At 59.0% G+C, this 84,668-nt stretch carries 69 protein-coding genes and 1 pseudogene (1 of these 70 only partly in view); 40 read left to right on the top strand and 30 right to left on the bottom strand.

The genetic code is table 11. From position 1 onward, the window contains the following. The 3 genes from ABI171_RS19110 to ABI171_RS19120 form a co-directional block, all read right to left on the bottom strand. On the bottom strand, positions 1–200 hold the 5' end (the start) of the coding sequence (locus ABI171_RS19110; protein ID WP_348094122.1) for an NADP-dependent oxidoreductase. The gene continues 835 nt to the left of window position 1, outside the view; the window shows 200 of its 1,035 coding nt (coding positions 1–200); it begins with the start codon at positions 198–200; the stop codon falls past the left edge of the window. A gap of 118 nt (positions 201–318) precedes the next feature. Then, the gene (locus ABI171_RS19115) at positions 319–1,476 is read right to left on the bottom strand and encodes an iron-containing alcohol dehydrogenase (RefSeq protein WP_348094123.1); all 1,158 of its coding nucleotides are present in this window, start codon (positions 1,474–1,476) and stop codon (positions 319–321) included. A gap of 99 nt (positions 1,477–1,575) precedes the next feature. Next, positions 1,576–2,190, bottom strand: coding sequence for a TetR/AcrR family transcriptional regulator (locus tag ABI171_RS19120; RefSeq protein WP_348094124.1), 615 nt, complete (start codon positions 2,188–2,190; stop codon positions 1,576–1,578). A 230-nt stretch (positions 2,191–2,420) separates the two neighbouring features. Between ABI171_RS19120 and ABI171_RS19125 the strand changes: the two genes are divergently transcribed. After that, positions 2,421–3,380 carry a LysR family transcriptional regulator gene (locus ABI171_RS19125; protein ID WP_348094125.1) on the top strand — a complete coding sequence of 320 codons (960 nt, stop codon included), beginning with the start codon at positions 2,421–2,423 and terminating at the stop codon, positions 3,378–3,380. A gap of 53 nt (positions 3,381–3,433) precedes the next feature. On the opposite strand, the gene ABI171_RS19130 is transcribed toward ABI171_RS19125, so the two are convergent. Together ABI171_RS19130 and ABI171_RS19135 are read right to left on the bottom strand one after the other, a co-directional pair. Continuing rightward, the gene (locus tag ABI171_RS19130; RefSeq protein WP_348094126.1) at positions 3,434–4,543 is read right to left on the bottom strand and encodes an NADH:flavin oxidoreductase/NADH oxidase; all 1,110 of its coding nucleotides are present in this window, start codon (positions 4,541–4,543) and stop codon (positions 3,434–3,436) included. A gap of 35 nt (positions 4,544–4,578) precedes the next feature. Then, positions 4,579–6,375, bottom strand: a complete 1,797-nt coding sequence (locus ABI171_RS19135) for an ABC transporter transmembrane domain-containing protein (protein WP_348094127.1) — start codon at positions 6,373–6,375, stop codon at positions 4,579–4,581. A gap of 394 nt (positions 6,376–6,769) precedes the next feature. Between ABI171_RS19135 and egtD the strand changes: the two genes are divergently transcribed. Beyond that, a complete protein-coding gene (gene egtD / locus ABI171_RS19140) occupies positions 6,770–7,738 on the top strand; it encodes an L-histidine N(alpha)-methyltransferase (protein ID WP_348094128.1) in 969 nt (322 codons plus the stop codon). Between the two features lie 87 nt (positions 7,739–7,825). After that, positions 7,826–9,037, top strand: a complete 1,212-nt coding sequence (egtB, locus tag ABI171_RS19145) for an ergothioneine biosynthesis protein EgtB (RefSeq protein ID WP_348094189.1) — start codon at positions 7,826–7,828, stop codon at positions 9,035–9,037. Positions 9,038–9,047: 10 nt separating this feature from the next. Here egtB and ABI171_RS19150 read toward each other — a convergent pair whose 3' ends face one another. Next, positions 9,048–9,977 (bottom strand): LysR family transcriptional regulator, encoded by a 930-nt coding sequence (locus tag ABI171_RS19150; RefSeq protein WP_348099340.1) that lies wholly within the window; start codon positions 9,975–9,977, stop codon positions 9,048–9,050. 190 nt (positions 9,978–10,167) lie between these two features. On the opposite strand from ABI171_RS19150, the gene ABI171_RS19155 reads away from it, so the two are divergent. Beyond that, entirely contained in the window at positions 10,168–10,785 is a 618-nt protein-coding gene (locus ABI171_RS19155; protein ID WP_348094130.1) for an FMN-dependent NADH-azoreductase, read from the top strand. Positions 10,786–11,013: 228 nt separating this feature from the next. Here ABI171_RS19155 and leuA read toward each other — a convergent pair whose 3' ends face one another. The 4 genes from leuA to ABI171_RS19175 all read right to left on the bottom strand — a co-directional run bounded on the left by leuA (position 11,014) and on the right by ABI171_RS19175 (position 16,056). Then, positions 11,014–12,720: a 2-isopropylmalate synthase gene (leuA, locus tag ABI171_RS19160; protein ID WP_348094131.1), complete on the bottom strand. Its 1,707-nt coding sequence runs from the start codon at positions 12,718–12,720 to the stop codon at positions 11,014–11,016. Between the two features lie 576 nt (positions 12,721–13,296). After that, positions 13,297–13,437 carry a DUF3096 domain-containing protein gene (locus tag ABI171_RS19165; protein ID WP_082792731.1) on the bottom strand — a complete coding sequence of 47 codons (141 nt, stop codon included), beginning with the start codon at positions 13,435–13,437 and terminating at the stop codon, positions 13,297–13,299. Positions 13,438–13,789: 352 nt separating this feature from the next. Next, the gene (locus ABI171_RS19170; RefSeq protein ID WP_348094132.1) at positions 13,790–14,122 is read right to left on the bottom strand and encodes a hypothetical protein; all 333 of its coding nucleotides are present in this window, start codon (positions 14,120–14,122) and stop codon (positions 13,790–13,792) included. A gap of 626 nt (positions 14,123–14,748) precedes the next feature. Then, the gene (locus tag ABI171_RS19175; RefSeq protein WP_348094133.1) at positions 14,749–16,056 is read right to left on the bottom strand and encodes an MFS transporter; all 1,308 of its coding nucleotides are present in this window, start codon (positions 16,054–16,056) and stop codon (positions 14,749–14,751) included. A 214-nt stretch (positions 16,057–16,270) separates the two neighbouring features. Here ABI171_RS19175 and ABI171_RS19180 point away from each other — a divergent pair, with 214 nt between their 5' ends. Then, positions 16,271–17,227, top strand: a complete 957-nt coding sequence (locus ABI171_RS19180; RefSeq protein WP_348094134.1) for a LysR substrate-binding domain-containing protein — start codon at positions 16,271–16,273, stop codon at positions 17,225–17,227. A gap of 349 nt (positions 17,228–17,576) precedes the next feature. Here ABI171_RS19180 and ABI171_RS19185 read toward each other — a convergent pair whose 3' ends face one another. After that, on the bottom strand, positions 17,577–17,990 hold the full coding sequence (locus tag ABI171_RS19185) for a carboxymuconolactone decarboxylase family protein (protein WP_348094135.1): 414 nt from the start codon (positions 17,988–17,990) through the stop codon (positions 17,577–17,579). A 17-nt stretch (positions 17,991–18,007) separates the two neighbouring features. Then, on the bottom strand, positions 18,008–18,403 hold the full coding sequence (locus ABI171_RS19190; RefSeq protein ID WP_348094136.1) for a MerR family transcriptional regulator: 396 nt from the start codon (positions 18,401–18,403) through the stop codon (positions 18,008–18,010). 202 nt (positions 18,404–18,605) lie between these two features. Between ABI171_RS19190 and ABI171_RS19195 the strand changes: the two genes are divergently transcribed. The 6 genes from ABI171_RS19195 to ABI171_RS19220 all read left to right on the top strand — a co-directional run bounded on the left by ABI171_RS19195 (position 18,606) and on the right by ABI171_RS19220 (position 27,410). After that, positions 18,606–19,274 (top strand): response regulator transcription factor, encoded by a 669-nt coding sequence (locus tag ABI171_RS19195; protein WP_348094137.1) that lies wholly within the window; start codon positions 18,606–18,608, stop codon positions 19,272–19,274. Continuing rightward, positions 19,271–20,668 carry a sensor histidine kinase gene (locus ABI171_RS19200; protein ID WP_348094138.1) on the top strand — a complete coding sequence of 466 codons (1,398 nt, stop codon included), beginning with the start codon at positions 19,271–19,273 and terminating at the stop codon, positions 20,666–20,668. Before ABI171_RS19195 ends, ABI171_RS19200 begins: the two co-directional genes overlap by 4 nt. 565 nt (positions 20,669–21,233) lie before the next feature. After that, positions 21,234–24,095, top strand: a complete 2,862-nt coding sequence (locus tag ABI171_RS19205; RefSeq protein ID WP_348094139.1) for a TonB-dependent receptor — start codon at positions 21,234–21,236, stop codon at positions 24,093–24,095. A gap of 209 nt (positions 24,096–24,304) precedes the next feature. After that, positions 24,305–25,687 carry a cystathionine beta-synthase gene (locus ABI171_RS19210; protein WP_348094140.1) on the top strand — a complete coding sequence of 461 codons (1,383 nt, stop codon included), beginning with the start codon at positions 24,305–24,307 and terminating at the stop codon, positions 25,685–25,687. Further along, positions 25,684–26,883: a PLP-dependent aspartate aminotransferase family protein gene (locus tag ABI171_RS19215; protein WP_348094141.1), complete on the top strand. Its 1,200-nt coding sequence runs from the start codon at positions 25,684–25,686 to the stop codon at positions 26,881–26,883. Before ABI171_RS19210 ends, ABI171_RS19215 begins: the two co-directional genes overlap by 4 nt. Continuing rightward, positions 26,880–27,410 (top strand): tetratricopeptide repeat protein, encoded by a 531-nt coding sequence (locus ABI171_RS19220; RefSeq protein WP_348094142.1) that lies wholly within the window; start codon positions 26,880–26,882, stop codon positions 27,408–27,410. Before ABI171_RS19215 ends, ABI171_RS19220 begins: the two co-directional genes overlap by 4 nt. A gap of 80 nt (positions 27,411–27,490) precedes the next feature. Here ABI171_RS19220 and ABI171_RS19225 read toward each other — a convergent pair whose 3' ends face one another. Next, positions 27,491–29,299 carry a M4 family metallopeptidase gene (locus ABI171_RS19225; RefSeq protein WP_348094143.1) on the bottom strand — a complete coding sequence of 603 codons (1,809 nt, stop codon included), beginning with the start codon at positions 29,297–29,299 and terminating at the stop codon, positions 27,491–27,493. A gap of 495 nt (positions 29,300–29,794) precedes the next feature. Here ABI171_RS19225 and ABI171_RS19230 point away from each other — a divergent pair, with 495 nt between their 5' ends. Continuing rightward, positions 29,795–30,544 carry a CVNH domain-containing protein gene (locus ABI171_RS19230; protein WP_348094144.1) on the top strand — a complete coding sequence of 250 codons (750 nt, stop codon included), beginning with the start codon at positions 29,795–29,797 and terminating at the stop codon, positions 30,542–30,544. A gap of 4 nt (positions 30,545–30,548) precedes the next feature. Here ABI171_RS19230 and ABI171_RS19235 read toward each other — a convergent pair whose 3' ends face one another. Continuing rightward, a complete protein-coding gene (locus ABI171_RS19235) occupies positions 30,549–31,469 on the bottom strand; it encodes a LysR family transcriptional regulator (RefSeq protein WP_348094145.1) in 921 nt (306 codons plus the stop codon). A 135-nt stretch (positions 31,470–31,604) separates the two neighbouring features. Here ABI171_RS19235 and metE point away from each other — a divergent pair, with 135 nt between their 5' ends. Continuing rightward, positions 31,605–33,893: a 5-methyltetrahydropteroyltriglutamate--homocysteine S-methyltransferase gene (metE, locus tag ABI171_RS19240; protein WP_348094146.1), complete on the top strand. Its 2,289-nt coding sequence runs from the start codon at positions 31,605–31,607 to the stop codon at positions 33,891–33,893. Between the two features lie 90 nt (positions 33,894–33,983). Here metE and ABI171_RS19245 read toward each other — a convergent pair. From ABI171_RS19245 to ABI171_RS19260, 4 genes and pseudogenes are all read right to left on the bottom strand, one after another. Then, positions 33,984–34,571 (bottom strand): annotated as a pseudogene (locus tag ABI171_RS19245) (ATP-dependent Clp protease proteolytic subunit); the annotation flags it as partial. Positions 34,572–34,691: 120 nt separating this feature from the next. After that, on the bottom strand, positions 34,692–35,510 hold the full coding sequence (locus tag ABI171_RS19250) for a MetQ/NlpA family ABC transporter substrate-binding protein (protein ID WP_348094147.1): 819 nt from the start codon (positions 35,508–35,510) through the stop codon (positions 34,692–34,694). 41 nt (positions 35,511–35,551) lie between these two features. Further along, a complete protein-coding gene (locus ABI171_RS19255) occupies positions 35,552–36,211 on the bottom strand; it encodes a methionine ABC transporter permease (RefSeq protein ID WP_348094148.1) in 660 nt (219 codons plus the stop codon). Further along, positions 36,211–37,257 (bottom strand): methionine ABC transporter ATP-binding protein, encoded by a 1,047-nt coding sequence (locus ABI171_RS19260; protein ID WP_348094149.1) that lies wholly within the window; start codon positions 37,255–37,257, stop codon positions 36,211–36,213. Before ABI171_RS19260 ends, ABI171_RS19255 begins: the two co-directional genes overlap by 1 nt. A gap of 178 nt (positions 37,258–37,435) precedes the next feature. On the opposite strand from ABI171_RS19260, the gene ABI171_RS19265 reads away from it, so the two are divergent. Both ABI171_RS19265 and ABI171_RS19270 read left to right on the top strand, forming a co-directional pair. Next, positions 37,436–37,636, top strand: coding sequence for a hypothetical protein (locus tag ABI171_RS19265; protein ID WP_348094150.1), 201 nt, complete (start codon positions 37,436–37,438; stop codon positions 37,634–37,636). A gap of 21 nt (positions 37,637–37,657) precedes the next feature. After that, positions 37,658–38,473, top strand: coding sequence for a hypothetical protein (locus ABI171_RS19270; RefSeq protein WP_348094151.1), 816 nt, complete (start codon positions 37,658–37,660; stop codon positions 38,471–38,473). 10 nt (positions 38,474–38,483) lie between these two features. Here ABI171_RS19270 and ABI171_RS19275 read toward each other — a convergent pair whose 3' ends face one another. Genes ABI171_RS19275 through ABI171_RS19285 form a run of 3 tightly spaced genes read right to left on the bottom strand, consistent with a single transcriptional unit; the run spans position 38,484 to position 47,620 of the window. Beyond that, positions 38,484–38,687: an MbtH family protein gene (locus ABI171_RS19275; protein ID WP_348094152.1), complete on the bottom strand. Its 204-nt coding sequence runs from the start codon at positions 38,685–38,687 to the stop codon at positions 38,484–38,486. A 49-nt stretch (positions 38,688–38,736) separates the two neighbouring features. Further along, on the bottom strand, positions 38,737–40,071 hold the full coding sequence (locus tag ABI171_RS19280) for a nucleotide disphospho-sugar-binding domain-containing protein (RefSeq protein WP_348094153.1): 1,335 nt from the start codon (positions 40,069–40,071) through the stop codon (positions 38,737–38,739). Between the two features lie 28 nt (positions 40,072–40,099). After that, positions 40,100–47,620: an amino acid adenylation domain-containing protein gene (locus ABI171_RS19285; RefSeq protein WP_348094154.1), complete on the bottom strand. Its 7,521-nt coding sequence runs from the start codon at positions 47,618–47,620 to the stop codon at positions 40,100–40,102. Positions 47,621–47,675: 55 nt separating this feature from the next. Between ABI171_RS19285 and ABI171_RS19290 the strand changes: the two genes are divergently transcribed. After that, positions 47,676–47,939: a hypothetical protein gene (locus ABI171_RS19290; RefSeq protein ID WP_348094155.1), complete on the top strand. Its 264-nt coding sequence runs from the start codon at positions 47,676–47,678 to the stop codon at positions 47,937–47,939. A 70-nt stretch (positions 47,940–48,009) separates the two neighbouring features. Here ABI171_RS19290 and ABI171_RS19295 read toward each other — a convergent pair whose 3' ends face one another. Then, a complete protein-coding gene (locus ABI171_RS19295) occupies positions 48,010–48,540 on the bottom strand; it encodes a PaaI family thioesterase (protein WP_348094156.1) in 531 nt (176 codons plus the stop codon). Positions 48,541–48,758: 218 nt separating this feature from the next. Between ABI171_RS19295 and ABI171_RS19300 the strand changes: the two genes are divergently transcribed. Then, positions 48,759–49,733, top strand: coding sequence for a triacylglycerol lipase (locus ABI171_RS19300; protein ID WP_348094157.1), 975 nt, complete (start codon positions 48,759–48,761; stop codon positions 49,731–49,733). Positions 49,734–49,744: 11 nt separating this feature from the next. Further along, positions 49,745–50,704, top strand: a complete 960-nt coding sequence (locus tag ABI171_RS19305) for a lipase secretion chaperone (RefSeq protein WP_348094158.1) — start codon at positions 49,745–49,747, stop codon at positions 50,702–50,704. A gap of 72 nt (positions 50,705–50,776) precedes the next feature. Here the strand turns inward: ABI171_RS19305 and ABI171_RS19310 are convergent, their stop codons facing one another. Together ABI171_RS19310 and ABI171_RS19315 are read right to left on the bottom strand one after the other, a co-directional pair. Beyond that, positions 50,777–53,893: an efflux RND transporter permease subunit gene (locus tag ABI171_RS19310; RefSeq protein WP_348094159.1), complete on the bottom strand. Its 3,117-nt coding sequence runs from the start codon at positions 53,891–53,893 to the stop codon at positions 50,777–50,779. Between the two features lie 15 nt (positions 53,894–53,908). Beyond that, a complete protein-coding gene (locus ABI171_RS19315) occupies positions 53,909–55,099 on the bottom strand; it encodes an efflux RND transporter periplasmic adaptor subunit (RefSeq protein WP_348094160.1) in 1,191 nt (396 codons plus the stop codon). A gap of 410 nt (positions 55,100–55,509) precedes the next feature. Here ABI171_RS19315 and ABI171_RS19320 point away from each other — a divergent pair, with 410 nt between their 5' ends. The 3 genes from ABI171_RS19320 (at position 55,510) to aceA (ending at position 59,962) form a co-directional block, all read left to right on the top strand. Then, on the top strand, positions 55,510–55,845 hold the full coding sequence (locus ABI171_RS19320) for a hypothetical protein (protein ID WP_348094161.1): 336 nt from the start codon (positions 55,510–55,512) through the stop codon (positions 55,843–55,845). Between the two features lie 128 nt (positions 55,846–55,973). Beyond that, entirely contained in the window at positions 55,974–58,352 is a 2,379-nt protein-coding gene (locus ABI171_RS19325; protein WP_348094162.1) for a TonB-dependent receptor, read from the top strand. Between the two features lie 314 nt (positions 58,353–58,666). After that, positions 58,667–59,962: an isocitrate lyase gene (gene aceA, locus ABI171_RS19330; protein ID WP_348094163.1), complete on the top strand. Its 1,296-nt coding sequence runs from the start codon at positions 58,667–58,669 to the stop codon at positions 59,960–59,962. A 134-nt stretch (positions 59,963–60,096) separates the two neighbouring features. Here aceA and ABI171_RS19335 read toward each other — a convergent pair whose 3' ends face one another. Next, a complete protein-coding gene (locus ABI171_RS19335) occupies positions 60,097–60,573 on the bottom strand; it encodes an Lrp/AsnC family transcriptional regulator (RefSeq protein WP_348094164.1) in 477 nt (158 codons plus the stop codon). Positions 60,574–60,786: 213 nt separating this feature from the next. Between ABI171_RS19335 and ABI171_RS19340 the strand changes: the two genes are divergently transcribed. The 6 genes from ABI171_RS19340 (at position 60,787) to ABI171_RS19365 (ending at position 67,435) form a co-directional block, all read left to right on the top strand. Further along, complete coding sequence (locus tag ABI171_RS19340) at positions 60,787–61,761, top strand: ABC transporter substrate-binding protein (RefSeq protein ID WP_348094165.1); 975 nt, start codon at positions 60,787–60,789, stop codon at positions 61,759–61,761. A gap of 162 nt (positions 61,762–61,923) precedes the next feature. Then, the gene (locus ABI171_RS19345) at positions 61,924–62,877 is read left to right on the top strand and encodes an ABC transporter permease (RefSeq protein WP_348094166.1); all 954 of its coding nucleotides are present in this window, start codon (positions 61,924–61,926) and stop codon (positions 62,875–62,877) included. After that, on the top strand, positions 62,877–63,671 hold the full coding sequence (locus tag ABI171_RS19350; RefSeq protein ID WP_348094167.1) for an ABC transporter ATP-binding protein: 795 nt from the start codon (positions 62,877–62,879) through the stop codon (positions 63,669–63,671). Before ABI171_RS19345 ends, ABI171_RS19350 begins: the two co-directional genes overlap by 1 nt. A 42-nt stretch (positions 63,672–63,713) precedes the next feature. Continuing rightward, the gene (locus ABI171_RS19355) at positions 63,714–64,976 is read left to right on the top strand and encodes a Glu/Leu/Phe/Val dehydrogenase dimerization domain-containing protein (RefSeq protein ID WP_348094168.1); all 1,263 of its coding nucleotides are present in this window, start codon (positions 63,714–63,716) and stop codon (positions 64,974–64,976) included. Between the two features lie 59 nt (positions 64,977–65,035). After that, positions 65,036–66,112 carry a 4-hydroxyphenylpyruvate dioxygenase gene (gene hppD / locus ABI171_RS19360; RefSeq protein WP_348094169.1) on the top strand — a complete coding sequence of 359 codons (1,077 nt, stop codon included), beginning with the start codon at positions 65,036–65,038 and terminating at the stop codon, positions 66,110–66,112. Positions 66,113–66,346: 234 nt separating this feature from the next. Then, a complete protein-coding gene (locus tag ABI171_RS19365) occupies positions 66,347–67,435 on the top strand; it encodes a porin (RefSeq protein WP_348094170.1) in 1,089 nt (362 codons plus the stop codon). Positions 67,436–67,526: 91 nt separating this feature from the next. Here ABI171_RS19365 and ABI171_RS19370 read toward each other — a convergent pair whose 3' ends face one another. The 3 genes from ABI171_RS19370 to modA all read right to left on the bottom strand — a co-directional run bounded on the left by ABI171_RS19370 (position 67,527) and on the right by modA (position 69,725). Beyond that, positions 67,527–68,201: an ATP-binding cassette domain-containing protein gene (locus ABI171_RS19370; protein WP_348094171.1), complete on the bottom strand. Its 675-nt coding sequence runs from the start codon at positions 68,199–68,201 to the stop codon at positions 67,527–67,529. Between the two features lie 10 nt (positions 68,202–68,211). Beyond that, positions 68,212–68,889 carry a molybdate ABC transporter permease subunit gene (gene modB, locus ABI171_RS19375; RefSeq protein WP_348094172.1) on the bottom strand — a complete coding sequence of 226 codons (678 nt, stop codon included), beginning with the start codon at positions 68,887–68,889 and terminating at the stop codon, positions 68,212–68,214. Between the two features lie 74 nt (positions 68,890–68,963). Beyond that, positions 68,964–69,725, bottom strand: a complete 762-nt coding sequence (gene modA / locus ABI171_RS19380; protein ID WP_348094173.1) for a molybdate ABC transporter substrate-binding protein — start codon at positions 69,723–69,725, stop codon at positions 68,964–68,966. Between the two features lie 157 nt (positions 69,726–69,882). Between modA and ABI171_RS19385 the strand changes: the two genes are divergently transcribed. From ABI171_RS19385 to rlmJ, 5 genes are all read left to right on the top strand, one after another. After that, positions 69,883–70,260 (top strand): LysR family transcriptional regulator, encoded by a 378-nt coding sequence (locus ABI171_RS19385; protein ID WP_348094174.1) that lies wholly within the window; start codon positions 69,883–69,885, stop codon positions 70,258–70,260. 52 nt (positions 70,261–70,312) lie between these two features. Then, on the top strand, positions 70,313–72,076 hold the full coding sequence (locus ABI171_RS19390; protein ID WP_348094175.1) for a ClcB-like voltage-gated chloride channel protein: 1,764 nt from the start codon (positions 70,313–70,315) through the stop codon (positions 72,074–72,076). Between the two features lie 172 nt (positions 72,077–72,248). After that, positions 72,249–72,503, top strand: a complete 255-nt coding sequence (locus tag ABI171_RS19395) for a GlsB/YeaQ/YmgE family stress response membrane protein (RefSeq protein WP_348094176.1) — start codon at positions 72,249–72,251, stop codon at positions 72,501–72,503. Next, complete coding sequence (locus ABI171_RS19400; RefSeq protein WP_348094177.1) at positions 72,503–73,033, top strand: hypothetical protein; 531 nt, start codon at positions 72,503–72,505, stop codon at positions 73,031–73,033. The genes ABI171_RS19395 and ABI171_RS19400 overlap by 1 nt, the downstream gene beginning before the upstream one ends. Positions 73,034–73,234: 201 nt before the next feature. Next, the gene (gene rlmJ, locus ABI171_RS19405; protein ID WP_348094178.1) at positions 73,235–74,143 is read left to right on the top strand and encodes a 23S rRNA (adenine(2030)-N(6))-methyltransferase RlmJ; all 909 of its coding nucleotides are present in this window, start codon (positions 73,235–73,237) and stop codon (positions 74,141–74,143) included. Between the two features lie 34 nt (positions 74,144–74,177). On the opposite strand, the gene msrB is transcribed toward rlmJ, so the two are convergent. Together msrB and ABI171_RS19415 are read right to left on the bottom strand one after the other, a co-directional pair. After that, the gene (gene msrB / locus ABI171_RS19410) at positions 74,178–74,663 is read right to left on the bottom strand and encodes a peptide-methionine (R)-S-oxide reductase MsrB (RefSeq protein ID WP_348094179.1); all 486 of its coding nucleotides are present in this window, start codon (positions 74,661–74,663) and stop codon (positions 74,178–74,180) included. Between the two features lie 69 nt (positions 74,664–74,732). Next, the gene (locus tag ABI171_RS19415; RefSeq protein WP_348094180.1) at positions 74,733–75,752 is read right to left on the bottom strand and encodes a GlxA family transcriptional regulator; all 1,020 of its coding nucleotides are present in this window, start codon (positions 75,750–75,752) and stop codon (positions 74,733–74,735) included. A gap of 188 nt (positions 75,753–75,940) precedes the next feature. Here ABI171_RS19415 and choX point away from each other — a divergent pair, with 188 nt between their 5' ends. The 8 genes from choX to pnuC all read left to right on the top strand — a co-directional run. Beyond that, on the top strand, positions 75,941–76,894 hold the full coding sequence (gene choX / locus ABI171_RS19420) for a choline ABC transporter substrate-binding protein (RefSeq protein ID WP_348094181.1): 954 nt from the start codon (positions 75,941–75,943) through the stop codon (positions 76,892–76,894). A gap of 37 nt (positions 76,895–76,931) precedes the next feature. Then, complete coding sequence (locus ABI171_RS19425; protein WP_348094182.1) at positions 76,932–77,822, top strand: 3-keto-5-aminohexanoate cleavage protein; 891 nt, start codon at positions 76,932–76,934, stop codon at positions 77,820–77,822. Between the two features lie 39 nt (positions 77,823–77,861). After that, positions 77,862–78,821, top strand: a complete 960-nt coding sequence (locus ABI171_RS19430) for an L-carnitine dehydrogenase (RefSeq protein ID WP_348094183.1) — start codon at positions 77,862–77,864, stop codon at positions 78,819–78,821. A gap of 1 nt (position 78,822) precedes the next feature. Beyond that, on the top strand, positions 78,823–79,314 hold the full coding sequence (locus ABI171_RS19435) for a thioesterase family protein (RefSeq protein WP_348094184.1): 492 nt from the start codon (positions 78,823–78,825) through the stop codon (positions 79,312–79,314). Positions 79,315–79,411: 97 nt separating this feature from the next. Beyond that, positions 79,412–80,395, top strand: coding sequence for a formylglycine-generating enzyme family protein (locus ABI171_RS19440; protein ID WP_348094190.1), 984 nt, complete (start codon positions 79,412–79,414; stop codon positions 80,393–80,395). A gap of 283 nt (positions 80,396–80,678) precedes the next feature. After that, positions 80,679–82,961 (top strand): TonB-dependent siderophore receptor, encoded by a 2,283-nt coding sequence (locus tag ABI171_RS19445; RefSeq protein ID WP_348094185.1) that lies wholly within the window; start codon positions 80,679–80,681, stop codon positions 82,959–82,961. A gap of 17 nt (positions 82,962–82,978) precedes the next feature. Further along, complete coding sequence (locus ABI171_RS19450; protein ID WP_348094186.1) at positions 82,979–84,190, top strand: phosphotransferase; 1,212 nt, start codon at positions 82,979–82,981, stop codon at positions 84,188–84,190. After that, on the top strand, positions 84,190–84,668 hold a 479-nt coding region (gene pnuC / locus ABI171_RS19455; protein WP_348094187.1), incomplete at its 3' end, for a nicotinamide riboside transporter PnuC. The genes ABI171_RS19450 and pnuC, both read left to right, overlap by 1 nt.

Consider the following 84,668-nt stretch of genomic DNA (forward strand, 5'->3'; position numbering starts at 1 on the left):
GGCGCGGCATAGGACGGGGCGTCGCTCATGCGTCCGCGCATGTACGGATCAAGCGATAGATAGACGGTGCGCAGCAGCACTTGACCGCTGGCCGGCGTCGGCACAGGACTTTGATCCAGTTTGAAATTCTCGGCAGTCGGGGCGCCATGCGGGCGCGAGGCGAGCAAGATACGGCGATTGATTGTTTTACTTTGTGACATGTTCGCTACTCCTTCAGTGGGATGAGCGCCGGCGGTGTCTTGCCGGCGCGGGCGGAATCAGTAAAGCGTAGTCAAGAAAAATTGAAGCGCAGATTGAAACTTGAATTGAAGCCTAGTCTTACAGCGCTGCTTCGAGGATCTTGCGGCTGACGTCCAGCGTATGGTCCTGGTGCTCGCCGAGCCGGGTCATGCCGTGCTGCTTGAGTTGTTCCAGCACGGTTTCGACGGCTGGCTGGCTCAGTTCATAGTCCGACAGGCGGGTCTTGATGCCCATGCTTTCAAAGAATGCGCGGGTGCGTTCGATGGCGAGGTCGATACGCGCATCTTCGCTGCCTTCGGTAATCTGCCAGACGCGCTCGGCGTATTGCAGCAGTTTGGCACGTTTGCTGTCACGGCGTACCGCCAGCAATGACGGCAGCACGATGGCCAGGGTGCGCGCATGGTCGATATCGTATTGTGCGGTCAGCTCATGGCCGATCATGTGCGTAGCCCAGTCTTGCGGCACACCGGCGCCGATCAAGCCGTTGAGCGCCAGCGTCGCCACCCACATCAGGTTGGCGCGGGCGTCGTAGTCGTTGGGTTCGGCCAGTACCTTCGGTCCGGTTTCGATCAGGCTCAGCAGCAAGCCTTCGGCGAAACGGTCTTGCACTTGGCCTTGCACCGGGTAGGTCAGGTACTGCTCGATGGTGTGGACGAAAGCATCGACCACGCCATTGGCGATCTGCCGCGGCGGCAGGGTGAAGGTCTTGGTCGGATCGAGAATCGAAAATTGCGGAAATACCAGCGGGCTATGGAAGGCCAGCTTGGCTTGTATCGATTTGCGGGTAACAACGCCGCCGTTATTCATTTCCGAACCGGTTGCAGGCAAGGTCAGCACACTGCCGAAGGGCAGGGCGCTAGTGATGTTGGTGCCGCGTTTGACTGCGATATCCCAGGCTTCGCCTTCAAAATTCGCCGCTGCAGCGACAAACTTGGTGCCGTCGATGACAGAGCCGCCGCCAACCGCCAGCAGGAAGTCGATCTTCTTGGCGCGTACCTGTTCCACGGCCCGCATCAGGGTTTCGTAGCTTGGATTCGGCTCGATGCCGGCGAATTCGTGGACTTCGCGATTGCCGAGCGCAGCCTTGACTTCCGCCAGGGTGCCGGTTTTCTGGGCGCTGGCGCCGCCGAACAAGATCAGGACACGGGCGTCTTGTGGCACCAGCGTTGACAGTTTGGCGATGGTGTCGCGGCCAAAGACGATTTTGGTGGGATTATAGAATTCAAAATTCAGCATGTGGTTTCCTTTGGGAAGTAAGCAGCTCTTATAGTTGAGCGATAAAAACGGCTACGCTTGCTAGTACACAAGCGTGTGTGGTTGCGGTATGAGGACGGATCAGGGCGAGGCCAGGGTGTTGATGGTAATCTCCATGGCAGTTTCGAGCGGACTGCGGTCACGCTGGAGTTTGGCCAGGAGACTTGCACCCAGCCATAACTGGTACAGCATTTGCGCTGTTTTCTGCGGCTCCAGTTCGACCCGCAGGGAGCCGTCAGCAATCCCTTCGGCGATACAGTCGGCGAGGCGCACCATGACTTGCCGCGTGCCGTCGCACAAGACCAGGCGCATGTCTTCCGAGAGGTCGGCGACTTCGGCGCTGAGCTTCACCACCAGGCATTTGTGCATGGCTTCAGCGCCGGATTGGGTTTCCAGCCAGTGACTCCAGTAACGCAACAGGCGCTCCCGGGCCGGTTCCCGGCGTGCTGCGGATGTGGGTTGCACCGCAATTTGCAGGACCTGGTCCAGCGCCTGCAGGTAATCTTCGACATACTGCTCCATCAACTCGCGGCCGTATTGCTCTTTCGAGCCGAAGTAGTGATAGAACGATCCTTTGGGAATCGCTGCCGCGCTCAGGATCTCGCTTAATCCGACCCCTGAGAAGCCTTTGACGGCAATGATTTTTTGTCCTGCGTCGAGGATGTGGCGCTTGGTGGTGTCGTAATTTGTTCGCATGATGCATGCATTATAGATCAAAATTAGACCGGTCGTCTAATTCGGTATAAATCGACTATTTTTCATGAATATCATCAAAAATCGAGTGGATTCGATACTTGGGAGTTATCCAGTCGTGCTTTATCGATGTCTATTCAGGTATACATATATCCGTTATGCTGAAGGGGTTTACTGTGCAACTTTCACATTCGTTTGAAAGTTGACATTTCCTACCCTTTTTAGCGCCGCCCATGACATCCCGCACCAACCACCATCTTGATACCTACCTGCTGCGTGTGCTGCACACTTTGCTGGTGGAGAAGAGTGTCTCGCGCACTGCCATCAAGCTGGGCCAGTCGCAGCCGACCATCAGCAATACGCTCAAGCGTTTGCGTGAACTGACCGGCGACGCCATCCTGGTGCGCGGCAAGACCGGCATGGTGCCGACCGAACGCGGACAAGAGTTGCTGGCGCTGGCGAAACAAGGTCTGGAAGTCATTGAAAAAATCGCGGCGCCGGTGGCCGCGTTCGAGGCCGACAGCACCGCGCGCGTATTCCACATCGGCACGCCGGACTATCTGAACATGCTGCTGATCCCGTCGATCATCGAGCAGTTGCGCAAACGCGCTCCGGGCGCCAGCCTGATGGTGCATGCGCTGGACGCCAACCTGGACTACGCCAGCGCGCTGGAAACCGGACGTTTCGACATGGTGATCGGCAACTGGCCGGATCCGCCCGAGCACCTGCATCTGGCGCAATTGTTTGATGACGACGTAGTGTGCATGATGCACCGCGATCATCCGGTGGCCAAGAAGGGCCTGACCCTGAAATACTATCTGGAAATGCCGCACCTGGCGCCTACGCCATACATAGAAGGGCACCGCAGCGGCATTGATGCTGCGCTGGCCGAGCAGGGCTTGAAGCGTAACGTGCAGGTGACCATTCCGTATTTCGCACTGGTGCCGCACGTGTTGTCGAAATCCGATCTGATCTTTACCACCGGCCGCCAGTTTGCCGAACACATCATCGAAGACTGGCCGATCGGCATGTTTACGCTGCCGTTTGATATGCCGAAGATGCGTTTCTACATGCTGTGGCATGCGCGTTCGCACGTAGCGCCGGATGTGGTGTGGCTGCGGCGCCTGATTGCCGAAGTGGCGGCAGGCCTGGGAAAAACCTCGGCAAAACAGCCGGTGCCGCATAGTCTCTAAACGTTTGCAGCACCGGTCCCGATATCGGTCCCGGTCTCGATTCACACTTCAGTTTATTTTTCGCTGTAATCCACATTCGGCCGTTGCGGCGATTTGCGTGAAGTCGCACGCATGTATTGTGGTGCCCACGATGTGACGTCATGCAGCGCGTCGGCCGCATGCAAGGGCCAGTACGGATCGCGCAGCAGTTCACGCGCCATCAGCACCAGGTCGGCTTGCTCGGTGCGCAGAATGTGCTCGGCTTGGCCCGGATCGGTAATCATGCCGACCGTGCCGCTGGCGATACCGGCTTCGTGCTTGACCCTTGCCGCAAACTTGGTCTGGTAACCGGGGCCGACCGGAATGCTGGCGCTGGCGATATTGCCGCCGCTGGAGACGTCGATCAGATCGACTCCAGCCTCGCGCAACAAGCGGCTCAATGCGACCGTTTCGTCGTCGTTCCAGCCGCCTTCGATCCAGTCGGTGGCTGACAGACGCACCAGCAATGGCAGTTCCTGCGGCCAGACCTTGCGTACCGCCGCCACCACTTCCAGCACCAGCCGCGCGCGATTTTCAAACGAGCCGCCATATTCGTCGCTGCGCTGGTTGCTGACCGGCGACAGGAACTGATGCAGCAGGTAGCCGTGCGCAGCGTGGATCTCAACTACCTTGAAGCCAGCCTTGTGCGCGCGTACCGCGGCGTCGGCGAAGGCCTGGACCACGCCCTTGATGCCGTCGATGGTCAGCGCGGTCGGCGTGGTATAGCTGACGTCAAAAGGAATCGCCGATGGCCCCTCCGTGTGCCAGCCGCCTTGTTCCGGCTCGACCCGGCCTTGCTGTTCTTCCCATGGACGCCAGACGCTGGCTTTGCGGCCTGCATGCGCCAGCTGGATGCCGGCGACTACCCCTTGCTGTTCGATAAAGCGGGTGATGCGGCTCAGCGGCGCGATATGCTCGTCTTTCCAGATGCCCAGGTCCTGTGGCGAGATACGGCCCTGCGGCACTACCGCGCTGGCTTCAAAGATGATCAGGCCGGCGCCGCCGACAGCGCGGCTGCCCAGGTGCACCAGGTGCCAGTCATTGGCAAAGCCGCCTTCCGCCGAGTACTGGCACATGGGCGCAACGGCAATCCGGTTGGCTAGCGTCACGCTGCGTAATGTCAAGGGAGAAAATAAGATGCTCATGGTCTTTTCCTGTTATCTGGAGATGGCCGCTTCGTTTACGAGTCGGTGTGAATATTGAACTGCAGCGCCGCCAGGCTGGCGTACAAACCGTTTTGCGCGACCAGTTCGGCATGGTTGCCGGTTTCGACCACATGACCGTGCTCCAGCACGATGATGCGGTCGGCGCGTTGCACGGTCGCCAAGCGATGCGCGATGACCAGCGTGGTGCGGCCGACCATTGCTGCTTCCAGCGCACCTTGCACCGCGCGTTCCGATTCGGCATCGAGCGCGCTGGTGGCTTCGTCCAACAGCAGCAAGGGCGGATTTTTCAGCAAGGCGCGCGCAATCGCGATGCGCTGGCGCTGGCCGCCTGACAAACGCACGCCGCGTTCGCCGAGGAAAGCCTGGTAACCCTCCGGCAAGCGTTCGATGAATTCGTGCGCCGCCGCCATTTTTGCCGCAGCGATCACTTCGGCGTCCGTAGCGCCGACCCGGCCATAGCGGATGTTTTCCATCGCGTTGGCGGAAAAAATGATGGTGTCTTGCGGCACTATGCCGATCGCTTCGCGCAAGGTATGCAGGTCGAGATACTTTATGTCGACCCCATCGAGCTTGATGCTGCCTTCTTGCGGATCATAGAAACGTAGCAGCAGTTGGAACAGGGTGGTCTTGCCGGCCCCCGAAGGACCGACCACGGCCACTGTTTCACCTGGCCGGATATCCAGTGACAAGCCGTGCAGCGCCGCGCTCTCCGGCCGTGACGGATAACGGAAGCCGATGTTTTCAAGCATCAGCGCCGCGCCCTGTTCAGTGCGTGGCGGCAGCGAGTCCGGCAGCAGCACCGATTGCACCGGCGATTGCGCCGCCAATAATTCCAGCAAACGCTCGGTAGCGCCGGCGGCGCGCTGGGCGTCGCCCATGACTTCGGCCAGAGCGCCGATAGAACCGGCCAGCAGGGCGGCGTACAGGATGAACTGGCCCAGTTCGCCGCCGCTCATGCGGCCCTGGACCACGGCATGTGCGCCCAGCCACAGCACGAAGACAATCGCGCCGAACACCAGCAGGATCGCCATCATGGTCAGCAGCGAACGGGCGCGTATGCGTTCCATCGCAGTGCTGAAGGCGTTTTCGATCGAGATATCGAAGCGTTGCGCCTCGATGTTTTCATGGGTGAAGGCTTGCACGGTCGGCATGGCGTTGAGGATTTCTCCCGCCATCGCCGACGCGTCGGCGACCCGGTCTTGCGAATCGCGCGACAGCTTGCGCACGCGCCGGCCGTACCAGACGATCGGCAGCACCACCAAGGCCAGCATCACCAGGATGATCGCGCTCAGCTTGACGCTGGTAATGAACAGCATGACCATGCCGCCGATGAACAGCAAGGCATTCCGCAGCGCCATCGAGATGCTGGTGCCGACCAGCGCCTGGATCAGCGTGGTGTCGGTGGTGATGCGCGACAGCACTTCGCCGGTCTTGGTGGTCTCAAAGAATTGCGGGCTCTGCGTCACCACATGCGAATACACCGCGCTGCGCAGGTCGGCGGTGACTCTTTCGCCGAGCCAGGACACCATGTAAAAGCGCGCGGCAGTGGCCACGCCCAAGACACAGGCGACGCCGAACAGCGCCAGGAAATACATGTCGATATGGCTGGCGCCCTGGATCCCGCCGGTGCTGAATCCGAGATCGATCATTTGCCGGAATGCATACGGAATCGCCAGGGTGGCGCCGGCCGCCACCAGCAGCGCAATGCTGGCCATCGCAAACTGTCGTTTGTAGGGAGCCAGGAAAGGAACCAAGCCGATGAGTGTGCCCAGACTGCGTTTTTGAGGTTCTTTGGAAGTTATGGTTGTCATGTTGGATTCTGTGTGGGCGGCCGCTGAGCCCTAAGTCCGGTCTTGCGGCTTATTGTGATTTATTACGGTTCATTGCGGTTTATCTGGTATCTGCGTCAAGCTGCGATCCTACAGCACGCCAGCGGATTGCGGAAAATGTCTGTAGCGGTATACCACGTATTCATGTTGCAGCCGGTTAAGAGATCGAGCGCACTTTGCCGCGTATTCAAAGGGAACTTCAACGCTTTATCGAATATCGATATACTTGTTCAATGCCTAGCGTATGACCAGCAGTTTGCTAGTGTAGTGGATGTTGCGCGTGGACGCAGGATCACGCTACGGAGAGCCTGAATTTTTGTGGCTGAACAAGCAACTAAATATGTCGTTCCCATGATTGCCATCTCAGGAGAATCCCTTGGCCCAACTGCGACAATCAGCGCCCCCGGAAAACTGCGTGGCGCAAGACGAGGTTGAACAGCAGCTGGTCGCCGGTTTGCTGGCGCCGCATGCGCATGTCTCGCCGAAATACCTTTACGACGTTCTCGGCTCGCGCTTGTTTGCGGCAATTTGCGAATTGCCCGAGTATTATCCGACGCGCACAGAAGCGGCGATCTTCGAGCACCATGCCAGCCAGATTGCGGTTGCGGTCGGTGCCGATGCAACCCTGATCGACCTCGGGGCGGGAAATTGCAGCAAGGCGGCGCGCCTGTTTCCCAGCCTGCGGCCGAAGCAGTATGTTGCGGTCGATATCTCCGAGAAATTCTTGCAGGAGGCCGTCAGTGCGCTGCGCCAGCAATTCCCGCAGATAAAGATGACTTGCCTCGGCATGGATTTCTCTTCCGAACTGGAATTGCCGCCGGCAATAGGATTACGTCGACGGCAGTTTTTTTACCCAGGTTCATCGATCGGCAATTTCGCGCCTTTGGAGTCTTTGAAATTCTTGCACCAGATCCGCAAAGCCATCGCCGGCAGCGATGGTGGCCTGCTGATCGGGGTCGACCTGGTCAAGGACAAGCCTATTCTGGATGCCGCCTATGACGATGCGCTGGGGGTTACCGCGGCCTTCAACCTGAATCTGCTGAATCATCTGAATCGTTTGCTGGACGCCGATTTCCGACCGCAAGACTGGCGTCACCGGGCTTTCTATAATGAGGAACAGCATCGGATTGAAATGCACCTGGAGGCGCGCGAGGACCTCATCGTCCATTGGCGGCAAGGCGGCATCCGGCGCTTTGCGCAAGGTGAACGCATCCACACTGAGAGCAGTTATAAATACTCACGGCAAGGCTTTATCGACATGCTGCAGCAAGCCGGGTTTGGCAAGGTGCAGACCTGGAGCGACGAGCGCAACTGGTTCATGGTGTGCCATGCACAGGTTACTTGAGCGAGTAGTTTGAACGAGTCATACGGAAACGGAATTGCAATGGATATGGCGACACAAGTCGTGACAGCTGAAACCGGCCACCGGGCGATGACTGATTTAGCGCAGGCATTTTCCAGCGTGCGCGCGCAGTCTTGCCGGTTGGTGCAGCCCTTGTCGACAGAGGATTGCTGCGTGCAATCGATGCCCGACGCCAGTCCTGCCAAATGGCATCTGGCGCATACCACCTGGTTTTTCGAGACATTTATCCTGGAACGTTTCGAGGCTGGTTTCCGGCCGTTTCATCCGGCCTTCCGGGTCCTGTTCAATTCCTATTACGAAGGAGTCGGAGACAAGCACCCGCGGGCCCAGCGCGGCTTGATCACGCGGCCCGCGCTGGACGAGGTGCTGGCTTATCGCCAAAACGTCGATCAGCGCCTGCTGGCCTTGCTGGCGCAAACTCTGGCGCCGGAGGCGGCATGCGAGCTGGCGATGCTGGTCGAACTGGGTTTGCAGCACGAGCAGCAGCATCAGGAATTACTGGTGACCGATATCAAGCATCTGCTGGCAATGAATCCCTTGCTGCCGCCTTATCTTCCCTCCAGCGCGATGGCCGAAGTAGCAGCGGAGCGGACTGTCGGCGCCCTGCAATGGCAATCGTTCAAATCGGGGATTGTTGAAGTCGGACACAACGGGCAGGGCTTCTTTTTCGACAATGAAACGCCACGTCACCGGCAGTTTGTCGAACCGTTTTCGATGGCGTCGCGGCTGGTCAGCAATGGCGAATATCTGGCGTTCGTCGAAGATGGTGGCTATAGAAATCCCTTGTTATGGCTATCTGCCGGCTGGGACTGGGTGATGCACGAGAAAATCACGCGGCCGCTGTACTGGCAGAATGCCCACGCACAATTTGATTCCGCCTGGCGTGAATTTACCTTGCATGGCTTGCAGCCGCTGGCCGCGCATGAGGCGGTCGCGCATCTCTCTTTCTACGAAGCTGAGGCTTATGCGCGCTGGGCCGGCGCCCGTTTGCCGACCGAGGCCGAATGGGAATGCGCCGCAGCATGTTCAAGCACCGCGCCGCAAGCCGATTATTTCGGCGTCGCCTGGCAATGGACCACCAGCAGTTATGCGCCATATCCCGGCTACGTCGCGTTGCCAGGTGCGGTGGGCGAATACAACGGCAAGTTCATGGTCAACCAGTATGTGTTGCGTGGCTCCTCGGCAGCGACGCCGGCCGGCCATGCACGCCTGAGTTACCGTAATTTTTTCCCGGCGACTGCGCGCTGGCAGTTTAGCGGGATTCGCCTGGCGCGTTCTTGAATCCGGGTTTTTAATTCTTGCAGTTGGGGAAAATCTGTTCCTTGCTTAATTGCTCGATCAGGAAATCAACGAACACCCGCACCGCCGGCAGCAAACCGCGTTGGGTCGGATAGACGATCTGCAGATGGCCGGACGGCATGGTCCAGCCTGGCAGCACGTGCACCAATTGGCCACTTTCTACTTCCTCGCTGCAATAGTCGGTGGGCAGCATGGTCAGGCCCAGGCTGCTTAGCGCCGCCCGTTTGCGCAGCGCAAAATCCTCAACCGCCAGTCTTGGTTCAGCCACCAGCTCGTAACGCTCCTTATCCGGCCCGTCCAGGATAAGGTGGATGCGACGGTCATGTTCGGTGGCGCCGAGAAAGGGCAGCTTTGCCAGGTCGCGCGGATGTTTCGGTGCGGGATATCTGGCCATCAGTTCCGGCGCCGCTACCAAGACTGCCGAGGCTGCCCGCAAGCGCCGGGTGGCAAGATTCGGGTCCTCGTCATCGGTCGTTCTTACGCGCACCGCGACGTCGACTCCTTCTTCCAGCAGGTTGATGCGGCGGTTGGTAAACAGCAAATCGATATTCACTTTGGGATACCGCAGCAGGAACGACGGCAGTGCGAAGGCCATCTCAGACTGCGCAATCGCCACCGCACAGCTTACCCGCACGGTACCGCTGGGCTCGGCAAGCGAGCTGGTAACGGCCAGCTCGGCTGCCTCGGCAGCGGCAATGACTTCCTGGCAATGCAGGTAGTAGCGGCTGCCGAGATCGGTGAGCGAGATGCCGCGCGTGTTGCGCTGTAGCAAGCGTGCGCCCAGCCGGATTTCCAGCTCTGAAATACGGCGCGACAAGCGCGATTTCGGAATGCCCAGGCTGCGTCCGGCAGCAGTAAAGCCACCTTGCTGGACCACGTTGGCGAAAAAATAGAGGTCGTTCAAATCTTGCATGGTCGTCATCCATTGTTCTGTATGTAGAACAATATATCTTATTTTTAATGACTAGTTCTATTTTTGATGCGGAGTTACGATGTGCTCAATGATTCAAGATGTAGCGAATCACAGGTTTTTATCAAACTCTCTGGCATCGAAATATTACGGATCGCTATAGATTTTGACCCACTCTTAATTTTATCGAACGGCGTATATCATGAAACTCTTACATATCGACTCCAGCATTCTCGGCGACGCTTCAGCTTCACGCCAACTGACCCGCGAAGTAGTGGCGACCCTGCAAGCCGCGGATGCAGACCTTGACCTGACCTATCGCGATCTGGGTAAAGACGTTACCGTCCATCTGTCCGGCGCGACGTTTGCCGCCAAAGGCACGCCTGCAGAAAAGCGCAACCTGGCGCAAAAGCTGGAAGTGGAACTGAACGAAGCAATTCTCAATGAATTCCTGGCGGCGGACGTGATTGTGATCGGCGCGCCGATGTACAACTTTACGATCCCGACCCAGCTCAAGGCATGGATCGACCAGATCTGCGTGGCCGGCGTGACTTTCCGCTACTCGGAAACAGGCCCTGAAGGCCTGGCCAAGGGCAAGCGCGTCATCATCGTCTCGACTTCTGGCGGCAAGCATGCCGGCACGCCGACTGGCATCGCCCACGAAGAGTATCTGAAAGTGGTGTTCGGTTTCCTCGGCATCACCGACATCAACGTGGTGCGTGCGGATGGCCTGAACTATGGCCCTGAAGCCAAAGAAGCCGGTTTTGTCGCAGCACGCTCGCGCATCGGCGCCCTGACCAGCGCAGCAGCTTACGCTTGATTAAGTAACCCGTACCGGCTCGCATAAAAAAACCGCTGCCTGATATCAGGTAGCGGTTTTTTTCGTCCGCTGCTCATGACAGCGTTTGATTAGTTGTAGCGTGACGGGCAATCAGTGATAACTGATGCCCGGCTACGCTGGCGAAAGCCAAAAATACGGTAATACCCGGCTTGCACGATGCCCGGCTGCCGTGTGATCGCCACCGCAACCGAAAGGAAAAAACGCTCCTTATGCCGCTGCAGCGCTGCTGCCGATTTCCTGGTTGGCGGCGTGGCCGGCAATTTCAATCTGACGGTTGACTGCGCTCAGGATCGCTTTGAACGATGCGGTCAAGGTATTGGCGTCGATGCCGACCCCGAAACCGGTAGGCGCGTCGTTCAGGCGCAGCTCAATATAGCTGGCGGCTTGTGCATCGGCGCCGGCGCTGATGGCGTGCTCATGGAAATCCATCAACTTGATATCCAGGCCCAGCGCATTGACAAAAGCATCGATCGGACCGTTGCCGTGGCCGCTGCTGGTATGCGCCTGGCCGTCGCGCACGATGTCGATTTCGATCTTGACGGGCTGCGCCTGGCTTGAGTCTTCGCTCATGCGGTGACCGCGATAGACGTAGGGCGTTTGCTTGTCCAGGTATTCCTGCTTGAAGATATTGTAGATATCGCTGGCGGCGATTTCCTTGCCGGTCGCGTCGGCGGCTTTCTGGATCGCGCGGCTGAATTCGATTTGCAGCCGGCGCGGTATCGCCAGGCCGTATTCCTGTTCCAGCAGGTAAGCCATGCCGCCCTTGCCGGACTGGCTGTTGACGCGGATCACGGCGTCGTAGCTGCGGCCGAGATCGGCAGGGTCGATCGGCAAATAAGGGATTTCCCAGATAGCGTCGGCCTTTTGCGCGGCGAAGCCTTTTTTGATTGCGTCCTGGTGGGAACCGGAGAAGGCCGTAAACACCAGATCGCCGACGTATGGATGACGTGGATGAACCGGAATCTGGTTGCAGTCTTCAACGCATTGGCGGACTTCGTCGATGTCGGAAAAATCGAGGCCGGGATTGACCCCCTGGGTGTACAGGTTCAAGGCCAACGTCACCAGGTCGACATTGCCGGTGCGCTCGCCATTACCGAACAGGCAGCCTTCAACCCGGTCGGCGCCAGCCATGACGGCCAATTCAGCGGCGGCGACGCCGGTGCCGCGGTCATTATGCGGATGGACGCTGATAATGGTGGCGTCGCGCCGGGCCAGGTTGCGATGCATCCATTCGATCTGGTCGGCAAACACATTCGGTGTGCTGCACTCGACGGTGGTCGGCAAATTGAGGATCACTTTGCGGGCCGGCGTGGCTTGCCAGGCTTCCACCACCGCATCGCAGACTTCCTTGGAAAAATCCAGTTCAGCCATGCTGAAGGTTTCCGGCGAATATTCATAACGCCATTGGGTTTCCGGACGGGCGTCGGTCAATTCCTTGATCAGGCGGGTGCCGGAGACAGCGATTTCCTTGACTTCATCGCGGCTTTTGTCAAACACGATGCGGCGCCAGGCCGGCGCGATCGGATTGTACAGGTGGACGATGGCTTGCTTGGCGTTCTTGAGCGAATCGACGGTGCGGCGGATCAGGTCTTCTCGCGACTGGGTCAGGACGATGATGGTGACGTCGTCGGGGATATGGTTTTCTTCGATCAGCTTGCGCACAAAGTCGAAGTCGGTTTGCGATCCGGAAGGAAAGCCGACTTCGATTTCCTTGAGGCCGATCTTGACCAGTAATTTGAAGAAACGCAGTTTGCGCTCGGCGTCCATCGGTTCGATCAAGGCCTGGTTGCCATCGCGCAGATCGGTACTCATCCAGATTGGCGGCGTGCTGATGACTTGGTTGGGCCAGGTGCGATCGCTCAAGGGGATCGGCGGAAAAGGGCGATATTTGACAGCAGGGTTATGCAACATCATGGTAAGCCTCTCTGGGAGCGGGTTAAGTGTGTGCTGATGAAAACTGAATGGAAAACGAAACCGGATATGTCGGTGGCAGAAGGGTTGCCTGACTGCCACTCGAAAAATTAACGCGAGGCCAGGCAACCGATCGGTAGCTTTAGCAGGGATAGGGATAGCGAGCAAATGCGTGCGGTGGTAATCGCGGCAAGCGTGCTGGTGGTGCGGGTAAGCGTGGAGTAGTGCAGCGTGCAGTACATGGAATCGGGCTCTTTAACATCGAAATCCCTGTTTGGAATTTCAGTTTTACTACTGTGATTTCTTGGTTTGGCGGTATTGCTGCCAGTGTGTCCCCGTCAGAACGGGGGCGAGATCATAGTGCGCGTAGTAGCGATAGCGCTAGTAGCGGCACTAGCAGCATAGCTGGCAGCAGGCCAGGAATCTGCAGTAGGGAGCGGGATTGGATGCGTGGGGAAGACATGCACTTAATGTATGAGATAAGGCGGAGGCTTGTCAAGCATGAGTTGGCGTCAGGCTGAAAATAGTGGGGAATGCGCGAAGATGTTGCGTTTCGGCAGCAAATCCCCTTGGCCGCATTTAGCGCGTGCCAAACAAGCCGATCAGGCCGATGACGATCAGATACAGCGCGATGATGTAGTTCAGCAATCTTGGAATCGCCAGGATCAGGACGCCGGCGATCAGCGAAACGATAGGGGTAAGATGCAGGGTGGTAAACATATGCGTTCCTTTTTTCGAGTGGCGAATGGCGTTGCATTCAACCCGATGATACGTTGCAAGCGGTTTTTCCAATGTAGGACAACGCCGCTGGGAAACGTAGGAATGCACTGAATCTGGTTAAAAAAAAACGGCTTGGCTAGCCACTGTTTCAGGAGGAGAAACCGTCACAGTGTTGGCTAATGCCGATAAGGACACACACTCCGTCAGGTACGCGATGTGAAACTTGGCTGTTAGCGTCAGCAACGGGCAGGTCGTCGGCGCTAGTCGTCTCAGATCGGGTAAAAGACGGATTTACTCCCTTCCCGGGGAATTCATTGGCACGTTTCGGGATGTTGTCGAAACACGTGGATATCTACAGCGCTCGGGTGCCTGAAATCAGGCGCGTAATAAATGCCGAACGCTCGTTTTTTTGTTTGGGCAGCGCCCGCTCAATCATCGAAGTCCATTGCTCGGACAACTGCTGGCAAGTGGCGCGCAGCACCGGCGCCAGTTCCGGCCAATCGGACAGCGTGCGCAGATGCCGTTCAATGGTGCGGGCCGATTGCACGCAGGCGCCGGTCGCCAGGTTATGCATGTTGTATTGCGATATAAGATGCAGCACCGCCGATATCAGGAGCTCGGGCGGAGTGCGGTAGTTCTCTGCCGTGACTGAAGTGCCATCTGTTGCTTCGCGCGGACTAATCATCAAATGCTCCTTGATCGAATTGACTTAAATAGTAATGATTCTCATTTAAATTATTATCCAAGACGAGTTCGAATGCAAGCACTTTGTTTTTTTAGCGAAAGCACGGATTCGGTACAGCGAAGGAGGGGAAATGCAGGATGCTGAGTGTGCCCCGAGCGATGATTATGCGGCGCTAGAAGCAGGAGCGGACGCTGGCGGACAGGACGTCACACATTCAACGCCTTCCTGGCCGGTTTGCCTGAAACCCGCTGCTTCATACAGTTTTTTGGCGGGATTGCCTTCCAATACTTTTAGCACCGTCGGCAATTTGTCGCGGCCAGCCTGGGCCAGTATTTTTTCCAGGATCAGCCGGCCCAGCCCTTGCCCCTGGAATTCCGGGGCGATCTGGATTTGTGCGATATACCATTGGCCGGGGTCGCGATAGGCTTTCAGCAGCCCGACGTCCTTGCTTTTGATCGTAACGATTTGCGCGTGTTCAAACTGGAACAGAATGCTCGTCCATGGTGACGTGGCGCAGCGCGATCAGGAATGGCATGTCGGCGCTGGTCGTTGGTCTGTATTCCAGTAGTGTTTCTGTCGCCATGCTCTTCCTTTTCAAGCGCTGGTTGATGCGATCGTCAACCGGCTTATTTGTTCACCAGGTGTTTCGGCACCGAGAGCGTCAGCGCGGCTCCCAGCAACAGTGACACCGCCAGCACGTACATGCCGCTGTTGGTGCTATGGGTCTGGTCTTTCAGCCAGCCGACCAGATAAGGGCTGACGAAACCGGCCAGGTTGCCCAGCGAATTGATCAATGCAATCCCGGCCGCGGCCGCCGCGCCGCCGAGAAAAGCCGTCGGCAGACTCCAGAACAGCGGCAGCACGGTGATGATGCCGACGGTCGCGAGCGTCAGTGCAGACATTGCCAGCAAGGTGTTGTGATCGTACACGGTGCTCAGGATCAGGCCGATGCTGCCCAGCAGCGCCGGGATCGCCACATGCCAGCGCCGCTCGCGGCGGGCATCGGCGCTCTGACCGATCAGGATCATCGCTACCGCCGCCGTCGCATAGGGGATGGCGGTCAGCAAGCCGATGTTGAAAGTGTCGGTAACGCCGGTGGTCTTGATGATCGTCGGCAGCCAGAAGCTGACGCCGTACAGGCCCATGACGAAACTGAAATAGATCAGCGCCATCAGCCAGACGCGCGGATTGCTGAACATCTGGCCCAGCGTCGCCTCTTGCTTCTGGCTGGCTTCAGCCTGTACCTGCGATTCCAGTAACTGCTTTTCTTCTTCGCTCAGCCAGCTGGCGCCGCGGATCCGGTCTTGCAAGTAAAAAATAACGACGCCGCCAAGTATCAGCGATGGAATCGCTTCCAGGATGAACATCCATTGCCAGCCTGCGAGCCCATGTACGCCCGGCATCGCCTTCATGATCCAGCCCGACAGCGGTCCGCCGATGACGCCCGAGATCGGCACCCCGGTCATGAACAACGCCGTCATTTTGCCGCGCCGGTTGGCTGGGTACCAGTAGGTCAGGTACAAAATCACGCCGGGGAAGAAGCCGGCCTCGGCGACGCCGAGCAGGAAGCGCATTACATAGAATGTGGTCGGACTGTCGACGAACACCATGGCGCCGGAAACCAGGCCCCAGGTGATCATGATGCGGGCGATCCACAGCCGGGCGCCGACCCGGTGCAAGATCATGTTGCTGGGGATTTCAAAGATGAAGTAGCCGATGAAGAAAATCCCGGCGCCGAGACCGTAGACGGTTTCACTGAACTTCAGGTCGTTCAGCATTTGCAGCTTGGCAAAGCCGACATTGACCCGGTCCAGGTAGGAGGCGACGTAACAAAGGAATAGCATTGGCAGCAAACGCCAGGTGACCTTGGCGTAGGTGGCGGTTTCGAAGGCGCTGCCGGCTGTAATGCTTGCTGGGCTTGAATTATCTGACATGTCTCTTTGCCTATTGATGTAGTTATTGATTTGATTCTAAGGCGCGACGGTGAACTTTCAGCTTGGCGACGGTTTTGTCTGAGTTGCATTGTAGCCGGACCCTTTGGGAAAGGCTATGCGGTGATTCCAGCGTGTTCTGCAAGAAGTCGTTTACACTAGCTTCGGGCTATCCAGGCCTCTACATCTACACATTCATCACTGAGGTCCGCGCTTTATGGAGTTGCGTCAGTTACGCTATTTTGTCGCCATCGTCGATCATGGATCGCTGTCGCGTGCCGCCCGGGTTTTGCACATCGCCCAGCCGGCGCTGACCCAGCAGATCAAACAGCTCGAAGACGAGCTGGCCGCGCAGCTGCTGCATCGTTCCGCGCAAGGCGTGATCGCCACCGACGCTGGCAAGATTTTCTACGAACATGCGCAGGCGATCCTGAAGCAGGTGGTCGATGCCAGGTCCGCCGTCGCCCAGTCCACCGACAGGCCGGCCGGCACTGTCGCCCTCGGTATCCCGCAAAGCGTTTCGGGTATTCTGGCGTTGCCTTTGCTGACTGCGATGCGCGCCAGGTATCCGGACATTTCTCTGCAACTGACGGAAGAGCTCACCGGGAACCTGATCGAGCAATTGAAGACCGGCCGCATCAACCTGGCGGTGCTGTTTGACGACGGCCAGCTGACCTCGTTTGCGACCACGCCGCTGGCGGAAGAGGAAATGATGTTCATCACCCGCACCGGCTCGCAATATGCAACAACCAAGCGCTCGGTGACGTTGGCCCGCGCCGTCAAGGCGAAGCTGATCTTGCCCGGCATGCAGCATGGCGTCCGTCCACGCATTGAAAGCGTCGCCAGGGCCGCCGGGCTGGTGCTGGAAAACGTGATCGAAATCAGTTCGGTGACCATCATGAAATCAGCCATCCTGGCCGACATAGGCGCCACCATCTTGCCGGTGGCGCCCTTGCTGCCGGAGATACGACGCGGCGAAATGACCGCTTATTCGATCAGCGCGATCAGCGCGATCAGCGGCGAGAAAATGTCGCGCACATTGGCGCTATGTGCCTCAAAGAATATTCCGCTCACCACTGCGGCGGCGGCGGTGGAACGGCTGGTGCTGGAGGTGACCGACGAATTGTGCCGCAGCGGCGAATGGCTGCACGCCAGGATCCTGGCGCGGCCATAAATCAAAATCGAGCCATCGTTTTTCCTTATGGCCCTATCCAGAATCGGTATTTCCTGTTGCCGCCGATGCTCCCTTAGACTTCAGTCACAGCAGTTGAACACGTGCCGCGAGGGCCGCCACCATGGTCGTAGCGTTTGCCAGCCGGGTATTTTATCGAGTGTCCGCATGGCAGATTTTTCCGGATTATCCATCTGGGGAGTGAGTTGAAAATCGCGTACGTCACGTCGCCTGCCGGCATCCCGGGAATCTGTGCTGCGGCTCCGCCTTGATCGAGCGGAGTGAGCCGGAATCGCCCTATGCGGACTGTCCGGCTGCTTGCTTGGTGCTGGTTTGCCTGTTGTTTTGCCTGTTAGGCAGCCAGCCGGTCATGTTCGGCAAAGACTTCCTTGGCCGCAAACATCCCGTTCAGCGCCGCCGGAAAACCCGCATACAGCGCCATCTGCATGATCGTTTCGGTAATTTCCAAGCGCGACAGGCCGACATTCAAGGCTGCGGCCAAATGCACTTTCAATTGCGGCTGGGCGGTACCCAGCGCTGTCAGCGCCGCTACCGTCGCCAGTTCGCGCTGTTGCAAATTCAGCCCCGGCCGTGAGTAGATTTCACCGAAACCGAATTCAATCACGTAGCGGCCCAGATCTGGTGAAATGTCAGCCAGGCTGTCGATCACCTTTTCACCGGCGATATCGTCCACCTCTTTTAACCGTTGCAAACCGCGCTCGTAAGTACTTTGTTCCGTTTGTTCGACTTGTTCGACTTGCTCCATTTGATGCTCCCGATAAGTTATGTGTCCACGTTGGCCTTCAGCTGTTCCTCCTGGCTGGCGTAGTGCACGATTTTTCCGCGCAACATCTCCAGGGTGTCTTGCAACACCAAAAGATCGGCTTCCAGCGTTGCGGCATGGCGTTCCAGCAATGCCTTGCGTTCTGACACACTTCCCAAGCGGTCCCCAAGCCTGCGCAACTCCGCATAGCGCAGCATCTGTTGTATCGACATCCCTGTAGCGCGCAACCTGAGCAGGAATTCAATCCAGCGCATGTCTTCCTGGCGGTACAAGCGATGCTGATTGCTTTGCCTCGGGACAGGGTCGATCAAACCTATCTTTTCGTAATAGCGCAAAGTGTGGATGCTGAGTCCGGTGGCTGCTGCAGCCTGTTGAATCGTCTGAGTAGTGGCCATGGAATAAAGTGTAGAAGTTAGAGTGCGCTCTAGGTCAAGCACTATTATTGCAGTAGTTTGCCCGGGACGGCTGTGTCTGGATCAACGCAAATACGTGGCGAGCGTTTAAAATCGACGCTAAATGGTCGGGGCTTGTAGTAATGACAATGATCGGTAGCCAAATCAGGGTTTGGCGCGGAAGTCAGATGCAATGAAGGGTGCAATGCATATTCTTTTGGTAGAAGACGATTCAGTGCTGGCGGATGGCATCCTGCGCCTGTTCAGGGGTCACGGCATGGTGGTCGATGTGGTGCAGAACGGTAATGACGCCGATGCGCTGCTGCAGCGTACGGAAATTTCCGTCGTCGTGCTGGATATCGGCTTGCCCGGGATCGACGGCTTCGAAGTGATCCGTCGCTTGCGCGAGCGTGGCAGCCAGGTGCCGGTGCTGTTGTTGACGGCGCGCGATTCGGTGCAGGACCGGGTCTACGGGCTGGAGCTGGGCGCCGATGACTATCTGGTCAAGCCGTTTGCGACGCAGGAACTGGTGGCGCGGGTGCGTGCGCTGCTGCGCCGTAGTGCCCCGCAGCCATTGGAAATGCATCTTGGCGGCTTGTCGCTGAATACCTCTTCGCGCCGTGCAAAAATCAATGGCAAGAAGATCGAATTGTCGGTACGCGAGTGGGCGGTGCTGGAGTATCTGCTGCAACAAGCATCGCGGGTGGTGTCGCGGCAGCAGATCATCGATGCCATTTTGCCATGGGGCGCGGAACTGACCTTGAATGCGGTGGAGGTCTACATCTCGCGCATCCGCCTGAAGATTGCCGATGCGGGGATTGAAATCCGCACCATACGCGGCTTCGGTTACATGCTGGAAAAAATCGAGCCGTGAGCAAAACCAGCATGCCCAGCATCCGCATGAGTTTGCTGAAGTGGCTCATCGTGCCGCTGCTGAGCGTGAACATCGTCGGCGCCGGCCTGACGTACTGGCTGGCCTGGATTCCGGCCCAGATTGCGTTCGACCAGAGCCTGGCCGACGCCGGCTGGGCCATGATCCCGCGCTTGCACGAGAGCGGCGCGCAAGTCGAGATCGATTTGTCGCAGCAGGCCGAACAGGTGTTGCGGGTCGATCATTTCGACGCCATCTTCCTGGTGGTGCGTAATCAGCAGGGCAAGCTGCTGGCGGGCGATGCCGATTTCCCGGTGCTGCCCGAGCGCGAAGAACTGAACGATCCTACGCCCTACGACGGCTTTGTGCGTGGCGAACCGGTGCGCATCGTTGCCCTGAAAACCATGATCGGCAAGCAGCCGGTCTACATCGGCGTCGCTGAAACGCTGCGCAAGCGCACCCATATCCGCTCCGTGATATTTCTGGCGCTATTGCTGCTGGAAGGGGTGTTGGCGATGGTGCTGATTGCCGTCATCTGGCTGGCGGTCAGCAGGGGGTTGTTGCCATTGAAGAGAATGAAGGCGGAATTGAATGCACGCAGCCGCGACGATTTGTCGGCGCTGGATGAAAAGCCGGTGCCGTTCGAGCTCAGCCCGGTAGTCAAGGCAATCAACGGCTTGTTGAGCCGGGTGCAACTGGATGCCAAGGCGCAGCAGAATTTCCTGGCGAATGTGGCGCACCAGCTGCGCACGCCACTGGCCGGTTTCCGCACACAGCTGGAATGGCTGCTGCAAAAACATGCGGATGAACCGGAGAGCGCGCATTCGATCGTCCTGATGACTTCATCCACCGAGCGCATGATCCGTCAGACCAACCAGTTGCTGACCTTGGCGCGCGCCGAACCGGCCAAGTTCGAGAAAGAACGGTTGCGGGTGGTGGAAATGAACAAGCTGGTCGAAGGTTCGATCCAGCATTTCGTGGAAGAGGCGCACAAGAAAAATATCGATCTGGGATTCAACCTGCACCCGACACGGGTGATGGGCGATCATTTCCTGCTGCGTGACCTGATCGACAACCTGGTGGATAACGCCATCCGCTACTCGCCGCGCGATGGCACGGTGACGGTCAGCACCTTGCAAGGCAAGGACGGCGGGATTTTTTCAGTAGAAGATTCCGGTCCGGGGATTCCACTTTCGGAGCAGGAGTCGATTTTCAACCGCTCGCACCGGCTCGATGACAGTGTCGCCGGCAATGGCCTGGGGCTGGCCATCGTGCGCGATATCGCCAAGGATCACGGGGCCAGGATTACGGTCGAGCCCGGCGCCGCCGGCGGCACGATCTTTTCGGTGCATTTTCCCTTCCCAATTCTGGGCACGCCTTCAAAACTGCCCATTTAGGCATCTCGCAGGTGCAGCAAATTCATTTGCAAACCGCTGGCCGCTTGCGCCTTCAGCATGCCGGCAGCCCCATATCCGTTTGCTGTTAAAAAAATAACATTAAAATTTAATTCCGAGTCGGGGACAACAATATGCACTAAATCGTTCCCCGCGAAAACAAATTTTACGCTTGTTACTTTTTAAGGGGACTTATTGTTGTTTGCGGATTACGCCGCCTCACTTCATTTTCCAAAATCAATTTCTTTGCGGTAATTTAAGTTCCGAGCAATCGCTCCTTCGAATGGTGCACTGCAGCTGGTGAGCCGCGCGGAGAGGCATGGTCTCAGTGTTGAATGTTTTGTGGCACGTATGTTGCTTTGGGTATGTTTGTGCGGAAATATTTTCTTGTGGCACACAAAATGTGCGACCAGAAAAACTCTGCAAGAAGTGACATTACTGCAAAAGAAACCTGCTTTTCCGGAGTACATGGTTTCTGCTGCATCGCTCAAAAGGCGATTAACAAATCTGTTTGATTTTTACAAAACTTAAAATTTCTACTCTGAAACTTACCCATAGGGAGTTTGTAATGATAAAAGAAAGAACGTTGCCTCGCACGCTGCGGCTGATGTTTTCAGGCGGTGTGGTTGTCGGGCTAGGATTGATGGCCCACTCGGTACAGGCACAGGAGACAAAGACGGACGATTCATCGCAACAGATGCAACGCGTTGAAATCACCGGTTCATCCATCAAGCGTATCACCAAGGAAGGTGCGCTGCCAGTTCAGACGCTGACTCAGGAAGATATTGCAAAGACAGGCGCAAACAGTGTCGCCGATCTGATTCAGGCCTTGCCTGCGATGCAGGGCTTTATTCCGGCATCTAGTTCAGTCAACGGCGGTGGCGCCGGGGTGGAAACCGCATCCATTCACGGCATTGGTTCGGGCTATACACTGGTGCTGCTGAACGGCCGGCGGATTGCCAAGTCGGCGATCGCCAACAATGACTACGCGGTCAATCTCGCGAGCATTCCGCTGTCAGCCGTGGAACGGGTTGAAATTCTTACCGACGGCGCTTCGGCGTTGTACGGTTCCGACGCCATTGCAGGCGTCGTCAACTTCATCCTCAAGAAAAATTCCACCGAGACGGTCATTAGCGGCAACTACAATTCACCGCTCAAATCGGGTGGCAAGAGTTACAACGTCGGTATTTCAAAAGGTTTTGGCGATCTGGATAAAGATGGCTACAACGTATTGCTGGCGTATAGCCATGATGAGCAAGGTTCGCTCAACGCCAATCAACGCAGCTTCTCCAACAGCGGTATCGTGCCGTTCAGTGTCGGCGGCCAGAATTATGCGCTGTATCAATTGAGTAATAATACGGCGCCAGCCGGCGTCACGGTGCTGGACAAGAATAACAATGCCACACAGTTTTCACCGGATTTCCTGAAAAACGGCGTTTGCTCGCCGAATACTTTCCAGTCCGGGAATTACTGCAAATACAACTATGCGGCGACAGTTGAACTGATCCCGAAATCGACGCGCGACAGCTTTGTCGTGTCGAGCAATTGGAAGCTCAATAGCGATACCACGCTGTTCGGCGAAGCCATGTTGTCCAAATACTCGATTTTCCCGCAGTATGCACCGCCGGCGCAGCCATTGAATTTGCCGGTCAACGGCGCACTGTACACCAAATATGTCACGCCTTATCTGGCGCAGCTTGGCATCGATCCGGCGAATGTGTCGAGCGCATCGATAGGCTTGCGTCTGTTTGATACAGGTGGTCGTCAAGATGAATACCGGACCGATGCACTGCACCTTGCGTTCGGGGTTGACGGCAATGCACTCGGATGGGATTACAACGCGTCCTATACTCATTCTCAGAACAAAACTTATGACAATGCCCGTGGCGGGTATGCCAGCAACAACACGTTTACCAGTATCGTCAACGCTGGCGCCTACGATCCGTTCCAGCCGCCCGGATCTTCTGTAGCTGTATTGGCGCCGGCCGTTTTGCACCAGACCCTCGATCAGGCGACTTCGAAGCTTGATATTCTCAATGCACATGCTTCGCATGACTTGTTCAAGCTGCCTGGCGGCATGTCGCAAATCGGGTTAGGTGTGGAGGCGACCAAAGAATCGCATACCGACAGCCCAAGTGCGATCCTGCAAGGCCCCAATGCGCTGCAGCCCGACTATACCGATACCATCATCGGCGGTGGCAGCGGCTCGTTGCCATTCTCGGCAGAGCGGAAGAACTACGGTACCTTCGCTGAATTGCTGCTGCCTGTGGTGAAGAATCTGGATGTGACCGGCGCACTGCGTTACGATAGTTACGATGCTGCGAAAAACAACAGTACTTTCGATACAGCCGGCAATCCGCTCGGTTCCTCAACCCAAGGCAACTCTTCCAGCAAAGCGACGTACAAGATTTCCGCACGTTGGCAGCCGGTAGATTCGTTGTTGGTGCGCGGTTCCTACGGTACCGGCTTCAAGGCACCGACCCTGGCCCAGATCACTTCGCCAATCACCTTCGCCGGCAATACGGCAGGCACTTATGCATGCCCGTTTTCTTCGCCTGACCCACGGGCGGCCGGTTGCCAGGGCGTGACCCAGTACGATGTGCTGGCAGGCGGTAACCCGCTCACCGGTTCCGCCGGTCTGAAGCCGGAAACATCGAAGCAAAGCACCGTTGGCTTCCGCCTCGAACCAACACGCAATCTGTCGATTGGTTTCGATTTCTGGCAGGTCAGCATCAAGAACCAGATCAGCGTCTTGCAGGAAGCCATTGCATTCGGCAACCCGCAGACTTATTCGAGTCTGTTCACGCTGTTCAACGATCCGATTTCGGGTTCGCCGACCGTCGCTTTCTCGGAAGTGCCGATCAATCTGGCGAGTGCAAGGTATCAAGGTATCGACTGGGATCATAGTTTCAAAACCAAGACCCCGATTGGCGACATGAGTCTGCAATGGACCGGCACCTACATGCTCAAGGCAGAGCAGGATTTCCCTGGGACCGGGATACAGAGCAGCCTGGGCAAATACGGCGCCAACCAGAACGTGGTGTTCCGTGTGATTTCACGTCTGGCGGGTTCATGGAAACAATCGGATACCTGGACACATACGCTGATTGCCAACTACCGTTCCGGCTATCACGATGAAACGTATACTGCCAGCGATGCCACGGTCCGTATCGTCAATCCTGACGGATCATACGGTGCGTATGTCGACATGCCTAACCACAACGTGGCGTCTTACACCACGTTCGACTGGCAAACCAAGCTGACAGTGAAAAAAGGCTTCGAAATCACAGGCGGCATCAAGAACCTGTTTGCTCGTACCCCGCCACTGTCGCTGGTCACTGCCGGCGGCGGCAACCAGGTTGGTTACGATGCACGCTACACCGATCCACTGGGACGCCAGTTCTATCTCACCGGCAGCTACAAGTTCTGATCGTAGCTTGCTGCTAAGGCGGTAGTGTTGAAGTGGCCGGACGCGATGTTTGCGTCCGGCTTTTTTATGCCCGCAGCAAATGCTGCTCACTCTTTCTATAAATTTCCCGCACCAAAATGTTTCGGTAAAGAACTGATAAGATAGGTCGATCCTCTGAACTAAGACCGGCAGCGGGCCAGCTGCCGTATTTCTGACAGGAAGATCTGCCTATGAACCTAGCAAGCCGTCCAGCGGTGCTGGACCTGATCGGCAACACGCCATTGATCGAAGTCACCCGGCTGGATACTGGCTGTTGCCAGCTGTTTCTCAAGCTGGAATCGCAAAATCCCGGCGGCTCCATCAAGGACCGCATCGGTCTGTCGATGATCGAAGCGGCCGAGCGGGATGGTCGCCTGCAAGCTGGCGGCATTGTGATCGAAGCCACCGCGGGCAACACCGGCCTTGGTTTGGCGCTGGTCGCCTGCGCTAAAGGCTATCAGGTGATTCTGGTGGTGCCGGACAAGATGTCGGTGGAAAAAATCCAGCACCTGAAAGCCTTGGGTGCGCAAGTCCATATCACCCGTTCCGATGTCGGCAAGGGCCATCCCGAGTATTATCAGGATGTCGCCGCGCGGCTGGCGAGCGAGATGCCGGGTTCTTTCTTTGCCGACCAGTTCAATAACCCGCATAATCCGCTGGCGCACGAACAGGGCACCGGCCCGGAGATCTGGCGGCAATCCGAGCAACGGCTGGATGCGATTGTTTGCGGCGTCGGTTCGGCCGGCACGCTGACCGGCTTGACGCGCTTCTTCCGCAAAGCGCAGCCCAAACTGGAGTTTGTACTGGCCGATCCGCAAGGATCGATCCTGGCGGAGTATGTGAATACCGGCAAGATAGAATCGACGCCGGGTTCCTGGGCCGTCGAAGGCATTGGTGAGGATTTCATCCCGGCGATCGCCGATCTGTCCGGCGTCAAGCACACTTACACGATCAGCGACGAAGAAAGCTTCCGCAGCGCGCGCGAACTGGTGCGAGCCGAAGGCATCCTCGGCGGCTCTTCCACCGGCACCTTGCTGGCGGCGGCCTTGCGTTATTGCCGCGAGCAGACCACGCCCAAGCGCGTGGTGACCATCGTCGCCGATACCGGCACCCGTTATCTCTCCAAGGTATACAACGACAACTGGATGCGCGACCAGGGTTTGCTCAAGCGTGAAATCCTTGGCGACCTGCGCGACATCATCGGCCGCCGTTACGCTGAAGGCGGCGTCATCAGCGTCACTTCCGGCGATACCTTGATGACCGCATTCAACCGCATGCGCAGCGCGGAAGTGTCGCAGTTGCCGGTGATGGTGGAGCAGGGCCGGCAGGTGGTCGGGATTATCGACGAGTCCGATCTGCTGCTCAAGGTTGCCGCCGATCCCGCCCATTTCCGCGACCCGGTAAGCAGCACCATGACCAGCGCCATAGAAACCCTGGCGCCGGATGCCGGCTTGCCGGCCTTGCGCAGCACGCTGGCGCGCGGCCTGGTCGCCATCGTCGCTGACGATCAGCAGTTCCATGGCTTGATCACCCGTTTCGATTTACTCAATCATCTTCGAAGGAGTCTGTTATGAGCAACGATAAAGAGCATGGTCACACGGCCGGCATGCATTTCGCCACGCGCGTGATCCACGCCGGGCAGTCGCCCGATCCATCCACCGGCGCCATCATGCCGCCGATCTACGCCACCTCGACTTTCGTGCAGCAAAGCCCGGGCGTGAACAAAGGGCTGGATTACGGCCGTTCCCATAATCCGACGCGCTGGGCGCTGGAGCGTTGCGTCGCCGACCTCGAACAGGGCGGGCAAGCCTTCGCCTTCGCATCCGGCATGGCGGCCGCAGCCAATGTACTGGAGTTGCTGGACGCCGGCGCCCACGTGATCGCCGGCGACGACCTGTACGGCGGCACTTTCCGCCTGTTCGACAAGGTGCGCCGGCGCAGCGCCGGACTGTCGTTCAGCTATGTCAACCTGGTCGACCCGAAAAACCTGCTGGCGGCGATCCGGCCGGAAACCAAGATGGTCTGGGTCGAAACGCCGACCAATCCGATGCTGAAGCTGGCCGACCTGGAAGCGATCGGCAAGATCTGCCGCGAGCGCGGCATCATCGCAGTGGCCGACAACACCTTCGCCAGCCCGATGGTGCAACAGCCGCTGACGCTCGGTTTCGATGTGGTGCTGCATTCCACCACTAAATACCTGAACGGCCATTCCGACATCATCGGCGGCATCGCCGTGGTCGGCCGCGAACCGCACCAGGCTGAATGGCTGGAGCGCCTCGGATTCCTGCAAAACTCGGTAGGCGCCATTGCCGGACCGTTCGACAGTTTCCTGGCTTTGCGCGGCATCAAGACCCTGGCGCTGCGGGTCGAGCGGCATTGCCAGAATGGGCTGGAACTGGCCAACTGGCTGGAAAGCCTGCCGGAAGTCAGGCGCATCCATTATCCCGGCCTGGCTTCGCATCCGCAGCATGCGCTGGCGCAGCGCCAGATGCAAGGTTACGGCGGCATCATCTCGGTCGATCTGAACACCGATCTGGCCGGCGCCAAACGCTTCCTCGAACGTTGCGAGATCTTTGCGCTGGCAGAGAGCCTGGGCGGCGTCGAAAGCCTGATCGAGCATCCAGCCATCATGACCCATGCGACGATTCCGGCGGAACATCGCGCCACGCTGGGGATCAGCGATTCGCTGATCCGGCTGTCGGTCGGCGTCGAAAATATTGCCGATCTGAAGAAGGATTTGCAGAATGCCTTCGCCGCGATGAAGGCATGAGCGACGGCTTGTCCGGGTGGGAAGCGCGGGTCGCCGCGGTGTGGGCCGAGCGCGACGCGATCTCTGGCGAACAATTGGTAACGCAGATCGATGCGCTGGCAGGAGAGCGCATGGCAGATGACGCTCCAGCGCTGTTCGAGCGCGCTTGCGCCCGTGACACGGCCGGGCTCGAAGCCGAGGCCGAGCCGCTGTATCGCGCCGCCTTGAAAAGCGGGCGGCTCGATCCGTATCGCCAGGCGCGCGCTTCCATTCAGCTAGGCAGCACCTTGCGCCTGCTCGGACAACTGGAGGAGAGCGAAGCGCTGCTCACCGCCCAGCTGCAACGCTACGCTGAGGCTGGCTACGGCAACGCCTTGCACGACGAAACGCGCGCCGTGCTGGCGCTCACCTACCTGTTGCAGGGTCGGGCGGTGGAGGCCGCCTGCCTGGCATTGACGACGCTGGCGCCGCATTTGTCGCGCTACAATCGATCCGTGGCTGCCAACGCCGCCGAGATAGGCAAGAGTTCCGCGTCCAGCTGGACTTGAATTACCTTTACCTGCGGGGCGATAAAAAAGCAAAACCCCGGCCGGCAAACGCTGCCGGCGGGGGTTTTGCCAGTTGACGCTTACTGGTAGTTGGCGACCAGCGAGACGCCGCTGATGCTACGATAGGCATTCAGCAACAGATAGTGGGTGCCTGCGGAAGGCGCGCTTATCGTCACGTTTTCCGCAGTGGTGCTGCCGTCGGATTTGCCATCGTAGGACGTGGTGGTCGGCGTGCTGCCGAACTTGACGTAGATGTCGCCGTCACCGCTGCCGCCGGACAACTGGAAGCTCAGGTTCCTGGCGCCGGCCGACACGGCGATGCTATACACCTTGCCGGCGCCGGTTGCCAGTGCAATGCCGGTGACTGGCACGCCCTTGGCCAGCACATTGCTGCTGCCGCCGCTGCAGCTCACCCCGACCCCGCTGAACGCCGTAGTGACATCTGCCACCGTGTAGCCGCGGTTGGCGGCTGCTTTCTCGACGCCGCATGCGCCTTGGTTGAATGTGCTGTTGGCAGTCCAGTACAGATGGTTGGCATCCGCCATCACCTCGAACGCCTTGCGCGTGCTCCAGCCGGCAGTCGTCGCCAGCAGGTAGAAGGCCTTGTTGTAGACGCCGCTGCTATAGTGCACGTCGAGGCTGCTGGTATAGTTTTTGGCGTTGTCAATCGAGCGGCCGTCCTGGGTCGGATTGGCCATGTAGCGCAGCGCGCCGCTGGCCTTGAAGATTTCCGTGCCAACCAGGAAATCGTTCTTCCCCTTCATGTAGTTCTCGGCAGCTTCGCCAGCCATGTCGGAGAAAGCCTCATTCATGCCGCCTGACTGGCCGCTATACACCAGGCCGGAATTCTGCTCGGTGAAGCCGTGGCTGATTTCATGACCGGATACGTCCAGCGCCACCAGCGGATAAAAGGTGGAAGCGCCGTCGCCGAAATTCATGGCGCTGCCGTCCCAGAAGGCGTTTTCATAGTTGTTGCCGTAATGGACTTTCATGTACAGGGTCTGGCTGATCGGGCGCAGGCTGAGCCATTCCTGATACATATTGAACACCACGTTGCCGAAGTAGTGCGCGTCATTCAGTGGTGAAAACGCGCCGTTGACTGCCTTGTAGGTATTGCGCGGGCAGGTGAAATGAAATGGCGTGCTGCCGCTGCTGCCGTTTTGCAGATCGACGGTCACCACGTTGGTGGTGATCATGTTGCAGTTGTTGTCAACGATCAGCGGGCCGTATTTGCCGCCGGGCTGGTATTCATATTGCCCGGTCTTGGCATTGCCGCCGGGACCGCTGGCTTCGTAGTGGGTGATGCCTTCCCATTGCTTCAGCACGGCGCCGGTGTTGGCGTCGATGATGTAGTAAGGGCGGCTAGGCTTGGCGGCGCTCTTGTTGACGAACGACACCACATAGATCAGTTGCGCCACATTGTTCCGGCCCAGCTGGACATACAGTCTGGTTTGTTCATTTTCGGTCACTGCCGCGCGGGAAACGGACTTGGCTTGCAGCAGTACGTCGGCGGCGGCGTAGACCGGCTTGGCGCTGGGCAGATCGTTCTCGATGTTGCGCAGCAGGCCGCCGGACATCGCGGGTTGCACCTGGTTCGCGGAACGCCGCTCGACAATCGCCTGGTCCCATACCGGCACGCCCTGGAAATACTGCTGGTAGCGGGTCACCACCTTGCCATTGGCGTAGTTCTGGCTGCGGAGGGGTTTCAACTCGTCGGCACCGAGCCCGAGAAAGGCTTGGACGCTGACCGGGCCGCTTTGTTTTGCGGCTTGCGCTTGCGGGGTGTAGCTCTCAAGATCAATGCGGTCGGCTGCGATAGCGCTTGAGCTAGCTGCGAGTAGAAGTGTGAAAAACAACGGGCCTTCGACGTGACGTAAAACTGGTTTCATGGTATCTCACTCTCTTGAAATTGATGCGTGGATAATTCATAAGGTGACCAGATACTTCGCGAACAAAAACACGACCGGCTATCCAAGGCGTCCATCACATCCGGTTCAAGCGATTCGTCAAGCAGGATCGTTTGCTCCTGATACTATTGATGCAAAATAAACAAGGGACAATTGACGTCAAGGATGATGGCGATGATTTTCATATGTGAAAATACGCAATCTAATTTACGTATTGTTACAAAGTGAAATGTCATGTGGTAACTTACGCTTATTTTTCTTGCCAAAATAGCTGTTATTTCTGACAGGAAATATGTGCCTTTTCCTCCAGTCGCCAGAGTTTCATAATGACAAGGGCGGGAGAGCTGGCTTGCGTAGATCGGATGTCCCCGGCCCGGCCGCAGCAGGAATTTCATGGGCAGGACAACGGAAAAGCTCTATTTCCTTGAAGTACAATAAGAAATATGAAAAATGTTTTATTTGTTGAATGGAAATGAAATGACAATCAAATCTGTATTTGCGGCGATTGCGTCCGTTGTGCTGGCTGTTTGCGCCGCTGGTTCTTATAGCAGCGCGTATGCACAGTCCTACGGGCAGGGTTATCCTTCCGCGCCAGCTTACGGCGGCGGCTATGGCGATAATTACGGCAATGAAAACGGGGTGCCGCCTGGCAGTTACCTCCAGTCTTGCCGCGATATCGTCGTCAGGCGCGGCATACTTGAAGCGACTTGCGGCGGAGACAATGGCGGCAGGCGCACATCCATCCCGGTGTATTCATGCAGAAGCGGGAGTTTTGAAAACATCAACGGCAACCTGCAATGTTCAGGCGATGGCCGAGATGATCGTGATTACGGCCGCGATAACAGGAATCTGCCTCCTGGTAGCTATCGGCAGTCCTGCTCCGATATCAGGATACGCGGCGACGTGCTCGAGGCAACCTGCGGTGGCGACAATGGCGGCAGGCGTACATCAATTTCCTTGTATTCATGCAGAAGCGGAAATTTTGAAAACATCAACGGCAACCTGCAATGCAGCGGTGGCGGGGGGCGTGATGATGGCCGCAACAACCGGGATCTGCCACCGGGAAGCTATCTGCAATCCTGTAGCGACATCAGCCTGCGTGGCGGCGTGCTTGCGGCAAGCTGCGGTGGTGGCAACAACCGCAGGATACAGTCGTCAGTCTCTTTGTCTTCCTGCAGAAGCGGCAGCTTCAGCAATATCAACGGCTATCTGCAGTGCGACAGATAACGGCTCAGAGCAGCTCCACGCTGAGCAGATTGACATAGCAACTCTCGCGCGTGGTGCTGACGAAGTCGACCAGATAGGGCTGCAGCGACATCTCCGGCAGGCAGGCCGCATACAAGCGGCCGGTCAGGCCTTTGGCGGTGATGCGCTTGGCTAGCACATAGTCGCGCGTCAGGTAATTCTGGGCGGCCCAGATCGGCAGGGTGGCGATGCCGCGGCGGCTAGCGACCAGTTGCAGCATCGCCACCGTCAGCTCGGTGGTGCGGCGCGCGGTCTGGATGCCGGCCGGCTTCAGCACTTGGCGCACCACATCCAGCATGTCGTCCGGCACCGGATAGGTAATCAGGGTATCGCCGGCAAAATCTTCCGCCACCAGGTATTCCCTGCCCGCCAATGGATGATCGTGCGCTACCAGCGCCACAATTTCAAAACTGAACAAGGCGTGATAATCGACTTTTTCGTCGGGGTCGACTTCCGCGACAATCGCCACATCCGCCCGATGTTCGTATAGCAGGCCCACCGGATCTGCCTGGAAGCCGGAGACGATATCCAGTTCGACTTCCGGCCAGCGTTTGCGGAAAATATCCATGGCCGGCATCAGCCAGTCAAAGCAAGTGTGGCACTCCACCGCAATCCGCAGCTGCCCGGCCACGCCTTGCGCCATGCGCACCAGGTCGCGCTCGCTTTCCGCCACTTGTGGCAACACCGCATCAGCCAGCTTCAGCAAGCGTTCACCCGCCGGGGTAAACCGCACCGGCACCGATTTGCGCTCGAACAAGGTGGTGCCGTGATGGTCTTCCAACTGTTTGATCTGGTGCGATAGCGCCGATTGGGTGACGTTGAGCAAGGTGGCGGCCCGCAGCAGGTTGCCGGCTTCGCGCAGTGCGTGCAAGGTTTTCAGGTGACGTAATTCAAGAATGGATTGCATAAAAGTGGGCAGATGAGCAAGAAAGATTTCTGTATGAGTAAAATTCAAGTTGATTCTTAATATTTATCGTTTGAATCATAATCCAATAGAGCCCAAGATGCGAGTCATCGAACATGTTTTTTATTGGAGATTGAGATGGCATTGGCACACGTATTAGGGTTTCCGCGCATTGGCGCCCACCGCGAACTGAAGTTTGCCCAGGAATCGTTCTGGAAGGGCGCTTCCGATGAAGCCGCCTTGCGCGCCACCGGCGCCACCTTGCGTGCGCGTCACTGGGAAGCCCAGGCCGATGCCGGCCTCGACTTCGTTACCGTCGGCGACTTTGCCTGGTACGACCAGGTACTGGGTACACTATCCTTGCTGGGCGCGATTCCAAGCCGCTTCGGCTTCGATCCGAAACAGCTCACCCTGGCCGACTATTTCACCCTGGCGCGCGGCAGCAAGCAGCACTTCGCGATGGAAATGACTAAATGGTTCGACACCAATTATCACTATCTGGTGCCGGAATGGACCGCCGATGTGCAATTCGACGGCGGCGTCGACTGGCTGCACGATGAAATCGCCGAAGCGCGCGCTCTCGGCCACAAAGTAAAGGTAGCGCTGGTCGGCCCGCTGACCTTGCTGTATCAAGGCAAGATCAAGTCTGGCATCGCCGGCAAGCTGGATCTGCTGCCTAAGGTGGTGGCCGGCTATCGGAAACTGCTGCAACGCTTGCATGCCGCCGGTATCGAGTCGGTACAGATCGACGAGCCGATCCTGGCGCTGGAACTTGACGCCAGCTGGCGCGCCGCCTTTGCGCCGACCTATGCAACACTGAACGACGGCGCGCCAGCGTTATTGCTGACCACCTATTTCGGCGAAGTCAGCGAGCATGCGGAACTGCTGCGCACGTTGCCCGTTGCCGGCGTCCATCTGGACCTGGTGCGCGGCGCCGGCCAACTGGAGCAGATCGCTGCCGGCTGGCCGCAAGACAAGGTGCTGTCGCTGGGCGTGGTCGATGGCCGCAACCTGTGGCGCACCGATCTGGACCAGGTGCTGACCAAGCTCAAGCCTTTGCAAGCGCAACTGGGCGATCGCTTGTGGGTCGCTTCCAGCTGCTCGCTGCTGCACGTGCCGGTTGACCTTGCCAACGAACCGAAGCTGGATGACGAACTGAAAAGCTGGCTGGCGTTCGCCACCCAGAAACTGGCGGAAATCGTCGCCCTCAAGCAGGCGCTGAATGGCAAGACAGCCGAAGTCGAAGCGCAATTCGTGGCTTCGCGCGCAGCACAAGCCAGCCGCCGTAGTTCGACCCGCATTCACAACCCGCTGGTGCAAAAGCGCCTGGCGGCAGTGACTGCGGCCGACGCCGAGCGTTCCGCCGGTTTCGACGCCCGTATCGCCAAGCAGCAAGCCAAGTGGCAATTGCCTGCATTCCCGACCACTACCATTGGCTCTTTCCCGCAAACCGCGGAAATCCGCCAGGCGCGCGCTGCCTACAAGCGTGGTGAAATCGGCCATTTGGATTACCTAGACAAGATGCGCGAAGAAATCCGCGTGGTCGTGGAAAAACAGGAGCAGCTCGGCCTCGACGTGCTGGTGCACGGCGAACCGGAACGCAACGACATGGTCGAGTATTTCGGCGAACAGCTGTGGGGCTACGCCTTCACCGCCAACGGCTGGGTGCAAAGCTACGGCTCGCGCTGCGTCAAACCGCCAATCATTTACGGTGACGTGTATCGTCCGGAAGCCATGACTGTCGGCTGGAGCCAGTTCGCGCAAACGCTGACCAGCAAGCCGATGAAGGGCATGCTGACCGGTCCGGTGACGATGCTGCAATGGTCCTTCGTGCGCGACGACCAGTCGCGTGAAACAACCGCGCTGCAAATCGCTTTGGCGCTGCGCGATGAAGTCTGCGACCTGGAAAAGGCCAACATCGGCATGATCCAGATCGACGAGCCTGCGTTCCGCGAAGGCTTGCCGTTGAAATCGCGCGACTGGCCGCATTACCTCGACTGGGCGGTGCGGGCGTTCAAGATCAGCGCCGCCGGCGTCGGCGACGAAACCCAGATCCACACCCACATGTGCTATTCGGAGTTCAACGACATTCTGCCGTGGATCGCCGCGATGGATGCCGACGTCATCACGATCGAGACTTCGCGTTCGGATATGGAACTGCTGGACGGTTTCGGCGAGTTCGCCTATCCCAACGACATCGGTCCGGGCGTCTACGACATCCATTCGCCGCGGGTGCCGCAAGTCGACGAGATGGAGCGCCTGCTGCGCAAGGCGCGCGGCGTGATTCCTGATGCGCGCCTGTGGGTCAATCCGGATTGCGGCCTGAAGACACGTGGCTGGCCTGAGACTTACGAAGCGCTGGAAAACATGGTGCTTGCGGCTAAGCGTCTGCGTGAAACGGTGGAGCAGGAGCGCAAGGCTGCATAAGATTCAAGAGTAATAATCGAAGGATAATAAAAGAGGGGGCGAGTAAATTATCTACTCGCCCCCTTTTCGTTAACTGATCGCTACGTCTCTTCAGGAAATTTCCTTGGCGCTCACAATCGATTTCGACACCAGGCCATACTCGATCGCTTCCGGCGCAGACATCCAGAAATCGCGGTCGATGTCGATCGTCACTTTTTCCACCTTTTGACCGGTCTCTTTTGCAATCAAGGCGCCGATTCTTTCGCGTACGCGAATGATTTCACGCGCTTGGATCGCGATATCCGATGCCTGGCCGCCGACGCCGCCGCTTGGCTGATGAATCAGGAAGCGCGTATTCTGCAAGCAGAAACGGCGCTCTTTCGGCACCGACAGGAAAACGTTGACCGCCGCGCTGCCGACCCAGCCGCTGCCGATCATGTTGACCGGCGCGTCGATGAAACGGATCACGTCATGGATCACATCGCCTGATTCCACGTGTCCGCCCGGCGAGCAGATCAGGAAATTGATCGGCGCCTTGGATTCGCCGGACAGGGCGATCAGCTGCTTGACTGCGTCGCGCGCCGCGGAGTCGTTGATTTGTCCGAATAGCAGCACAGTGCGTGACTTGAACGCTTTCTCTTCCAGGAAGGCGTCGCGCTGGGATGTGCTTGTTTCAACTTTTTCTTCCATGATGTGCCTCTGAGGTGTTTGGGTGTTTTGTTAATCGCAAAACGCTTAGTGTAAACTAAAAAGCCCCCGCAAATTGCGAGGGCTTTTTTAAGACCGCTTAGATACATTCAAACGTCGTGTCTGCGGCTATCAGAATGCCGGCACTACCGCGCCTTTGTATTTCTCTTCGATGAATTTCTTCACTTCCGGGGAATTCAGCGCAGCTGCCAGCTTCTTCACGGCAGGGCTGTCCTTGTTGTCGGCGCGCGCCACCAGCAGGTTGGCGTAAGGTGAATTCGCATCTTCAATGAACAGCGAATCCTTGACCGGGTTGAGCTTGGCTTCGATCGCATAGTTGGTGTTGATCAGCGCCAGGTCGACCTGGTTCAGCACGCGCGGCAAGGTTGCGGCTTCGAGCTCCTTGAACTTCAGGTGCTTCGGATTCTCGATGATGTCTTTTTGCGTTGCCGAGATGTTGCTTGGATCTTTCAGTTTCAGCAGGCCTTGGTGCGACAGCAGCAGCAACGCGCGGCCGGAGTTGGACGGGTCGTTAGGGATAGCGACGGTAGCGCCGTCCGGCAGGTCGGACAGTTTCTTGTACTTGCTGGAGTAGCCGGCGAACGGTTCGACGTGAACCTTGGTGACCACCACTTCCAGGTCGTTCTTGTGACTCTTCTTGAATTCATTCAGGTACGGCAGATGCAGGAAGAAATTGCCGTCTACCCGTTTTTCGTTGGTTTGCACCGCCGGCTGGATGTAATCGGTGAATACCTTGACCTGCAGGTCGACGCCTTCCTTGGCCAGGATCGGTTTGACGAATTCCAGGATTTCAGCGTGCGGCACCGGTGTGGCGGCGATCACCAGCTTGTCCAAGGCTTGTGCTGGTGCGGCAGCGATCAGGCTGAAGGTCGAGAACACTGCCGCAGCCAGTCCGAGTGACAGTGAAAATTTGCGTGACGTACGTGACATATATAACTCCCTTTTTTGATTTTAAAAATACAAGCGAAAAATTATTTGCGTGTGAAATGCTGCACCAGCCGGTCGCCGGAAAATTGCAGCGCCTGCACCAGCACCACCAGCACGGCGACGGTGGTCACCATCACTTCGGTCTGGAAGCGCTGGTAGCCGAAGCGGATCGCCAGGTCGCCGAGGCCGCCGCCGCCGATCACGCCGGACATGGCGGCGTAGGACATCAAGGCAATGGCGGTCACCGTGGTGGCGGCGATCAGGCCAGGCAGGGCTTCCGGCAGCAGGGCACCGAAGATGATCTGGCGCTTGTTGGCGCCCATCGCCTGGCAGGCTTCGACCACGCCGCGGTCGATTTCACGCAAGACGTTTTCCACCAGCCGCGCAAAGAACGGCGCAGTGCCCAGCACCAGCGGCGGGATCGCTCCCAGCACGCCGAGCGAGGTGCCGACCAGCAGCACAGTGACCGGGATCATCACGATCAGCAAAATAAGGAAAGGCACCGAGCGCAGCACGTTGACCACCAGCGACAGCGCACGGTAGATGCCGCGCTGTTCCAGCAGTTGGCGCTTGCCGGTGATGAATAGCAGGATCCCGAGCGGCAGGCCGAGCAGGATCGTGAACAGCAGGGAAAAGCCAGTCATGGCCAGGGTTTCCCAGGTGGCTTGCCAGATGTCGGCCCAGTCGATGAGAGAGAAATCCATTATGTGAGTACCTCATGGCGGATGTTGTGCTGATCCAGCGTCGTGAAAACCTGCGCCACATCGGCCGGTTCGCCGCGCAACTCCACCAGCAGCTGGCCGTAGGGCGTGTCCTTGATGCGAGCGATGGTGCCTTGCAAAATGGTGATCAGCGCCGGCGTGGCGGCGGCGATGCTGCTCAGGATCGGCTGGTAGGTGATGTCGCCGACATAAGTCAGGCGCACCAGCAGGCCGGGCAAATGCGCATGGCCTTCAGCCGTCGGCGGCAGCAATGCGGTTTCGGCGGAAAACGGCGTGCTTTCCGCCACCATGCTTTGCGTCACCGCGTGCTGCGGATGCAAGAACACTTCAGCTACCTCGCCGCTTTCAACGATCCTGCCGGCCTCAATCACGGCCACGCGGTCGCAGATATTGCGGATTACCTGCATCTCATGCGTGATCAGGACGATGGTCAGGTTCAATTTGCGGTTGATGTCGAGCAGCAGGCGCAGGATCGCCTGCGTGGTTTCGGGGTCCAGCGCCGAGGTCGCTTCATCGCACAACAGCAGGTGCGGCGTGTTGGCCAGTGCGCGGGCGATGCCGACCCGTTGTTTTTGGCCGCCGGACAATTGCGCCGGATATTTGTCGCGGTGTTCGCTAAGGCCGACCAGCGCCAGCAGCTCGGCGACGCGGGCGGCGCGTTCCTGTTGTGTGTACTTGCCGGTGATTTTTAGCGGCCAGTCGATGTTGGCGGCCACGGTCTTGGCGTTGAGCAGGTTGAAATGCTGGAAGATCATGCCGATGCGCTGGCGCAACCGGTGCAGGCCGGTATTGTCGAGCGCGGTGATATCCTCGCCTTCAACCAGTACTTTGCCGCTGGAAGGGCGTTCCAGCATGTTGAGGGTGCGGATCAAGGTGCTCTTGCCGGCGCCGGAGCGGCCGATGATGCCGAAAATTTCGCCTTTTTTGATATGCAGATTGATGTCGGACAATGCAGCGACGGCGGGTGCCTGGCTTTTTGCATTGGGTTCCAGCGGATAGGTTTTATGCAGTTGCTCGATACGAATCACGGATTTGCTTCAGATTGGTCAGTCAGGCGTGCAATTTTAGCAGCGTCGCTATATACACCAAAGTTATATATCGTTATTTATATATAACAATCCTGTTGTTAGGCGACACCGTTATTGTGTGAAGATGGCGTGGCGACAACATGCAAAAAATGCTTTTTTATGGCATAGTGGACACACTATGAAAGCACTTAAGAGCGCACTGGCTAAAAGAGTTCTCGCTGATCCGAGCGCGAAGCTGCAATTGCGCGCCTATTTGGCCAGCAAGAACTCGAAACCGTCCTTGTCCACATCGGTCGCCGCCGACGACGTGATCAGCTTGCATTCCGCGCAAGAGGGCACGGTCTTGTATCGTCTTACCGTTGTACCCAAGGCCGCCTGAGCGGTACGGCGACCGTAGCCAATGAATGTAGCGCTACCTGCTTTAATCGTCTTCCTGTTGCTGCTCCCCGGTTTTATCGCCCGTTCGCGCTTCAAGCGTGCCGAGCGCATTTCCCTCGATTATTCCCCGTTCGGCCAGATTGTCACCGAGGCAATGCTGTGGAACTGTGTGTTTCACCCGCTGTGGTTGCTGGCTTCCGCATGCCTGTTCGGGCGCATCTTGCAGCCTTTGTTGCTGCTTGAACTGCTGTCCTCCGATTCCGCCAGCCAGGCCAAGGCTATCCAGGGCGTCGCTGCGCAGTTTCCCTGGATTTGCGCGTATTTCCTCAGCCTGTATGCCGGCTCCTGGATCGTGCCGAATGGTTTCCGGCTGATGATTACGCGTTTCCGGCTGGACCGCGCCAATGCCGGCTGGTTTGTGCCCTGGTTGCGTTTCAACCAGGCGCCCTGGTATTACCTGCTGACCGGCGCCGACTTCGACGAGGATGAGCGGCCGGACCTGATCTCGGTGTCGGCGATCGTCAATGTGGCCGGGCAGGCGGTATTGTTTACTGGCATCCTGGATAATTTTTTCGTCGACGCCAATGGCAGCCTGGACCGCATGATCCTGGAACAGGTGATGCGGCGTCCGCTGTCGGCGGACAAGCCGGACGGCGCCACCACGGCGGAAGAGCTGGAACGTTTCTATGTGGTCGAAGGCGATTATTTCGTCTTGCGCTATAGCGAAGCGATCACCTTGAACATCGAATATCTCAAGATGGATATGGTCACGGCAGATGCGCCGCTGGCGCAAATACCTGCCGTGGATAGCCTGAGCGAGATCGAGGCGCTGGACTAAAAGCGCTCGACTAACCCAGCGCCGCCAGCGAACGCGGCCGCATGTCGGTCCAGCTGGATTCGATAAAGGCACTGCAGATGGGGTGGTCACTGGCAGCCAGCGCCACTGTCCAGCCGGCCGGAATGTCGATGAAAGCCGGCCACAAAGAGTGCTGTCCTTCTTCATTGATCAATACCAGGAAGCTGGCCTTCTTGTCGTCAAACGGATTACTCATGTTTAATCTCCTTGCGTAGTGTTTGCGTTGTGTGAAACTGCTGAATGAGTCAAGCCAAGGCCATGGCCGCGGCCTTGGTCGTGGCGGGTTGCTGTAGCGTCGCAATGGCGATGGCGTCGGCGATTTCGGTGAGCGCATGATGACGGCCGAAATCGTCGCGCAGGATCCGCGCGCATTGGCGATAGCGCGGCTCGCTCAATACCTTGCGCACGGCATCGCCGATCTGGCGTGCGCTCGGCGGTGCGCTGCCGAGGTTGATGCCGGCGCCCGACCAGGCCACGCGGGCGGCAATCTCCGGTTTTTCCTCGGTATTGCCGGCAACTACCAGCGGCACGCCCAGGCTGAGCGCATGGTTGACCGAGCCATAGCCGCCATTGGTCACCATCGCATGCACCTTGGGCAGCAGTTGGTCGTAAGGCAGGAACGGCAGCAAGCGCGCATTGACGGGTACGGTCAGTTTCAAGTCCGCCGCTAGCGGGCCGCCTGTGGTGGCAATCACTTGAATGTCTTTGGCGCCGGCCAACGCGCTCAGGGTGGGGCCGATCAGCTGCGCCGGATTCTGGTTGGCCAGCGTACCTTGCGTGACCAGCACCACCGAGCGGCCATCGTCCAGCTCATGCCACCAGTCGGGCGGCGTGAAGTCGCGGCTCGCCGGCGCCAGCAACGGCCCGACAAAACGTACCGATGGCGGCAAGTCGCTGCGCGGATATTCGAAGGATGGCGCGGTCAGCTGCAAATACAGGTCCGGCAGGGTGATCATGGCATCGATGAAAAACGACGGCAGCGCCGGCGAGCCGGAAGCCGTCAGCAGCTTGTCGAAATAGCGCTGCACTTCGCCGAACATCGCTTGCTTGAGGTTGTTGTTCATCGCCAGGTTGCGCTGCCGTCCTTCCGGCGTCGCCGACGGCGGCAACGCGGTGCCGAAGAAGGCGGTGTCGCGGCTGGAGAGCGGCAGCGCCGAGATGCCGATAGCGACGATGGACGGACGTTTTTTCCACGTGTTGAGCAATAGCGGAAAGGTGCCGCAAAACATGGTGTCGACCACAATCGCATCGGCTTCAAAGCCGTCCAGGATTTTCTGGATGCCGTGTAGTTGCGGCGCCATGGCGTCAGCGAAAAAGTGCTTCAGCCCGAAGCACATTTGCGCATGCGCCGACGTCAGGCGGCTGCGTTCCGGGTAGCGCTGATCGAGCTTGCGATAATCGAAATCGATAGCCGGTTCGAAGGCCGTAAACGTGACGCCGGTCGCTTCGGCCTGCGCCTGGAACTGCGTCGCGCTGTGAAATCGTACTTCATGTCCGAGGCGGGCCAGATGCTGGGCGATCGCCAGCATTGGCAGCACGTGACCGGGTAGTGCGGTTGCGGCGATTAAATAGCGTGCCATGGATTTTCCTAAGCGTTGATGGATGCCTTCAGATACTGGTTGCAAGGGCGCCGGCCGTCTTTTTGATGCCGAGATTGATGAAATAGCGCTCCAGCAAATCGCGGTCGACCGGACGTATGCCGGCCCCTATCGCTACCAGCTGCGCATGGGTCTCGGCGCCGCAGACTGTCGGCGGCGTGGTGGCGGTGTCATAGCGGTCGAGGATCGCCAGCACCGCCGCCAGGTCGCGATCCTGGCTGACTGCCAGGCGCTCATGCGCACGCTGCAGCCAGGCTTCCAGGCCCAGCGGTTCCAGGCTCAGCCCGAGCCGTTCGAATACCGGCGGAATGTCGCCCACCCGCAATGGCGTAGGGCTCATCAGGTGATACACCTGGCCCAATGAAGCCGGTACGCCGGCCAGGCCCAGGATCGCTCGCGCCACGTCATCCACCGGCGTCAGGTTAAGCGGCAGGTCCATATCCGGAATCGCCTCCAGCTCGGCATACAGATGCGCCACGCGCCAGATCAGGTCGACGGCGTTGCAGATCGCATGGGTATGGTCGCCGGTCACCGCGCCCAGCCGGTAGATCGCTACAGGCAAGCCGCGCGCCTGCGCTTCGCGGGCCAGCGCATCGCCTACCCACTTGCTCTGGCTGTAGCCGTCCAGCAGGCCATTCCAGGACGCCAGCGCCGAACGTTCGGTGACCGGACCGTCGTTGTTGCCCGGATCGATCACCGCCAATGTCGAGATGTAATGCAGGCTCTTGGCTTTGCCATGCGCGGTCCAGTCTAGCAATGTGACCACGCTCTCGACATTGGCGGCTTTCAGGCTGGCGTAAGGGTGGAGGAAGTCGACTTGCGCGGCGCAATGATAAATGGCGTCGCAGTCGTCGCGGATTATCTGTGCGATAGCATCGCTGAGTCCGAGCTGGGCGGCGCCGAGATCGCCTGTTACCACTTCGATCCGGTCATCGTCCCAGATGCTGCTCAGCCGGCGTTCGGCCAGCGTCTGCTGCAGGCGGATTTTGCCCGACGCGGCATCTTTGGCCCGCACATGGCACATCACCCGCGCCGGGGTGTCGCGCAGCAAGGCCGCCAGCAGGTGGCTGCCGACAAAGCCGCTGGCGCCGGTGAGAAATACGCGTTGCGGAACGGGCGCAGGCGAGCGGCCATGGCTTTGGATATGTGCCGGAAGATTGAGCTCGCGCGACAGGTCCGGCGCTGTTGCGCTGGCGCCGGTATTGTCGATCAAGGCCGCCAGCTGGGCGATGGTCGGATGCGTATAAATGCCGGCATGCGGAAAATCGGCGCTGCACTGTTCACGGATACGCATGCCGAGCTGGATCGCCAGCAGCGAATGGCCGCCGAGCTCGAAGAAATTGTCGTCGATGCCGACTTGCGGCAGATGCAAAATCTCGGCCCACAATCCAGCCAGTGTTTTCTCGGTCGTGGTGCGTGGCGCCTGGTAAGGCGCGGCGGCCTGCAGTTCAGGTACCGGCAGCGCCTTGCGGTCGAGTTTGCCGCTGGCGCTGAGTGGCAAGGCCGGCATGCTGACGAAAGCCGACGGCAGCATGTAATCCGGCAGCGCCAGCGCCAAATGGGCGCGCAGTGCGGCTGGTTGCGGATCGGTATCTGCTGCCGCTACCAGATAGGCCACCAGGCGCTTCTCACCCGCCACATCTTCGCGCGCAATCACTGCCGCTTGCGCGACTTGCGGATGTTGCAGCAGCACCGATTCAATCTCGCCCGGTTCAATCCGGAAGCCGCGGATCTTTACCTGCTGGTCGGCGCGGCCCAGGAAATCCAGGCTGCCGTCGCTGCGCCAGCGCGCCAGGTCGCCGCTACGATACATGCGGCTGCCCTGCGCGCCGTAAGGATTGGCCACAAACCGTTCGGCGCTGAGCACCGGCCGGTTCAGGTAGCCGCGCGCCAGGCCTTCGCCGGCGATGTACAGATCGCCGGCGACTCCGGCCGGGACCGGCTGCAGGCTGCCGTCGAGCACATACATCTGGGTATTCCAGACCGGCCGTCCGATTGACGGTTGCTCAAAGTCGTTCAGCGGTGAGCTGAGGCTGGCGCAGATGGTGATTTCGGTCGGGCCGTAGGCGTTGATCATGTAGCGTCCCTGCGACCAACGAGCGGCCAGCGCCGGCGGGCAGACATCGCCGCCCACCACCAGCGTGTGAAGATGCGGAAAAGCTTGGTCTGGCAAGGTCGCCAGCGCTGCCGGTGGAATCAATGCATGGCTGACAGTATGTTGCTCAAGCACGGTAGCCAGGTCGCTGCCCAATAATTGCCGGGCCGCCGGCACCACCAGCGCCGCGCCGGCGGCAAACGCCATCAACTGGTCCATGATGGAAGCGTCGAAGCCGCTGGAAGAAAATTGCAACACGCGCGAACTCGGGCCGATGGCGAGCCGTTCAAGCAGGGCGACCGCCAGGCTGTTCAATCCCGCGTGCGGCACCACTACGCCTTTGGGAATGCCGGTCGAGCCGGAGGTGTAGATGATATAGGCGGCGTCCTGTGGATTGAAACTCCGCCCTTGGCCGCTCTCGCCGAGATTGCTGTCGGACTGGATTGCCAGCATGGCGACGGTAACGTCGCTGTCAAGCAGCAGCCGATGTGGCACGTTTACCAGTTGCGGCAACAAGGCATCGTGAGTCAGTACGGTGGCAGGCGCGGCATCGGAGAATAGGAAGGCGCTGCGGCCGGCCAGATGATTCGGATCGAGAGGCAGATAGGTGGCGCCGATTTTGACGATGGCCAGGTGCGCCAGCACCAGGTCCAGCGAGCGCGGCAAGACAGTGGCGACAATGGCGCCGGCAACAACGCCTTGGCCGCGCAGCAGGTGCGCCAGCCGGTTGGCTCGGGCATTGAGTTCGGCATAGCTGAGCGTAGCGTCATCGAGGATGACCGCTGCGGAGTGCGGATGGTGGCGGGCATGCGTCTCGACCACGGAAGCCAGTGTGGCAGGCGCCAGTTCGCGTGCGCTGCCGCTCCAGTCGACCAGCAGCCGCTGGTTTTCCTCGGCGCTAAGGATGGAAATACTGCTGAGCGTCTGGTCCGGCGTTTCGCAAGCCTGATCCAGCAAATGCAGCAGGCGGGTCGCGATCGACTCCACCGTACCGTGTTCGAACAAATCGCTGCTGTACTGGATGCCGCCGCTGATCCCGGCAGGCAAGCCGTCGGCGCCGCGCTGTTCGCTGAGGATGAAGGAGAGGTCGAACTTGGCGGTATCGATCGCCACCGGTTGCGGCGTGATCGACAGGCCTGGCAGGCTGAAGGAAAGCCGGCTGCTGTTCTGGAACCCCAGCATCACCTGGAACAACGGCAGGTTGGCGCGCGACCGTTCCGGCCGCAACAACTCCACCAGGCGGTCGTACGGGAATTCCTGGTTGGCGTAGGCCGCCAGGTTGGTGCTGCGCACCCGCGCTATCAGGTCGCGCAGGCTGGGCTGGCCGGAAGTGTCGGTACGCAGCACCAGCGTATTGACGAAACAACCGATCAGATCGTCCAGTGCATGGTCGCTGCGGCCGGCGACCGGGCTGCCGATGGCGATGTCGTCGCCGGCGCCGAGCCGGCTCAGCAAGGCTGCAAGTGCCGCCTGCAGCACCATGAAGACACTGGCCTGGCTGTCGCGCGCCAGTTGCAATATGCGTTCATGGGTGTGGGCAGGGATCTGCAAAGGCACTACACCACCGCGATAACTCGGGATCAGCGGTCGTGCGTGGTCGGTCGGCAAGGTCATTTGCTCGGGCAGGTCGCGCAAGGTGGTGCGCCAGAATTCGCGCTGGCGGCCGGCCATGCTGGCGGCGTCGTCTTCACTGCCTAGCAGTTCCTGCTGCCACAATGCGTAATCGGCATATTGCAGCGGCAACGGCGCCCAATCCGGAGCCTCGTCTTTGCAGCGCGCCGCGTAAGCCATGCTGAGATCGCGCGCCAGCGGCAGCAGCGAAGCGCCATCGCCGGCGATATGATGGGTCAGCAACAGCAGCACATGCTCATCCGCATCCAGCCGGAACAGATACACCCGCAACGGCGCAGCGCTGCCAAGCTCGAAACCGTGCGCCGCAGCCGCCTGCAGCATCGCCGGCAAGCCGTCTTCGCTGGTGCCGGCTTCGATCAGCGCCGGCCGGGCGTTGGCGCTGCTGAGTATCTGCTGATATGGCAAGCCGCCCTCGTTCGGATAGATGGTACGCAGGCTTTCGTGACGCTGCACCAGATCCGCCAGCGCGGCATGCAAGGCTGTCCGTTCCAGGGCGCCGGACAAGCGCAGGGCCAGCGGCATGTTGTAAGCCGGGCTGGGACCTTCCAGCTGGTTCATCAGCCACAAGCGGCGCTGCGCAAACGACAACGGAATCCGCGCCGGCCGCTGCATCGGGGTCAGGTTCGGGCGCGCGACCGATTCCTGGTCGAGGCGTTCGGCCAGGCAGGCAATGGTGGAAACCTGGAACAGGGTATCCAGCGGCAGGTCGATCATGAATTGCTGGCGGATCATCGAGATCAGTTGCACGATCATCAGCGAATGGCCACCCAGTTCGAAGAAATTGTCATCGATGCCGACCCGCGGCAGATGCAAAGTCTCGGCCCACAGTTCGGCCAATATTTTTTCGGTGGCGCTGCGTGGCGCACGGTAGGGCGTCGCCGCTTGCCGTTCCGGCGTCGGCAGCGCCTTGCGATCCAGCTTGCCGCTGGGGCTAAGCGGTAACGCCGGCAGATTAACGAAGGCCGACGGCACCATGTGTTCCGGCAGCGTTAGCGCCAAGTGGGCACGCAGTTCGGCCGTTTGCGGATCCGCTGCCGTCACCGGCACCACATACGCTACCAGGCGCTTTTCTCCGGCCACGTCTTCGCGTGCGATCACTGCCGTTTGCGCGACTTGCGGATGTTGCAGCAACACCGCCTCGATCTCGCCGGGTTCAATCCGGAAGCCGCGAATCTTTACCTGCTGATCGGCGCGGCCGAGAAAGTCCAGGCTGCCGTCATGGCGCCAGCGAGCCAGGTCGCCGCTGCGATACAGGCGGCTGCCGGGTGCGCCGTAAGGATTGGCGATGAAGCGTTCCGCGCTCAGCACAGGACGGTTCAGGTAGCCGCGCGCCAGGCCGGTGCCGGCAATATACAGCTCGCCGGTGGCGCCGGCCGGCACCGGTTGCAGGCCGCTATCCAGCACATACATCTGGGTGTTCCAGATCGGATAGCCGATCGGCACGCGCTCTTCGCCCGCTTCAGTGCTCGTGGCGTTGCACTCCCAGAAAGTGACGTCAATCGCCGCTTCCGTCGGTCCATACAAATTATGCAGTTCGCAATCGAGACGCTGGCGAAATTGCGACTGCAAGGCCGGCGACAACGCTTCGCCGCTGCAGATGACGCGGCGCAATGAAGCGCAGACGGATGCGGCAGGTTCGAGCAGGAAGACTTCCAGCATCGACGGCACGAAATGGATGGTAGTGATTTGTTCGCTGGCAATCAGCGCGGCCAGGTAAGCCGCATCCTTGTGGCCGCCGGGTTTGGCCAGCACCAGCGTGGCGCCGTCGATCAGCGGCCAGAAAAATTCCCACACCGAGACATCGAAACTCGACGGCGTTTTTTGCAGGATGCGGTCGTCAGATTGCAAGTCATAGCGGGCCTGCATCCAGCGCAGGCGATTGACGATGGCGCGCTGTGAAACCATCACGCCTTTCGGCATGCCGGTGGAGCCGGAGGTGTAGATCACATAAGCAGGGTGCAGCGGGTTGATGGTTGCGGTTTGCTTCAGATTGATGGCGGGGTAGTGTTCCAGTTCCTCTACAGTCTGTGGCAAGTCGATCAATAATTGCGGTGCGCGATCCGGCAGTTCCTGCGCCAGCGCCGCAGTGGTAATCAGGCAGACCGGCTGCGCATCGCCGAGCATGAAGGCGATGCGCTCTTGTGGATAATCCGGGTCGACCGGCAAATAGGCTGCGCCGGTTTTTAAAGTGGCCAGTAATGCAATGACCAGCTCCAGCGAGCGCGGCAATGCAATCGCTACGCTGCGTTCCGGGCCGGCGCCGCGTGCTTGCAGCAAATGCGCGAGCTGATTGGCGCGCCGGTTCAGCTCGGCATAGCTCAGTTCCTGTCCTTCGTAGCGCAACGCGGTGGCGTGGCCGTTATGTTCGACCCGAGCTTCTATCAACGCCGCCAGATTACTGTCTTCAACTGGATAGCGGGTATCGTTCCAGCCGGTCAGCAACTGCTTGCGCTCAACGTCATCCAGCAAGTCGATGCGGCCGATATGCTGCGCCGGTTGCGCTATCACCGCGTTCAGGAAAGCCAGCAGGCGGCGTTGATGGCCGGCCAGCATCTGCGCGGTATACAGCGCAGGATTGGCGTCAAAATCGATCTGCAAATCCTGGCCATTGCCGCGTTCATACAGAAAAATGCCGAGATCTTCTGCCGTGCCGTTGGACAGGTTGCGCGGCTTGGCGACATGGCCGCCGAAGCGGAAATCGTAATCGAAGGGTTCGACATTGACCACTGTGGTGAACAGTTGCCGGTTATTGACCAGCATGTTCAGGTCATTGCGCAGGTGTTCATAGCGATAGGACTGGTGGCGCAGGATTTGCCGCATTTGCCGGCCGACTTCGCTTATCAATTCGTCGATCGGCAACTCCGGGCGCATTGCCAGCCTTAGCGGCAAGGCGTTGGCCACCATCGCCGGCACGCGCCGCATGCGGTCGTTGTGGCGGGCGGTCACCGGCACGCCGATCACCATGTCGGCGACGCCGGTGCTGCGGTACAGATAGGCGGCGGTGGCGGCAATCAGGATTTGCGGCAAGGTGGTGCCGAGTTCGCGGGCGATGTCCTGCAAGGCTTGCACGCTGGCCGCCGGCAAATGCACGGTCTGGCGCAGCAGGCCGCCGATATTCACCGAGCGTTGCGGCGCCAGGCTCAGCGGATCGGGAGCGTCGCGGAAATGCTCCAGCCAATACTGGCGGTCGCGCGGGAAACGGCCCGATTCGCGATACGCCTGGTCTTCTTGCGCGAGCTGTGAAATCGGTGCGAAGCGGGAATCTTCCGGGGCGGCGTTATCGCTGACGCGTGCGCTGTAAACGTCGGCCAGGCGGCGGGCAATCAAGCCGCCGCCGAAACCGTCCAGCACGATGTGATGGCAACGGTGATACCAGATGTAGTGATCGCGCCCGGTACGCAGCAGCGCCGACAGCCACAACTGGCCATGGGCGAGATCGATGTTGCGGCTGAAGTCGGCGCGCATCCAGGAATTTGCCGCGGCGGCAGGATCGGCGTCGCGGCTGAAATCGAGATAGGGCAGTTCGCCGGAGAAGGTTGGCGTCACGACTTGGCGCGGGCCATGTTCGGTATCGACGAAATGCAGGCGCGGGGCCTCGGCTTCGTTCGCCACTTGCTGCATGGCTGCGAAAAAATGGATCAGGTTTATTTCGCCAAAAATATCGACAGCTTCGGCGAGATTGAAATTGGTGTCCGGCGACGCAAATTTTGCGCCGAGCCACATTGCCATCTGACCTGAGGTCAATGGCGCGGTGGTGGCGGTGGAGTCGATGTTTTCCAGGCGGCTATCTGAACGGGTATCCAAGCGTTTCTCCAAATCATGAGTGAAATCTGCAGTGATCTGCATGCGCGCGGGATGAATGCGTGGCTCACCCTCTGATGTGGGTGGAATAGAGAAGGCCTGTGTGAAGCACCGTCTTTCCGTAAAGCTGATGGCTTGGTGGAAGATTTTGATGCATTGCAATGCGGATATTTGCGATAACGCAGGCAATAATACATTTCCACTTGGAAATGAATGTATCTTGCCGATTTCCCCTTTGCTAGCTATAAAAAGTGACAGCTGGTTAGAATCGGGAAATGGTGATATAACGCGCGGGATGTTGTTGCTGACGATGTTTTTTTAATAATTTGTGACGAAATTATGACGCGCTGCAGCGCACCGTTATTGTGCGCTGCAGGAAGTGGGCGGGAGTGTTACGGCAGGGGAAACACCAGGCAGGTGGTAGTCGCATGTGCATAGATCTTGCCATCGACATCGACAATATTGGCTTCCGCCACGCCAACCCTGCCGCCGACCTGGATCGTCTTGCCGATGGCGCGCACCGGGCCGGTTTTGTCGGTCAGCGCCCGGATCAGATTGACCTTCAGTTCCAGCGTAGTGTAGCCGCTGCCCTTGGGCAGGGCTGACTGCACCACGCAGCCCAGCGCCGAGTCCAGCAACGTGCAGAAGTAACCGCCATGCACGCTGCCGATCGGATTGTAATGTTGCTTGCCTGGGGTGCCTTGAAACACCACGCGGCCCGGCTCCACTTCAATCAGCGTGAAATCCAGCGTTTGCGCAATCGGCGCGATCGGCAATTCGCCGTCCAGGATGCGTTGTAAAAACTCAACACCGCTGTATTGCTTCAATTGTTCCAGCGTGGCGACGCCGGGCCCAGCCAGTTTGGCGCGCACCGCGGCTTCTTGCGCCATCCATTGCGCCAGGGTTTCTTCACGGGTGGACATTCTCTCTCCAGTTGACGTTGTAGGTTTGCGGGACCGCATCATTATGCCTCGCTGCCTTGAAGGGCGCTGCCGGTGGCCGCATCGTTCGCATTGCGCTCCGCCGGCGGAGCGCAATGCTGCTCTGCACGATGAGTATTGATTGTAGACAGGTTTGTATATGTGTAGTATTGAGACAACAAAAGAGCACGACCGTGCGTTTAAATAAAGGAGATGTGGTTATGAAATCGCTACGCCGAATCGCAGTTGCTTCTGTCTTTTGCTGTTGCTTACCGCTGGGGCAAGCCCATGCCTCGGTGTTCAACCTGTTCGGAACCTCAGTGGCCAGCGCCTACACGCAAACCAAGTATCCGATTGTCCTGGTGCACGGGCTGGCCGGCACCTCCAAGTACTTCGGCATAGTCGATTACTGGTGGCAGATTCCCAGCGATCTGCGCGCCAACGGCGCTACCGTCTACGTCGCCGATGTCTCCGCCTTCAACAGCGATGAAACACGCGGCGAAGAGTTGCTGAAGCAGATCAGCAGCGTGCTGGCTGCGACCGGCGCCGCCAAGGTCAACCTGATTTCGCATAGCCAAGGAGGCACAACTTCGCGCTACGCCGCCGCAGTCAAGCCGCAATGGATAGCCTCGGTCACCACCATCGGCACCCCGCATGCGGGAACGCCGGTAGCCGATACGGTCAACCTGGCGCCGCAGGCCCTGAAGAACCTGCTGGCCGACGGCACTTCGATATTGGGGCAACTGCTGAGCCTGTTTGTCGGCAATCCGCAACCGCAGGATCCGCTGGCTGCCTTGAGTGGCTTGACCACGGCCGGCGCGGCGAGTTTCAACCGCAATTATCCCAGCGCCGGCGAACCCGCCAATTGCAGCGTGAACGGCGCCATTTCGGAAGTCCGCAGCGGCAATACCCAACTGCTGTATTCGTGGGCCGGTAACCAGGCCGGCACCAACATTCTCGACGTTACCGATCCGGTCATGGTGCTAGGCAGCGTCATCATCAAGACAGCCGGCGCTGGCGCCAACGATGGCCTGGTGCCGGTATGCAGCGCGCGTTTCGGCCGCGAACTGGGGGTGTACAGCTGGAACCATCTGGACGAAGTCAACCAGCTGTTCGGCTTGCGCGGCCTGTTCAGCGCGGATCCGGTGGTCACCATCCGGACCCAGGCCAACCGGCTCAAGACCGCCGGCTTATAGGCTGACGCCAGATGCAAACCAGACACCGGTTTAACCTGGCGCTAATGGTTGTCGTCGCTGGTTTGCTTGCTGCGGCGCTGTTCTGGTTCCGTTCTGCGGAACCGGCAGCGGCTGCCGGCGGCACGCAGTCAGGCGCACGCACAACCTCATCCGATCGTATCGGTCCCGGCCAGTGGCGCGAAGCGTCTGTTGCAGCGCCGACCGTAACCGACACCAGTCCGCCGCCAGGTTTGGCAGTGGATGCGAATCAGCATTTGCAAGTCAACCGCGCCTTGCGTGATGTCTTCGATTATTACCTGCTGGGCGGCTTGCCGGGTTCCCGACCTGAGCATATGGCGCAGTTGCTGGCCTATTTGAAGAGCAGCTTGCCGGCATCGGCCTACGCTGACGGCGAACGTTTGGCGCGCGCGTATGTGGCCTACTTGACGGCCCACGATGCATTGCTGGAAAAGCAGAGCGTGCCGGTGATCACGCCGGACAGCAAGATGGCGGCGCTGGATGCCGATCGCATGGCGGCCTGGCTGTCGCAGCTATCGCGCTTGCGGCAGGATACGCTGGGGATCGACGTGGCAAAGATCTGGTTCGGCGATGAAGAGGCGGAATCGCAGCGCATGCTGGCGGCTTTGCGCAGCGGCGCCAAGACCGGCTTGAATGCGGGCGCCGCCGATCCGGTGCAAAAAGGCTTTGACGATTTGCGCCAGCTACGGCAGCAGGGCGCTAGCCAGCAAGCGCAGCACGATATGATGGCGCAGCAATTCGGACCAGCGGCGGCGCAGCGCTTCGATCAACTGGGGCAGGAAGAGCAAGCCTGGCAAGACCGTTACACCCGGTATCGCCAGGCTGCGGACCAGATCCGTCAGCAGAGCGGTACGGCGGAAGAAGACCGCAACCGGCAGATCGAAGCCTTGCGCAACCAGACTTTTAGCGACGATGCCGAACGCATGCGGGCACGGGGATTGGATCGGAATTGAACGACAGCGTGAAAGATCGATACAAAAGTCACTACAGATGGCAGGCGTTGCGCCTGCCATCATTTTCTTAAATCAGGATTCGCTCGCCAGCGGCACAGCTTTCACCTCCGTGGCATGTTCACCCTTGAAGAAACGCAAGGCCCGCTTGCCCCAGCTATCCAGATAGCTGTAAGCCACCGGCACCACTACCAGCGTCAGCAGGGTAGAAGTAATAATCCCGCCGATCACTGCACGTCCCATCGGCGCCTGGGTTTCGCCGCCGTCGCCGAGGCCGAGCGCCATCGGCAGCATGCCGAAAATCATCGCCAGCGTGGTCATCAGGATAGGCCGCAACCGCACTTGGCCGGCGGCCAGGATGGCCTCGTATTGCGAGCGGCCGCCGCGCTGTTCGCGGTTGCTGAAATCGACCAGCAGAATCGCATTCTTGGTGACCAGTCCCATCAGCATGATGAAGCCGATGATGGAAAATATATTCAAGGTGCTCCCGGTGATCAGCAAGGCCAGGAACACGCCGATCAGGGAAAACGGCAGCGAGGCCATGATCGCGATCGGTTGCAGGAAGCTGCCGAACTGGGAAGCCAGGATCAGGTAGATGAAGATCACCGCGATGCCTAGCGCCGCCAGCGCAGAGCCGAACGCTTCCTGCATGTCCTTGGTGCGGCCGCCGACATCGAAGCGGTAGCCGGGCGGCAGTTCGATCTGCTTGATCACGGCTTGCACCTCGGTGCCGACGTCGCCGGACGGACGGCCTTCGACGTTGGCGTAGATGCCGATGCGGCGCTGCAAATCCTGGCGCTTGATCACGCGCGGGCTGGAGGAGTGCACGAATTCCACGACCTGCCGCAGCGGCACCATGATCGGTTTGCCTTCGCCGTCGAGATTGCTGCTGGCGACCGAGAGGTCGCCGAGATCGGCGATTTTCTGGCGGCCGGATTTCGGCAACTGCACGTTGACTTCGTAGTTCTGTCCATCCGCCGCCAGCCAGTGGCTATTGGCGTCGCCCGAGACAAACGGCCGCAAGGCGGCGCCGATCTGCTGCACGCTCAGGCCGAGGTCGCTGGCCAGGGTATTGTTGACCTTGATGGTAATGGAGGGATTGGCCGCAGTCAGGCTGTTTTCAAGGTCGGTGATGCCTTTGATCTTGCCGATCTTCAGCATCACCTGGTCGGCGATTGCGCTCAGCTTGTCGGTTTCCGGACCCAGGATCGCGACATAGATCGGCTTGTCCCAGCCCACTGACAATTCGATTCCGGGAATCGATTTCAGGCGCTCGCGGATATTTTTTTCCACGTCCTTCTGCGAGATGCGATTGCTGGTATTGCGATTGGTCAGGGTCAGGTTCATATCGGCGGCATTGCGGCCGTCGTCGGTACCGACTGTCGTGCTGATGGTCTCGATTTCAGGCATCTTGCGCAGCGCGTCTTCGATCTGGTGCATCTTGCTGTCGGTATAAGCCAGGCTCGAGCCGACCGGGGTTTTCAGCTTGAGCGCGATGAAACCCTGATCGGTGTCCGGAATGAATTCGGTGCCGACCAGCGGCGCCAGGAACAGGCTGCCGACAAACAACGCCAGGGCCAGCCCCAGCGTGGTTTTACGCCAGGCCAGCGCCCGTTGCAAAATGCGGCCATAAACCCCGTGGACGCGCTCGATCAGGTGCTCGATGCCGGCCATCATGCGCGCCAGCCAGGGGAAACGTTTGAAACGGTTCTCCGGCGGATCGGGCCAGATCGAGGACAGCATCGGATCCAGCGTAAAGCTGACAAACAAGGAAACCAGCACCGCCACCGTGACGGTGACGCCGAACTGCAGGAAGAAGCGGCCGATGATGCCCTTCATGAAAGCCACCGGCACGAACACGGCGACAATCGCAAAGGTGGTGGCCATTACCGCCAGGCCGATTTCCTGGGTGCCGTCGCGCGCCGCAGCGATATGGCTTTTGCCCATGTCCAGATGGCGCACGATGTTTTCACGGACCACGATGGCGTCGTCGATCAGCAGGCCGATGCACAGTGAGAGCGCCATCAGGGTCATGAAGTTCAGGGTGAAACCGAAAGCGTGCAGGGCGATGAAACTGGCAATCACCGAGATCGGCAGGGTCAGGCCGGTGATGATGGTGCTGCGCCATGAGTGCAGGAACAGGAACACGATCAGCACCGTCAGCCCGGCGCCTTCCAGGATGGTTTCCTTGACGCGGTCGAGCGAGCTTTTGACGTTGTCGGAATTGGCGTGGACGATCTTGATCTCGACGTCTTTCGGCAGCTGCGTCTTGAGAACTTCCACTTCATCCCTGACGCCATCGCCGACTGCGACGATGTTGGCATCCTGGATCTTGGTGATATCCAGGTTGATGGCGCGCTGGCCGTTAAAGCGCGAGATCGAGGATTCTTCGCGCTCACCGTCGCTGATCTGCGCCACCTGGTCGAGATAGACCGGGGCACCGCCGCGGCGGGCGACGATGATCTGGCCGAAGGCGCGCGGGTCTTTCATTTTGCCTTCCAGCCGCACCAGCTGGTCGGAAGCGCCGCGCGTGATCAACCCGGCCGGCATGTCCTGGTTGGTGGTCTGGATCGCATTCAAGACTTCATCGACGCCGATTTTCTGCGCCGCCATCTGCTCCGGCTTGAGGTTGACCAGCACCTGGCGGCTGACATTGCCGCCGATATCGATCTTGGCGACGCCGGTTACCGCTTGCAGGCGCTTGACGATGATCTGCTCGGTCAGGGTCGAGAGGTCGCGCAGGCTGCGCGTCTTCGAGGTCACGCTGAGCGACGCCAGCGGCTGCGTGTTGAGCGTATCGCCGCGGACGATGAAAGGGTCCTTGGCGTCTTTCGGCATGCCGGGCCGGATCTGAGCGATCTTGTCGCGCACTTCCTGCACTGCGCGGTCCATGTTGACGTTCAGCTCGAACGTCACCCAGGTCGAGTTGCGGCCTTCATATGAGCTGGAGAGGATCGACTTGATGCCGCTCACCGAATTGATCGTATCTTCGATCGGTTTGGTGATGTCGTTCTCGACCGCTTCCGGCGAGGCGCCAGGATAGCGCATCTCGATCAACAGGCCGGGAGTCTGGATGTCCGGCATCTGCTCTAGCCCCAGCTCCTGATACGAGAACAGGCCGAGCACCAGCAGCGCCACCATCACCATGGTGGCGAACACCGGGTGGTTGATACTGATTTTGGTTATCCACATGGCTGCTCTGTTCCTTTAGCTGGCGCGTTTAGCGCTCACGATTTCCACCATCTTGACCGCGCTGCCAGGCTTGACGCCATCCAGCTTGACCACGATCACATGCGCGCCTGGCGCCAGGCCGGAGGTCACTTCGGCCAGGTTTTCATCGTCGTTACGCAAGCCCAGCTTGACCGGTTGCGCCACGACCAGATTGTTTTCCACGGTGTAGACCACATCGATGCCGTTTTCGCGGCGCAGCGCGGTCAGCGGCAGCAGCGGCCCGACCGCCGACTTCTCCAGAGTGATTGCGCCCTTGGCGTACATGCCGCCTTTGAGCGCGCCGTCGCTGTTGCTGACCGCGATATAGACCTTGATCGCGCGCGAGCCGGTTTCCGTCGCGGGGTTGATGCGGGTCACTTTGCCGGTGAAGCGCCGGTCCTGAAAACCATCCACCGAAAATGTCACATCCTGGCCCAGCTTGACACGCGGAATTTCGCTGGCGGGTACTTGCGCTTCCAACGTCATCAGGCTCAGATCCATGATGGAGAACAGCGGCGAATCGAGTGAAACTTTGTCGCCTTGCTGGACTTCACGTTTGCTGACGATACCGTCGATCGGTGCGCGAATGGTGGCGTCGTTCATCGCCCGTTGCGCGATTTCCACCTGCGAGGAAGCCGACTTCACCGTGGCTTCGGCGACTTCGACGCTGTTGTGCGCCGTATCGAAGGCATTCTGCGAGATGTACTTTTGCTTCAGCAGCATCTGGTTGATATCGTGGTTCTTGTTGGCCAGCGCCAGCTTGGCCTTGGCCTCGTCGAGCGTGGCTTGCTGGGTTGCATAACGTGCCTGCAGATCGGCTGTATCGAGCTGGGCGATGACCTGGCCGCGCTTGACCTGCATGCCTTCGCGCACCAGGGTTTCGCGTACCTCGGCGGCGACCTTGGACTTGATCGTGGCTTGCACCAGCGGCATCAGCGATCCCGACAGCGGCAAGGTAATCCGCAGCTCCCTGGCGTCGATCAGCGCAACATCGCTGGCGGCCAGTTCAAAAGCATGGCTCTTTGGCTGATCGCTGCCCGCCTGTTTAGCGTTGCTGTTCTTGGTGCGCAGGGTTAGCCAGCCGCCGCCTGCGAGCGCTATCACCAGTAACAAGACCAGCGGCTTGCGCCAGCCGATGCGTGAGCGCGACGGCGCAGGCGAGACCAGGGGCGGGAATGGGTTTGTCATGATTACCGTTGTAAATGTGGCACGTCAAGAAAAAGTTGTGGCATATTATGGAGGAACTTGCATTGGCTGCGTAGAAACATTTTTGCATGCTGCGACAGCTACCGACGCGCCGACTCATAGGGCGGCTGAAAGTCGGCGCGCCGCTGCAGATCGCTGGCGTTGGCATAGATAATATTTTATGCAACTGTGTTGCAATTACCTTGCAAGCAATACCGGTTCGCGATTACACTCTCTGCTTGCCGTTCCGGATTTCAATTTCTGCTTGTAAAGCGGGCTACATCAACAGGCTTACACCGCATGCTTCGTCAAACCAGCTCAACTCAGTCGTTGTCGCCACAGCTGGCCCGCGGGCTGGGTGCGTCTGTGGCGTGGGCGAGTCGGGTGGCGATTTGCCGCATGGGGATGTCTCCATGCGCCTGATCGTCGAACCGCATTTCCATGCGCGGCGCCGGTTCAGGCTGCGGCTGCAGCAGTGCGCCTTGTGGCTGGCGCTGGCGATCCTGGTGCTGCAGCTGGTCGGGATGGCGTTCCACAATCACAGCCTGGCCGAAAATTCGACCGATTGCGTCAGTTGTGACCTGGCGGCCGATTTTCCTTCTCCGGTTCCCTCCAGCCCGGTGCCGGTGCTGACGCCGGTCCTGATCTTTGCCTACAGCACGGCGGTCGAACCGGTCTATGCCTTTACCCCGGCGCAGAAGCAGTATTTGACGCCGCATTCCCAAGCTCCACCATTCTCCCCGGTTTGACGTTTTGCCTTTTGTTTCGACCTCGGACGGCTTGATCCCAAGCCGCCTGCATCGGTTTTCCGGCTGTCTGCCCAAGCTGCGCTAGTACGGATGCCTGGTCGAGTTACTCGTCTTATCGGAGTTTGAGAATGAAAACACGTTTGTTGCGCCGACTAAAATTAGGCGCCCTGATTGCGCTTGCTTACGGTTTTGCCGTTCCTGTTGCCTATGCCCAGTCCACCCCGAAACAAATCAGCGGCGCCATCCACGACGCCCTCGGCCATCCCTTGCCGGATGCGACGGTGGCCTTGAAAGACGCTACCGGCAAGGCGGTCGGCACGACCAAGAGCGATCAGCAAGGGCATTTTGTCTTTAGCGATATCGCTCCCGGCAGCTATGCCATCAGCGTCGGCAAGCCATCGTTCCAGTCGGAGAACGGCACCGTCACCGTGGCCGACGAGAATGGCGCCACCGCAGACGTTACCCTGAAGGCCAGCCAGGCAGGCAGCGTCAATGCCAGCAATGCGGTGGTGGTCACCGCCGATCGCCTGGACCGCGCCCGCAACGGCATCCAGGTCGAAACCGGCAGCAGCATCTACCGCATCGGCCGCAAGGAAATCGCCGCCATGCCGCAAGGTGAAGACACCGCGTTCAATGAAGTCTTGCTGCGCGCACCCGGCGTGGCCCAGGATTCTTTCGGCCAGCTGCATGTGCGCGGCGATCACGCCAACCTGCAGTACCGTCTCAACGGCATCATCCTGCCGGAAAGCATTTCCGGTTTCGGCCAGACCCTGGATACGCGTTTTGTCGATAGCGTCAGCGTCCTGACTGGCGCCTTGCCGGCGCAATACGGCTACCGCACCGCCGGTGTGGTCGATATCCACACCAAGACCGGTGAACTGGCCGATGGCGGCAACATCGGCGTGCAGATCGGCAGTAACAACACGCGCCAGGTCAGCGGCGATGTCAGCGGCAGCACCGATTCGTTCAGCTATTACATCAACGGCTCGTTTGAGGCAAATAACCTGGGCATCGAAAACCCTACCGGTTCGTCCACCGCCTTGCACGACCGCACCTTGCAAAACAAGGCCTTCGGTTATTTTTCCTATCTGCTCGATCCGGATACCCGCGTCAGCCTGATCCTGGGCAATTCCGACGGCCGTTTCCAGATACCGGACAGCGCCGGCAAGACGCCGCAATTCCAGCTTGACGGCGTGAGCAGCTATCCATCCGCCGATGTGAATGAACGGCAGCACGAAACCAACCGCTACGGCATTCTCGCCTTGCAGGGCAAGATCGGTTCCGACATCGATTACCAGGTCGCCGCCTTCAGCCGCTACTCCAAAGTGCTGTTCGAACCGGATCAGGTCGGCGACCTGCTGTATACCGGCGTCGCTTCACGCGTGCTGCGCACCGGCTTGGCGAATGGCTTGCAAGCCGACGGCAGCTATCGCCTCAACGCCAGCCACACCATCCGCGCCGGGATCAATTACACCCGGGAGAACTTGAAGAACAGCGACAATTCGCTGACTTTCCCGGCCGACGACAGCGGTGCGCAATCGTCGACCCAGCCGATCTCGCTGGCTGACAGCAACCAGAAGACCACCAACCAGACCGGCATCTATCTGCAGGACGAATGGAAGCTGAGCGACAAGGTGACAGTCAACTACGGCGCCCGCGCCGACTGGGTGAATGCCTACGTGACCGCCAGCCAGTTCAGCCCGCGCATCGGTGTGGTCTACCAGATGACGCCGCAGACCACCTTCCACGCCGGTTACGCCAAGTACTTCACGCCGCCGGCCAGCGAGCTGATCGGCGCCAACACCATCGCCAGTTTCAACGGCACCACCAATGCCTCGCCGAGCAGCCAGAACGATCCGGTACAGGCCGAGAGCTCGGATTATTTCGACCTTGGCGTCAATCACCAGCTGACCCAGCATGTGACGCTGGGGCTGGACGGGTACTACAAGAAGGTCAAGAACCTGTTGGATGAAGGGCAGTTCGGCTCGGCGCTGCTGTACACGCCGTTCAACTATGCGCAAGGCAAAGTGTATGGCCTGGAGCTGACCCTGAACTACCATAAGGACGATCTGTCGGCCTATCTGAATGTGGCACGCTCCACTGCGCTGGGCAAGAACATCACCTCCAGCCAGTACAACTTCGCCCCGGATGAACTTAGCTATATATCGAATCACTGGGTGCATCTGGACCATGATCAGGGCATTACCGCGTCGACCGGCGTTTCCTATCTGTGGCAGCGCACCACATGGACTGCAGACGCCCTGTTCGGCAGTGGCTTGCGTAGCGGCTTCGCCAATACCGATCACTTGTCCGCGTATACCGAAGTCAACCTGGGCGCCAGCCATGTCTTTAGCGAGAGCCCGATCGGCAAGGTTACGACCCGTTTGAGCGTACTCAATGTGTTCGATAAAGTGTATGAAATCCGCGACGGTTCCGGCATCGGCGTCGGCGCGCCGCAGTATGGACAGCGTCGCGGTTTCTATCTGTCGATGACAAAATCGTTCTAGATAAGGCCCGGTTTGCGTTGATGTAAACCGCTACGGCGAAGGCGGGGAGCTTGCTCTCCGCTTTTTTTTTGCATTTTTCAGGATGCGCAATTTGCATTTCATAATGTGAAAAATTGAAATGCAAGGCACCATTTTTATATTTCACTCTCAGATATTTTATTTCACATCGCGAAAATTTAAAGTTAAGTTATTGAATTTAAACAAAATAAAAATACTTATATGTCTTATATAAGACATTGTTGCTTCGCACAGATAGGACTACTATTTAGTCATCGGATTTGATTTCACTTTTTGTTTTTAACCGGAGAACGACGATGACTACACGTGAACAGCAAGTTGCAGCATTGGCCAAGGACTGGGCCGAGAATCCACGCTGGAAAGGCGTTACCCGCAATTATTCGGCGGAAGACGTGGTTCGCTTGCGCGGTTCGGTACAGATCGAACACTCGCTGGCAAAGCGCGGCGCCGACAAACTGTGGACACTGCTGCACGAAGAGCCATTCGTCAACGCACTCGGCGCACTGACCGGCAACCAAGCCATGCAACAGGTCAAGGCCGGCTTGAAAGCGATCTACCTGTCCGGCTGGCAAGTTGCAGGCGACGCCAACCTTGCCGGCGAAATGTATCCCGACCAGTCGCTGTATCCAGCCAACTCGGTGCCGCTGGTAGTCAAACGGATCAACAATACATTCCAGCGCGCCGACCAGATCCAATGGTCGGAAGGCAAAAACGATATCGACTTCTTCGCGCCGATCGTGGCTGATGCTGAAGCCGGCTTCGGCGGCGTCTTGAATGCCTACGAACTGATGAAATCGATGATCGATGCCGGCGCTGCCGGTGTTCACTTCGAAGATCAACTTGCGTCCGTCAAGAAGTGCGGCCACATGGGCGGCAAAGTGCTGGTGCCTAGCCGTGAAGCGGTTGAAAAATTGAACGCCGCGCGTCTGGCGGCCGACGTTTCCGGCACATCGACATTGGTGATCGCCCGTACCGATGCAGAAGCGGCCGACTTGCTGACGTCCGATATCGATGACAACGACAAGCCGTTCCTGACTGGCGAACGGACTGTCGAAGGCTTCTACAAGACACGTCCGGGTATCGATCAAGCCATCTCGCGCGCGCTGGCTTACTCGCCATACGCCGATCTGGTCTGGTGCGAAACCGGCAAGCCGGACCTGGCTTTCGCCAAGAAATTCGCGGAAGCGGTGCATGCCAAGTTCCCGGGCAAGATGCTGGCGTATAACTGCTCGCCATCGTTCAACTGGAAAAAGAACCTGGACGACGCGACTATCGCCAAGTTCCAGAAAGAACTGGGCGCCATGGGTTACAAGTTCCAGTTCATCACGCTGGCCGGTTTCCACGCCTTGAACTACTCGATGTTCAACCTGGCGCACGGCTATGCACGCAACCAGATGTCGGCTTTCGTCGAGTTGCAGGAAGCGGAATTCGCTGCCGCCGACAAGGGCTTCACTGCGGTCAAGCATCAGCGCGAAGTCGGCACCGGTTATTTCGATGCCGTGACCCAGGCGATCCAGCAAGGCCAGTCGTCGACGACCGCTTTGCACGGTTCGACCGAAGATGAACAATTCTTCGAAGCCAAGGTTGCCTGAGCGGTTTTTGAATTGAAAGCTTGAATTAAAGTTTATTGAACGCCGGCTTGCCGGCAGACCGCCGGTGTTATCTCGCCAGCGGTCCAGAAGGCCGCATCCCACAAGGATGCGGCTTTTTTATTGAATATGTGGTTTTACACGGCCGGCAGCGGCAACATATTGGTCGATTTGATTTCATCCAGGCAGACGCTGGAGCGTACCCCGCTGACGCCGCGCATGCGCATCAGCTTTTCCATCAGAAAATCCGACAATTCCTTCAAGTCGTGCGCGGTCACCTTCAGCACGTAATCAAAATCCCCCGTAATCGAATAGCACTCCAGGATCTGCGGCCATTCGTTGATGGCGGTCCTGAATCCCGACAAGTCGTTGATATGGCCTTTTTCCATCGATACATGGACAAAGGCAATCACAAACAATCCCAGGCTAGCTGGACTTAAGCGGGTTTCATAGCCTACGATGAAGCCAGCTTCCTCCAGCCGGCGATGGCGCCGGTGGCACTGCGGGGCCGACAGGTTGACAGCTTCCGCCAGTTCCAGATTCGACACGCGGCCGTTCTGCTGCAAAAAAGTTAACATTTTTCGATCGATTTGATCGATATCAATTTTGTGCAATTTATTCTCGATTTCCGGATGATTGGAGAAATTATATTTCATAACCGCATAAAAATCGGTCTCAACTCGCAAACCAATTTTCAGCGTTCAAAGCTATACTTTTTTCAAAATAAAAGATGGAGCTATAGGGGGCAGGTCGGAATGCACCCCTGTTGCAATATAATAAAGAGGCCGATTTCCGGCAACCAAACTGACTCATTTGGAGACAAAGTCATGAAATTTCCTTTCTTGCGTACCGTTATTGCGTCTGTAGTCTTGCTCAGCCTGGCGGGCGTATCTGCTTCAGCCGCCTACGCCGCCGACAAAACGGTCGTGGTTACTGCTATCGTTGAACATCCGGCGCTTGACGCCGTGCGCGATGGCGTCAAGGACGAGTTGAAAGCGGAAGGCTACGAAGCCGGCAAGAATCTGAAGTTCGAATATCAAAGCGCGCAAGGCAACACCGGTACCGCGGCGCAGATCGCCCGTAAATATGCCGGCAGCCAGCCCGATGTCGCCGTCGCCATTGCAACGCCGTCGGCCCAGGCGCTGGTGTCCGCCACCAAGACCGTACCTATCGTCTACGCTGCGGTGACCGATCCTGTCGCCGCCAAACTGGTGAAGAGCTGGGATGCATCCGGCACCAACGTCACCGGCGTTTCCGACGTCTCGCCGCTGGACAAGCAGATCGCGCTGATTCGCCAGGTAGTGCCGAAAGCCAAGCGCATCGGCATCATCTACAGCCCGGGTGAAGCAAACTCGGTGTCGATTGTCGAATCGTTGAAGAAACTGCTGGTCGGCACCGACCTGACTCTGGTCGAAGCCGCTGCCGCCCGCACCATCGATGTGCCGAGCGCCGCCCAAAGCCTGATCGGCAAGGCTGACGTGATCTACGCGCCGACCGACAACAACGTCATGTCTGCATTTGAAGGCATCGTCAAGGTGGCGGAACAGGCCAAACTGCCAATCGTTGCTGCCGATACCAGTGCTGTCAAGCGTGGCGCAGCAGCAGCCATCGGCTTGAACTACTACGATCTGGGCCGTCAGACCGGCAAGATCGTGGTGCGCATCCTGAAGGGCGAAGCGCCAGGCAAGATTGCTTCGCAAACCAGCACTACATTCGAGCTTCACGTGAATCCCAAGGCTGCGCTGAAACAAGGCGTGACCTTGTCGCCGGAACTGATCAAGTCTGCCAAAGTCGACGAATAAAGCGCTTGCGGATGGCTGTCGCAGCCATCCACTTGCTTGCTGTTTGTAGATATTGGTTTGCCTGATCTGGCGTGTTTTAGCTGAGCGGTCGCCGCCGATCCTGTCTGGATTGGCGCGGCGGCCGGTTCCGCAGCTTATTTAAGGATGTATTTAAGGATTTTTATGTCGCTCATCGCTTCACTTGGCGCCATCGAGATCGGCCTGATTTTCGGCCTGGTCGCACTTGGCGTGTTCTTGTCTTTCCGTGTCGTTAATTTTCCCGACCTGACGGTCGATGGCAGTTTTCCCCTCGGCGGCGCAGTCGCCGCAACCCTGATTGTCTCTGGCTGGAATCCTTTCCTGGCGACCTTCGCCGCGCTGCTGGCCGGCGGTATTGCAGGCTGCGTGACAGCTTGCCTCAACGTCTATCTGAAAATCATGCAATTGCTGGCCAGTATCCTGGTGATGATTGCCCTTTACTCCGTCAACTTGCGCATCATGGGCAAACCGAACGTGGCGCTGATCAGCGAACCGACGGTGTTCAGCATGATCAATATCGGCGATCTGCCCGATTACTGGGTGCAGCCTATCGTCATGGCGGTGATCGTGCTGGTCGCCAAGCTGTTGCTGGACGCGTTTTTCGCCTCCGAAACCGGGCTGGCGATGCGCGCCACCGGCGCCAATGCGCGCATGGCGCGCGCACAGGGTATTTCCACCAACCGCCAAACGGTCTGGGGCCTGGCGATTTCCAATGCGCTGGTGGCGCTGGCCGGCGCACTGTTCGTGCAGACCCAGGGCGGCGCCGATATCTCGATGGGCATCGGCACCATCGTGATCGGCCTGGCGGCGGTGATCATTGGTGAAACTGTGGTGCCGGCGCGCAGCCTGGTGATTACCACTGCTGCTTGTATTTTCGGTGCAGTGCTGTATCGCTTCTTTATTGCGCTGGCGCTGGATATGGATTTCATCGGCCTCAAAGCGCAGGATTTGAACCTGGTGACGGCGTTGCTGGTTGGCTTCGCCTTGCTGATCCCGAACTTCAAGCGCAGCTTCGGCCGCATGCGCGGCAAGCCAAGGAGCAAACCTTCCGGCGTTGCCAACAGCAACGGCCTGGCAGCCCGGAAAGGGGAAAACTGATGTTACAGCTCGATAATCTGGAAATCACTTTCAACCCCGGCACGCCGATTGAAAACAGGGTGTTGCGCGGTCTCTCGCTGGAGATCCCGTCGGGCCAGTTCGTCACGGTGATCGGCTCCAACGGCGCCGGCAAATCGACCATGCTGAATGCGGTCAGCGGCGACCTTATGGTTGACAGCGGCAGCATCAGGATCGACGGCGCCGACGCCACGCGGCGTTCCAGCTGGCAGCGCGCCGATCTGGTGGCGCGCGTGTTCCAAGACCCGATGGCGGGCACCTGCGAAAGCCTGACGATCGAAGAAAACATGGCGCTGGCCTGGAAGCGCGGCAGCGCGCGCGGCCTGCGTTTTTCGCTCAACCGCGGCATGCGCGAAGTATTCCGCGAAAAGCTCAGCATCCTCAACCTGGGGCTGGAAAACCGCTTGTCGGACCGCATGGGCCTGTTGTCCGGCGGCCAGCGCCAGGCGGTCAGCCTGCTGATGGCGTCGCTGCAACCGTCGCGCATCTTGCTGCTGGATGAACACACCGCCGCGCTGGACCCGAAAACCGCGGCCTTCATTTTGTCGCTGACGGCCAAGATCGTCGAATCCAGCCAGCTGACCACGATGATGGTGACGCACAGCATGCGCCAGGCGCTGGACTACGGCACCCGCACCGTGATGCTGCACGAAGGTAAAGTGATCCTGGACGTGCACGGCGAGCAGCGGCGCGGACTGGATGTGCCGGATCTGCTGCGCATGTTTGAAACCACGCGCGGAGAAAAAATTGATGACGACAAGCTCTTGCTCGGTTAAGCGGGCGCGGTCGTCATAACCAAAGCAGTATCAAGGAGAAGTATGAAAGCTTTACTGAATGCGTTTGAAAGCAAGGCGCCGGAAATCGTCTTTGAATGGCATGACGCCGAAACCCCCGCCCGCGGCTGGATCGTGATCAACTCCTTGCGCGGCGGCGCGGCCGGCGGCGGCACCCGCATGCGCAGCGGCCTCGACCGGCGCGAAGTGGAATCGCTGGCCAAGACCATGGAAGTCAAGTTCACCGTTTCCGGCCCGGCCATCGGCGGCGCCAAGTCAGGCATCGATTTCGATCCTGCCGATCCGCGCAAGGCTGGCGTGTTGAGCCGCTGGTACAAGGCCGTCACGCCTTTGCTCAAGACCTATTACGGCACCGGCGGCGACCTGAATATCGACGAAGTGCATGAAGTGATTCCTATGACCGAACGCTACGGCCTGTGGCACCCGCAAGAGGGGATCGTCAACGGCCATTTCCAGCCTACCGACAACGAGCGGATCCAGAAAGTCGGCCAGTTGCGCATGGGCGTGGCCAAGGTGGTGGAAGATGCGCGCTACACGCCGCAAGTCAGCCGCAAGTATCTGGTGGCTGACCTGATTACCGGCTGGGGCGTCGCGGAATCGGTACGTCACTATTACCGTTTGTATGGCGGCAGCGTCGAAGGCAAGCGCGTCATCGTGCAGGGTTGGGGCAATGTCGGTTCGACCGCGGCGTATTACCTGGCCAAGGCCGGTGTGCGCGTGGTCGGCATCATCGACCGCAACGGCGGCCTGATCAATGCCGGGGGCTTCAGCTATGAAGAAGTACACGCCTTGTTCCTGGCCAAGCAGGGCAACCAGCTGATCGCAGACAACATGCTGTCATTCGAAGCTTGCAACGCGGCCATCTGGAGCACCGGCGCCGATATCTTCCTGCCGTGCGCCGGTTCGCGCCTGGTCAGGCAGGAACAAGTCGACCAATTGATCGCCAACGGCCTGGAAGTGGTTTCCAGCGGCGCCAACGTGCCGTTTGCCGATAGTGACATTTTCTACGGTCCGATCTATGAACACGCCGACAATCGCGTGGCGGTGATTCCCGATTTTGTCGCCAATTGCGGTATGGCGCGCGCCTTTGCTTTCCTGATGCAGAGCCAGGTCGAAGTGTCCGACGAAGCGATCTTCGGCGACGTCTCCGCCACCGTGGCGGCAGCGCTGGAAAAATGCCACAGCCGTTCGGCCAGCACTACCGGTATCGCCAAAGTGGCGTTTGAAATCGCTTTGCAACAACTGATTACGCCAGAAACTTCGGAGACTGCTGTCGTCACACAATGATGTCCGCTAATCCGTTTTGATCCAGTCCACCAGACTTTTATATTATTCAGGAGTACCTTATGTCCGATCTTTTTGAAAATCCCATGGGCCTGTGCGGCTTTGAGTTTGTCGAGTACGCCTCGCCGCTTGCGAACGTGATCGAGCCTGCCTTCGAAGCCATGGGCTTCGTCAAGGTTGCGCGTCATCGTTCCAAAGACGTGACCCTGTACCGCCAGGGCGATATCAATTTCATCATCAACCATGAGCCGCAAAGCCCGGCGCATTACTTTGCCGCGGAACACGGTCCGTCGGCCTGCGGTATGGCGTTCCGCGTCAAGGATGCGCACAAGGCTTACCAACGCGCGCTGGAGCTGGGCGCCGAGCCGATGGACATGAAGACCGGCGTGATGGAACTGCGTTTGCCGGCGATCAAAGGCATCGGCGGCGCGCCGCTGTATCTGATCGATCGTTTCACGCCGGGCAAATCGATCTATGACATCGACTTTGAATTCATCGAAGGGGTGGAGCGCAATCCTGTCGGCGCCGGCCTGAAAACCATCGACCATCTGACCCATAATGTGTACCGCGGCCGCATGGCGCACTGGGCGGCTTTCTACGAGCGACTGTTCAATTTCCGCGAAGTCCGTTATTTCGATATCAAGGGCGAATACACCGGCCTGACATCGAAAGCGATGAGTGCGCCGGACGGCAAGATCCGCATTCCTTTGAACGAAGAATCGTCCAAGGGCTCGGGTCAGATCGAAGAATTCCTGATGCAGTTCAGCGGCGAGGGTATTCAACATATCGCCCTGGCGACCGACGATTTGGTGAAAACCTGGGATGCCTTGAAAAAAATGGGCACCAAATTCATGGTGGCGCCACCGGCGACCTATTACGAAATGCTGGAAGGGCGCTTGCCAGGCCACGGCGAACCGGCCGACCAGCTGCAAATGCGCGGCATCCTGCTGGATGGCGTTTCCAATAACGACGGCCGGCGGTTGTTGCTGCAAATCTTTTCGGCCAACACGCTGGGCCCGGTATTTTTCGAATTCATCCAGCGCAAAGGCGACGAAGGCTTCGGCGAAGGTAATTTCAAGGCCTTGTTCGAATCGATTGAGCGCGACCAGATTCGCCGTGGCGTGTTGAAGGCCGAATAAATTTTTAAGCTGTACCAAGTTGTGTTTTCGCAACAACTTGTCTTGCAAGAAAGTTGTCCTGCTATTATGGCGGGGCAGCTTTACGCTAGCATCGCCGAAATGGCGGCGTTGCCGCAGTTGTAGTGAGCAGTAGCGGTAAAGCGACGGAGCCTGAGCGTTCATCACTTTGATGACGCTGCGATCCTGGCGCTGTCGTAAAAAAATCTAAAAACTATTAATCCTATGGAGACGTGCATGAAAAAATATTCTTTGTTGCTGGTAGCGGCGGGCCTGGCCAGTAGCGGCGCGATGGCGCAAACCAATGTCACCATCTACGGCATTGTCGATACCAGCTTCCGTTACGTCAGCAGCGACAACGCCGCCGGCCAAAAGAACTTCCGTATCGATAACGGCGCAATTTCCAACAGCCGCCTCGGTTTCAAAGGCACTGAAGACCTGGGCGGTGGCCTGAAAGCGATTTTCCGTCTGGAAAACGGCTTCAACTCCGATACCGGCAGCTTGTCCAGCAGCGGCACTTTGTTCAGCCGCCAATCGTGGGTAGGTCTGAGCGGTGGTTTCGGGCAGGTTACCCTGGGCCGTCAACAGACGCCGCTGTTCGATCTGATGGCCGATCATTTTGATCCGCTGACTGTCGGTAATTACGACCAGAACGCTTGGATGCCGGCAGGCGCCACGCTGATCCGCAATTCCAACATGGTCAAGTACACAGGCAGCGCTGGCGGTTTTGCCGGCGCCTTGAGCTATGCTTTCGGCGAGAAGGCCGGATCGGTCAAGCAAGGCAGCCAGTTTGGCGCAACCGGACAATACACCATTAGCGGATTTTCCTTCGGCGGTGGTTATCAGCAAACCGTCAGCCCGGTCAATACCGACTGGAAAGACACTGTGTATAACGTGAGCGCTTCCTATGCGTTCGGCGCGGCCAAGCTGTTCGGCGGCTACTATCGCATCAAGGACAACACCGGCACCACGCCAGCCTATTTCGGCGTCGCCAATAGCCCAGCCTCGATCAATGGCGGTATCGCCGGCGTTCAACGCACCGACAATGCTTACTTCCTGGGTGCGACTTTCCAGGCAACCCCAGCCTGGTCGCTGACTGCGGCCGGCTACTATGACAAGAGCAAGAACGTTACCGTGGCTTCCCTGGGCAACCTGGGCGACGGCAGCCGTTACGCGCTGGTCGGCGTGGCGGAATATGCTTTGTCCAAGCGTACCCAGGTGTACGGTACGGTCGACTACAACAAGGCTAAAGATGCAGCCTTGTCGGAACTGGTTGGCAAGGATAGCGTGACTGGCGTCGGCGTCGGTATCCGTCACATTTTCTAAATAACAGAATCGAAGCTGCCTTAGCCGGCAGCTGACAGCAATATAGAAAAAGCGCAGGACCGAGCCGGTTCTGCGCTTTTTTTATGAGCGCTTAGTTGGCCGGCCTGGCAATGCTGCCGTCGCGGATTTCGAATATCTCATCGCCCAATAGTGCGAGGTCCGCCGGATCGTGCGTGATCACCATCATCGGCACATTCAACCGGCGTTGTAACTCGGACAGCTCGTAGCGCATCTTGTCGCGCAAGTTCAAATCGAGTGCGGAAAACGGCTCATCCAGCAGCAGGATATCCGGCTCCAGCACCAGCGCCCGAGCCAAGGCCACGCGCTGGCGCTGGCCGCCGGACAGCTGATGCGGATAACTGTTGGCGGTGGCGCTCAGCTCGAACGAAGCCAGCCATTTTTGCACCGCCGGATGTTCTTGCGGACGGCGTAGGTTGGTGCTGCCTGAGCGCAGGCCGAAAGCCACGTTCTGCGCCACGGTAAGGTGCGGAAACAGGGCATAGTCCTGGAACAGGTAGGCCACCTTGCGCCGTTGCGGCGGCAGGCAAATCCCGGCTGCGCTGTCGAACAAGATATTTTTCTTGAGACGTATCAGGCCCTCGTCGGGCGTCAGCAAACCGGCAATCGCGCGCAATGTCAGGCTCTTGCCCGCGCCCGAAGGGCCGTACAACACCACCCGGTTGCTCTCGGTGCGCAAGACGATGTCCAGATTGAAGCCGCGGTCGTCGGCTTGCATGTGTTTGCGGATGCGGATTTCTATGGTCATGGCGCTATCCTCATGACTCTCTGCGACGCTGGCTTCTCGGCAGCAGGCGGCCGGCGATCAGCAACACCACGATGCAGGTGGCCGAGGTAATCAGCACCAGCAGGTTGGCGGTCTGGTCATCGCCCGCTTGCACCGCTTCATAAATCGCCACCGACAAAGTCTGGGTGCGGCCCGGCAGGTTACCGGCAATCATCAGCGTCGCGCCGAACTCGCCGAGCGCACGGGCGAAGGCCAGCAGGACGCCGGCGGCAATGCCCTTGGAGGCTAGCGGCAAGGTGACGCGGAAGAATACTCCAGCCTCAGAAACGCCTAGCACACGGGCTGCATTTTCCAGTTGCGAATCGACGTTCTCAAAGGCGGCGCGGGCGGATTTGAGGACCAGAGGAAAGGCGACAATGGTGGCGGCGATCACCGCACCCTGCCAGGTGAAGACCAGCTCGATGCCCCATTTCTCCAGCCAGGCGCCGAACACGCCGCGGCGTCCCAGCAGCACCAGCAGATAGTAGCCGAGCACGGTCGGCGGCAGCACCAGCGGCAAGGTCAGGACGGCGTCGACCAGATCGCGCGCCGGCGACCGCCAGCGCGACAGGCCATAGGCGGCGGCAACGCCGAACAGCATGTTGAGCAAGGTGGCCCAGCCTGCGACTTTGAGTGACAGCAGCAGGGCGACCCAGACACCGCTGTTCATGACTTCTGCTTTCTATTCACCTTGGAACTTGCCTTGGATGCTGCGCCCGAAGGCTTGACGATAACACTGCACCATCAGGGTTTCAAGAAGCCGTAGCGCGCCAGCGTGGCCTGACCGGTGGGCGACAAGACATAGGCGACGAACTTGGCCGCCATCTCAGCCTGCTTGGTATTGGCGGTAACCGCGATCGGATAGCTCACCGGCGTTTGCGAAGGCACGCGCAGGGCGACTTTCACCTTGTCCGGCATGATCGCCGCATCGGTAGAGAACACAAAGCCGGCTTCGACTTCGCCGCGCGCCACGTAATCCAGGCTCTGCCGTACATTTTGCGCCGGCACGCCCTTGGCCGATACGGCGTCCCACAGGTTGGCGTATTCCAGTGCGGCTTTGGTGTAGCGGCCGACCGGCACCGACGCCGGATTGCCGTAAGCTATGCGCTTCACGGCAGGCTGGGTCAGGTCTTGCAATTGCGCGATATGCAGTGTGCTATCCGCCGGCACGATCAGCACGATCTGGTTATTCGCGAAGTTCTTGCGGCTGGCGGCTAGCACCGCTTTTTCCGATTCGGCCTTGTTCATGGCTTCCTGGTCGGCCGAGGCAAAGACGTCGGCCGGCGCGCCCTTGATGATCTGCTGCAGCAAGACATCGGAGGCGGCGAAGTTGAGCAGCACCTTGGTATCCGGATTCTGTGCTTCAAAGGACTGACCCAGTTCCTTGAATGCATTGGTCAGGCTGGCTGCGGCCGAGACCACCAGGTCGGCGGCATGGACCGCTGGAGTCAACAGGAGAAGGGGAAAGGCACTGGCTATAACAAGGCGTTTGAAGCGGCACAACATCGCAGTATCTCCCGGGCGGAAAGTGGCAAAATGGAAAGCGAAATATATGGCAGGATACAGCGTGAGTCAACTTGAAAAGCGGGATGTGATTGCCTGTGTGCAATGGTTGTCAACAAAATATCCGTACTAAGCTTACCTCCTTGCTACAATCCCGCCTATGGCAAATTCCAAATCGATACGGCTCAGAGTGTTGCAAGGCGAGACGATCGCCTTCGGTCCCGGCAAGGCGGCGTTGCTGCAGGCGATACAGCAAAGCGGCTCGATTTCCGCCGCGGCGCGGGCGATCGGCATGTCTTACCGGCGCGCCTGGCTGCTGGTCGAGGCGATGAACCAGTGCTTCAAGCTGCCTCTGGTGGCGACCGCGACCGGCGGCGCCAAGGGTGGCGGCGCGCAGGTGACGCCGATGGGGCAAGAGGTCCTGTCGCATTATCAGGCGATGCAGGGCAGGGCCGAGGCGGCGGTGGCGGCCGACATGGCGTATTTCGCCGGCTTGATGGCGGCGCTGGACACCCCTTCGGACGCAACACGCCATTAAGCTGGCTGCCAGCGACCGCACTCTCACCACGATCATCTTGCCATCACACGCCATGCTCTCAAGCAGCACACTCCGCAGCACACTTCTCGGTTACCGGATTCGCCTGCAACGCCTGTTCCATTTTTCGGAAAGCCATTCGATGCTGCTGTGGGCGGCGGTGGTCGGTTTCCTGGGCGCTTTGGCGACGATCTTGTTCCGTGAATGCATCTATGGCTTGCAGCAGTTGCTGACCGGCCAGAGCGGCAGCTTCGTCGCGATGGCCAGGAGTTTGCCTTGGTGGGCGCGGCTGGCGTTGCCGGCCGCCGGTGGCTTGGTGGCTGGCGCGATCCTGATATGGGCGAAGCGGATGCCATCCAGCGCCACCTCGGATTACATGGAGGCGGTGGCCATCGGCGACGGCAATATCCCGGTGCGGGAGAGCCTGCTGCGTAGCCTGTCGTCGCTGGCGACGGTGGTGTCTGGCGGCTCTATCGGGCGCGAAGGACCGATGGTGCAACTGGCGGCGCTGGCGGCGTCGCTGGTGGGGCGCTTTACCCATTTCAGTCCGGCCCGGCTGCGCTTGCTGGTGGCATGCGGCGCGGCGGCGGGGATTACCTCGGCCTATAACGCGCCGATTGCGGGCGCATTTTTTGTGACCGAGATCGTACTGGGCGCGATTGTGATGGAGAGTTTCGGGCCGGTGGTGGTGGCTTCCGTGGTGGCCAACATCACCATGCGCGAGCTGCCCGGTTATCACCCGGCCTATGAGATGCCGCCGTTCCCGCCGGTGGCCGGTATGGAGATCTTGTGGTTTGTGCTGCTGGGGATCATGGCCGGCGTCGCCGCGCCGCAATTCTTGCGCCTGCTGGCGTTTTCCAAGCAAGCGTTTACCAGGACTGCCTTGCCGCTGCCGCTGCGGCTGTGCGTGGGCGGTTTGCTGGTCGGCTTCATCTCGATCTGGATGCCGGAAGTGTGGGGCAACGGTTATAGCGTGGTCAATTCCTTGCTGCATACGCCCTGGCTGTGGTGGAGCGTGCTGCTGGTGCTGGTGCTGAAGGTGGTGGCGACTTCCATCACTACCGGTTCCGGCGCGGTCGGCGGCATCTTCACGCCGACCTTGTTTGTCGGCGCCGCCATCGGCTACCTGTTCGGGCAAGTGCTGCACGCACTGCTGCCGGGCATGACTTCGGCGCCGTTTGCGTACGCCATGGTGGGCATGGGCGCTTTCCTGGCGGCGGCTACCAGCGCGCCGTTGATGGCGATCCTGATGATTTTCGAGATGACCTTGAGTTACCAGGTGGTGCTGCCATTGATGCTGTCCTGCGTGGTGGCATATTTCGTGGCGCGCAGCATCAACGGTACGTCGATGTACGATATCACCATCAAGCGCAACCGCGACGCGCAGGAGCGGGTGCGCTTGCGCGGCATCCACATGAGCGAGCTGATCCGGCCAGCCGATACAGTGTTGCCGCTGACGGCGTCGTTCGCCGAGATCAGTGGCTTGTTCCTGAAGTATCCGGTGAAATACATCTATATCGTCGACCCGCGCAATCGTTATTGCGGCGTGGTGGCGCTACAGGATATTACCTCCTGTCTGCTGGAAAAGGCCGATACCCAGGCCAAGGTCGCCGAGGATTTCGTGCGCCGGGAATTCCTGCATGTGGTGACGCCGGACATGTCGCTCGGCGATGCCTTGCAATCGTTTCTGGATCATCAGGGCGAACGGTTGCCGGTGGTGCGCAGCCATGAGGATCCGGAGTTGCTGGGGGCGGTGTATAAGACCTCGCTGCTGGATGCGTATTTCCGGCTGGACCGCTCGCACGAGTTGCGCGCTTAGGGTACGCGCAGTAGCCGCCAATCATCTAAAAATGATTTTTAATCAATATTTCACATAAGTTTGCATGTCAAACGCTGCAGATGGCTGGACTTTGCACTATATTGGACCCCGGGCCGGCGGTTTACACTTAGCGTGGCCGGTTCGTATTCCACATCAACCTCGAGGAGCATCAATGGAAATTCTGGGGACCATCATCGTAGGTTTCATCGTCGGCGTGATCGCTAAACTGATCCATCCCGGGCGCGAGAACATGGGTTTCATCGTTACGACTTTGCTGGGTATCGCCGGCTCGTTTCTGGCCGGTTATATCGGCCAGGCCTTGGGCTGGTACCACGCCGGCCAAGGAGCAGGGTTTATCGGATCCATCATCGGCGCGTTTGTGTTGCTGGTGATTTATGGTTTCGTCAAAGGCAAGGCAGCCAGCTGATGCTGGAACGCCTGCCATGGCGCAAGCCTGCCAAGCAGACAGCGGGAATATTGCTTCCCGCTTCTGAAACCGCGCTGCACGCGGTGCGCCTGCGTTGCCGCCAGATGGTGGCGAAGCGTGCGCTGTTGTCGGCGGGCGCTTCCGCCTTGCCGATCATGGGTGTCGATATTGCGGTGGATATCCACCTGCTGTCGCGCCTGATCGAAGACGTCAACGCCGCCTTCGGCCTGACGCCGCAACAGATCGAAAAGCTGCAACCCAAGCTCAGGGTAGCCACTTACAGCACCATCGTCGGCCTTGGCAGCACGCTGGTGGGGCGGGTGGTGACGCGCGAACTGATGCTGAAAATCCTGACCCGCAGCGGCGTCAAGATCGTTTCCAAGAATGCGACCCGGCTGGTGCCTATCGCCGGACAGATGGTGTCGGCGGCGATCGGTTTTTCGGCTTTCCGGGCAATAGGCAACAAGCATATTGAAGCTTGCGTCGAGGTGGCGGAACAGATGTTGAAAATGCAATCCATAGTCGATTAGATTGCCTGCCCGGCTCGCTATCTTCGTCATTGCATGCAGCAATGTTAGAATGCGGGTCGTTTACGCGGCGCAACGCTAAGAATTGCAGCTTCGCCAGCGGCTTTACCGCACTCCTACATGTCAGCCCGGCCGGCTTTACGCTTGCCCGCCGGCCCTTTGATGTAGAGTGTGGCAACACACTTCACCACGATAGAGTTCCCTATGTTGAGTTACCGCCATGCCTTCCACGCCGGCAATCACGCCGATGTGCTGAAGCACTTGGTCACCATCCAGTTGTTGCGTTACCTGGGCCAGAAGGATACGTCCTACATGGTCATCGATACCCACGCCGGTGCCGGCGTGTATGCGCTGGATGGCGGCTATGCCTCGAAAAATGCCGAATTCGAGAGCGGCATCAGTCGCCTCTGGGACCGCAAGGACCTGCCGCCGGCAGCGGCCGAATATGTCGACGTGGTCAGGCAGCTGAACCCGGATGGCAAGCTGCGTTATTACCCGGGCTCGCCGTATTGCGCCGATGCCGTCATGCGCGAGCAGGACCGTTTGCGCCTGTTTGAATTGCACCCGAGCGACGGCAAGATCCTGACCGATAATTTCCGCCGCCTGGAAACGGAACGCAACCCGCGCGGCAATGGCCGTGGCAAGCGCGTCATGATCCACTTGGGCGACGGCTTCCTCGGCTTAAAGGCTTTGCTGCCGCCGCCGTCGCGCCGCGGCCTGGTGCTGATCGACCCGCCGTACGAGGTGAAGGACGATTACCAGCACGTCAAAAAAACCATCGAAGATGCCTTGATCCGCTTTTCCACCGGCACCTATGCGATCTGGTACCCGTTGCTGAACCGCATGGAGTCGCGGCAACTGCCGGACAAGCTGAAGCGCATGAAAGCCAATGGCTGGTTGAATGTCACGCTGACGGTCAAGACGCCGTCGCCGGATGGTTTCGGGTTGCACAGCAGCGGCATGTTCGTGATCAATCCGCCGTGGACGCTGGAGCCGATGCTGAAGGAATTGATGCCTTACCTGGTCAAGGTAATGGGTACCGATTCCGGCGCCGGTTTTACGCTGGAATCGGGACAGACCAAAGCGGTCGATACCGGCACGCGTCGAGTATAAAGGCAAAGAGGCGCCGGCTTCAGCGGCGGCGCCGTCAGATTTCCGGCGTGAATTTCAAAACCGCGCCGTTCATGCAGTAACGCAGGCCGGTCGGTTTCGGGCCGTCGTCGAAGACATGCCCCAGATGGCCGCCACAGCGGCGGCAATGCACCTCGGTGCGATTCATGCCGAGCGTGCTGTCGGTTCTGGTGACAATGGCGTTCGGCAGCGGCTGCCAGAAGCTGGGCCAGCCGGTGCCGCTGTCGAATTTGGTCTTGGACGAGTACGCCGGCAGGTCGCAACCGGCGCAAGAAAACGTGCCAACCCGTTTTTCATGGTCGAGTGGACTGGAATATGGCCGCTCGGTACCTTCCTGCCGCAAAATCACATATTGGGTCGGATTCAGGAGATGTTTCCATTCGGCATCGGTATGCATGATTTCATAGGTTTCCGCCGTCGCCCGCCAGCCTAGCGCGGCCAGTAATCCGCCCGTTAGCAATGTCCTGCCGATCCTGAATAGCATGTTGCGTCGCGTTAGCATGACAATATCTCCTTAGATCGCTTCATACATTCAATATACGAAGAAACCCGGCGCATGGATGCAATGAAATTAATCAGCGTCTGGCTTGCCGCTAGTGTGCTCCGGTTTACACCGGGCTGCACGGTCTTGCTTAGGGCTGCGCTGGAAACGGCTGCGATAGGCGCGCGAAAAATAGGACGGTGATTCGAAGCCGCACGCGACGCAGATCGCCGTGATGCCCATCTCGCTCTGTTGCAACAGCTGGCGCGCCTGATCCAGCCGTAGGCCCAGGTAGAAATGGGTAGGCGTGTCATGCAGGTGCGCGCTGAACAAGCGTTCCAGCTGACGCCGGGTGACGCCGATGGACGTCGCCAGCTGGTCGGTGGAGAGCGGCTCTTCCAGGTTTTTCTCCATCAAGCCGATGATTTGCGTGGTTTTCAGGTTATGCACGCCGTAGCGCGCGCTGATCTGCATGCGCTGATGATCCGATTGCTGGCGGATCTTGCTCATCACGAATTGCTCCGAGACCGCGGTCGCCAGTCCGGCCCCATGCTGGCGGGCGATCCAATCCAGCATCATGTCAATACCCGCGGTGCCGCCGGCGCAGGTCAGACGCCGTTGCTCGTTCTCGAATAATTCCTGGGTGACTGTCGTGCTCAGCGACGGATAACGCTCCTTGAACGACGCCACCGCCTCCCAGTGCAGCGTGATTTTCTGCTGTTGCAGCAAGCCGGCCTCAGCCAGCAGGAAGCAGCCGGTATCGATGGCGCCCAAGGTGCCGCCGGCCCGGTCCAGCTTGCGCAGCCAGACGCCGATTGCAGGGTGATAGTAAGTCAGCGGATTGAAACCGGCGACGATGAACAGGGTATCCACCTGTTTGACGTTGTCAAACGCCGCCTCGGCATTGATCGACATGCCATTGCTGGCCAGCACCGGGCCGCCGTCGACGCTCAGAATCCGCCACCGATACGGTGCGCCGGGAAAGCGATCGCCGAGAAAGCGGTTGGCGACGCGCAAGGGCTCCAGCACCGAAGCGAAGCCCATGACGGAAAACTCCGGCAATAACAGAAAGTCGATCTGGTCGGCGTCATGGCCGGGAAGGGATGTCATGCGCATAAGATGGCTGTTGGCTTGGTCGGATGATAGACCAACTGTATAAATTACAAAAAAATATCTGGAAATTTGCAGATCCGTCTTGATTTGAACCGAGGTCGCCACAGCCCAAGGACAGGTCGCAATAGGTCGAGTCGCGCCTTGCCCTCGCAGGTAAATTCTGTACTGCAGACATAGGAGAAGACATGATTTCATTGCTACGTAGATGTTGCGGCATGGTTTTGTTTTGCGTGCTGGGGTTGCCGGCGTTGTCAGCTTATTCCCAAGAGCAGGAGAGCTGCCGCCAAGTACGCTTTGCAGATATCGGCTGGACCGATATCACGGCGACCACGGCGCTGGCGTCGCTATTGTTCGACGGCCTGGGCTACAAGCCGACGACCCGCAACGTCTCCGTGCCGATTTCACTGGTCGGGCTGAAGAATCGCCAGCTTGACGTCTCGTTGGGTTACTGGGACCCGATCCAAACGCAGAGCGTCGAGCCGCTGCTCAAGGCCGGCAGCTTCATGATGCTGGACAAGCCTAACCTGGTCGGCGCCAGGACCATGCTAGCGGTGCCGAGTTATGTCGCCGACGGCGGCCTGAAAAGCGTGGCCGATATCGCCAGATACAAAGACCGGCTGGACGGCAAGATTTTCGGCATAGAGCCGGGCAGCAGCGCCAACAGCAAGATCCAGGCAATGATAGACAACAACCTGTTCGGCCTGGGCGGTTTCAAGCTGGTGCAGTCGAGCGAGGCCGGGATGCTGTCGGAGGTGCAGCGCGCCGCGCGCCAGAATAAATGGATCGTGTTCTTCGCCTGGGAACCGCATCCGATGAATATCCAGATGAAACTCACTTATCTCACCGGCGGCGACAGCGTCTTTGGCGCCAGCTCCGGCGCTGCGCAAGTGCACACGCTGGTGGCGAACGATTACCTCACGCGCTGCCCGAATGCCGGCAAGCTGATCTCGAATCTGCAGTTCACTACCGATATCGAAAATCACTTGATGGCCTCCATCATGGCGAAGACGGATCCGGCCACGACCGCCAAGGAATTCCTCCGTAAAAATCCACAGACGCTGGAGCAATGGCTGGCCGGCGTCAACACCTTCGACGGCCGCGATGGTTTGACCGAAGTCAAAAAGCACTTGGCAATGTAAAGCGTCCGCTCACCAACCCCAATCAAGGAATATCGCAATGAATCACGAAGTCATTGTCACCTGCGCCGTGACCGGCGCCGGCGATACTGTCGGCCGCCATCCGGCCATCCCCGTTACGCCGCAGCAGATCGCCGCCGCCGCGGTGGAGGCCGCCAAGGCTGGAGCCACCGTCGTCCATTGCCATGTGCGCGACCCCGCCAGCGGCAAGCCCAGCCGCGATCCTGAGCTGTACTACGAGCTGGTGGACAGGATCCGTGATTCCGGCGTCGACATGATACTCAACCTGACCGCCGGCATGGGCGGCGACCTTGAGATCGGCGCCGGCGAAGAGCCGCTGCGCTTCGGTCCCGGCACCGACCTGGTGGGCGGACTGACGCGCCTGATCCATATCGAACAATTGCTGCCGGAAATCTGCACGCTCGATTGCGGCACGCTGAATTTTGGCGATGGCGACCAGATTTATGTCTCCACCCCCAACCAGTTACGCGCCGGCGCCAAACGCATCCAGGAGCTCGGCGTGAAAGCCGAGCTGGAAGTATTCGATACCGGCCATCTGTGGTTCGCCAAGCAGATGATGAAGGAAGGTCTGCTCGGCGACATGCCCCTGTTCCAGTTATGCCTCGGCATTCCATGGGGCGCGCCGGCCGATACCGGCACCATGAAAGCGATGGTCGACAACATGCCGCCCGGCGCCGTCTGGGCCGGCTTCGGCATCGGCCGCATGCAGATGCCGATGGTGGCGCAGGCGGTTCTGCTGGGTGGCAATGTGCGGGTCGGGCTGGAAGACAACCTGTGGCTGGACAAGGGCGTGTACGCCAGCAATGGCAGCCTGGTGGAGCGCGCCGTCGACCTGATCGGCAAGCTGGGAGCCGGCACCCTGACGCCGGAGCAGGGGCGGAAAAAGCTGGGATTGACGAAGCGCGGATAACTTGCCGGCTACCGACTATTGAAGCAACGAGATAAAAACATGATCACTGATATCAAAACTTTTGCAGCGCTGGGCGTTGGCGTCATTGGTAGCGGCTGGATCGCCAGGGCGCTGGCGCACGGCCTGGATGTGGTGGCCTGGGATCCGGCGCCGGGCGCGGAAGTGCAACTCCGCGGGCGGCTGGCGAATGCCTGGCCGGCGCTGGAGCGGCAGGGCTTGCGCGCAGGCGCGTCGCTGTCGCGCCTGCGCTTCGTGGCGACCATAGAGGAGTGCGTGCGGGAAGCCGATTTTATCCAGGAAAGCGCGCCGGAACGGCTGGAGCTGAAAATCGGCCTGCACGCAAGAATCAGCGCCGCGGCCAAGCCGGACGCCATCATTGCTTCCTCGACCTCGGGTTTGCTGCCATCGGATTTTTATGCAGATGCGAAAAATCCGCAGCGCTGTATCGTCGGCCATCCTTTCAATCCAGTGTATCTGCTGCCGTTGGTAGAAGTGCTGGGCGGCCAGAAAACCGCGCCGCAAGCGATTCAGGCCGCGATCGGCATCTACAGCGAACTCGGCATGCGGCCGCTGCACGTACGCAAGGAAGTGCCCGGCTTTATTGCAGACCGCTTGCTGGAAGCGGTCTGGCGCGAAGCCTTGCATCTGGTGAACGACGGCGTCGCGACTACCGGCGAGATCGATGATGCGATCCGCTTCGGCGCCGGCATCCGCTGGTCTTTCATGGGCACTTTCCTGACCTATACACTGGCTGGCGGTGACGCCGGCATGCGCCACTTCATGCAACAATTCGGGCCAGCGCTGGAACTGCCGTGGACCAAGCTGGTGGCGCCGCAACTGACGGACGAGCTGATCGAAAAAGTAGTCGACGGCACCAGCGCCCAGCAAGGGCAGCGCTCGATCAAGCAACTGGAGCGCTATCGCGACGATTGCATCATCAGCGTGATGAACGCAGTCAAGGACGCCAAGCAACGCCATGGTTTGCAATTCGAGGAATGATATGACCGGCACAAAACCGATCCCTGCCGCTCCCTTGCAACTGTATTGTGGTGTGGTGCGCCCGGAATGGGTGGACTATAACGGCCACCTGCGCGATGCGTTTTACCTGTTGATTTTCAGTTTTGCGACCGACGCCCTGATGGATTACATCGGTCTCGACGAGGCTGAGCGGCAGCGTTCCGGATCATCCATGTACACGCTGGAAAGTCACATCAATTATTTGAAAGAGGTAAAGGCCGGCGCCATGGTCAGAGTGCAGACCAGGTTGCTGGCACACGACGCCAGGCGGCTGCAGATCTATCATTCGATGCATTTGGAGGAGGGGGAAGAGACGCTGGCGGCCAGCGAGCAGATGTTGCTGCATGTCGATATGCGGGGCCCTGCAGCCACGCCTTTTGCCGATGCGGTGGCGCAGCGCTTGCACCGGATATTTGCAGCGCACAGCCAGCTATCAACGCCCAAATATGCCGGCAGGCAGATTCGCATGAAATGAAGCTGTCAGATGATGTTTTTAATTTAATGCATTTTTGACACCTTAAATGTTTTCCACTGGGCTATACTGCGGCATTTTCGATGACGGAGTTGACGTGATGATCAGATCGCCCTTGCGCTTCATGCTTTCAGTGTTGTTGGTATTGCTCTTCAATCTGGCGCACGCAGGCAACGAAGCAAACCAGCCCGGTAGCGTATTTCAAGACTGTGCTGACGGCTGCCCTAAAATGGTGTGGCTGCCGACCGGTTCGTTCAGCATGGGATCCGAGGCCAGCGAAGCCGGCCGTTTTGGCAACGAAGGTCCGGTCCACACGGTGACCATCGCCTATCAGCTGGCGGTCGGACAAACCGACGTTACCCGTGGTGAGTTCGCCCAGTTTGTGAAAGAAACCGGCTACAACGCTGACAGCGACTGCTACGCCTGGGAGAGCGCCCACTCGGTGTTTGTCAATGAAACCTGGGCTGTGGCGGCCGGCCGCAACTGGCGCAAACCGGGTTATGCGCAAGAGGACAACCATCCCGTGGTGTGCGTCAACATGACCGACATCACCGCCTATGCCGCCTGGTTAAGCGGCAAGACGCAAAAAGCCTACCGGCTTCTGAGCGAAGCGGAATGGGAATACGCCGCGCGCGCCGGCGCCAAGGCGGCTCACTACTGGGGCGACGATGCGGTCCTGACCTGCCAGTTTGCGAATGTGGCTGACCATTCCTGGAAGCCGGTTTCCTCCGCCAGCAAGGAAGTGCCGTTCAACTGCCAGGATAATTTTGCGCAGACTTCACCGGTCGCCAGCTTCAAGCCGAATCAGTTCGGTCTCTACGACATGCTGGGGAACGTCTGGCAATGGACATCCGACTGCTATGCCGATAACTACGCCGCCAGCCCCGCCGACGGCAAACCGGCCGCAGGCGGCCAGTGCGCCGGCCGTGCGTTGCGCGGCGGTTCATGGGATTTCGGCCCGCGATACGTGCGCTCTGCGCGCAGGTTGCGGACGCCACCGGCATTCCGGAAAAATGAAGTCGGGTTCCGCCTGGCGGTAGTGGCCTCCGCTGCAACTGCTCCTGCTGTCTCCAGCGGACAATAAACACAAGCGTTATTGCCGCAGCCCCTGTCTGTCTGGCAGGGGCGCTTGCCGTCCCTGGCAGATTTTCCGTAGCTGTTGCTTCGATGAAATTTTCTGTATTCTGCAATTTGCTCCCAACCTATCTCCCGCCTTGTCAATGCCCGTGCAACATGTAGGGTATTGCGCAGTTTTTACGTATCGATAGAAGATTAGACGGATAATGCGGATCCTGTTTTCATCACGCCCGGATTTCCAGACGCAATATGCGGGTGCGTTATCTATTTGATATGGCGTCGACACAATAATGACAACTACGAAAAAAACCTATCCATTGGCCGGGAGGCGGGTAGCGCTGCACACCAAAAGAAAATTGCTGATTACCTTGATTGCCGCCGCGACTGCCGGCATGGCGCATGCGCAAAGCGACCCGGAACAGAAAAACAAGCCGGCTGCCGACGGCGGGCAGGGCGTCCAGCCGCAAACTGCTCAGCAACAAGCCGACACTACGCTGCCGACTGTGACAGTGACCGGCACTGGACCCGTCGCCGACAGCTACCGCAAGAAATCGGCCGCCATCGCCAGCTTCGGTGAAGCCTCTTTGCTCGATACGCCAGCCTCGATTTCCGTGATTACCCGCAGCCAGCTGGACGACCAGCAGTCGCGTTTGCTGAGCGACGTCATACACAACGACGCTGCGGTCGGCGACAATTACGCGCCGGTCGGCTACTACGAAAACTTTAGCATCCGCGGCTTCCCGCTGGACCTGGCGTCAAGCTTTCAGATCAACGGCACGAGCATCGCCGGCGAACAGAATGTGGCGCTGGAAAACAAGGAAAACGTAGAGATCCTGAAAGGCCTGGCCGGCCTGCAAAGCGGCATGGCGGCGCCTGGCGGCCTGATCAACTATGTCACCAAGCGGCCCGCAGATGTGCGCTCAGTCACCCTGGAAACCGACTCGCGCGGTTCGCGCTATCTGGCGACCGATATCGGCACCCTGTTTGGCGAACAAAAACAAATCGGCCTGCGCATCAATGCTGCACACGAGAGCTTGCATTCGTATGTGAACGACGCCGACGGCGAGCGTAACTTTGCCTCGCTGGCTGCCGACTGGGTGATCAGCCCGCAGGCGCGGCTGCAATTCGATGCCGAGTACCAGCACCGCGAGCAGCGCTCAGCGCCCGGTTATCAACTGCTTGGCGGCACTGTGGTCCCAAGCAATGTGTCGCCCGAAAAACTGCTGGGCGCACAGCCATGGGCCAAACCGGTGACGATCAACTCAGTGAATCTGAATCTGCGCCTGGATCTCGATCTGGCGCCGGACTGGCACGCCTACGTCGCGGCCAGCCGCAGCCGGGTAGTGATCGACGATAACTCCGCCTTTCCCTACGGTTGCGGCTATGGCGCCACTTGTGGCGAGGGCGGTACGCCAGCCCGCTATTTCAGCGCCAACGGCGATTTCGATATCTACGATTACCGCTTCCCGGATGACACGCGGCGCAACGATCAGTTGCAAGCCGTACTGCAAGGCCGTGTGGATACCGGCAAGGTCCGCCATGATCTGACCTTGGGTGCAAGCATCTTCCGCCGCACCGTATCGCAGAGCGACGGCGTCAACGAGTACGTCGGCAGCGATAATATCTATAATCCGAATCCGATCGTCTATGCGCCGTCGCCGCTGACGCCGGATGCTTCCACATTGCGGCTGGACAGCCGGCAGCAGGCGTTGTTCGCGGTTGATCGCATCAGCCTGACACCGAAATGGCAGCTGATTGCCGGCGCGCGGCAGGTGTGGGTGAACGAACGGGCGCTGGATGGCACCGGTGCGACCACGCGCACCACCGACAAATCCCTGTTGTTGCCGCAAATCGCAATGATTTACAAACCGCAAGCCGACCTGTCGCTCTACACCAGCTACAGCAAAGGCTTGACCATGGGCGGCCAGGCGCCGTTCTGGGCCGAGAATGCCTACGCCTTCCTGGCGCCCACCGTATCGCACCAGGTCGAAGCCGGCGTCAAATACGAGTGGCGCGACGAGCTCAGCCTGAGCGCGGCAATTTTCCAGATGACCAAGCCGTATGAGTATCCGAAGCCGGACGCCAATGGCTTCACCTATACCCAGCAAGGTACGGAAACCCATCGCGGCATCGAGCTGAGCGCCGCCGGCCAGGCCAGCAAGCAGTTACGGCTGACCGCCAGCCTGGCCTTGATCCAGGCGCGCGCAGAGGATACCGGTACGCCGGCCTACGACGGCCACCAAGCCATCAACGTGCCGCGCCTGCGCGCAGCCTTGTATGCCGCCTACACGGTGCCGCAAGTCACCGGCCTGACCTTGCTCGGCGGCTGGCAATACAGTGGCAGCAAAGTGGCGACGCGCGAAGGCAATGTCGATGTTCCCGCCTATAATTTGTTCGATGCCGGCCTGCGTTATAAAACCAGCCTGTCCGGGCATCCGACCGTGTTCCGGCTGAGCGTGGACAATCTGTTCGACAAACGCTACTGGAAAGACGTTGGCGAGTATTTCGGCGATAGCTATCTGCATCTGGGCGCTCCGCGTACCGCGCGGCTGTCTGTCCAGTACGATTTTTAACCCCGCTTAGGTTCTGCATGAAGGAAGTTAAACCAGACGCCGTTGCCAGCCTGCCCGCATTGCTGAGCCATGGCATGGGGCTGGATGTGGTACAGCCGAGCTGGCCGTCATTGACCTTGGATGAAGTCGCGCGCCTGCTGTTTCATTATCCGCAGGCCGGCGCTGTCACGCACATCAACTGGCATAGTCCGCGGCCGTTTTCCAGCGCCTGTGTGGCTGACGCTGAATCAGGTCCCTTGTTTATCAAGCGTCTGTTGCGGGAGATAAGGACGGTCGCCGAGCTGGAAGACGAGCACCGCTTCATGGCCCATCTGCGATCTCAAGGACTGGCCGTCAGCGAAGTGCTGGGCACCAGCGATGGCAGTACGGCCTTTGCCGACGGCGATTGGACTTATGAAGTACAACGGGTCGGGCAGGGCATCGACCGCTACCGCGACGCCACGTCATGGACGCCGTTTCTCAGTTGCGCTGATGCGGCGGCGGCGGGGCGCGAACTGGCCCTGCTGCATCTGGCGGCGCGCGGCTACGATGCGCCGGTGCGCAACACCAAGTTGCTGGCATCCGGCTTTACCTTGCTGAATGAAGAGCAGCCGCAAGCAGTGCTGGGCCGGATCCAGGCTTACATCCAGGAACGTCCGGCGCTGACGGCCTATCTGGCGCAACGCGACTGGCGCCATGACGTGACGCGGGTGCTGTTGCCATTCCATGCTGCTCTCAGCCCCTTGCTGCATGGCTTGACGCCACTGTGGACGCATAACGACTGGCACGCCTCCAATTTACTATGGCAAGCCGATGGCGAGCCTGCCGTCGTCAAGACGGTGCTCGATTTCGGCCTGGCCGACCGCACTTGCGCCGTGTACGATCTGGCCAATGCGATTGAACGCAATCTGATCGAATGGCTGGCTATGCCCATGGCCAGCGGCGATCAGCGCCATCTGGTGCATATCGACCAGCTGGACGCGCTGCTGGATGCCTATGAAACGGTGGTGCCCTTGTCGGCGCTGGAGGCGGCCGCATTACCGGCTTTGCTGCCGCTGGTGCATATCGAGTTCGCGCTGTCCGAGCTGGCGTATTTCCATGGCGTGCAGCACTCCGCCGAAAACGCAGCGCTGGCCTACGATACCTATTTTCTCGGCCATGCGGAATGGTTCAACAGCGACGCCGGCCAGTATCTGCTGGATCACCTGCGCCGCCGCGCCGCCCTTAACATCCAACCGCAGGAGTCTTGATGTCAGCATTGGAAATCATTGCCGTCATAGTCAGCGCCCTGGCCGTCTGGCTCACTGCGCGCCGTCATCTGTGGTGCTGGCCGATCGGGCTGGTCTCGGTGTTGCTATATGCGCGGATATTCTTCACTGCCAAACTGTATTCAGACCTGTTGCTGCAATTGATCTTCGCGGTGATGCAGTTGTATGGCTGGTGGCAGTGGAGCCGTGCCACGCCAGACAGTCTGGATAGCCACAGCCAGATCCTGCCGCAACGCCTGCCGCTGTCCGGCTGGCTGGCGGGTTTGCTGGCTGGCGTCTGCGGCAGTGTTTTACTGGGATATGTGATGGCGCGCTTCACCGACGCCCATATTCCGTGGCTGGATTCCGCGTTGACCAGCTTCAGCCTGGTCGCGCAGTTCTGGATGGCGCGCAAATTCGTCGCCAACTGGTGGTTGTGGATAGTGGTCGACATCATCTATGTCGGCGTGTATGTCTATAA

It is taken from the genome of Collimonas sp., assembly GCF_039923675.1.
GTDB lineage: Bacteria > Pseudomonadota > Gammaproteobacteria > Burkholderiales > Burkholderiaceae_D > Collimonas.

What these genes read in the sequence shown, in the direction of transcription:
- ABI171_RS19115 (WP_348094123.1), bottom strand. Translation starts at nt 1,476, where the DNA reads ATGCTGAATTTTGAATTCTATAATCCCACCAAAATCGTCTTTGGCCGC.
- ABI171_RS19120 (WP_348094124.1), bottom strand. Translation starts at nt 2,190, where the DNA reads ATGCGAACAAATTACGACACCACCAAGCGCCACATCCTCGACGCAGGA.
- ABI171_RS19125 (WP_348094125.1), top strand. Translation starts at nt 2,421, where the DNA reads ATGACATCCCGCACCAACCACCATCTTGATACCTACCTGCTGCGTGTG.
- ABI171_RS19130 (WP_348094126.1), bottom strand. Translation starts at nt 4,543, where the DNA reads ATGAGCATCTTATTTTCTCCCTTGACATTACGCAGCGTGACGCTAGCC.
- ABI171_RS19135 (WP_348094127.1), bottom strand. Translation starts at nt 6,375, where the DNA reads ATGACAACCATAACTTCCAAAGAACCTCAAAAACGCAGTCTGGGCACA.
- egtB (WP_348094189.1), top strand. Translation starts at nt 7,826, where the DNA reads ATGACTGATTTAGCGCAGGCATTTTCCAGCGTGCGCGCGCAGTCTTGC.
- ABI171_RS19150 (WP_348099340.1), bottom strand. Translation starts at nt 9,977, where the DNA reads ATGACGACCATGCAAGATTTGAACGACCTCTATTTTTTCGCCAACGTG.
- ABI171_RS19155 (WP_348094130.1), top strand. Translation starts at nt 10,168, where the DNA reads ATGAAACTCTTACATATCGACTCCAGCATTCTCGGCGACGCTTCAGCT.
- leuA (WP_348094131.1), bottom strand. Translation starts at nt 12,720, where the DNA reads ATGATGTTGCATAACCCTGCTGTCAAATATCGCCCTTTTCCGCCGATC.
- ABI171_RS19165 (WP_082792731.1), bottom strand. Translation starts at nt 13,437, where the DNA reads ATGTTTACCACCCTGCATCTTACCCCTATCGTTTCGCTGATCGCCGGC.
- ABI171_RS19170 (WP_348094132.1), bottom strand. Translation starts at nt 14,122, where the DNA reads ATGATTAGTCCGCGCGAAGCAACAGATGGCACTTCAGTCACGGCAGAG.
- ABI171_RS19175 (WP_348094133.1), bottom strand. Translation starts at nt 16,056, where the DNA reads ATGTCAGATAATTCAAGCCCAGCAAGCATTACAGCCGGCAGCGCCTTC.
- ABI171_RS19180 (WP_348094134.1), top strand. Translation starts at nt 16,271, where the DNA reads ATGGAGTTGCGTCAGTTACGCTATTTTGTCGCCATCGTCGATCATGGA.
- ABI171_RS19185 (WP_348094135.1), bottom strand. Translation starts at nt 17,990, where the DNA reads ATGGAGCAAGTCGAACAAGTCGAACAAACGGAACAAAGTACTTACGAG.
- ABI171_RS19190 (WP_348094136.1), bottom strand. Translation starts at nt 18,403, where the DNA reads ATGGCCACTACTCAGACGATTCAACAGGCTGCAGCAGCCACCGGACTC.
- ABI171_RS19195 (WP_348094137.1), top strand. Translation starts at nt 18,606, where the DNA reads ATGCATATTCTTTTGGTAGAAGACGATTCAGTGCTGGCGGATGGCATC.
- ABI171_RS19205 (WP_348094139.1), top strand. Translation starts at nt 21,234, where the DNA reads ATGATAAAAGAAAGAACGTTGCCTCGCACGCTGCGGCTGATGTTTTCA.
- ABI171_RS19210 (WP_348094140.1), top strand. Translation starts at nt 24,305, where the DNA reads ATGAACCTAGCAAGCCGTCCAGCGGTGCTGGACCTGATCGGCAACACG.
- ABI171_RS19215 (WP_348094141.1), top strand. Translation starts at nt 25,684, where the DNA reads ATGAGCAACGATAAAGAGCATGGTCACACGGCCGGCATGCATTTCGCC.
- ABI171_RS19220 (WP_348094142.1), top strand. Translation starts at nt 26,880, where the DNA reads ATGAGCGACGGCTTGTCCGGGTGGGAAGCGCGGGTCGCCGCGGTGTGG.
- ABI171_RS19225 (WP_348094143.1), bottom strand. Translation starts at nt 29,299, where the DNA reads ATGAAACCAGTTTTACGTCACGTCGAAGGCCCGTTGTTTTTCACACTT.
- ABI171_RS19230 (WP_348094144.1), top strand. Translation starts at nt 29,795, where the DNA reads ATGACAATCAAATCTGTATTTGCGGCGATTGCGTCCGTTGTGCTGGCT.
- ABI171_RS19235 (WP_348094145.1), bottom strand. Translation starts at nt 31,469, where the DNA reads ATGCAATCCATTCTTGAATTACGTCACCTGAAAACCTTGCACGCACTG.
- metE (WP_348094146.1), top strand. Translation starts at nt 31,605, where the DNA reads ATGGCATTGGCACACGTATTAGGGTTTCCGCGCATTGGCGCCCACCGC.
- ABI171_RS19250 (WP_348094147.1), bottom strand. Translation starts at nt 35,510, where the DNA reads ATGTCACGTACGTCACGCAAATTTTCACTGTCACTCGGACTGGCTGCG.
- ABI171_RS19255 (WP_348094148.1), bottom strand. Translation starts at nt 36,211, where the DNA reads ATGGATTTCTCTCTCATCGACTGGGCCGACATCTGGCAAGCCACCTGG.
- ABI171_RS19265 (WP_348094150.1), top strand. Translation starts at nt 37,436, where the DNA reads ATGAAAGCACTTAAGAGCGCACTGGCTAAAAGAGTTCTCGCTGATCCG.
- ABI171_RS19270 (WP_348094151.1), top strand. Translation starts at nt 37,658, where the DNA reads ATGAATGTAGCGCTACCTGCTTTAATCGTCTTCCTGTTGCTGCTCCCC.
- ABI171_RS19275 (WP_348094152.1), bottom strand. Translation starts at nt 38,687, where the DNA reads ATGAGTAATCCGTTTGACGACAAGAAGGCCAGCTTCCTGGTATTGATC.
- ABI171_RS19280 (WP_348094153.1), bottom strand. Translation starts at nt 40,071, where the DNA reads ATGGCACGCTATTTAATCGCCGCAACCGCACTACCCGGTCACGTGCTG.
- ABI171_RS19290 (WP_348094155.1), top strand. Translation starts at nt 47,676, where the DNA reads ATGCGTGGCTCACCCTCTGATGTGGGTGGAATAGAGAAGGCCTGTGTG.
- ABI171_RS19295 (WP_348094156.1), bottom strand. Translation starts at nt 48,540, where the DNA reads ATGTCCACCCGTGAAGAAACCCTGGCGCAATGGATGGCGCAAGAAGCC.
- ABI171_RS19300 (WP_348094157.1), top strand. Translation starts at nt 48,759, where the DNA reads ATGAAATCGCTACGCCGAATCGCAGTTGCTTCTGTCTTTTGCTGTTGC.
- ABI171_RS19305 (WP_348094158.1), top strand. Translation starts at nt 49,745, where the DNA reads ATGCAAACCAGACACCGGTTTAACCTGGCGCTAATGGTTGTCGTCGCT.
- ABI171_RS19310 (WP_348094159.1), bottom strand. Translation starts at nt 53,893, where the DNA reads ATGTGGATAACCAAAATCAGTATCAACCACCCGGTGTTCGCCACCATG.
- ABI171_RS19315 (WP_348094160.1), bottom strand. Translation starts at nt 55,099, where the DNA reads ATGACAAACCCATTCCCGCCCCTGGTCTCGCCTGCGCCGTCGCGCTCA.
- ABI171_RS19320 (WP_348094161.1), top strand. Translation starts at nt 55,510, where the DNA reads ATGCGCCTGATCGTCGAACCGCATTTCCATGCGCGGCGCCGGTTCAGG.
- ABI171_RS19325 (WP_348094162.1), top strand. Translation starts at nt 55,974, where the DNA reads ATGAAAACACGTTTGTTGCGCCGACTAAAATTAGGCGCCCTGATTGCG.
- aceA (WP_348094163.1), top strand. Translation starts at nt 58,667, where the DNA reads ATGACTACACGTGAACAGCAAGTTGCAGCATTGGCCAAGGACTGGGCC.
- ABI171_RS19340 (WP_348094165.1), top strand. Translation starts at nt 60,787, where the DNA reads ATGAAATTTCCTTTCTTGCGTACCGTTATTGCGTCTGTAGTCTTGCTC.
- ABI171_RS19345 (WP_348094166.1), top strand. Translation starts at nt 61,924, where the DNA reads ATGTCGCTCATCGCTTCACTTGGCGCCATCGAGATCGGCCTGATTTTC.
- ABI171_RS19350 (WP_348094167.1), top strand. Translation starts at nt 62,877, where the DNA reads ATGTTACAGCTCGATAATCTGGAAATCACTTTCAACCCCGGCACGCCG.
- ABI171_RS19355 (WP_348094168.1), top strand. Translation starts at nt 63,714, where the DNA reads ATGAAAGCTTTACTGAATGCGTTTGAAAGCAAGGCGCCGGAAATCGTC.
- hppD (WP_348094169.1), top strand. Translation starts at nt 65,036, where the DNA reads ATGTCCGATCTTTTTGAAAATCCCATGGGCCTGTGCGGCTTTGAGTTT.
- ABI171_RS19365 (WP_348094170.1), top strand. Translation starts at nt 66,347, where the DNA reads ATGAAAAAATATTCTTTGTTGCTGGTAGCGGCGGGCCTGGCCAGTAGC.
- ABI171_RS19370 (WP_348094171.1), bottom strand. Translation starts at nt 68,201, where the DNA reads ATGACCATAGAAATCCGCATCCGCAAACACATGCAAGCCGACGACCGC.
- modB (WP_348094172.1), bottom strand. Translation starts at nt 68,889, where the DNA reads ATGAACAGCGGTGTCTGGGTCGCCCTGCTGCTGTCACTCAAAGTCGCA.
- modA (WP_348094173.1), bottom strand. Translation starts at nt 69,725, where the DNA reads ATGTTGTGCCGCTTCAAACGCCTTGTTATAGCCAGTGCCTTTCCCCTT.
- ABI171_RS19385 (WP_348094174.1), top strand. Translation starts at nt 69,883, where the DNA reads ATGGCAAATTCCAAATCGATACGGCTCAGAGTGTTGCAAGGCGAGACG.
- ABI171_RS19390 (WP_348094175.1), top strand. Translation starts at nt 70,313, where the DNA reads ATGCTCTCAAGCAGCACACTCCGCAGCACACTTCTCGGTTACCGGATT.
- ABI171_RS19395 (WP_348094176.1), top strand. Translation starts at nt 72,249, where the DNA reads ATGGAAATTCTGGGGACCATCATCGTAGGTTTCATCGTCGGCGTGATC.
- ABI171_RS19400 (WP_348094177.1), top strand. Translation starts at nt 72,503, where the DNA reads ATGCTGGAACGCCTGCCATGGCGCAAGCCTGCCAAGCAGACAGCGGGA.
- rlmJ (WP_348094178.1), top strand. Translation starts at nt 73,235, where the DNA reads ATGTTGAGTTACCGCCATGCCTTCCACGCCGGCAATCACGCCGATGTG.
- msrB (WP_348094179.1), bottom strand. Translation starts at nt 74,663, where the DNA reads ATGCTAACGCGACGCAACATGCTATTCAGGATCGGCAGGACATTGCTA.
- ABI171_RS19415 (WP_348094180.1), bottom strand. Translation starts at nt 75,752, where the DNA reads ATGACATCCCTTCCCGGCCATGACGCCGACCAGATCGACTTTCTGTTA.
- choX (WP_348094181.1), top strand. Translation starts at nt 75,941, where the DNA reads ATGATTTCATTGCTACGTAGATGTTGCGGCATGGTTTTGTTTTGCGTG.
- ABI171_RS19425 (WP_348094182.1), top strand. Translation starts at nt 76,932, where the DNA reads ATGAATCACGAAGTCATTGTCACCTGCGCCGTGACCGGCGCCGGCGAT.
- ABI171_RS19430 (WP_348094183.1), top strand. Translation starts at nt 77,862, where the DNA reads ATGATCACTGATATCAAAACTTTTGCAGCGCTGGGCGTTGGCGTCATT.
- ABI171_RS19435 (WP_348094184.1), top strand. Translation starts at nt 78,823, where the DNA reads ATGACCGGCACAAAACCGATCCCTGCCGCTCCCTTGCAACTGTATTGT.
- ABI171_RS19440 (WP_348094190.1), top strand. Translation starts at nt 79,412, where the DNA reads ATGATCAGATCGCCCTTGCGCTTCATGCTTTCAGTGTTGTTGGTATTG.
- ABI171_RS19445 (WP_348094185.1), top strand. Translation starts at nt 80,679, where the DNA reads ATGACAACTACGAAAAAAACCTATCCATTGGCCGGGAGGCGGGTAGCG.
- ABI171_RS19450 (WP_348094186.1), top strand. Translation starts at nt 82,979, where the DNA reads ATGAAGGAAGTTAAACCAGACGCCGTTGCCAGCCTGCCCGCATTGCTG.